This is a genomic window from Burkholderia sp. AU30198 (genome assembly GCF_020419825.1).
In the GTDB taxonomy this organism is placed as follows: domain Bacteria; phylum Pseudomonadota; class Gammaproteobacteria; order Burkholderiales; family Burkholderiaceae; genus Burkholderia.
Window position 1 is genome coordinate 860,760 of sequence record NZ_JAIZSA010000001.1, and the last position, 112,298, is coordinate 973,057.

The window sequence follows — 112,298 nt, forward strand, 5'->3', positions numbered from 1 at the left end:
GAGATCGCGGCCGCGTCGGCCGAGCAGAGCCGCGGCATCGACCAGGTGAACCTGACGATCACGCAGATGGATGAGACGACGCAGCAGAACGCCGCGCTCGTCGAGCAGGCCGCGGCCGCATCGAAGTCGCTCGAGGCGCAAGGTCACGAGCTGTCCGAAACGGTCGCCGCGTTCCGGATGCCGGCCGGCACGCATGTGACGTCGCCGGGCGCGCACGCGCACGTGCCCGCCACGCATCACTGGCAACCGGCCACCGCGTAACGGATGCGGCAGGGAGACGGCGATGCGCATGCCGGTTCGCCGGTTCGCCTGCGTCACGCTTGCGTGCACCGCGCGATGCGCGGCCGCGCGCGGTACGCGGTGCGCGGTGCGCGGTGCATCGTCGCCTTCCGGCGCGACCTGTGCGCACGCACGACGTCGCGCTTTGCCGACTCGCGTCGCGCGGCCGCGTCGGGCGTTCGCAGCACGCGTACGGGTAGTACGCACGTCGACGTAACCGCGTAACCGCGCCATCGCCGGTCATCGCGGTCGACCGATGCGGCCTCGTGCGCGAGTCCGGAAATGCGCATCGCCACGCACGTTCGCGCGCACTGCGTGCGCCTCCACCATTGCATGGCGCACGCCTGCGCATGCAGCGTCGTGCAGGTTTCGATCCCGCCCGTGTCTCGCGCGTTGCCACACCGGCGACATGGAGATCGTGCCGAATTTGCGCGCGCATCGCCCGCCGGAAATGCGCATCGCCACGCACGTTCGCGCGCACTGCGTGCGCCTCCACATTGCATGGCGCACACCTGCGCATGCAGCGTCGTGCAAGTTTCGATCCCGCCCGTGTCTCGCGCGTTGCCACACAGGCGACATGGAGATCGTGCCGAATTTGTGCGCGCATCGCCCGCCGATGCAGACTTTTAAAACGCACGAATGACGAGTATGCTTAAAAAAGCACTCCCCGTTCGGACGGCGAATCGCGTGCCCTGACTCCCGTCCGATCGCATTGCGGCCCCATCGCTTTGCGCCTTGCGCGTCGATGGCGGCGTCTGCTTCTCGCGCCACGGCCGCACGAACCTTTCCCCCAACAATCGTCAGGAGAGCTGGTGAGCCGACTCGTCGTCGTATCCAATCGCATTGCAGATCCCCGTAAAGCTGCGGCCGGCGGGCTCGCCGTCGCCGTGAAAGACAGCCTGCAGGAATCCGGCGGCGTCTGGTTCGGCTGGAGCGGCAGGCTGCGCGGCGGCGACGATCAGCCCACGCATGGCGACGAGGTGCAGATCCAGAACGTCGGCGGCATCCAGCTCGCGACGATCGATCTCGACCCGCAGGATTACGACGCGTACTACCTCGGCTATTCGAACAACGTGCTGTGGCCGGTGTTTCACTACCGGCTCGATCTCGCGCAGTTCGACCGCCGCTTCGCCGACGGCTACCGGCGCGTCAACCAGCTGTTCGCGCGCAAGCTGCGCACGCTGCTGCGGCCCGACGACACCATCTGGGTCCACGATTACCAGCTGATACCGCTCGCAGCCGAGCTGCGCGCGATGGGCTGTGCGAATCCGATCGGCTTCTTCCTGCACATCCCGATGCCGCCGCCGCCGATCATGGCCGCGATCCCGGAACACGAATGGCTGATGCGCTCGCTGTTCGCGTACGATCTCGTCGGCTTCCAGACCGAGTCGGATCTGCTCCACTTCGAGCATTACGTCGAAGCGGAAGCCGGCGCCGCGCGGCTGCCCGACGGCCGCCTGCAGGCGTTCGGCCGCACGTTGTCGGCCGGCGCCTTCCCGATCGGCATCAACGTCGACGAGTTCGAATCGCTCGCGCGCGATCGCGACGGGATCGACATGTTCGAGCGGATGCGCGACGAATATTCCCGCCGCCAGCTGCTGGTCGGCGTCGACCGGCTCGACTACACGAAGGGGTTGCCGCAGCGTGTGCATGCGTTCCGTCAGTTGCTCGAACAATATCCGGAGAACCGCAACCGCGCGACGCTGATCCAGATCGCCGCGCCGAGCCGCGAGGATCTCGGCGCATACGACGACCTGCGGCGCGAGATGGACAGCCTGTGCGGCGCGATCAACGGCGACTACGGCGAACTCGAATGGATGCCGATGCGCTACATTCACCGCACCGTCGCGCGCAAGCGCTTGCCGGGCCTCTATCGCGCGAGCCGCGTCGCGCTCGTCACGCCGCTGCGCGACGGGATGAATCTCGTCGCGAAAGAATTTCTCGCCGCGCAGGATGCGGCCGACCCGGGCGTGCTCGTGCTGTCGCGTTTCGCCGGCGCGGCCGAGCAGTTGAAGTCGGCGCTGCTCGTCAATCCGTACGACACGCAAGGCACCGCGCAGGCAATCCAGCGCGCGCTCGCGATGCCGCTCGAAGAACGCCGCCAGCGGCACGCGGCGCTGATGGCGATCGTGCGCAAGACCGACGTGCACTGGTGGCGCACGCGCTTTCTCGACGCGCTCGCCGACGCGGCCGAAGTCGCGGCCGCGGCCGCGACCGAATCCTGACGCACGCTCACGCGTCCGTCGCCGCGTATTCGAGCGCCGCGCCGTTCACGTCGCACAGGTCGACCGAAACCGGAATGCCTTCGCGCAGGCTCTCCGTCAGTACGCAATACGCATCGAACTGATCGAGCACGCGCGTCGCTGCCGCGAGGTCGGCCCACCTCCTGCCGATCGACAGCCGGACGGCCATCGCGCCCACGCGCACCCTGCCCGCTTCGTTCTGCACCATGTCGACGTCGATATGCGCGGCAATCGGCTGCGGATCGACATGCTGTTTTTCCAGCGCGAACTGCAGGCTTGCCGCGAGACACGTCGCGACGGCCGCGGCCAGCAACCGGATCGGGTTCGGCCCGCGCCCGTCGCCGAGCGGCTGCGGTTCGTCGGTGAGCACCGGCGCCAGCGTCGTGCCGGCAAATACCACTTCGAAACAGAAACGCGCCTGCTGCGCGACATCGACCGATACGTGCGCCTCGCTCATGGCGACTCCGTGGAGATCAACAGGGAAAGGAATGCCGGCACGCAGTCGCATCGATGCGCGCCGCTCGCAGGTGCGCAGCATCTTCAGCGCTCGGGTTCGCGCGGCGGCCCGTACGCGACGAAATCGCGTTCGACCGCGGACGCCTGCTCCGTTTCGATCGCACCGCCGCGTGCGCCGGCTTCATCGTCCGGCGCCGCCGACGACGCCGTTGCGGACGACGGCTCGACACGCCCGTCGATCAGGGCCAGCAACGTGTCGCGTTCGAGCACCTCGCACGCGAGCAACCGTTGCGCGATCCGCTCGAGCGCGTCGCGACGTTCGCCGAGTGTTGCCGCGACGCGCGCATGCGCGTCGGTCAGCAACGTATGCACCTCGTCGTCGATCATCCGCGCGGTGTGCTCGCTGCAGCGGCCGTCGGCCGCATGCCATACGCCCGGTATGCCGGTACGCGTGTCGCCGTCATCGAACGTCACGAGCCCGATCTTCTCGCTCATCCCGTACTGCATGACCATGTGGCGCGCCATTGCGGTCGCGCGTTCGAGATCGTTCTGCGCGCCCGTCGACACGTCGCCGAACACGAGCTCCTCGGCAACGCGCCCGCCGAGCAGTGCATCGATCCGGTCGAGCAGCTCGCTCCGGCGCAACACGTAGCGATCCTCGGTCGGCACCTGCTGCGTATAGCCGAGCGCCGCGACGCCGCGCGGAATGATCGACACCTTTTTCACCGGATCGCAATGCGCGCGGCTTTCCGCGACGAGCGCGTGGCCGGCCTCGTGATACGCGATGGTCAACTTCTCCTGTGCGTTCATCACGCGGCTCTTGCGCTCGAGGCCCGTCAACGCGCGGTCGATCGCCTCGTCGAAGTCGGTCATGCCGATCGCCGGCTTGCCGAGTTCGGCCGCATGCAGCGCGGCCTCGTTGACGACGTTCGCGAGATCCGCGCCGACGAAGCCCGGCGTGCGCGACGCGAGTTCGCCGAGATCGACGTCGGCCGCGAGCTTCACGCGCTTCACGTGCACGCCGAGGATCTGCCGGCGGCCGTTCACGTCGGGCCGGTCGATCGCGATGTGGCGATCGAAGCGGCCCGGCCGCAGCAGCGCGGGATCGAGGATCTCGGGCCGGTTCGTCGCGGCCATGATGATCACGCCGGAGCCGGCCTGGAAGCCGTCCATCTCGACGAGCAACTGGTTGAGCGTCTGCTCGCGTTCGTCGTTGCCCGACATCGGGCCGACACCGCGCACCTTGCCGAGCGCATCGAGCTCGTCGACGAACACGATGCACGGCGCCTTCTGCTGCGCCTGCTCGAACAGGTCGCGCACGCGCGCCGCGCCGACGCCGACGAACATCTCGACGAACGCCGAGCCGCTGATCGAGAAGAACGGCACGGCCGCCTCGCCGGCCACCGCGCGCGCGAGCAGCGTCTTGCCGGTGCCCGGCGCGCCGACCACGAGCACGCCCTTCGGGATCTTGCCGCCGAGCCGCTGGTAGCGGTCGGGGTTGCGCAGGAACGCGACGAGCTGCTGCAGCTCGGCCTTCGCTTCGTCGATACCCGCGATATCGTCGAACGTGATGCCGGTTTCCTGCTGCACGTACACGCGCGCGCGGCTCTTGCCCATCCCGGTGAAATCCTGCAGCCCGCCGCGCTTGCGCAGCATCATGTTCCAGATGAACACGAACAGCACGAGCGGCAGCAGCCACGACGCAAGCGATGCGATCCAGCTCGTGTCGGGCGCGCCGTGATAGCGGATGCCCGCGGCGGTCAGCGTATCGGTCAGGTGTTCGTCGGTCACGCGGTTGGTCGTGAAGCGCCACGGCGCGCCGGCCTGCTGCACGGCCGAGGCTTCGGAAGCCGGCAGCATCGCGCCGGCCTGCGGCATCTTCAGCGTGCCCGAGATCGACACGGGGCCGACCTCGAGATCGTCGACGAGCCGTGCGGCGACCAGGCGGTGAAAATCGCTGTACGCGATCGACGCCGACGACGGGTGCAGCATCAGCAACTGCGCAGCGAACAGCACGAAGAAGCCCGCCGCGATCAGCAATCCCGGGTAGTCGAATTTCCTGTCCATGGCATCGGGCCGGACGTGCGCGCTACGCTGCGCGGCACGGCGAACGTGCGCGGAAACGCGCGCAGCCGGCGCGCGGCATCGGCGGCCATGCGGAAGCGGCCTTCATCCACGCCATCGTCGCCTCGCTTCAACGCCTCGTTCGTCGCATCAATGGCGCCGCGACGACGCCGTCGGCCGGCGCCGCCGGGCAATCCTCGCCCGGGCGGCACGCCGCGACGCGCCGCCCCTGAATCCAGTCTAGTTCGCGCGCGGGCGTCGCGCATGGCCCGAGGCGCGCCGCGAATCGTCCGACAAAACCCTTTCATCTGCCCCTGTTGCCGCGCTATAGTCGCGTTCATGACATTTTTGTGACAGTCATGCCGAAGCGGCCGGGACGCAACGCCGGCCATTGCTTTCCATCCTGCGGCGCGGCAGCCTGTGCGACGCCGCAGCGCATGACGCCCCCGTCCACCCGCCCATTCGAGGAACCCACGACGTGAACGACACGCCCGATCGCCCCGACGACCTTCCCGCCGATCCCGACCGCCGCCGTGTGCTCGGCGGCCTCGCCGCGCTCGGTGCGGGCGTCGCGCTCAGCGGCTGTGAAACCACGGCAGGCACCGCGCCGCGTTCCGCCGCCGACCAGCGTATCGACGAAGCATTGCGCCAGCGCGTGCGCCACATCGTCGTGATCTACGCAGAAAACCGCAGCTTCGCGAACCTGTACGGCGATTTCCCGGGCGTGCGCCATCCGCTCAGCGAGGTGCGTCCCGAGCACGCGGAGCAGCTCGATCGCGACGGCAAGACGCCGCTGCCCGTGCTGCCGAAGATCTGGGGCGGGCTCGTGCCGCAGGCGCAGGAAGTGGACGGCAAGCGCTACGCGATCGCGGAGCGCGACATCGACAAGCTGCCGAACGCGCCATTCCTGATTACCGACGCACAGGGCAAAGCGCTGCCGAACGGCGTGATCACGCGCGACCTGTGGCACCGCTTCTACCAGAACCAGATGCAGATCGCGGCCGGCCGCAACGACCAGTTCGCCGCGTGGGCCGATTCGGGCGGCCTCGTGATGGGTCATTACCGCAATTCGGCCGACACGCTGCGGCTGTGGAATCTCGCGCGGCAATACACGCTGTGCGACAACTTCTTCATGGCGGCTTTCGGCGGTTCGTGGATGAACCACATGTTCCTGATCTCCGCGCAGCCGCCGCTGTATCCGGATGCACACAAGCATCCGCATGCGGCCAAGCTGCTGTCGAAGGTCGAAGGCGACGATCCGGCCGGCACTCGCCTGAAGCTCGCCCACGATTCGCCGGCATCCGCGCTCGACGGCCCGCCGAAGTTCGCGGTCGACGGCCCGCTGACGCCTGACGGCTACGGCGTGAACACGATGGCGCCGCCGTACCAGCCGAGCTACGTGCCGCCGGCCGACCCGGGCAATGCCGCGTATGCGGATCCGGACGACCATCGCGTGATGCCACCGCAGGGCTATGCGACGATCGGCGACCGCCTGTCGGAAAAGCACGTCGACTGGGCGTGGTACAGCGGCGCGTGGCAGTACGCACTCGAGCATCGCGATACGGGCACCGTGCCCGATTTCCAGTACCACCACCAGCCGTTCAACTATTTCGTGAACTACGCGCCCGGCACCGATGCGCGCAGCAAGCATCTGCGCGACGCGGGGCTCGGCGACGAACCGTCGACCAACCACTTCATCGCCGACATCGACGCGGGCCGCCTGCCGGCCGTCACGTTCTACAAGCCGCAGGGCAACCTGAACATGCACGCGGGCTACGCGGACATCGAATCGGGCGACCGTCACATCGCGACCGTGATCGACCATATCCGGCGCGGGCCGCAATGGGACAACACCGTGATCGTGATGACGCACGACGAGAACGGCGGCTGGTGGGATCACGTCGCGCCGCCGGAAGGCGACCGCTGGGGGCCGGGCTCGCGGATTCCGGCGCTCGTGATCTCGCCGTTCGCGAAGAAGGGCTTTGTCGATCACACGCTGTACGACACGAACTCGATCCTGCGCTTCATCAGCCGCGTGCACGGGCTCGCGCCGCTCGACGGCGTGGTCGCGCGCAACAAGGCGTTCGCCGCGCGCGGCGCGACGCCGCCGGGCGATCTGACGAATGCGCTCGATCTCGGCTAAGAACCGACTGGCCTGACTGGTTGGTCGCTCAGCAGCTTGAAACGACGACGCCCCGGGCAATGCGATTGCCCGGGGCGTCGTTCATTTCAGGCCTGAAGACGCTACGCGGCGCTGCGCAGTGCGTCGCATCCCGCTTGCGCAGCATGACGCCCGGCCTGCCGGCCGAAGAACGTCGCGTCGGCCAGCGACAGCCCCGAGCTGTACTCGGCGCCCCAACGCGGCAGCCCGCAGGTCGTGCGGCCGGCCGCATAGAGCCCCGGCACCGGCGCGCGCGCCGCATCGACCACCTGCCCGGTCGGCAGCGTGTCGAGCCCGCCGAGCGTGAAGTGCGGATAGAACGCGTAGTCGATCCGGCAATCGAGCGCGACGAACGGCGGCTCGATCAGCGGCTGCAGCCATTTCTTCGCCTTGTGGAACAGCGGATCGGCACCTTCGGCCGCATGGCGGTTGTAGACGTCGACGGTTGCCGTCAGCGTGCCCGCCGGCATCTGCAGATCGCGTTCGACTTCCTCCCACGTTTCGCCGGCCGCCGCGATGCCGATCCGCGCGATCGCGGGCGGCTCCTGATAGGTAGCCTGATCGACGAGCAGGTAGATCCGGTCGTCGGCCTGGTGGAACGCATGATGGCCCGTGCGGCCGTGATAGCCATCCTCGTTGATGAAGCGCTGCCCGCGCGCGTTCACGAAGATCCCCCGGATCAGCGATTCGGGTGCGTAGAACGGCAGGCTGACGAAGCCTTGATCCATGTGGATCGCCGCGCCGCCCGCGCTCTGGCCGAGCACAATGCCCGAGCCATCGTCGCCGGGGCTGCCGATCGGCTCGTCCGAGCGCAGGAACTGCGGCGCATGCCGGCGCACCATCTCGCGATTCATCGCGAAGCCGCCCGCGCACAGGATCACCGCGCGCCGCGCCCGCACGAATGCCGTCTCGCCATACGCGCGCAGCACGACGCCACGCACGGCGCCGCCGTCGTCGACGATCAAGGCCTGCGCACGCGTGTCGTAGCGCGTCGCGACACCCAGCGCCGCCACGCGTTCCGCCAGCACGCGCATCAGCATCTGCCCGCCGCCCCAGCCCGGCCATTGCGGCGTGTGCCCGCGCGGGCACGGCTTCGCGGCCTCGCTGAACGGCCAGGCTTCCTCGCTGCCCGACCAGATCAGGCAGTCGTCGGTTTCCGGTTCGACGATCCGCTCGGCGATGAACGTGTTCTTGTACGTAAGGCCCTGTGCGACGAGCCAGTCGTGGTGCGCCAGGCTTTCGTTCGCGTAGAGCCGCACCTTCGCGTCGTCGGCGTCGCGGCCGCCCGCCAGCATCAGGTAGCGGTACAGATCCTCGGTATCGTCCGTAAAGCCGGCCTGCCGCTGCGCGGGCGTGCCGCCGCTGCCGCCGAGGTAGATCTCGCCGCCCGACAGCGCGCTCGTGCCGCCGTAGCTCGACGCGCGCTCGACGATCAGCGTGTCGGCACCGGCGCTCGCGGCTTCGATCGCCGCACAGGCACCGGCCGCGCCGAAGCCGACGATCACGACATCGTGTTCGGCATCCCAGCGATGCACGTCGCGGGTGTTCAGGGGATGTGTCAGGGAATAGTCGGATGACATGAGGAATGGGTCAGCGTTTGGGAAATCTGCGGAAAGCGGCAGGTGTGGCGAGGGCTCGCGGCCCTGATACGGACGTCGCTGCGCCGTCACGATGGCGCGTTACCGCATCGCCGCGTTGCCGGTACAGGCACGCGGCGGCGCCAATGCAAGCCGCGCACCCTGCCGGACGCGAAGGCGGTCGAATCGCGCGAAGCTGGCCCAGTCGCGCCAGCCTGGCCGATGCACGACGAGCGCGCGGCGATATCGGCGAATGCGGACAATGAGCCACCGCGCGGTGACGTCCGGCCGGTTGGCGCGGCGCGCGGCCGCGCCGGCGTCACATGCCGCGCATCGCGGCGAAACCGAAGTGCGACGGATCGATCGGCACGCAGCCGGTCGGCAGGCCGTTCACGTCGACCGAGCGGCATTGCAGGATACCGGCCGCATACGGCGGCGACGGCACCTGATCGGCGCCATATCGCGCCAGTGCCATGGCAGCGAACGTGCCCATCGCCAATATGCACAGCTTGCGAGTCGTCAGTCTCATGATCGTCGTCCCCTCCGGTTGTCCGCTGGTGCGGCTCGTATCCGGCGTGCATCGCATGCGGCACCGGATGACTGCACGGTAGCCAGCGCCCGGCCGCCGGCCATCGTCCGTTTCGACTAGGGGCAAACGCTGAGCGGACGCCGCGCGACCTGCGGCATCGCAACATCGCGCGCCACGGCTTCGCCCACGCGGAGGAAACGCGACACGTCGCGCGCCTGTCGCAGTCGGCCGCACCAATCGTCAGACGCATGTCGCGCACCGGTCGCTGCATCGCACCATCCACGCCCCCTCGTGCGAGGCGAGGCGGCCGGCCCCGGTGTTTTCCCCGACCCTCGCCCTGCTCCGAATGGATGATGAATCCCGGCCTGCCCGGTGCGAACCTGCGCGTCGACGTCGCAATGCCGCCGCGTCGGCCCGCTTCGCTCGGCCGATGCGTTCCGTTCTTCCACGGGAGCCCACGCATGACCGATTCCAATCCCCGCCACGCGCTGTACGACCTTGCCTGCCGCTACGCGCAAGCCGTCGACCGGCGCGACTGGCCACGACTCACCGCCCTCTTCACCCCCGACGCGACCCTGGCCGGCCCCGGCTTCCGCTTCGACGATCGCGACGCGATCGTCGCGGGCATGCGCGTGATCGAGCGCTACGAAGCGACCCAGCATCACGTGCACAACCAGCTCGTCACGCTCGACGGCGGCGAGGCCGATGTCGAAACCTACGGCGTCGCCTGTCACGTCTACGTGCGCGACGGCGTGAAGCGCAAGCTCGACTGGGGGCTGCGCTATCGCGACCGCTGCGTGTTCGATGGCGGCACGTGGCGCTTCGCCGCGCGCACGCTGCACGTCGACTGGGCGCAAGACCTGCCGCTGGAGGGCTGAACGATGCGTCCCTCCGCTCCCCTCGACGGCCGCACCGCGCTCGTGACGGGCGGCGCCGGCGGCATCGGCGCGGCCTGCGCGCACGCGCTCGTCGCCGACGGCGCGGCCGTCGTGCTGATGGGCCGCCGCCGCGATGCGCTCGAACGCACGCAGCGGCAACTGACCGACGCGGTGCCCGGCAGCCGCGTCGCGATCCATGCGGGCGACGCCTGCAACGAAGCCGACCTGCAGGCCGCGCTCGACTGCGCATGGGCGCTCGACCATCGCCTCGACATCGTCGTGCCGACGGTCGGCGGTGCGGGCTTCCGGCCGCTGCTGCTGCACGACGCCGACACCTTCCGCGCCGAAATCGACCTGAACCTGCACAGCGCGTTCGCCGCGATCCGTCATGCCGCGCCGCGACTCGCCGACAGTGGCGGCGGCTCGATCGTCTGCATTTCGTCGACGGCCGCGCAGATCAACTTCCGCTGGCTGTCCGCGTACTGCACCGCGAAGGCCGCGCTCGAAGCGCTCGTGCGCGGCGCGGCCGAGGAACTGGCCGGCGCGAAGATCCGCGTGAACGCGGTGCGCCCGGGCCTCACACGCTCCGAAGCCACCGCGCCGATGTTCGACAACCGCGCGCTCGTCGACAGCTTTCTCGAACAGATCCCGCTCGGCACGCTCGGCGAACCGGAAGCGATCGCGCATGCGGTGCGTTATCTCGCCGGCCCCGAGTCGGGCTGGGTGACCGGCCAGAGCTTCGCGGTCGACGGCGGCCATGAACTGCGTACCAACCCGCGTGTGGACGACACGATCGCGCAGATCTACGGCGCGGCCGCACTCGACGCGATCAAGGCCGGCCGCGTACCGGGCGCCGCATGAGCGCCCGCCTTCCCTCACTCACCAAGGACATCGACCGACCATGAATCGAGTCGCAAACAAGGTCGCGCTGGTCACCGGCGCGGCAAGCGGCGTCGGCCGCGCAGATGCGCTGCTGCTCGCCGCCGAAGGCGCGCGTGTCGTGCTGACCGACATCGACGAGGACGCAGGCCGCGCGCTCGCACGCGAAATCGGCGACGCGGCGCTGTTCGTCCGCCACGACATCGCCGACGAGGACGGCTGGCGGCATGCGATCGCATCGACGATCGACCGCTTCGGTCGCCTCGACGTGCTCGTCAACAACGCGGCGATCTGCCCGGTCGGCTCGATCGAGGACACGAGCCTCGACACGTGGCGGCGCGTGATGCGCACCAACGCGGACGGCTATTTCCTCGGCTGCAAGCATGCGATCGGCGCGATGAAGGGCAACGACACGCCGGGCTCGATCGTGATGATGTCGTCGGTCGCCGCGCTCGGCGGACTGCCGATGATGTGCGCGTACACCGGGTCGAAAGGCGCGGTGACGGCGCTCGCGCGCAGCGTCGCCGTGCACTGCAAGCGCAGCGGCTACCGGATCCGCTGCAACTCGATCCATCCGGACGGGATCTGGACGCCGATGACGCAGGCGCTGATGCCCGATCTCGACCCGGCCGCACTCGGCATCGGCAGCGATCCGATGGCGCGCATGTGCGACCCGCAGGACGTCGCGAATCTCGTGCTGTTCCTCGCGTCCGACGAATCGCGTTTCGTGAACGGTGCGGAGCTGCGGATCGACAACGCACAACTGGTGTCGTCGCTGTGATGCGGCACCACGCTTATCCCGTCAAAGGAGTCCATCGATGATTTCATTCACCGGCAAGACCGTACTGATCACCGGCGGCGGCGCAGGCATCGGCCGTGCGTGCGCGGAAGCATTCGGCGCGGCCGGCGCGCGCGTCGCGGTGGCCGAGATCGACCCGGCCCGCGCGCAAGACGTGCGTCAGGCGCTCGAAGCGGCGGGCGTCGAGGCGCTCGTCGGCACCGTGGACGTCACGCGCGGCGACGAGGTCGATGCGTTCGCGCGCACGATCGACGCGCGCTTCGGCGGCCTCGACGTGCTCGTCAACAATGTGGGCGATTTCCTGCAGATCGCGAAACCGTTCGACAACTGCACCGACGACGACATCGCGCGGCTGTTCGACGTGAACCTGCGCCAGGTCTTCATCGTCACACGCGCGATGCTGCCGTTGCTGCGCAAGCGCGGCGCGGGCGGCAGCATCGTCGGCGTGTCGTCGATCGAAGGCTTCCGCGCGATTCCGAACTGCACCGTGTACGCGTCGTTCAAGGCCGCGCTGACCGGCTTCACGAAAAGCCTCTCGCTCGAACTCGGGCCGGCCGGCATTCGCGTGAACCAGATCGCGCCCGAAACTACCGAGACGCCGCAGGTGCCCGTCAGCGCGATGGTCGCGGCCGAGCATCGCGAGCACATCCCGCGCTGGATTCCGCTCGGGCGCTTCGGCGCGGCCGGCGATATCGCAGGCGCCGCGCTGTTCCTCGCGAGTCCGCTCGCCGCGTGGGTCACCGGCACGACGCTGCATGTCGACGGCGGTGCGCTCGCGGCGGCCGGCTGGTATCGCGACCCGAACGGCTTCTGGACCAACCTGCCCGTCGTCACGGGCAACGGCTTCAATTTCTGAGCGGCACCGCTCGCCTGTTCCTTTCACGCGGCGCGGTTGCGCCGCTACCGGAGACTTCCATGAAGATCCTGATCGTCGGCGGCACCGGCCTCATCGGCGGCCATGCCGCGCTGCACCTGCACGCGCAGGGCAACCACGTCACGCTCGCCGCGCGCAAGCCGCCCGCACCCGGCAGCGCACTCGCACAGTTCGACGTGCTGCTGCGCGACTACGTGGCCGGCAACTTCACGCGCGATGACCTCGCGCCGTTCGACGCGGTGGTATTCGCCGCCGGCAACGACATCCGCCACCTGCCGCCCGGCACCGACGAAGCCGCGCACTGGGAACGCGCGAACGTCGACGCTGTGCCGCGCTTCTTCGCGCTCGCGCGCGACGCGGGCGTGAAGCGCGCGGTGCTGGTCGGCAGCTTCTATCCGCAGGTTGCGCCGGCGCTCGTCGACACGGTGCCGTACGTGCGCTCGCGCCATCTCGCCGACGAACGCGTGCGTGCGCTCGCGACGCCGTCGTTCGCGGTGTGCAGCGTCAATGCGCCGTTCGTCGTCGGATCGGTGCCGGGGCTGCGCAACGAGATGTTCGCGGCGTACACCGGCTATGCGCAGGGCCAGTTCACGGGGCTGCCCGTGTTCGGGCCGGCCGGCGGCAGCAACTTCATCTCGACGCAATCGCTGTCGGAAGCGATCTGGGGGGCGCTGCAGCGCGGCGAAGCGGGCAAGGCCTACCTCGTCGGCGACGAGAACCTCAGCTTCGCCGACTACTTCGCCGCTTTCTTCCGCGCAGCCGGCAATCCGCGGGACGTGCCGTCGCTCGACCAGGAGCATCCGCTGCTGCCCGACATCGCGATCTACACGGGGCGCGGCAATGTCGTGTCGTACGAGCCCGATCCGGCCGACAGCGCGCTGCTGCGCTACCGGCGCGGTGATGTGCAGCGCGCGGTGGACGAAGTCGTCGCGCATTGTCGCGCGCAGTAAGCGAAAAGCGCGTGCGTGGCGTGGATGCAAAAACGTCCCGCCGCCGGCGATCGATGCCGGCGGCGGGACGTCGGGGGACGTCTCCGCGTCTGTAGATACTCGGCGAGTACGACCTCGCAGTCGGTATCAATGCACTTACTTGCCCAACGCGTTGACCCAGCCCGGACCGATCGGCGCATACCCCGCGGTGCCCGCCGCCGCGGCCCGCGCATTGATACCGAAATCAGGCCACGCGGGATAGTACTGACTCGACTTCGCCTGAGACGTGCCGGCTATCTTCGCCGGGCCGGACGTACCCGTCGAGCCGGTCGTCGAGCCGAGCCTGACGATGCCGAAGTACGGCTCATAAATGTTCGTGCTGTTCGGCAACGACAGCGCCATGTCCGAATAGCAGTATGCATACACCGGACCGTATGCGCCCTTCGGTTGCTGCGCGATCCATGCCATCAGCGCGCGATATTCGCGCGCCTGGTTGGCCTGTGTCAGGAATGGCGCATTCTGCATGGTCCGGAAATTGGCGTTCGTGTATTGCGTCGATGAGCCGCCAAGTTGCCCGGTGAAGTTGGTCGCACCGTCCGTACCGGTTGTGGGTGCACCGAACTCGGTAAGCGCAATCGCCTTTGCGCCGTCACCCGCCGCATTCATCTGATCGCGCAGGCTCGTGCCGGTATAGCTCGAAAACGTATTGCCGCTGCTCGACGGCCACGCGTACGACGGCGACGTGAAGGTATGCCACATCAGGTTGAACGCATTCGAGTATTGCGGGTACGTGGTGTTGAGCGTCGTGCTCGGGCATTGGTCGGGCGCCGATTGCCAGTCGTCGGAATAGCAGTACGGGTGATGCGCAAGTGCATCGAAATATCCCTTCGCGCCGCTCGCGTACATCACGGCCAGCCAGTCGCGCGGATCCCACTGCGTCGGCGCGGGATAACCCGGATTGGTCGAGTTGACGAGCCCCGCCACACCATTCGACGGCAGCGCGCCGCTCGTGTTGTTCGGATACGTCGTACAGGCCGCGCTGCCGCCCGCATACACGTAGGCACCCGGATTCGCCTGCTTGATCGCCGGGTAGGCGCTCTTCAGGATCTGCGAATACAGCACCGGATCGTGCGGCATGAAATCGATGCCGCAGTTCGGCTCGTTCCAGATTTCCCATGCATCGACCTCGCCACCGTAACTGTCGCTGCCGTAATGCCTGGCCGCTGCCCGGGCAAAGTTGGTGTAGAAGGTCGGATCCGGAGCGCACAGCCAGGATGAAACCCCGTTCGCTTGCTGATAGCTGCTCGAGCACTTCGAACTGGCAGCCCACGGCGGGGTCAGCAAGATCAGGCCCAGCACCCGCAGGCCGTTATTGCGGGCCGCACGAATGACCGTATCCGTCACGCCCCAGTTCAATCCGCTGCTGGCTCCGGGATTGGGATCATTGACGTCGATCGTGGTCTGAGAGGGTTGAATGCGCGCCCAGTTGATATCGATCCTGACCCAGCGGGCATTCGTCGCCGCGAGGCCGGCCATGTAGTTGTTGATCGCTTGCGTCGGGTCGTTGGCGTTGCGATTGATGATGTCGTTGATTTCGCTGCCCAGGTTGATGGCGGGCACAGGCGTATTGGTCTGGCCGATTGCGGGTTGGCCCGCCAACAGCGCTGCGATGAACGTGGTCCACCCCAAACCGGCCCGAGCCCGCGATAGCGCACCGCCAACTGCGCTCGACAGCCGTCTCATCGTTTTGAAAATCATCAAGGCACCCTCTGAGTGTGTATCAAGGTGCCGGCAACTTCGCTGCCGAAGGCACGGGCAAGACGACGGTGCCCAAGACGATAGCCGCCCCCGCGCACGAGTCCACGGCCTGGTATCGCTTGCGATTCGACAATTCCGGCCGGCTACCCAACGAGCACAACCGGTTTCGATTTTCCCGAACCTGCCGGCACGCAACCGTGCGCTATCGCACTCATCCGTCTGACGGATGTTGCCGATACGGCTGCAGCGACGCGCGTCGCTGCAAGCGACGGAAGTGCGCGTCGTGCGACACCAGGATGCAAAAACGTCCCGCCGCCGGCGATGGATGCCGGCGGCGGGACGTCAGGATGACGACGCGAATGCGAACCGTCAGGCGCCGATGCGCTGCGCGATCTTCTTCATCGTGTCGGTCATTTCGGCCGGCAGGCGCAGCTTCAGCGTATCGAACAACGCCGCATGCAGCTTCAGCTCCTCGCGCCATTCGTCGGCATTCATCGACGTCACCGCATCGAACTGCTCGCGCGTGAAATCGAGGCCATCCCAGTGCAGGTCCTCATACGCGGGCGACACGCCGAACGCATGATCGCCGCCACCGCCGGTGCCTTCGAGACGGTCCAGCATCCACTTCAGCACGCGCATGTTCTCGCCGAAGCCCGGCCACACGAACTTGCCGTTCGCATCCTTGCGGAACCAGTTCACGCAGTAGATCTTCGGCAGTTTGGCGCCCGCGCCTTCGAGCTGCTTGCCGAGCTTCAGCCAGTGCGCGAAATAATCGCTGACGTTGTAGCCACAGAACGGCAGCATCGCGAACGGATCGCGGCGCACGATGCCCTGCTGGCCGACCGCCGCGGCAGTCGTCTCCGAGCCCATCGTCGCGGCCATGTACACGCCTTCGACCCAGTCGCGCGCCTCGGTCACGAGCGGCACGGTCGTCGAACGGCGGCCGCCGAAGATGAACGCATCGATCGGCACGCCGGCCGGGTTCTCCCAGTCGCCGTCGATCGACGGGCACTGCGCAGCCGGCGCCGTGAAACGCGAATTCGGATGCGCGGCCTTGCGGCCCGTTTCCTTGCCGATTTCCGGCGTCCACGGGTTGCCCTGCCAGTCGGTCAGCTTCGCGGGCGGCGTGTCGGTCAGCCCTTCCCACCACACGTCGCCGTCTTCCGTCAGCGCGACGTTCGTGAAAATCACGTTTTCGGTGAGCGTCGAGATCGCGTTCGGGTTGGTCTTCACGCCGGTGCCCGGGGCGACGCCGAAGAAGCCGGCTTCCGGATTGATCGCGTACAGTCGGCCGTCGCGGCCCGGCTTCAGCCATGCAATGTCGTCGCCGATCGTCGTGACCTTCCAGCCGTCGAAGCCCTGCGGCGGAATCAGCATCGCGAAGTTGGTCTTGCCGCACGCGGACGGGAACGCAGCCGCGACGTGATACTTCTTGCCGGCCGGCGACGTCACGCCGAGGATCAGCATGTGTTCTGCGAGCCAGCCCTGATCGCGGCCCATCGTCGATGCGATACGCAGCGCGAAACACTTCTTGCCGAGCAGTGCATTGCCGCCGTAGCCCGAGCCGAAGCTCCAGATCTCGCGCGTTTCGGGGAAATGCACGATGTACTTGACCGGGTTGCACGGCCACGGCACGTCCTGCTGGCCGGCTTCGAGCGGATGACCGACGCTGTGCACGCACGGCACGAATTCGCCGTCCTCGCCGAGCACGTCGTATACCTCGCGGCCCATGCGCGTCATGATCCGCATGTTCACGGCGACGTACGGGCTGTCGGACAGTTCGACGCCCACGTGCGCGATCGGCGAGCCGAGCGGGCCCATCGAGAACGGCACCACATACAGCGTGCGGCCGCGCATCGACCCGCGGAACAGGCCGTTGAGCGTCTCGCGCATCTCGGCAGGCTCGATCCAGTTGTTGGTCGGGCCGACGTCGTCGCGCGAAGCCGCGCAGATGAACGTGCGATCCTCGACGCGCGCGACGTCGGACGGATCGGATTGCGCGAGATACGAGTTCGGGCGCTTCGCCGGGTTCAGGCGCGTGAGCGTGCCCTGGTCGACCATCGCCTGGCACAGCGCGTCGTTTTCTTCCTGCGAACCGTCACACCACACGACGCGCTCGGGCTCCGTAAGCGCCGCGATGCGCGACACCCAGTCGATCATCTTGCGATGTTTGACGAAAGCCGGCGGAGCGATCAGCGGGCCGTGTGTTGCTTCGGCCATAGTGTTTTGCGACATGAGGACGTCTCCAGATTATTGGGCGGGGATGGGGGATGCGGGACGAGCCCGCGAGATGGGGTATGCGATTGGAGCGCAGGAAGCGGCGGCGCGCAGGACGGGACGCGCGAGCGGAGCGCGCGTCGATGCCGCGATGCGAGCGAGAGAAGGTGATGTCTCTTTAGTAATTGCGAACGCGAGTTTCGCCATACAAGCAACCTGCCGTACAACTCCATGACGGCCAGCATACCATCGCCGTTATTCAGCAAACGTTGCGTTGCAACAAGAAACAACTATGTCGGCGAGCCGGCACGCCGGTTGCCTGTGAGTCCTTTTTACAGCGCCATTGCGCGCGCTTTGGGGACGAAATGTCCGGAACGGCCGTCCGGCAAGGGTTTGGCGGGAGCGGAAAAATCGGCCTGCCGCTCCCGCCTATGGCAACCGCGAAAGCAAGTTGCGCGAATTCGCGTTTTCGCTACTGCGGGAAACCCCGAATTAGGTTGCGTACACAAACATCTGACGTGAATGCGCGGCAAGCGCCCCTGCTCAAAACGGTGCGCCCGGCAATCCGGGGTAATACGCGCCCGCTGCCATCCCGCCGTCGACGGCCAGCTCGGCGCCGTTGCAGTACGACGCTTCGTCACTCGCGAGGAACAGCGTCGCGCGTGCGATCTCGTCGGGCAGGCCGACACGTTGCAGCGGCACGTTCGCATAGTGCTTGTTGATTTCCTCGAGCGGTGCGCCGGTCGGGTTCGACATCGCGGTGTTCACGCCGCCCGGATGGATCGAATTGACGCGCACGCCCTGATGGCCGAGTTCGAGCGCCGCGACCTTCGTCAGCCCGCGCACGCCCCACTTGCTCGACACGTACGCGGCCAGCGCGTTCACGCCGCGCAGCCCGTCCACCGACGAGATGTTGACGATCGACCCGCTCTTCTGCGCGATCATGTGCGGCGCGATCGTCCGGATTCCGACGAACGTCCCGACGAGATTGATCGACACCGCGCGCTCGAAATCGCGTTTCGACAGTTCGGTGATGCCGCCGAACATCAGCACGGCCGCATTGTTGACCAGCACGTCGATACGGCCGAACTGCTCCATCGTCGCGTCAGTCACGCGCACCCAGCTCGCTTCGTCGGCGACGTCGAGCCGCATGAAGCGCGCCGCGTCGCCGAGCTCGTGCGCGAGCGCTTCGCCTTCCGCGTCGAGCACATCGCCGATCACGACGCGCGCGCCTTCCCCGACGAACAGCCTGCACGTCGCCGCGCCCATGCCACGCGCACCGCCCGTGACGATCGCTACCTTTCCTTCCAGTCGACCCATGTCGTCCTCGCTTCGATTCCGGTTTGCCGGCTGCTGCCTACGCGCATGCGTGAGCGTGCTGGCCGGATCATGATTGACGTGCGGCCTGCGCCGCGCGCCGTCGGCTTCCGCAGTCAGCCCCAGTAAGCCTGCCCACCGTCGAGCGGCAGCGTCGCGCCCGTCAGGTATGCCGCGTCGCGGCTCGCCAGAAACACGATCGCGCGCCCGATGTCCTGCTCGCAGTCGCCTACACGGCCGAGCGGAATCGTGCGGAAGAACGCGGCGGCTTCCTGCGGATTCGCGTCGACCCAGCCTTTCAGGCCCGGCGACAACGCATGCGGTGCGACCGCGTTCACGCGGATGCCGTCCACGCCCCATTCGCAGGCCGCCGCGCGCGTCAGCGCGCGAATCGCCTCCTTGGTCGCGGCGTATGCGCCGTAACCCGACGCATCCCAGCGCACCGCGGCCGACGATGCAAAATTGACGATCACGCCATCCCCCCTCAGATACGGATGGCACGCACGCATCATGCGTAGCGTCGCGATCGGCCCCGATTCGAGCCCCGCCATGAAATCCGCGTCGGTCACGTCGAGCAGACGGCCGAGCGGCACGACCTGCGCGTTGTTGATCAGGATCTGCACGCCGCCGAACCGCGCGACGACGTTGTCGACGCACTGCGCGATCTGCGCGGCGTCCATCACGTCGCACACGAACGGCTCGGCCACGCCGCCGCGCGCGCGGATCGCTTCGCAGGTCGCGAGCAGCTTGTCGCGGGTACGACCGACCACCGCGACGCGCGCCCCTTCCGCCGCGAGCGCCTGCGCGACGCCCTGGCCGACGCCCTGCCCCGCACCCGTCACGAGTGCGACCTTGCCTTTCAGGATGCCCATGCGCGCACCTCAGGCGACGATCGCCGGATGCGCCTGCACGGGCCCGCCGAGCAGTTCGCGGTACGACGGCGGCTGCTTGCCGTCGAGATCGGCGATGCCATACTGCAGCGCGGCTTCCGCACCGACGAGCACCTGCCCCGACAGCGCCATGCGCTGCGGATCGCCGTGGATCGCGTGAATCACGCGGCCCGTGAATTCCGGGCTTTCCGCGACGAGCGAGAATTCCTTGTACAGATCCGGGTGTTCTTCCCACACGCGCGTCGTGCGCTCGGTGCGCAGCGGGCCCATCCAGATCGACACGGCCGCGACGTCGAACGGCTTCAGGTCGACGGCCATGTCCTTCGCGAACTTGTCGACGCCGGACTTCTGCGCGCCGTAGGCCGCGCCGTGCATGTAGCAGCTCGCGCCGAACGACGACGTGAACGCGATCAGCCCGCTGCGGCGCTTCGCCATCAGCGGTGCCGCGTGCCAGCTCGCGACATAGGCCGAACGCAGCCCGACATCGAGGATGTTGACGAGGTCGAGCGACTTCTCCCAGAACGGGCCCGGCAGGATCAGTTGATCGTGCAGATAGGTCGCGTTGTTGACGAGAATGTCGAGCCGCCCGCTTTCGCGCTCGATCCGCTCGAACAACGCCTTCACCTGCGCGTCGTCCGCGTGGTCGCAGGCCACCGCGATTCCGCGGCCGCCGAGCGCATCGATCTCGCGCGCGGTCTCGTGGATCGTGCCGGGCAGCGGCGCATCGCCTTCGTTCTGCGAGCGGCCCGTGACGTAGACGGTCATGCCGGCCGCGCCGAGCGCGCGCGCGATGCCCTTGCCCGCGCCGCGCGACGCGCCCGTCACGACGGCGACCGGCGCATCGTGGTTCTGTGTCATGTTCGATGTCTCCTGTGGAATGTGCGCCACGTGTGTAGCGCTGGCGTGCGTCAGGCGGCCGGCGGCTGCGCGCCGGCGAACAGCACGCCCGGTGCATTGCCTTCGTAGCGGGCCGTCAGCGTCGACGTGACGACGCAACGCGTGCCCGCGATCTTCCATTCGCCGTCGACCTTCCGGTATTCGTCGTCGTAGTACGCGCCGAGCTGCGTGAGCATGCGCGCGTTCGTGTCGATCATCTGGTAGTGCAGGCCCCACGTGCCGCGTGCATGCGTGTCGTCGAGCACGACGATCTCGGGATTCACGCCGTGGTGCATCTCCACGATGTGCGGATGGCAACCGAGTTGCGCGAACACGTCGACGAGCGCGTCGCGCGTGTCGAACGTGCCGATCCGGCCGTAGTCGATGTGCACGTGGCCGGGCGCGAAGCAGTCGCGCATCCCTTGCGGATCCTTGCGGTCGCAGCTCGTGAAGTAGCGCGCCTTCAGCCGGCGGATCGCGTCGGCGTCCTCGAGCCGGCGCACGCGCGCTTCCAGCGATTCGATGAGGGTCATCCTGTCTCCTTGTTCGGTGCCGGCGCGGTTCGAACGCCGCGTCGATGCCACGTTACCGCCGTGCGCTGCACCGGCCATCACCCGTTCGGATGAAATCCGTGATTCGCTTCGGCAGCGCCGTTTGCGTGCGGCAACGGCGTTCGTCCGAACAGACGATGTGATGCCCCGGGCTTCGTTCCTACCATCGAGCGACACCACCACGAGACCCGGCGATGGACGACACGACCCGCACGCTCCACGAGTACGAGCAGATCCGACAGCTGAAATACCGGTATTTCCGCGCGGTCGACACGCATGACTGGGCGCTGCTCGCGGATTGCCTGACCGACGACTGCGAAGCACGGCTGTACGGCGGCCGCTATGCGTACGACGGCCGCGATGCGTTCGTATCGAGCCTGCGCGAACTGATCGGCAAGCCGACCTTCCTGACGATGCATCACGGCCATCACCCGGAGCTCACGCTGGTCTCGGCCGATCACGCGTGCGGCGTGTGGTTTCTCGAGGATCATGCGATCAATCTTGAGGATGACTACCTGCTGCACGGCACCGCGTTCTACGACGATCAGTACGTGAAGCGTGATGGCGTGTGGCGCATTCACGCGACGCGCCACGAGCGGCTGTTCGAAACCGTCACGTCGCCGATCCCGCCGTCGTTCACGCTGACCGCGAACCGGTTCGCGCCGGGCGCTCACCAGGCGGCTGGAACGCCTGAAGCCGCTTCCTGAACCCCGGCGGCAGCGCCGCCGATCCCGTCATTCCCCTGGAGCCGAAGCAATGGAGAAAGTCATTTACGTGTTGTGGCGCGACGCACAGGCCGCGCCCGATCAGTGGAGCCGCACGGTGCGCGCGCAGCTCGCCGACAAGTTGCTGTCGCTGGGTGCGCACGGCGTGCAGGTCAACGTCGCCGACGCGGAAGTCGCGCCGGCCGCCGGCCTGAAACAGACCAACACTCACCCGGGCATCGACGGGATCGTCGCGGTGTGGGTCGACAGTGCGAACGCGATGGTCCGCCAGCCGTTCGACGATGCGGTGCGCGCGGTCGCCCCGCACATGGCTGCGTATCTGGTGACCGAGTCGCAGCCGATTCCGAATATGCGCTTTCCGGCGCGTCCGGGCGAGCGGACCACGGGCTTCTCGCAGCTCGCGTTCCTGAAACGGCCGCCGCGCCTCACGCATGAAGCATGGCTCGACGTGTGGCACGGGCATCACACGCGCGTCGCGATCGAGACGCAGGACAATTTCCTGTACGTGCAGAACGTCGTCGTGCGCGCACTCACGCATGCGGCGCCTGGGTACGACGCGATCGTCGAGGAATGTTTTCCCGCTGCGGCGATGACCGATCCGCATGCGTTCTTCGATGCGGTCGGCGATTACGAGAAATTCCAGCGCAACGTGGCCGAGATGATGGACAGCTGTGGGCGCTTCATCGACTTCGACAAGATCGACGTGGTACCGACGAGTCAGTATGTCGTGAAGGCAGTGCGGGGATAAGCCCAGGCAATCGTCAGCGCGATCGCCTTCATCGCGATTGATTGCCGTGTTCGTTCCATTGCAAGCCGGCGGAGCGCTTGGGTGCGTCGCCGGCTTGTCTTTTTGCCGCTTCACGGATTGACGTGGTTGGCGTTGATCAACCTGAAGCGGTCGTTGCTGGCCACCGAGCGTCGTTATTCGTCGTTGTTGCGCAAGCGTTCCCGGCCCTCTTCAACTCACTCGAACTGACTGAAATCCACCGCTTCCTTGACGAACTTCCCCGTCGACAGGAGTGCGCTTTCGATGTCCGCGATGATGCGCGCGTTGTCGATCGTCGCCGTGATGAACAGCGCCCAGATATCGTCGTCTATTTCGTAGCTGCCCCGAGCGTATGTCCAATAGCTGAAGTAACGGTCCTGAGACCAGGCAACCTCGGGTTCATCAAGGCCGTCCGGATGCGGGACCTGGACAGAATGCAGCGCATCTTGCAGGATCGCAGCGACGTTTGGACAATCCACGGCGCGATGGTCGTCAAGTACCTCGACCAGAAGATCGCTGCCGTGAAATACCGGTCGGACGCGGAATCGAATCGGATTTTTCATGGTTCGTTTTATGCTCCCGTGCATCGGTGTCGAACGACTGCCTTTAGCCGTTTACCGGCACCCGCAAGCGGCAGCCTCCCACCTCAACGGCCTTTCATGTTCCTCGAAAGGGGCCACGCCTGGGTTACATGGGTCGCGTCAATGGCAACACACTTTCCTGCACCCAACAGCACTTCACGGCCACAAGAATTGGTCAGCCCCTTGCGACCATGATCTTGTTCTCGTGCCGAACCCCGTCCAGCTCAAAGTAAGCAATCCCTTCCTGCGTCATGCCACGGGAATGGTAGAAAGCGATTGCCTTGTCGTTTTGCGAGTTGACGCTGAGCCAGAACGAGCGATTTCCGGTTCTTTCCTCTGCGATGCCGCACGCATGCGTCAGCAGTGACGATCCGATTCCACGACCGGCAAAAGACGGCTGGACGTAGAGCGTTTCAATCTCGACGGGAACGTCCGCGTGGTGCGAACCCAGGCGGATGACGATATATCCGGCAAGATTTCGGTCTGCCTCGGCAACCCGCAGAACGACGCCGGGATCGTTCACCAGGGCCAGGATCCGTTCGCACGTAAAGGTCCTCAGCACATACTGGGCAATGACCTCGGATACGCCCGCCGCGGCATAGGCATGCACCCACACATGCGCGCCAAGCACGGCAATACGCGCGGCGTCTTCCCGCCTCGCTGTTCTGATCGATAACATCGCGTTCATCTCGTACTTTGTGCGGAAAAAGGCCGAACCCGGGCTGTACGTCGATTTTCCGGTTATTCGAGCGCCTGCGCGATCACCGACGCGAGCCCCGCCGGATTCTCCCAGGCCATCGAATGTCCCGCATTTTTCACGATCGCAACGCTCACCCCTTCCGCGGGAAGACGTTCGGTATCGACGTCGGGCAGCGAGCGCTCGCCAAACACAACGGTTCTCGGCATCTGCATCGCATAGAGCTGCTCACGCCAGCTGGGATGGCTGCCCTCGATGAGCGATACCGCACTTCGGTGAACGGCGTACGGCGCACTGGCCGACAGTGAAGCGGCCCAGATATCGCTGCCCTCGGCGGCGGATTCGGCTATCAGCGCTGCATGCCCGGTCTGCACATACACCACCTCCGTCATCGCCGCGATTTTTCTGCTGAAGAAGCCGCCGCCCGGCTCCAGATTCGGCTCGCCCAGCACGATATGTCGCACCCGCTCACCAAGCAGCGCCGATGCAGCAATGGCAACAGCGCCGCCCATGCTGTGCCCGAACAGGTTAAGTGACGACAGCCCCAAATGATCGGCCAGTGCCACGACCGTTTTGGCATGGTCCTGCATGCTGTAGGAAAAGTCCGTGGGGCGATCGCTGAACCCGGATCCAAGCAAATCGACCAGCACCCTCCGATGCCGCGACAATGCAGGCGCCGCCACGACGCCCGGATAGTCGCAGGAGGACGCGCACCCTATGCCGTGAACGAAGAGCGTCGGCACACCTTCCCCGGGGAGATCGTGATACCGGAGACCCCATGGGCCGTTCTTGATCGCAAAAGTCTTCATTTTCGATGGTCAACCTTTGACTGCAGCATCGGCTGCCCGTGCCGGTCGGATAGTCGGATGCGTCGCTGGCCGGTTCAAGCTGACGAGCGGGCGCAATAGCGGCGCGCCGTGTCGTCGCCGTCGCGCCAGACGGATGCTTATATTAAATCGAGCGTACGCAGGGATACCCGGGAATCTACACTGACAGCCCCGCTTCCACGATTTGGATCATGCATGGAATCGCTTGCCCCCTTCAGTGGTTCGAAGATTGCGCTCTTCAAGGACCGGGAAATCCTCGTCTATCGACGCGACGACAAACCCGACATCCCGTTTCCCGGCCTGTGGGATCTGCCCGGTGGAGGCCGGGAAGGTAACGAGACGCCCGAAGCGTGTGCGTTGCGTGAGCTCCATGAGGAATTCGGACTGACGATACCGGGCAGCCGGATCGGTTGGTCCAGGGTCTATCCGTCGACCCGGCCGGACCGCCTGCCGCACTGGTTCTTCGCCAGCTGGCTGAGCGACGCCGAAATCGCCGCGATCCGTTTCGGCAACGAAGGCCAGGAATGGACGCTGATGGATGTCGACGCGTATCTGCGGCTCACCGATGCGATCACGCATTTGCAGGCGCGCGTAACGGATTATTTGCGGCGTTGACGATGCACGATTTCCGGCGATTGGCGTGTGTCCGTCGAGTGTCGCCTGCTGGCCGACGCCTGCTCGATGCATTCGGCCGACGCCAACTGAAGCGCCACGCCCGGTTCCCGACAGCAAACGCTCGGCGTCATCTGACGCTTGCCGGCCCCGTTACAGGCCGCCCGCGGGACCAACCGGATTCGACCGGAACTAGCGCGGGCTCGCTGTCGATGCGTGCACGAACGCCGAAATCGCCGCCACGACGCCGTCCGCCAGCGGCAGATCCGGGTCCGAATAAGCGGCGAGGTTTTCTTGCAGCGCCGGCGTGCGGACCGCCTTGAGCACATGATTGGCGTCGGCGATCAGCGCCATTTCGGCCCGCGGATTGGCTTCCTTCAGAAGTTCCGCGTCCTGTACGGCAATCTGGATATCCCGCGATCCCTGCACGATCAGCACGGGTTTCGTATAACCGGCCAGCAGCGCTGCAGGATCGATGGTCAATTCGCTCATCAGGAAGCGCTGGACTTGCGGTCTGAACAACGGCATGAGTGCTGGATCGATCCCGGCTGCGTCGACCCGTTTCCCGGCTTCCAGCGATTCGAGGATCGACAGCGCATTTGCCAGGATCGGAGCATTGGCCGGGTTCGATTGCAGTTGTTGCCTCAATACCGGCCCGAGCGGGCGCCCCGCCGTCGACACCAGGATCAGGCCGGCAATGTCGGCCATTTGCCGTGCGGCCAGCAACGCCACCAGTCCGCCCTCGCTATGCCCCAGCACCCATACGCAGGAAGCCCCCGTCTGCGCACGGATCGCGGTTACCCACGAACGGACGTCGGCCGCGTACGCGTCGATCGTGACGTCATTGGCATCCGGTACTGCCGACGCGCTGCCATACATGCCGCGCTTGTCGATGCGAACCGACGCGATACCTTCATCGAGCAATCCTTCCGCAAGCAATCGGTAGGTCGACGCCTGAAGCCAGTCTGGTGCGTTGCCATTTCTGTCGGTCGGGCCGGAGCCCGGCACGATCAACACCATCGGGGCGCCACCGGTGTCCGGAGACACGAGCGTGCCTTTCAGCGGGCCGGCTGGGCCCGGTGCTTCGATTTCCGTCTGCATGGTTGATAAAGAATCTCTCGAATGAAGCGGGATAGCCATTGCGATACTTGCAAAAATAGCCGTCGCCATTGACTCCCACGTTACTTGAGACCGTTGATGCGGTTCGATTCAAGAATGGCGACGACGCGCTGGGAACACGGCAATCCATTGTCAACGATGAGGGCGGCCGCGTCGAGCGGCCGCACCGGCCGGTTGCGGCAGGCCGAGCCGCCCCCGCATCGGCCACCCCGGCTTCTCCATGGCGGCCATTCGCAAATCGGACTGCCGTGTGACGGGTATCACTTTACGGGCGGCCTCGATCGACATACGAGCGGGGCCACCGATCCGGCTGGCCCCAACCTGTCGCCCGTGCCGCGGTTGCTAACGCATCCGGTCGCTACGTATCATCGCGGCCAGGATATATCCGGCGATTCGCGGATTCTCCTTGATGCGCCGGGTGCTGTAGCCATACCAGTCCCGGCCGTACGGCACATAGACGCGCACATTGAAGCCTTGCGCAAGCAGCGCGTCACGCGCCGGTTCGCACACGCCCAGCAACATCTGGAATTCGAACCTTGACCTGTCGATCCGCTCGCGTTGCAGCCAGCCGGTCAGCGCATCGATCAACTGTGCATCGTGGGTGGCAATGCCCACGAACGATCCCGCCTGTATTGCAGTCGATACGTGTCGAACGAAGTGCGCATTGATCGCCATCCGATCCCTTGACGCACCGTCGACGAGATGCGCGTTCGCCTCCGCATAAATTCCCTTGCAGATACGCATGCGGCTTTTGCGCTCAAGCAGAGGAACGATGTCATCGTTCGTGCGCTTCAAATACGCTTGCAGTGCGATTCCGATCGCATAGCCTTCGGCTTCGAACTTCGAAAACGCATCGAGCGTTTTCCGGGTACAGCGAATGTCTTCCATGTCGATGCATGCGCTGATCCCGTGCGCGGCTGCCGATCGCAGTATCGCCGAGACGCGCGCAAGACATGCGGCTTCGTCGAGATGCAAGCCGAGTGCGGTCAATTTGATCGAAAGCTCGGCGGGTTCATGCGCTGAACCGAGCGCATCGACGAGATCGAGATAATCGCGAGTCATCGACTCTGCGTGTTCAGGCGATAACGCCGTCTCGCCCAACACATCGACGGTGGTTCGGAAGCCTGCCGCGTGAAGCGCCCGGATGCGCGTATGCGCATCGCAAAGCGTTTCGCCGGCGATATAACGGCGGGAGATCCGGCGGATCAGCGAACGGGGGACGAGCGGGATGGCATGAGCCGCCATCGTATTGAGAATACGCATGTTGTGGTCTCTGGAAAACGCAGTCGCACGAATACAGACACGATCAGTCAATTCGAACGACATCGCCGGACTGTCGTTCATCACAGTCCGGGACGAATACCAAGGCCGATGCAATCATTGCATCGCCGCGGGTTTTCAGTGCGTTTTCGAGGGAGGCCAGGCAGCTGCGTACATGATTCGAGTGGGAGCTGTTGCGGTTCGCTACGGGTTGGTCGATGCCGGCTTTCGCCAGGTCACTCAGGCATCGCGAATCGTAGCACGAGCACACGAACGATGGTCGTGTGTCGAACGCGAAGGCGTTCAATCGTTTCGTCCGCCACGCGCCGTCACGCAGCGGCGACGGTTTCATCCGATCCGCGGTTGCATTTCAGTGCCAGTCACCGGCGAATCGACGCGGCTGATAAGTCTTCCCATTCCAGGTAAACCGCGCGGATTTGCCTGACGCGGCCTTGCCCTTCGGACGCACAACGAGGTCGTAATGCGCGTTGGTCATGCGAGGGCTGAACGACAGCACGGAGCGAACCTCCGTCGTGTTTTCCGCATCGCACGCGTCCTGCTGTGCGTCGCCCGGATTTTTGCCCTTCCCCATCTTCCCCGCCTTCTCCTCGACACACGCCGCAGCCCCGTCCTTGTCGTAGGTCCACCAGTCGGTCGTTGCGGTGAAGATGGGCATCACACGCGCATCGGCATAGCGATACAGGCTCAGTATCTCGGTCGAGTCGCTATGCGAGGTCGACGTGTAGTTATCGTTGAAACGAACGCCGAAGGCGGTTTCCTGCGCACTGACTCGGTACGGAATCACGTCCATGGTCAGGGATGGATTCCATAACAGCGGTGACGTATCGACGCGCTCGCTTCTATCGCTGGCGAGCAAATGGAACCCTTGCCCGTCGCGGGTCAGGACACCCGTCCACAACTCCGCGTCGACGTTCTCGGTCGAACGCTGGACCAATGCGGACACGACCCACAGCGGCCCGGAAGCCGATGGCCCATGCGCCCAGGGCGACAGCGCAACACCCTTGACGCTGTCTGCCGGCGCCGGATTATTGGCCATCATCGTACGCAACGCAGCTTGCTGCTGATCGTCGTCGCTCACGTCGCTCGCGGCAAACGTGCCATGTGCACCCAACGCCAGGACGAGCGTCAGCACCGTTTGCGCGCAAAGGCGGCCTTTCCTGCCTGTTCTGTCGCCCGCGCATGGCCGTCCCGGGGACGATTCTGCTCCGCACACTTCCCGCATGCCGCTCAACATGGCTCGTGGACTCCTCGTCAATATTTTTTCCGACCGGTTTCAAGGATGGTAACGACATCTTGCATACAGACATGCCGAACAAGCGCATCGCCGCTCATTGGCTTTCTGCGCGACCTCGACGTTTCAATCCGCGCATGTCCATTGGATTCTTTCGACGTCGAAGCGAAATGGCAAGGGATCGGTCGACGGAATCGGAAAGACCGGCGGGACGTCATCCGGATCCGACCACCCGTACCCCGACGTTCGAATATGCGAACCGGGCACGCTCGGGTGCCCGGCCGACGGATAGTCATAGCATGACCACACTTGGTACATGCGCCTGTTCTCGAACAGGAAATGTGCGAGCTGCCTTTCCTCGATGCCCTGCAATACGGCCTCGAGGTCGCGCCCGGCTCCGCCCACGTTGCCCGACCCACGCTCGGATCTGACGACCCGGCCATTGACCACGCGTATCGCCCAGAAGGTACCCAGGCCCGCCCGGGCGGTCGGGACAGGACCGAACGATCTCCAGATCATGTCTGCGATGGCGCGCAGCTTTGCCAGATCGCCCGTCGCAAGCACGATGTCCGAGCGACGCGTGATCGCGGACTGCGTCTTGCCCTCGATCGATTGCAAGTCGAACTCGATCACGGACAACTTGCCGCTATCGAAATCAACCCGTCTCTCCGTCGTTCCCCCCAGACCGCCGTGGGAGACAGTGAACCCGTGGCGCAACTGCTTGAACGGGGCCCCGTCCGGCATGGGATCCGATGAGCAGTTCGTACCGCACGCCTGCTCGGCGGCATCGGATCCGATTGCCGTTCCGGGCACCAGCCGTACCGTTCCCGGCTGGCGTGCGTCGACGGAATGCAGGTAGCGCTCGAACGTATCGACCTCGGCTGAAAAACGACGCTCGATACGACGCTGCTCGAGGAACTGGCTGCCCGGGTCCCGGGCACTCAACGTCGCGGCGACACGCTGTGCGGCGTTTTCGGCCGCGCTATTGATCTGGTAGCGGCGCTGGGCGAATTCGCCATACGTCAGTTTCCGTCGCGAGAGACCGATGGCAAGCCGGCGGATCTTCGCCTCGGCGATACCGTTGAACTCCGCTCGTTGCAACACCATCGATTGCGCCATCGGTGTCAGCGCCGGCGACGTCAGGTCGATCTCATGTTCGTGCTTGACGCACGCGTCACGAAGCGCAATCCATTTCGCGATCAGCGGCAAGTCGGCGCGCGCCGGAAAGAGATCGAGCGCTGCGTACGTGTACGGCGTGGGTGTCGACGGATCGTGAAAAATCTCGATCTTGTCGCGGATCGGGTTCAACTCCGGCGCAGACATGGCGGCCGCACACGCGTTGCGCCACGCGTCGAACCGCGCGTCGATCGTTTTGTACCCGTCGGCCGCCGCGTCGTATTGGCGTTCGGCAGCCGAAGCGGGCGGCACCGCCGACGGCCCCCGCATTCCATACGTCGCGACGCTCGATGGCGCCGTACAGGCCGGAATGGCCGAGCCGGATACGCAACCGGAAAACGGATGGGTCGATACAGCGGTATGGGTCTTGCAACCACTCAGCAGCACCATCACGGCGATCGCCGCGGCCTGTCTTCTCATCGTGCAATCCTTCAGGCGGCCCCTCTCAGAGAGCCCATGCAGTTTTCTTCAAGTTTGACTGGGTGGGCGTTGCCCCATCGAGCGCATGCCGGATACGTCGAACAGACTCTCATGAATCTGCATGGGATAGCGCCTCGTCTCGCGCCAGGTTGGCGTACAGTATTTCGTGTCCCCAAGCGCCCCGATCCGGATTGACGCCGAGCCGCCGCGGCGATTCAACTCATGGCGCCTTGGCCAAAGCCAGAATGGCCTTCACCGCATCGTCCTCGATTCCCTTGATGTCCGACGGGAACCGATTTCTTTGCGGTATCAACACGACAAGCCCCTCGATCTGCGCCGTAACCAGTGCGGCTCTCCGGGTGAGCACTGCCCGCGACAGCGTCGGGTTCACGGCTTCGATGAATCCAGCGATCACGGTCCGTTGAAACCCGTATCCCTCTTCAAGCATTTTCCGCGCGAATTCCTGGGTCTGGGCCAGTGCCCAGAAGTTCACGAACAGGCTTTGGTTCTTGGGCTGCTTGCCGTCTTCGAGCAACAGTCTGACCACTTTCTCCAGCCGGCCCTCGGGTGTCAGGGAGGCGTCGGCCCGCACGCTCTCGTACGTATTGGCGTACGCGTCCCTCGTCTCGGCAAGGATCGCCTCGAAGATGTCTTCGCGGGTGGGGAAATAGTGTTGCAGGTTCGACAGCACCAATCCCGCTTTTGTCGCGACCTTCCGCATGGTCAGCCCACCGTAACCCTCGACGATGAAGATCTCGAGCGCACTGGCCATAATTTTATTCACAGCGTTCTTGCCACGTTCGGTCAAGACGCGCCCGCTATCGAGAGCCGCCCTCTTCAAGAATTCCTCCTGCTGCGCGATGAGCGAATGCCCGGGCGATGGTGCCGGTGACGCGTCAACGCCGCTGATGCCCGGCCGCATACCGACTGCGTCGTGCCCGCTCGATATGCGTCACGCGGGGATATGGGTCGATCGACCGGATTTTGCAAAACATCGATACCTGACATTGAGTCGTGTCGGTTCCACTGCAGGGGCCGAACGGCCGAACCTGACGGCGACATTCTACGCAGGATCGGAAATCCGGGGAGAGGCACCGATATCGATTGGCGAGCGTACACGGGACTTGCTCGATACTCGTCACAAAATAGGTCGAGTGACATATTTTCGTCGATGCGCCAGAACGCCCCCACTCCCCCGTCTCCCCCCTTTGCTACAATCATGACAAAACGTCTATAATTGGACAATCCATCGACCGGCACGCTGAAGCATGCGAACCCGAGCGCGCCTCGATTCCCCGGCCCTACCTGCCCGGAGCGACATGAGCGACTACCCCGTTTTCGACACGCTTTGCGATCTGCTGAACACGTCCGGCGCGCGCTTCCGCGTGCTGGAGCATCCGGCCGAAGGCAAATCCGACGCGATCGCCGCGCTGCGCGGCACACGCCCCGAACAGGGCGCGAAGGCGATGCTGTGCACGTTCAAGGATGGCGGCGACACCACCGCGCTCGCGGTGATTCCCGGCCACCTGAAGATCGATTTCCGCAAGGTTGCCGATGCGGTCGGCCGCCGCAAGGCAACACTCGCCTCACCCGACCTCGCGGCCACCGTCACGCGCTGCGTGATGGGCGCCGTGCCGCCGTTCGTGTTCGACCCCAGCGTGACGCTCGTCGTCGATCCCGCGCTGGTCGAACGCAATACGGAGATCGCATTCAATGCGGGCCGCCTCGACCGCTCCGTCGTGCTCGACGCGGCCGACTACGTCCGGATCGCGCAGCCGCTGCTCGCCGACATCACCCGGCCGGAAGCCACGGACGGCGCGTAACACGCCGGCTGCCCCGTACCCGAAGCGATCGCATCGATCCGAAACCTGAACGCGAAACCATCATGACCACCACCCGGAAAAAAGCGACGTCGGAACAGGCCTCGCTGATCGAACAGGTGCAGCGCATTGCCGAAGGGCTCGGCGCGATGTTCGCGCCGTTCACCGAGGTCGTGGTCCACGACCTGCGCACACCGAAGCACGCGATCCTCGCGATCCACAATAACCTGTCGGGGCGTGCAGTCGGCGATCCCGCGACCGAGCTCGGCCTCGCCCGCATCGCGGACGACGATTTCCCGCAAGTGCTCGCCAATTACCCGAACCGCTTCGCCGACGGCCGCACCGCGAAAAGCACGTCGATCGGCATCAAGGATTCGACCGGCCGCTATGTGGCCGCGCTGTGCCTGAATGCCGACGTCACGCTGTTCCGCGGCTTCCAGGGCATGCTGAACCAGTTCTGCAGCACGGACGGCGAAGCCATCGCCGAAACGCTCGACCCGGCCGGCGCGGACGCGATCCGGCAACGCATCGACGCATTCGCGATGCGTCTCGCCACGACGCCGCGCGAGCTGAAGACCGACCAGCGCCGCGAGCTGATGCAGACGCTGAAGGCCGACGGCTTTCTTGAAGTGCGTCGCGCGATGGAAATCGTGTCGCAGCATCTCGGCGTCTCGCGCGCGACCGTCTACAACGATGCGAAATGACGCAAGCGCGTGGCACGCGCGGCTTTCCTGCTGAACGATTTCAACGACCAACGGGCATCCCATGAACTCTCCGACTCTCCCCACGTACGACGACGTTGCCGCCGCGGCGGCCCGGCTCGAAGGCCATGCGCACCGCACGCCGGTGATGACGTCGCGGACGATCGATGAAGCGCTCGGCGCGCAAGTGTTCTTCAAGTGCGAGAACCTGCAGCGCATGGGCGCATTCAAGTTCCGCGGCGCGTTCAACGCGCTGTCACGCTTCGACGCGGCGCAGCGCCGCAACGGCGTCGTCGCGTTCTCGTCCGGCAACCATGCGCAGGCGATCGCGCTGTCGGCGCGCATGCTCGGCATTCCCGCGACGATCGTGATGCCGCAGGATGCGCCGGCCGCGAAGATGGCCGCGACGCGCGGCTACGGCGGCAAGGTCGTGACCTACGACCGCTACACCGAGGATCGCGAACAGATCGGGCGCGATCTCGCGGCACAGCACGGGCTCACGCTGATCCCGCCCTACGATCACCCGGACGTGATCGCCGGCCAGGGCACGGCGGCCAAGGAACTGTTCGACGAAGTGGGCCCGCTCGACGCGGTATTCGCGCCGCTCGGCGGCGGCGGGCTGCTGTCGGGCACCGCGCTCGCCACGCGCGCGCTGTCGCCGCATGCGACGCTTTACGGTGTCGAACCGGAAGCCGGCAACGACGGCCAGCAATCGTTCCGTTCCGGCGCGATCGTGCATATCGACACGCCGCGCACGATCGCCGACGGCGCGCAAACGCAGCACCTCGGCAACCTCACGTTCCCGATCATCCGCCGCGACGTCGACGACATCCTGACCGCGACGGACGCGGAACTGGTCGACTGCATGCGCTTCTTCGCCACTCGTATGAAGATTGTGGTCGAGCCGACCGGCTGCCTGTCGTTCGCCGCGGTTCGACGGATGAAGGACGCGCTTAAAGGCAAGCGCGTGGGCGTGGTGATCAGCGGCGGCAACGTCGATCTCGAGAACTTCTGCGCGCTGGTGTCGGCACCGGCATGAACGTCGCGGCGCGCATGAATATTCCGTCATCCGCGCCGCCCGTAATCCTTCACGTCGCGTTAAGTTTCGCGCCCTAGACTGATTACGTTGTCCCTCAGTCAGTCGTGAAGGAGCCACCATGAAAACGCACGCGATCGTCGCCGCCGCCCTGGCGGCTGCTTCCCTGTCGGCGTTCGCTCAACCGGGCGTGACGTCATCCGGTTTTCCCGCCGCGTCGCCGCACGACGCCATCGCGCAGGCGACGCACCGCTCGCCCGGCGCATTGCCGCACGCCGGCTTCGTGCTCGCAAAGATCGATCAGAACAATACGCCCCCCGATCGCGGCGGCGACCCGAGCGGGCGCACGCACTCCGGTACGCACATGTGACGGCGCGCCGGGCGCTGTGCCGCGCCCGGCCCTCAGAACGCTGGCAGCGACGGATCGCGTGAAGCAAGGATGTCGTCGGTGCGCCGTTGCAGCGCGCCGTCGATCGTCTCCGGTTGCGGAATCAGCCAGTAGCGCCCTTCACGGATGCCGTCGAACACCCGCTCGGCAAACGCGTCGGGCGTGAGCCCATGCGCGTTCAGCATCGAGCGCATCGTGTCGACGAAGCCGCGCACCTCGGGCCGGTCGTGCGCATCGCCGAACGGGTCGTTGAAGATGCTGCTGTGCACAGGGCCCGGCGCCAGCAACGACACGCCGACCGGCGCACCCAGCATCTTCAGTTCTCCATACAGCGATTCGGTCAGCGCGACCACCGCGAACTTCGTCGCCGAATAAGGCGACATCAGCGGGCTCGGCAGGAACCCGCCGACCGACGCGGTATTCACGACGCGCGCCGGCACGTTGCGTTCGAGCATCCGCGGTACGAAGCTGCGGATCCCGTTCAGCACGCCGTGCACGTTGATCGCGAAGCTGCGCTCGAAGCGTTCCGGCGTGATTTCCCAGCTGAAGCCGGTTGCCATCACGCCCGCGTTGTTGAACAGCAGGTCGACGCCGCCGAAGCGCTTCCAGGCGGCTTCCGCCAGCGCGTCGACGGCTTCCGGCCGGCTGACGTCGGTCGGCACGCAGAGCACGTCGGTGTCGAGCGTCGCCGCGAATGCTTCGAGCTTCGCCCGGTCGAGATCGGCCAGCACGACGCGCATGCCGAGCCCGGCTGCGTGGCGCGCGAGCCCGCTGCCGATGCCGCTGGCCGCGCCGGTGATCACGGCGGTGCCGACATCGAAGCGAATCGAATTCGTCATATCAATCAGTGTCCTGTCGGGTCGATGTGGGGATGTGCATACGCGGGAATCACCGGCGGCGGCAGCACCGTACGGCCGTCGAGCGAACGCACCGCGAGCTGCTGCGCGAGCGGGAAATGCAGGCTGTGCGTGACGAGGCCCGTGCGTTCGCGCGCCGGCAGGCTGCACAGCGCGAGCGCGGTTTCGGCGAGATACGCGACGTCCTCGGTCGGATAGCCTTCGGGGATGTAGCGCGCGGCGCCCGGCGTGCGGATCGCCGTGCTCGGCGCGACGAGATTCACCGCGATGCCATCGGCTTCGAGTTCGGCCGCGAGCCCCTGCGTGAAGCGCGACAGTGCCGCCTTCACTGCCGCATAGACGGTCGCGCCGCCCGCACGCGAGAAATCGTCGAACGGCCGCAGCGGCGGCAGCGCCGTCACCGAGCCGACGTTCACGATCCAGCCGGCGCCGCGTGCGCGCATCAGCGGGATCGCAGCCTGCGCCAGCGCGAACGGGATGCGCAGATAGTGTTCGATCGTCGTGTCGAACATCGTCATCGGCATCGCGTCGACGCAGGCATAGTCGGCCACGCCCGCGTTGTTGACGAGGATGTCGAGGCCGCCGGCCGCCTGCGCCGCACGCCCGACGAGCACATCGCGCTCGGCCGCGTTCGACAGGTCGGCCGCAAGCGCGATCGCGCGGCCGCCGGCCTGCTCGATCAACGCAACCGTTTCGGCGAGCGTACCGGCGGTCGTCGCCGATTGCGTGAGACTGCGCGCCGTCACGACGACGGTCGCGCCTTCGGATGCGAGGCGCTGCGCGATCGCGCGGCCAATGCCACGGCTGGCGCCCGTCACGAGCGCGCACTTGCCGGCCAGTGCGCCGGTTCGGGTATCGGTCATCGTTGTCTCCTGTGATGTGCGTGCGAGCCGCTCAGCGGGCGATATCCGCAACATGAAGCACCAGCTTCGTTCTCGCCTCGCCCGTTTGAACGAGATCGAGTGCGCGGGCCGCCTGTTCGAGCGGAAAACGGTCGAAACGCGGCACGCGCAGTGCGCGCTTGTCGAGTTGCTCCGCGATCCGGGCGAGCGTGCCGCCGCTCGGCATCCGGCTATAGGTCATCGCGGTGCGCAAGCCGCGCCGTGCGGCTTCGGCGGCCGTCGCGGCCAGCCGCTCCGCATCGCCGGCCGCGAGCGTCATGATGGTCACCAGCGTGCCGCCCGGTGCCAGCAGGTCGAGCGCATCGGGCAACGTGTCGCCGCCGACCGCGTCGAGCACGAGATCGACCCCGCCGGGCGCCCATGCGCGCAGCGCCGCGGCGATGTCGTGCGCGCGATAGTCGATGCTGGCCGCCGCGCCCAGCGATTCGACCGTCTCGCGGTTGCGCGCCGAGCACGTCGCCGCGACGCGCGCGCCGGCCTGCACCGCGAGCTGGATCGCGAACGTGCCGACCGCACCCGCGCCGCCGTGCACCAGCACCGTCTGGCCCGCCCGCAGCCCGCCGTCGTCGAACAGGCCGGCCCATGCGGCGAGTGCAGGCGTCGGCACCGTGGCGGCTTCCGCGAGGCTCACCGCGTCGGGCACGCGAACCACCGAGTCGTGACGCACCGCCACGCATTCCGCATACGCGCCCCAGCGCCCCGCGCCGACGTCGGTCTGCGCGAACACACGCATGCCGGGCGCGAAGCCGTCGACGCCGTCGCCGACCGCTTCGACCACGCCCGCCGCATCGAAGCCGATCACGAACGGAAACGTGTATTGCATGAATGCGCCAAGGTAGCCTTCGCGGCATTTCCAGTCGGCGGGATTGACGCCCGCGTAGGCCACGCGGATCAGCACGTCGCCGGGGCCCGGCGTCGGTGCCGGCACGTCGGCCATCCGCAAAACGTCGGAATGACCGACGCGGTCGATCAACAGGGCTCGCATTTTCATGTCTCCACTTCAGGGTTGTTGTCAGCTTGCTGTTTGCCGTGCGTCACGCCGCCGTCTCGGCCAGCAGGCTCGACGCGAGCGGACAGAACGCATGCGAGATCGCATCGACCGTCCAGTCGGGGCTTTCGGCATCGAACCGGCGATCGACCCAGCCCCAGTGATACGGATGCATCAGGTATTCGCCGAGCAGATCGCCGACATGCGCGAATTCCTGCTGCCACACGTGCGTCCATGCGCCGGGCGTCACGATCCGGCTCAGGCACCAGTTGCGGATGCCGGGCATGAACGCCGGCATCTGCAGCAGTTCGCGTTCGAGCGCGGCGATCTGCGCTGCGCTTGCCTGCGGCCGCACGCGCAGCATCAGCGTGCGCCACACGCCGTCGCGCAGCGACGGTTCGCGCAGGCCGCCGCCGATCGCGCGGCAACCGGCGCCGTCGATGCGATCGATGCCCGGCAGGTGCGCCAGCGCGGCGAAATCCGCCGTGCCGTCGGCCGCCGACGCGTCGCGCAGCACGTCGAGCGTGTAGTCGCCCGCGCCCCAGCTACCGTCCAGATTCCGCGCCAGCACCACGCGTTTCGCGCCCGCCAGTGCATGCGCGGCTTCGTGCAACGCGCGTTCGATGGCGCCGGCGTCGCGATCCGCCGACACGAATACCTGTGCCGTGTCATGCCGCATGGTCGACCTCCTGCAGCACGGGCAGCGGCGCGTCGGCGTCCGTCATCACGTGGCGGCGGCGCACGTCGCACAGCGCGTCGACGGCCATCCAGAAACCGACCACGTCGGCATCCGTCAGCGCACGCATCCGGTAGTAGGCCGGCGCGTCGGCCACCTGCCAGATCAGCCACAGCGTGCTCGGTTGCCCCGGCACCGCGACGGGCGGCGACACCCAACGGCCGGCCGCCGTGAGCCCGCGCGCCGCATGGCCCGGCAGGTAACGGTCGCGCAGCAGTGCAAGCACGTCGGGAATGCGCTCGGGTGCGAGCGTGATTTCGTCTACGATCTGGATCATTCGCGTGTCGTCCGTGGTCGTTCGTAACAGGGATGCGCGGCCGGCCTACGCCGTTCCGGCGAGGCCGAAGGGAGTCGGCGTGGATAGCATTCTTGCGTGGTGACGGTTCGCAGACCCCTACCGGCCCGCTCACCGGCCCCTGTCGCAACGATCAGATCGAGAAACTCATGAAACAGCGCGTCATACCGGCCCGCGGCCGTGTTTTGCCAGGCCTTGGCGCGCGGCTGCTGAGCGAACTCACCCGCAGCGGCGCGCCGCCGGCCGACCGCGACGCACAGCCGCCGCAACCGGCGACGACGCCGGGTGATTTCATCGCGCTGTACCGCGACGCGATCGAACGGCTCGAAGCGCAGGTCGCGCGCGGCGACGGCCACCCGCCGATGCGCAAGCGCGAAGTCGACCTGATGTGCCGCTGCCTGCTGAGCTGCGCGACGCTGGCCGACGCGATCCGCTGCGCGCGTGAATTCTGCGAGATGCTGACGCCGCGCGCCGGCGCGCTGTCGCTCGCCGTGCGCGACGGGCGCGCGACGTTCCGAATGGATTCGCTGCGCCGCACGCGCAGTCCGGCCGCGTGCCTCGTCGACCTGACGGGGCTGTTCTGCTATCTGCAGCTGTTCGGCTGGCTTATCGGGCAGCCGTTGCGGCCGACCGACGTGTGGCTCGGTCATCCGCGCCGCGACGACGCGATGCCGCTGCTCGGGCTGTTCAATGCGCCGGTCGAGGTTGGGCGCAAAACCTATGGCTTCGCCTTCGATGCGGCGCGGCTCGAATGCCGTGTGATCCGGCAGCCGGCCGAACTCGACGCATTTCTCGTCGATTTTCCGTTTCGTCTGATCGATGCGGCGCCAGCCGTCGTGTCGTGGGCGCAGCACGTGCGCGGTTTTCTCGATGCCGCGCTCGCGCATGAGCAGGCGTTGCCGGTGCTCGCCGAACTGGCCGCGTGGCTCGGCGTGAGCGAGGCGACGCTGCGGCGGCGGCTGGTGGCGGAAGGAAGCGGGTATCACGCGCTGCGCGAGCAGTGTCTCGCCGAGGCCGCGCAACGTTGGCTGCGCGAGTCGGACTGGCCGGTCGCGCGGATCGCCGCACATCTCGGGTTCGGCGGCGAGGAAGCGTTCCGCCGCGCGTTCGTCAGGTGGACGGGAATCGCGCCGAGCCGGTTCAGGCGCGCTTGCATGGCTGCCGATCCGCCCGTTTCGTCAGACATGAAACGCAGCACCGACGCATAAAAGAAAGGATGTCGAAAGTATTTGCTCGGTAATGACGTTTTTTCGCATCCCCGCGCGGCCGGACAATTGACGCGCCGGAGCGCACGCCATTACCCTTGCGCGCTGATGGTTCCCGGAGACGGGATCAAAAGGGAACGCAGGAGAGGCAGCGCCTCGAATCTGCGGCTGCCCCCGCAACTGTGAGCGGCGAATCCGTGCCACTGCATGCCACTGGGAAACCGGGAAGGCCGGCACGAATGACGACCCGCGAGCCAGGAGACCTGCCATCGACCCGAGGTCCAAGCAGCCGCACCGGGCGGGGTGTCCCGGCGCGCCAGGCACCGCCGTTGGCGGTCGCCCGTTGCATGGACGGCCCGACCTCAGGATCCGCCCGATGTCCACCGTTACCGTATCCGCTTCCGCGCCGGAAGCGTCGCGCCGGCACGCCGCCGGCCAGCACGGCCCGCCCGCACGCGCGCGCCGCTCCATCTCGATCGCGCCCGCCGGCATGCGCCGCGCCGATGCCCGCAGCAACGGCCCGCTCGGCTTGCTCCGCCCGGTCGCGCGATAACCCGATCACCGATAACAAGACCGGCGCTGCCCGCCGCCCGCTTACGATCGACGCATGCGCAGCCCGACAACAACGACAGCCTCATGAAGATTCGACACCTCCTCGCCACGTCCGCCGCGACCGCGCTCCTCTCGCCCCTCGTCCACGCCGCCGGCGACACCGCGGCGTCGCAACCGGCCGCGGCCGCCGAAGGCACCGACCTGCCGACGATCAACGTGACCGACACGCGGCGGCTGCCCGAGTCGTTCGACCAGCGCTATGCGACGACCCAGGTGCTCACGCGCACCGATCTCGACCGTCTGTCGCCGAGCGACCCGAGCATCACGCAAGCGCTCGCGACCCTGCCTGGCGTGACCGTCTCGCAGAACGGCGGCCCCGGTTCGTCCGCGTCGGTCAGCATCCGCGGCTCGTCGGCCAGCCAGGTCGCCGTGTTCATCGACGGCATCCGGATCGGCTCGTCGACCACCGGCATCGCGCCGTGGGCGGACCTGCCGACCGAAGCGTTCGAACGTGTCGAAGTGATTTCGGGGCCGGCCGCCGCGTCGTTCGGCGCCAATGCGATGGGTGGCGTCGTGCAGCTCTTCACGCGCCGCGCCGGCAACCAGCCGAACCAGACCACCGTGTCGTTCGGCGGCGGGTCGAACAAAACGTTCGACACGCAGCTGCGCACGTCGGGCACGGTGCCGTCGACCGGGCCGCTCGCCGCGCTCGGCGGGCTCACCTACTCGCTCGGCCTGCACTCGTACAACACGGCCGGCATCGACGCGACGCGGCCGGTATTCCCGTATCACGAGGCCGGCCGCAACCCGTACCACGCGCAGGATCTCGATGCGCGCCTCGGCTACGCACGCGACAACTGGTCGATCTCGACATTCGCGCTGTATCACCGGTCCGATCTGTCCTACGACAACAGCGGCTATGCAAACCGCCAGCTCGATCATCAACTGACGACCGGTATCGCGTTCCACCTCGACATCACGCCCGATACGCAGTTCGACCAGTCGTTCGGTTATTCGAACGATCGCGCGTTCATCTACGCGAGCGATCCGACCATCCCGACCGACCAGATCAATTCGCAGCGCATCAGCACGTCGACGTCGTTGACGCATCAGGAACGCGGATTCCATCTGTTCGGGCTGCCGCTGTCGGGCGAGACCAAGCTCGCGTACGACTTCACGCGTGAGCAGGCATTCCTGCCGGTCGATATTCCGAACGGCGTGCCGACGCGCAACGATTCCGCGTTCTCGCTGCATCAGTCGGCGACGCTCGGCAGCGTGACGATGTTCCTTGCGGGGCGTCATGAAATCATCGCCGGGCAGTCGGTGAATACGGGTAACGCCGCGCTGTCGTGGGCGATCACGCCGGTGTACACGGCGCGCGTGTCGTACGGCAATGCGTTCCGGCTGCCGTCGTTCAACGACCTGTATTACCCCGGCTACGGCAATCCGAATCTCAGCCCGGAACGCAACACGTCGGTCGAGGCTGCGGTCGATGCGAACACGTCGTACGGCACGTTCACGGCGGCGATCTACGACACGCGGGTCACCAACCTGATCGCGTACAACCCGGCAACGTTCTCGCCGATGAACATCGGTCGCGCGCATATTCGCGGGATCGACCTGTCGTACAAGGGAACGATCGGCCGCTCGACGCCGGTGAGCCTTGCGGTCGGGATCCTGAATCCGCAGGACGAGACCAACGACTCCTGGCTCAACCGCCGGCCGCGCCAGACGGTCAGCCTCAACATCGACCACACGTGGGACGAGCTGCATCTGCATGCGTTGAGCACGGGGGCGTCGCTGCTTTATGGCGGCACGACGTTCGACGATCCGGCGAACTCGACCTATCTGCCGTCGTATCTGACGGTGGGCCTGCGCGCGTCGTACCGGATCAATTCGCACCTGACCGTGTCGGCGACGGTGTCGAATCTGTTCGATCGGCAGTATATGACCGCGTATGGGTACAACACCCTTGGGCGGACGGCGTTCGGGAAGGTGAGTTATACGTTCTGATCGGGGATGGGAGGCCTTGGTGCGATGTGCGGCGAGGTCTCCCATCGGAAAGCTGTGTCCGGTGCCGGCGGATGTTTGACAGTGACGCGTGAAATGGCCGATCGTCGCCGCCGGGCAGCCGTTCACCAGACAATGCGACAAACGGCCAAATCAGCTCCACCGCCTAGGTGTGGCACATGCAGAGCTCGAACTCGTGTCCGTCGGGGCTGCACAGGACGATGCTTTTCATCGACTCGACTTTCAACCCGTCCACCACAACGGTGGCCCCGTTTTCTGTTGCCCGCTTCACGAATTCATGGAGCGCGTCTTCTTCGAACTCAAAGACGGGAACCGAGCCGCTGCCCTTGAACTCGTCGCCAAAGTCGTTTAGCAGAAGGCCCAGCCGGTTTGTGCCGAGCATGAATTCAGTCCACTTCCCGGTCCGCTTGACCGGTTCATATCCGAGAAGTCGTTGCCAAAAGGAGCTGGACCGCTCCATATCATTCACCTTCAAATAGACGGTTCGAAGCTTCATGACGTGTCCCCGAGATGGATACGCGCAAAAATGTATCAGACGCCAATATGATTGGCTTACAACTGCGTCCGCACCGGCTTCATCAAGTGGTTGGCGCTTGCCCACCACTCGCTCAAATCCCCGACATTCGCCAAGCGCAGCCACGCGATCCGCTTCGACCGAGAGCGTGTCATCCATTGGAGGCACGGCGCGCTCCCCACGCTCATCCCCGCTCGTGGGATTATGATGGCCCGATCGGCAGCCAAGGAGGCTGCCTGCCCGCGCTTCCCCGATGCCTGTTCCGTAACGCAACGCGCAATCCCGAGCGCAGCGACTGGAGTGAACCATGGATCAAGGCGGAGACTTCATCGTGCGCACCATGTCGGCCGACGAGATAGCCATGTCGGTCGAATGGGCGGCTGCAGAAGGCTGGAACCCCGGCCTGCACGATCCATCCTGTTTCAGGAACGCGGACCCGGCCGGGTTCTTCGTCGGCGTCTGGCGCGGCGAGCCGGTCGCGTGCCTCGCCGCTGTCGCCTACGACGAACGCTTTGGCTTCATCGGTCTCTACATCGTGAAACCCGGGTTCCGCGGCCAAGGCTTCGGCATGCGGATCTGGCAGCACGGCATGCGTTACCTCGGCGTCCGCAACATCGGGCTCGACGGTGTCTTGGCCCAGCAGGCGAACTACAGGAAGTCCGGGTTCGAGCTCGCGTACCGCAATATCCGCTACGAGGGGCGCGTGGACGGCATCGGTTGCGCGCACGTGGTGGCAGCGGCCGACGTGCCGTTCGAGCAGTTGCTCGCCTACGATCGCCAGTGCTTTCCCGCGGCGCGCGAGCGTTTCGTCTCCGCGTGGATCGCGCAGCCGGATGCGGTTGCGCTCGCGACACTCGACGCCGGCCGCGTCGCCGGATACGGTGTCGTGCGCCGCTGCCAGACCGGCTGCAAGATCGGCCCACTGTTCGCCGATGACGCGGGCGTTGCCACCGGTTTGCTTCGCGCGCTGGCGGCGCGCATGCCCGGCGAGATCATCGTGCTCGATGTGCCGGAAACGAACCCGGCGGCCGTCGCGCTGGCTGAGCGGCACGGCATGACGAGCGTCTTCGAAACCGCACGGATGTACACGAACGACGCACCGGCGATTGCGCTCGATCGCGTGTTCGGGGTCACGTCGTTCGAGCTGGGGTGATCGTCACGAAACTGAACCGCTCGAGCGTCAACCCATGAACGACAAACCACACAAGAACGACATCAGCATCGGCCCGGATCGCTGGATCGAATTCGGCGATCTGACGGGCGAGCAGGCGCAGGCGGTCGCGATCGATTCCTGTCTGGCAGCGATCATGCCGTTGATCGATGCACTGGAGACAGACTGCGTCGCCGAATGCTGCGGCATCGACGCGTTCGTTTTCTGGCCGGACGAGATCGCAGGTGCAGTGGGCACGCGGGATCGCGAAGCGCTGGCGCAACTCGCTGACGATCTGCTGTCGGTTCAGCGTTCGATCGACGCGTTGCCGTCCGACGTCGTCGTCAGCACACGAATGAACCAGTATTTTCGGAAAGCGGCCATGCTAGCGTTGCTCGCGCATCTCCGGACGACGGTCGACGCCATCCGGTCGCAACGCGATGCGCGCGATGCCTCGACCTAGACGATACCGCGCATGCCCGCGACGACCTGAATCACGCCGAATCCCGCGATGACCGCGGCCGACACGCGCGACAGCCCGTGCATGAACGCGAACGACATCTTCGTGCGCAGCGCGGCGGTCGTCCCGCTCAGGCACAGCCACCATGTTGCGGAACCGATGAACACGCCAGCGACCATCAGCGCCACGGCCGGCCACATCGCCTCTTCCCGCGCCCCCGACAAAGGGCCGAGCGCCGCGAAAATCCCGACGAACGACAGGATCGTCATCGGGTTCGACAGCGTCAGGCCGAACGTCGTCACGAAATCGCGCAGGACGGTCGCGCGCGGCAGGTCGCGCTGCGCCGTCGACGCGGCCGGCGCCTGGCGCGCAATGCTCCACGCCAGCCACACGAGGAACGCGCCGCCACCGATTTTCAACCCGACGGTCAACATCGGGAATGCCGTGACGACACCCGCGATGCCGAGCGCGCCGAGCAGGCCGTAGATCGCATCGGCGCAGGCGGCACCGACACCCGTCGCGAATCCCGCCTGAAAGCCGCGGCTCAGGCTGCGCTGGATGCACAGCATGCCGATCGGGCCGACCGGCACCGCGATCGACAGCCCCATCACGACGGATTTGATGAACAGCATCGCCTGCTCCTTGCGACATGTAATGTCTTGAACAGGCATCGTAGGGAAAGTCCGGTCATCGCTGAATGCAGTTTTTAAGGAAAAATGGCCACTCCACCTTAAAAATCCCGCCGCAATGGACGATCTGGACTGGAAGGTACTGGCGCTGTTGCAGGCCAACGGCCGCATCAGCTACACGGAGCTGGCGCGCCAGGTGCACCTGTCGGTGCCGGCGGTGACGGAACGCGTGAAGCGCCTCGAGGCGGCTGGCGTCGTCGAGGGCTACACGGCCCGTATCAATCCTGCCGCGGCCGGCTATCCGGTCAGCGCGCTGATCGGCATCACCGTACCGCAACCGGCGAAAGCAAAATTCCTCCGGTTACTGGAGACGATTCCCGAAGTCGTCGAATGCCATCACGTGACGGGCTCGGACTCGTACATGATGCGGCTTGCCGCGATCAGCATGACCCATCTCGAACAACTGATCGAACGCATCAACCTGTACGGCGAAACACGCACGTCGATCGTGATGTCGACGCCGCTGCCCGCACGCGGGTTGGCGCGGCCGCCGTCGCAGCGCGACGTCACGCGCGATTGACGCATCGGGAGGCGCCTGCTCGCTTTCAGCTCGATCATCCCGGCAAGCAGCTATCGTGCCACTGCGATCGGCATCCACGACGACTTCATCCAGCCGCCCGGCCGCCGCGTCCCGATGGCCTTCCGGGGCGCGACGCATGGCCTCCGGCTTCAACCTCACGGCAGCGATCAAGCCTTGCGCCCTCGGTAACGCGTGCGTAACGCGGCCCCTGCGTTACGTAGCATCGCGCGATGAAAGACGCGGCCCTGCCCCTATCGCCGTCATTCAAGCGCGTGCGGCGACGCTGTCGCCAACGCCAGCCCCTATGATTCATACTCGCCGCACCACTGGTGCCCCGATTCCCGGAAAGGACCGACGATGAACACCCCGCGTGAAGTGCTGAAAGCCGCCGACATCGCAGCGATGGAACCGGAACATTCGGTCCATCCGTTGAACGGCAATGCTGTCCGCCTGAAGCGGTCGCTTGGCGACGCGACCGGGCTGACACAACTCGGCTTCCATCTGATGACCTTGATGCCCGGACACGAATCCACCGAATACCACCGGCATCTCTACGCGGAGGAATGCGTCTATATCCTTTCGGGAACCGGCGAAGCAGTCGTCGATGGCCATACCTATGCGATCGGCCCGGGCGACTTCATGGGATTTCCGCGCGGCGGCACCGCGCACACGATGCTGAATACCGGCGATCTGCCGCTGGTCTATCTCGTGGCGGGCGACCGTCCGGAACACGACGTGTGCGACTATCCGAAGCTCGGCAAGCGGCTGTACAAGGCAGGCGCCAACAAGGTCTTCGTGGATCTCGACACGGCTCCTGCCTAACGCACGCATCGCTCGATGCAGGATCGGCCAAAGCCTGGCATCTCACACGACCAGCGACGCGACGATCGCACACCACAACGCACTTGCGCCGCACAGAAACACGCGCCGCGCGACGAACATCCGCGACTCGTCGTCGGGTGTCTTCATCGGCGACGTGGCGAGAAACGGCACGCTGACGAGGCACGCGAATCCGGCCAGCGCCGGCAGGATGACGACGTAGTCGCCGAACCGCCACGGCAGCGGCTCGTGCCAACCCCAGTAGCCGAGAAACAGCATGCCCATCGAAAACATCGTCGCAGCGGCCGAACTGAGCGCGACCACCGAACCCGTCGGAAATTGCATGGGAGCCTCCCCGCGCGCAGCGTGCGCGACGCCGGATCATTATCCCGGTACGGAAGGAAAAAGCACAACGCGTTCCGCTGGCGGCGCGCGGAAGCCGAGGCCGATGCCGCCGGCCTGCACGTCGACAGTCCACCGGATCCCGAACCTGTCGGGCGATTACGCCCGCGGAACGGGCGATCTGAACACGGTTCCGACGATTCCGGCGGCGCTTCGCCAATGATCGTTGACACGGATTGACAGCGAGCGGTTTCGTGTCCGGGCTCGACCGTCAACCCGGTTTCTTCGCGGCCTGCACGACGGAAATCCAGCCCACCACCGCCGCGGCGACCCAGCAGCAGGCGATCATCAGATCGAGATCCATCCAGCCTTCGAAATTCGCGCTGTTTTCGAAACTGCAGCGCTGATGGCCCCTGACCCACACGCAACCACTGATGAACTGCTGGATGTGCATGTAAACGCTGTAGACCGCAAATACCGACGCAATGACTGTGAGCCGCAAACGAACGTTCTTTTTCATGTGACGCGGATGCCGATGGGAAAGCCTGTGCCGATCTTACGGCAATGGCAACCTGCCCGGCAATCCGTCGCATCCTGGCCCGCCCGGATACCCGCTCATCCGTCGACCCGCCTGATCGTCCTCAGGCAATCCGCTGCCAGTTGCTGATAGATCCGCGTGCCGTTCGCCTTCGCGTCGATCTCCGCGTCGCTCAGCCGCCGCACGACACGCCCCGGCATGCCCGCGAGCAGCACGCCGCGCGGCACGTCGTAGCCCGCCTTCACGAACGCGCACGCGGCAACGATCGTCGTCGCGCCGATCGTCGCACCGTCCATCACGACCGCGTTCATCCCGATCATCGTGTCGGGTTCGAGCGTCGCGCCATGCACGATCGCGCCGTGGCCGATGTGGCTGTTGACGCCGAGCCGGCACGTCTCGCCGATCCCGACGTGCAACACGCAGCCGTCCTGCACGTTGCTGCCGTCTTCGACGACGATCGCGCCGAAGTCGCCGCGCAGGCTCGCATGCGGGCCGATGTAGCAGCGCGCGCCGATCGTCACGTCGCCGATCACGACCGCGCTCGGATCGACATACGCGGACGGATCGACGCGCGGCCGCATCCCGTTGAATTCGAACAGCGGCATCGGTCAGAGCGCCGCGACCGCTTCCGGCACGAGCGTAAACAGGTCGCCCACCACACCGTAGTCGGCCACGCTGAAGATCGGCGCCTCCGGATCCTTGTTGATCGCGACGATCACCTTCGAATCCTTCATGCCGGCCAAGTGCTGAATCGCCCCCGAGATGCCGACCGCGACGTACAGCTGCGGGGCGACGATCTTGCCGGTCTGGCCGACCTGGTAGTCGTTCGGCACGTAGCCCGCGTCGACCGCCGCGCGCGATGCGCCCAGTGCGGCATGCAGCTTGTCGGCCAGCGGCTCCAGCACCTTCGTATAGTTCTCGCCGCTGCCCAGCCCACGGCCGCCCGACACGACGATGCTCGCGCTCGTGAGTTCCGGACGATCCAGCTTCGTTACTTCACGGCTCACGAACTGCGACTTGCCCGCATCGGCCGCCGCTTCGATCCTCTCGACCGCCGCGCTACCGCCTTCCGCTGCCACCGGATCGAAACCCGTCGCACGCACCGTGATCACCTTGACCGGATCGCTCGACTGTACCGTTGCGATCGCGTTGCCCGCGTAGATCGGGCGCTCGAACGTATCGGTCGACACAACGGCCGTGATCTCGGAGATCTGTGCGACATCCAGCTTCGCTGCGATGCGCGGCGCGATGTTCTTGCCGTAGGCCGTTGCCGGCGCAACGATGTGCGAGTAGCCGTTCGCGACGGTCATCACCGTCGCTTCGACGTTCTCGGCCAGACCGTCAGCCAGTTGGGGCGCATCGGCCAGCAGCACCTTCGACACACCTGCGATCTTCGCTGCTGCGTCGGCCACGCGTTGCGCAGTGTGGCCCGCGACGAGCACGTGAACGTCGCCGCCGCCAGCCCCATTGAGCGCCTGTGCGGCAGCGACGGCATTCAGCGTCGCGGCCTTGATCGACGCGTTGCAGTGTTCCGCAATCACCAGAATCGTCATTTCCTTGCGTTCCCTGTTACAGCACCTTGGCTTCGGTCTTCAGCTTCCCGACCAGCGTCTGCACGTCCGGCACCTTCACGCCGGCCGCGCGCTTCGGCGGCTCGTTCACCTCGAGCACCTTCAGACGCGGCGTCACATCCACGCCGAGGTCGTCGGGCTTCACGATCTCCAGCGGCTTCTTCTTCGCCTTCATGATGTTCGGCAGCGTCACGTAGCGCGGCTCGTTCAGGCGCAGGTCGGTGGTAATGACTGCGGGCAGTTGAAGCGACAGCGTTTCCGCACCGCCGTCGACTTCGCGTGCGATCGTGGCTTTACCGTCGGCCACCACCACCTTCGATGCGAACGTCGCCTGTGGCAAACCCGCCAACGCAGCCAGCATCTGCCCGGTCTGGTTCGAATCGTCGTCGATCGCCTGCTTGCCGAGGATCACCAGTTGCGGCTGCTCCTTGTCGACCAGTGCTTTCAGCACCTTCGCGACGCCGAGCGGCTCGACGCCTTCATTCGATTCGACGAGGATCGCGCGATCCGCACCAATCGCGAGCGCCGTGCGCAGCGTTTCCTGCGCCTGCGCAACGCCGACCGACACGGCAATCACTTCGGTCACCACGCCGGCCTCCTTCAACCGCACGGCTTCTTCCACCGCGATCTCGTCGAACGGGTTCATCGACATCTTCACGTTCGCGATGTCGACGCCCGTCCGGTCGGACTTCACGCCGACCTTCACGTTCGCATCGACCACGCGTTTTACTGCCACGAGCGCTTTCAACTGCCTGTCTCCTGTTCCGTTGCGTGCGCCGCGTCGCGTCAGCGCGCGGTAAACCCGCCGTCGATCACGAGCTCCGCGCCCGTCACGTAGCGGCCTGCCGGCGACACGAGATACAGGATCCCGGCTGCAATGTCGCGCGGGCTGCCGATCTTCGCCATCGGCACGTTCGTCTGCATGTACTCGAACGCACGATCGGGGTCCTGCCCCATCTGGCGGAACGCTTCCTCGAGCATCGGCGTGCGGATATAGCCGGGATGCACCGAATTCGCACGGATGTTCTTCGCCGCATACAGCATCGCGTCGACCTTCGCCATCATCCGTACCGCGGCCTTCGACGCGTGATACGCGGGCACGTCCGGCCCGCCTACGATCCCGTACATCGACGACAGGTTCACGATCGAACCGCCGCCGGCCGCATCGATATGCGGAATCGCCGCACGCGTGCACAGGAACACGCCGTTGACGTTCACGTCCTGCACGCGCTGCCATTGCGCGAGCGTGAGCTCGTGCGTCGGCACGTTGTGGCCTTCGATGCCCGCGTTGTTCACGAGCACGTCGAGGCGCCCGAAGCGCGCGACGATCTCGCCGAACACGCGCGCCACGTCGGCCTCGTGCGTCACGTCGAGCGACCAGAACGCAGCCTGGCCGCCCTGCGCGCGGATTTCCTCGACCAGCGCTTCCGCCGGTTGCGACAGCACGTCGAGAATCGCGACGCTCGCGCCGGCGGCAGCCAGCGTGCGTGCGGTCTCCGCGCCGATGCCGCGCGCGCCGCCGGTGATCGCGGCCACCTTGCCGCGCAGGTCGAACAGGTCTTCGATGAGTTTCATGTCGTCTCCAGGTATTTGTTCAGACAGGCCGCCTGCATCGAGGCCGGCCTTCAAGGGCATCCGGCGTTATCGCGTATTCCGCGTCGCAAGAAAATCGAGGCATTCCCGATTGAAATAGTCGGCGTGTTCCACCATCACCCAGTGGCCGCACCGGTTCATCAGCACGAAGCGCGCATCGCGGCAGTGTTCGAGGAACTTCAACGCGCCGCCGACCGGATTGAAGCGGTCGTCCGTGCCCCAGAAACCGAGCACCGGGGTACGCAGGTCGCCGAGCGCGCCGGTCAGGTTCGGTACGCTCATCGTCGACAGCACTTCGGTCGGCTGCTCGACGCACACCTTCATCCGCTCGGCGACGAGCGCGTCGGTGACGATCGCCGGGTCGTGCACGAGCAGCGTCAGCAATTCGCGCATCGTGTCGTCATTCATCTGACGATGGGTGAACAGCTTCACCATCCGCTGGATGCCTTCCATCCGGAAATAGGTGTCGCGATCCTCGACGCCGCCCGGCGCCATCATGATCAGCCCGTCGACTTCGTCCGGATAGTCGAGTGCGTACTTGAGCGCAATCGCGCCACCGAGCGAGTTGCCGAGCAGCACGGCCGGCCCGATCCCGAGCGCGGTCAGCTGCGCATGCAGCGCGCCGACGAAGAAATCGAGCGTATAGGCGACGTCGGACGGCTTCGACGACTGCCCGTAGCCGGGCAGGTCGACGACGATCGCGCGATAGCCGGCCGCCGCGAACGCGGGCACGTTGTGCTTGAAGTTGCTGAAACCGCTGGCGCCCGGGCCGCTGCCGTGGATGAACACCACGGGCCGGCCTTCGCCCGCCTCGTAGTGGTGCAGGCGCAGGCCGCCCGGCACGTCGGTGAAGATGCCGGCCGGCGGCGTCGTGGGGATCGTCATCGCGGGTTGTCTCCTTCGTCGTTCGATGGATGCCTGCCACGATGATTGCGCCGCCGGCGCCGGCCGGCATCATCCTTTCAGACTACGAAGCCGCGCGCGCTTCTTCCTATCATCGGCCCACCGAAACGGAGGCAACGATGAACGGATTCGACTACAGCGGCAAGACGGTGCTCGTGACGGGCGGCACCAAGGGCATCGGGCGGCGCATCGCCGAACGGTTTCTCGCGGCGGGGGCGCGCGTGTTCGTCTGCGGACGCAGCGCGCCCGACACGCCGCCATCCGCCGGCGGCCGCACGGCGGCATTCATCGCGGCCGACCTGCGCGACATCGAACAGGTCGACGCGATGCTCGCGACGATCCGCGATGCGGCGGGCGGCCTCGACGTGCTCGTCAACAACGCGGGCGGCTCGCCGTTCGCGCTCGCGGCCGATGCATCGCCGCGCTTCACCGAATCGATCGTGCGGCTGAACCTGATCGCACCGCTGCAACTCGCGCAGCGCGTGAACGCGATCATGCAGCCGCAGCTTGCAGGCGGCGTGATGCTGTTCATCGCGAGCGTCAGCGCATCGCGGCCCTCGCCCGGCACGGCCGCGTATGGCGCCGCGAAAGCGGGCCTCGTCAACGCTGTCACGTCGCTCGCCGTCGAGTGGGCGCCGCGCGTGCGCGTGTGCGCGATCAGCCCGAGCCTCGTGCAGACAGAATCGGCTACCGAAGGCCACTACGGCGATAACGATGCGCTCGACGCGATCCGCGCGACGATTCCCGCCGGACGGCTCGCGACCCCCGACGACGTCGCGTCCGCATGCCTGTTCCTCGCATCGCCCGACGCGTCGTACACATCGGGCGCGAACCTGCGGCTCGACGGCGGCGGCGAGCGGCCCGCGTTCCTGTCGGCCGCGCAGGCGGCCGCGCGCTGATACACGCAGGGCAATCGGTACGGCACGAATCGTTGCCAGTCCTAGGGAAGTCATCTAGTTCATTTTGACGATTCCCTGCTACCGCGATCTCCCTACTCTGCCTCTCACGACAACACACACAGTCGACCGTCGTCGATACCCCCAAGAGGAGACACCATGCATCAACGGATTTCGCGCCGTACCGACAAGCGGGCAACCGCCACGCTGTCGACGCTGGCCGCCGCGCTGCTGACGTGCGCCGTTCCCAGCGCGCACGCCGGCAGCACGATCGACCTTGGCGCCGACACGACGCTGGACTACACGTTCACGCTCAGCTACGGCCTCGGCATGCGCACCCGCGCACCGAGCGGCAATCTCCTCACGCCGGCGAACATCAACGGCGACGACGGCGACCGCAACTTCGCGAAGAACAAGCTGATCGAGAACCAGGTCAGCCTGCTCGGCGAAGTGAACCTGAAGCACGACGACTGGGGCGTGTTCGTCCGTGCGGATACGTTCTACGACCAGGCCTATCACCGCCCGAACTACAACGATGCGCCGGGCACCGTGAACCACTCGGGCCAGTACAACGACTTCACGAGCGACGCACGGTACTGGTCGGGCGGCCACACGACGCTGCTCGCCGCGTATGCGTACAACACGTTCCACATCGGCTCGACGAGCCTGAACGTGAAGGTCGGCGACCAGGTCGTCGCGTGGGGCGAAAGCCTGTTCTTCCCGAACATCGCGGGCGCACAGGGCCCGTCCGACGCGACCAAGTCATATATGGCCGGCGCCGAGGTGAAGGACATCCTGCTGCCCGTGCCGCAGATCTCGACGCAGTGGCAAATCACGCCGAGCTTCAGCCTGCTCGCGTACTACCAGTTCTCGTTCCAGCAGAACCGGCTGACCGCGCCCGGCACGTACTGGAGCTACTCCGACGTCACCGGCCCCGGTGCGCAGTACATCATCGGCCCGGGCGGGATGGTGATTCCGCGCGGCCCCGACGACAAGCCGAGCGCCCGCAACCAGTGGGGGATCGGCGCGCGCTTCCGCGTGCTCGGCGACACCGAGCTCGGCCTGTACCACCTGCACTACAACGACATGAACCCGAGCGTCGTCACGACGTACTTCCCGACGCTCCAGTACCAGCAGACCTATTTCAGCAACATCAAGCTGACCGGCGCGAGCTTCTCGACGCAGGTCGGCCCGGTGAACGTCGCGGGCGAAGTGTCGTACCGGCAAGGCGCGGCGGTGCTCGTCAACACGCCCACCGGCCCGCAGTCGACGCGCGCCAACGTGCTGCAGACCAACCTGTCCGGCATCTACTCGATCGGGCCGAGCTTCCTCGCGAACTCGCAGTCGCTGACCGGTGAACTCACGTACGTGCATGCGGGCAGCATCTCGGCGCTCGACGGCTCGACGACGCTCGCGAATTCGCGCAACGCGCTCGCGATGGAAGTCGCGTGGACGCTCAGCTACAAGAACGTGTTCAACGGCTGGGATCTCGACGTGCCGCTGACCTACGCACACGACCTGACGGGCACGTCGCCGCTGGCCGGCGCGCTCGGCTCGCTGACGGGCCAGGGCGACCACCGCGTGACCGCCGGCGTGACCTTCACGCGCCTGAGCAACCTGCAGCTGTCGCTCGTCTACGCGAAGTTCCTCGGTTCGCCGAACCCCGTCACGCGGCCGCTCGCCGATCGCGACTACGTGCTCGCCACGGCGACCTACCACTTCTGAGCGGCCCGGCCGCTCGTCACCCAGCAAGATGAGGATTGTCATGAAACGCATTCATCTCCCCCTCCTGCGCGCATCGGTGATGGCCGCGTGCGCGGTCGTCGCGACGGCGTCGTTCCCGAAGGTGTCCCCGGACGACCTGAAGGCGCTCGACGGCCCGCTGACGCCGATGGGCGCGGTACGCGCCGCCAGCAAGGACAGCAGCGTGCCCGAATGGTCGGGCAAGTGGCTCGGCACGCCACCCGACGTGCAGTACAAGCGCGGCGGCCGCTACCCCGATCCGTTCGCGAGCGACAAGCCGGTCGCGACGATCACCGCGGAGAACATGGCGCAATACGCCGAGCACCTGACCGACGGCCAGAAGGCCATGTTCAAGCGCTATCCGGCCACCTTCAAGATCGTCGTCTATCCGAGCCATCGCGATTTCCGCTATACGGATGCCGTCTACAAGGACATCCGCACCTACGCGCCCGACTCGACGATGACGTCCGACGCGAACGGGCTCTCCAACGCGCCGCCGCAGGTGCCGTACCCGATCCCGAAGAGCGCCACCGAGCTGCTGTGGAACCAGCGCATGTCGTCGGCGATCGGCACCGAACAGGCAACCTACGACCAGGCGGTCGTCTATTCCGACGGCAACATCGCCTGGGGCAAGGTGCGCTACGACATCTACTCGCCGCGCAACGTCGGCAAGTACGACGTGAAGAGCGACCTGAACAACCGCACCTATGCGCGCGTCGCCACCGACCTGCCGCTGTCCGACCGCGGCTCGCTGATCCTGTCGTTCACGAACTGGGACAAGGCCGGCGCGGACAACGCATCGCGCACGTGGATGTACAACCCCGGCACGCGACGCGTGCGGCAGGCGCCCGAATACGGCTACGACCAGCCGATGGGGCCGGGCGGCTTCCGCACCGTAGACGACGACCGTCTCTTCAACGGCTCGGGCGACCGCTACGACTGGAAGATTCTCGGCAAGCGCGAGATCTACGTGCCGTACGACAACTACAAGGCGATGGACACCTCGGTCAAGTACGGCGACCTGCTCGGCAAGGGCCACGAGAACCCGTCCTATATCCGCTACGAACTGCATCGCGTGTGGGTGCTGCAGGCGTCGCTGAAGAACGGCTATCGCCATCAGTATGCCAAGCGCGTGCTGTACCTCGACGAGGATTCGTGGATCACGCTGCTCGCCGACAACTATGATGCGCGCGGCCAGCTCTGGCGCACCAACGTTGCCACGACGCTCTACGCGTTCGATGCGAAGACGTTCTATCCGGGCGTCGTGTTCTACCACGACCTCGTCTCGGGCGCGTACATGGCCGACCGCCTGACGAACGAAGGGCCGATGCCGAAGCTCGACAACAGCCCGCAGTTCACCGAGGCGTACTTCTCGCCGGACGGGATCCGCAGCTCGGGCAACTGACGCACCACGCCCGCGCCGCACGCGCCGGAGCCCCGCTCCGGCGCACGACGCCGCCCGCGATGGCGGCCTGTTCCATTCAAGATTCGAGGGCCCTTTCATGTCTTCCCGCCTGCATACGACGCTCGGCGACGAGCTGTACGCCGCGTGGCACGCACGCGCGCCGGTTGCGCCGCTGTCGAGCCGCCCGCGCCGCCTGTCGCTCGACGACGCGTACCGCATCCAGCAGCGCTTCATCGAACGCCGCGTCGAACACGGCGAAGCGGTCGTCGGCAAGAAGATCGGCGTGACGAGCCAGGCCGTGCAGGACATGCTGAACGTGCGCCAGCCCGATTTCGGCATCCTGCTGTCCGGCATGCACTACGCGGCCGGCGAGGCGATCGCCGCCGATTCGCTGATCGCGCCGCGCGCCGAGGGCGAGATCGCGTTCATCCTCGCGCGCGACCTGCGCGGCCCCGGCATCGACCGCACCGACGTGATCGCCGCGACGGCCGCCGTCGCGCCCTGCTTCGAGATCGTCGATTCGCGCATCCGCGACTGGGCGATCCGCATCGAGGACACCGTCGCCGACAACGCGTCGTGCGGCGTGTACGTGCTCGGCGACGCGCGCGTCGATCCGCGCACGCTCGATCTCGCCGCGTGCGAGATGACGATCGACAAGAACGGCGAGCAAGTCGCGCAAGGGCGCGGCGATGCGGCGCTCGGCCACCCCGCCGACGCGGTCGCGTGGCTCGCGAACACGCTCGCCGCGTACGACGTGCCGCTGCTCGCCGGCGAGATCGTGTTGTCCGGCTCGCTGGCGAAACTGATTCCGGTCACGGCCGGCGATGCGCTGTCGATGCACATCTCCGGCATCGGCAGTTGCGACGTCCGCTTTATCTGAAGAAAAGGAATCCTGATGAAGAAAATCAAATGCGCATTGATCGGGCCCGGCAACATCGGCACCGACCTGCTTTACAAGCTGCGCCGCTCGCCGGTGCTCGAACCCGTGTGGATGGTCGGCGTCGACCCGGCGTCCGACGGCCTCGCGCGGGCGCGCGAGTTCGGCCTCAAGACCACCGACAAGGGTGTCGACGGGCTGCTGCCGCACGTGGCCGCCGACGACATCCGCATCGCGTTCGACGCGACGTCGGCGTACGTACACCGCGACAACTCCGACAAGCTCACCGCGCTCGGCGTGAAGATGATCGACCTGACACCTGCCGCGATCGGGCCGTATTGCGTGCCGCCGGTGAACCTCGACGCACATCTCGACAGTGCGCAGACGAACGTGAACATGGTGACCTGCGGCGGCCAGGCGACGATCCCGATGGTGTACGCGGTATCGCGCGTGCAGCCGGTGGCCTATGGCGAGATCGTCGCGACCGTGTCGTCGCGCTCGGTCGGCCCCGGCACGCGCAAGAACATCGACGAATTCACGCGCACGACGTCCGGCGCGATCGAACAGGTCGGCGGCGCGCGCAAGGGCAAGGCGATCATCGTGATCAACCCGGCCGAGCCGCCGCTGATCATGCGCGACACGATCCATTGCCTGACTGACGGCCCGCCCGACGTCGACGCGATCACCGCGTCCGTGCATGCGATGGTCAAGGAAGTGCAACGCTACGTGCCCGGCTACACGCTGAAGAATGGCCCGGTGTTCGACGGCAATCGCGTGTCGGTCTTCATGGAGGTCGAAGGGCTCGGCGATTACCTGCCGAAGTACGCGGGCAACCTCGACATCATGACCGCCGCCGCGGCCGCCACGGCCGAGCGTTTCGCCGAACAGATGCTGGCCGCGACGGCCGCCACCGCTTGAGTTGAGGAGCCACGCGATGTCACTTGCAGGCAAGAAGATCACCGTCCACGACATGTCGCTGCGCGACGGGATGCACCCGAAGCGCCACCAGATCACGCTCGACCAGATGCGCAACATCGCGCGCGGGCTCGACGCGGCCGGCGTGCCGCTGATCGAGGTCACGCACGGCGACGGGCTCGGCGGGGCGTCGGTCAACTACGGTTTCCCCGCGCATACCGACGAGGCGTACCTGAGCGCCGTGATTCCGGAGCTGAAGCAGGCGAAGGTGTCGGCGCTGCTGCTGCCGGGCATCGGCACCGTCGAGCATCTGCGCATGGCGCACGAACTGGGCGTCGGCACGATCCGCGTCGCGACGCACTGCACCGAGGCCGACGTGTCGGAACAGCACATCGGCCTCGCGCGTACGCTCGGGCTCGACACGGTCGGCTTTTTGATGATGGCGCACATGTCATCGCCGGCGCAGCTCGTCGTGCAGGCGAAGCTGATGGAATCGTATGGCGCGAACTGCATCTACATCACCGATTCGGCCGGCCACATGCTGCCCGACGACGTGACCGCGCGGATCGCCCAGGTGCGCGACGCGTTGAAGCCGGAGACCGAACTCGGCTTCCACGGCCATCACAACCTCGCGATGGGTGTCGCGAACTCGGTTGCGGCGGTCGCCGCCGGCGCGAACCGGATCGACGCGGCCGCGGCGGGCCTCGGCGCCGGTGCGGGCAACACGCCGATGGAAGTGTTCGTCGCGGTGTGCGACCGGATGGGGATCGAGACAGGGGTCGACGTGTTCGCGATCTCGGACGTTGCCGAGGATCTCGTGGTGCCGATCATGGATGCGCCGATCCGCCTCGATCGCGATGCGCTGACGCTCGGTTATGCAGGCGTCTACTCGTCGTTCCTGCTGTTCGCGAAGCGCGCGGAAGCGAAGTACGGGATTCCCGCACGCGACATCCTCGTCGAGCTGGGCCGGCAACGGCTCGTCGGCGGGCAGGAGGACATGATCGAGGATGCGGCGCTGACGATGGTGCGGGCGCGGGAGGTGGCGGCCTGAGTGGGCAAAATCGTACGAGGACGCATGACGGAACGGGGCGCGAGCCCCGTTTTGCATTTCATGGCATCGGCAGACAGCCGTCATTCCCCCTACAATTTCGCATCGCACCGCTCCTGATGCACGCATCGGCCCGGTATTCCCGCCGCCCCCTCATCGATCTGCCCGCCCATGGCGCACCTCACACGTATCGCGTTTTGCGGCCTGCGCCGGCTCAATGCCTTTCGCGGATTCAGCGACAATCCGTTTCTCGACTGGACGCTCGCGAGAAAGCCCTACGTCTTCGACCGGGTCAACCTCCTGATCGGCGGTAACGGGGGCGGGAAATCGACCTTGATCGACCTGATCGATTCGATCCGCGATCCCGACCGACTGACCAGCCTGCCCAGAGAAAACCTGCTGAGCAACTCGGTATCGGCGTTCGAGATCGTGTTCGGCGACGGGAGCATGTACACCGGTCGCGCCATGTCCCACCGGATTGACGGCGTGGCAGAGGCAGACAATCTGGCCAACGACGACCGCGACGAACTCGATATCCAATACCTGGCATTGCGGTATCGCGGATCGGATCAGCAGCGCGCCAGTTTCGAGAAGAACGTCAGCAAAATCGGCCTCGACGATATCTCGCGGGATGAGATTCGCTCGCTCACGTCGATGCTTCCCTGTCACATCCGTTACTGGCAGGAACCCGTCGAACCCGACATGAAATCGGTTTGCCGGATCCTCAATCGGGCCGCCGAACATTTGCCGGGCATCCTGTCCTCGTCCTCGCGCCTCGGTGACGACGGACGCATCTTCGAGTCGACGCTGGCGTACACGCGCGCCCATCCCTTCGGCCTGCATGGCGAGGACCGGCTGGGCATCTGGTTGTCGGACGATGTCAGGCAAAGCAACCATGTCCATTTCCATTCGCTGCCGGCAGGCTGGAAGCGGCTCGTGTCGATCGTCGACTGGCTGGAACAGGCGGCCAGCGGATCGATCTGCCTGATCGAAGAACCCGAAACGCACCTGCACCCGACGCTCCAGCGGCACCTCGCGCACGAGATCGATCGCATCGTGCACGACAGGAACCTGCAACTCTTCATCGCAACGCATTCCCCGGTCTTCCAGCAGGTCAACGTCTGGAAAAATACGGCCAAGGTATTCGCTGCGGTTTCCAACGAGATCGTCGAATACACCGACGCCACCGGCATGCTCGACCAGCTCGGCATCAAGGCTTCGGACATTTCGCAAAGCAACGGGATCGTCTGGGTCGAAGGCCCCTCCGACCGGATCTACGTCAAACACTGGCTGGCGTTATGGTGCAAGGCCAACGGCAAGCCGGTGCCGATCGAGAATGTCGACTATTCGTTCTCGCTCTACGGCGGCGCATCGCTCGCTCATTTCAGCGCACAGGACACGGACGAATTCATCGCCATGCTCGGGATGAACCGTCATTGCGCGATCGTCATCGATCGCGATCGCGATTTCGAAGCCGACGCGCAAGGCCGACTCTGTTGCACCCGCACCGGCAGCGCGAAAGGTCGCGTGATCGGCGAACTCCACGATCGCCCCGACTCCGCGGTATGGATCACCGAAAAGTACACGATCGAAGGCTATCTGCCTCCGCCGTTCTTCAATCGGTACTTTTCGATCGACGAGCAAGGCGTAATCTCAACCACCCGGCAAAAAGTATCGATCGCGCAGCAATACGTTCGAAGCGCCGACACGCTCGACGATTGCGCGCCCGGCACGGACCTGCTGCAGCAACTGGAACGTCTGCATGCCGCCATTCACGCCTGGTCGTATTAGTCCACGGGCATCCGGATTGCTCGCGCTCGAGGGTGTCGTCGCATCGCCCCTGGTCTGCTGACACCACGCTGTCAGCAGACGGCGCCTAACCTCGACCGATCGCTCGAAACGAGGACTCCCCCGTGGCCCATCCCGGACAACGCGCCGAAGCGGCCTCCCGCACCGCCGAACGGCGCGGCATGACGCTGCTGACTCTCTGCCTCGCCGTCCTCGTCGCGCAGGTCGACACGGCCGTCGTGAATCTCGCGACGCGCGCGATCGGCGACTATTTCCACGCGGGCGTCGGCGCATTGCAATGGGTCGTCGACAGCTACAACCTCACGTACGCGGTGCTGCTGCTGACCGGCGGGCTGCTCGCGGACCTGCACGGCCGACGCCGCATCTTCATCGCGGGCACGGCCCTCTTCACCGTCGCGTCGCTGCTGTGCGCGCTCGCGCCTTCGGTCCCGGTGCTGATCGCCGCCCGCGCGCTGGCCGGCGTCGGCGCCGCACTGCTGCTGCCGGCATCGCTCGCGATCGTACGCGTGGTGTGGCGCGACCCGGTCGAGCGCGGCCGCGCACTCGGCATCTGGGCGGCGTGCAACGGCGCGGCGATGGCGATCGGCCCGACGCTCGGCGGCGTGCTGATCCGGCACTTCGGCTGGCGCAGCATCTTCTTCGTCGTCGTGCCGCTGAGCGTCGCCGCGATGCTGCTTGCCATGCCGGCGGTGCCCGAGTCGTCCGATCCGCGCGGCCGGCATGTCGACGTCGGCGCGCAAGTCACAGGCGCACTGGCGCTCGGCACGCTTGCGTATGCGGCGATCGTGTTCCGCGATTCGCCGGCCGCATGCGTGCTCGCGGGCTGCGTTGCGATCGCTTCACTCGCCGCGTTCGTGTCGATCGAACGGCGTCACGGCGCGGCCGCGCTCGTGCCGCTCGAACTCTTCCGGATCGGCGCGTTTCGCGGCGCGATCGCCGCCACCTCGGGCATGACGTTCGGGATGTACGGCGTGCTGTTCCTGCTGCCGCTCTACTGGCAAGACGCCGGTCGCCTCGATTCGACCGGCGCGGGCCTTGCGCTGCTGCCGATGGCGCTCGTGTTCGTCGTCGTGTCGCCATGGTCGGGGCCGCTTTCCGAGCGCATCGGCTCACGTGCGACGACGGCCGGCGGTGTCGTCCTGATCGCGAGCGGGCTCGGCGCGATCGGCGCGGCGGCCGGTTCGTCGAGCCTGCTCGGCGCCGAACTCGGGCTGGCGTTGACGGGGCTCGGCATGGGGATCGCAACGGGGCCATTGATGACGGTCGCCGTAGGAGCGGTCGACGCCGCGCGCTCGGGCACGGCGAGCGCGCTCGTCAACGTCGCGCGCATGACGGGCGCGACGCTCGGCATCGCGGTACTCGGCACGCTGTTCGCGGCCGCGCACGGCGGTGCGGCCGGCTTGCGCACGGCGATGTTCGCCGGCGCGGCCGTTCAGTTGGCCGGCGCCGCGGTGTCGGCGCTCAGCATGCAGCGTGCGCGGCTGGCGGCATGACATGTCGCAGGTTCGCTCCTGCCCATGCCGACAGGCTTCACGCGGCCCCAACCGCGCCCCGCCCTGGCCGTCAGCGATGCTTCTCGCCGTGCCGCTTGCGCCGATGCGCTTCGCGCGCCTGCAGCAGCGACGGCATCAGTTCCTCGATGTATTGCCGCGCCTGCCCGCGCGTGACGATCTCGCTGAAGCGCTGATGGGCCTTGTCATGACCGACCAGCGCCGCATGCGCTTTCTTCAGGATGTGCAGATACGCGATCAGGCTCGTGCCGTCGCGCACGGGCAGCGCATCGCGCGGGTCGAAGGCCGGTGTCGTGCTCATGATCCGATCCTTTGCGGGCAGTCGCTGCGGCACGTCGTGGTGACGAGCGCCAGCAGGTCGTTCGCGAGACGGTCGCGATCCGTCAGCGGCGCCACGCCGAACAGCCGTTCGAGCGTCGCAGCGACCGACGCATGATCGTACGGCGTATGGTCGACCTGCCCGGCCGCGACCCACGGTGAAATCACGATCGCCGGCACCCGCACGCCGTATACGTCGAACCCGAAGCCGCTCGCGTTCAGCGTCGCCGCCGCGCCATCGTTCGGCGGCGGCGCAGCGCCCGGCCTGACCGAATCGTAGAAGCCGCCGTGCTCGTCGTAGCAGATCACGAGCAGGCTGCTGTTCCACACCGGCGAATTGCGGATCGCGTTGTACACGCGCGCGGCGAGCTGGTCGCCGCCGGCGAGGCCGTCCATCGGGTGTTGCGAGCTGCCGTTCTGGTAGGTGCCGTGCACGATGTCGCCGTAACCGGGCTCGATGAACGTATAGCGCGCCGTATAGCCGGCCGCGAGATCGGCCTCGAAATGCGCGAGATCGTCGACGTCGAAGAAGCTGATGCCCTTCAGCGACGCGACCTGCGGCACGTGGCCGAGCGGATCGCCCGTCTGGTCCTGGTAGATGCGCCAGTTGTCGTCGCCGAGCGCAGCGAAGATCGAACCCTTCGGATACGGAAAGCCGTCGAACGCGTCCCACCCGGCCATTTCTTCCTTGGTCGGCGAATGGTCGAGCCCGGCCGACGACGCGCCGTGCAGGAAGAAGCGGTTCGGCCAGGTCGGCCCCGGCATCGACGCATGCCATGCGTCGCACAGCACGAACGCGTTCGCGAGCGCATACAGCGACGGCGCCTGCGTCGCGATATCGACGCCCTGCATGATCTTGCCTGCATCGGCCGGCTGCGGCGGCGTGCCTTCGGAATGCGACGTCGCGTAGTTCGACACGAACCCGGTATTGCCGACCGGCGGATACGGCTGCCCTTTCACGAACGGCACACCCGCGCCGCAGAGCTGCTCGAGCACGTCGGTGAATTCGTGGCACGGATCGGTCGGCATCCGGTCGGGCGCACCGCCGCCGAACGGATAAACCGCGTCGCCGTACGCGTTGCTGTTGCCCGGCGATGCGGCAACGATGTCGGGATAGCCCGACAGCGCGAACAGGTGATCGAAAGAACGGTTCTCGAGCATCAGCACGAACACGTGCTGGATGCGGTCCTGAACCGACGGGGATGCGGGGGCTGCGTCTGCACTCATGGCGCCTCCTGGCGTCGCGCGACGAAAGTCCTGCTGGTACGGTCGTTGGCCCGCTGAAAGCCACTGAAGGGATTGAAAGCCGTGGCGCGGGCTGCGAATTGCCGACGAGTGTACGACCGCGCCGGCCCGCGCGTAAAGCCGCACGCGAACCGCGTTGCGGCGCGTACGTTCAGCCGTCGGCCGGCGCGGTTCTCGGCGTGACGACATCGCGCGTCGGCCGCGCACCGAACATCCGCGCGTATTCGAGGTTGATCCCCGACGCGCTTTCGTCGCCAACACGATACGCGCCGTTTCCGCGTTCACCGCGCCCGCCCCCTCGGCGCATCGAAAGGTTGGGCCGGACGGCACTCTGATCGTTGACTTTCGCCGAGCGGCCCGATACGATCGATGCACTTTCAAGACGCCCTCCCGGTCCGCCGGGAGGGCGTTTCGTTTTGGTTCCTCCAACCAAAAGGAAACCCCTTGAAATGAACCGTATCGACACCCTCGCCTCCGGCCTGAACGGCGGCCTCGGCTATCTGCAGCATGGCACGGGCCCCGAATGCGTGATGGTCCTGCACGACTGGCTCGGCGACCACACGAACTACACGGCGCTGCTGCCGTATCTCGACGAAGCCGCGTTCACGTACGTATTCGTCGACCTGCGCGGCTACGGCGAATCCATCCACCTAACCGGCGCCTGTACCGTCGACGAGATCTCGGCCGACTGCCTGGCGCTCGCGGATCGGCTCGGCTGGCAGCGCTTTCACGTGATCGGCCATTCGATGACCGGCATGGCGACCCAACGGCTCGCCGCCGACGCGCCGTCGCGCATCAAGCGCGCGATCGCCGTGTGCCCTGTGTCGGCGGCCGGCAATCGCCTGAGCGACGACGCGCGCGCATTCTTCGCGAGCACGACCGTCGATGACGATGCGTTTCGCCGGCTCGTGCGATTCGTGACAGGGGGATTGTCGGCGCGCTGGGCCGACGTGAAGCTGCGGCAGAACCGCGAACGCGTGGCGCCGGATTGCCGGCTCGCGTATCTCGACATGCTGACCGGCACGGATTTCGTCGACGACATCCGCGGGCTCGACACCCGCTTCCTGGTGATCGTCGGCGACAAGGATCCGGGGCTCGACGAAGCGGCGATGCAGGCGACGTTCCTCGCGTGGCATCCGAACGCACGGCTCGTAACGCTGCCGAATTGCGGGCATTACCCGATGCAGGAATGTCCGCCGTACTTCGCGATGATCGTCGAGGAGTTCCTGCGGGACGCGGCCGCTTGAGCGTTGCGCACGCGCGGCGACCGGTGAAGGCGGTATTGGCCGCCGCGGCATGACGATGCCGGCGACGACCGGTGGACGGCACGCGATGTGTTGTCCACCCGGTTCGTCCGGCCTCGTCGGCCGGACGGGATTCGATCAGCGAGGCGGTGCTGCGTGCCCGCGCCGATCGTTACCGCTTAACGGCGCGGCTGGCCGGTTCGCGGCGGACGCGGGGAATTCGCGTCCTTGTGACGGAAGTTGATGCGGCCCTTGGTCAGGTCGTACATCGACAGTTCCAGCGTCACGCGGTCGCCCGCGAGAATGCGGATGTGGTTCTTGCGCATGCGGCCCGACGCGTATGCGCCGACCACGACGCCGTTTTCCAGCGTGACACGGTATTTGCTGTCCGGCAGCACTTCGTCGACGATTCCGTCCAGTTCCAGCAGTTCTTCTTTTGCCAAACCAATTCCTCCAGACAAGGTGATTGACCGCGGCCGCGGCGATCTGCCCGGCGCCGTTTCCCGCGACGGGACGGCGACCGGCAGGCTGCCGGGTATCGGTTCGTTCAGACGGACCCAAGGTCCGTCTTGTGATCGGAGCCCGGCGCGATGCGGCGTTCAGGCGGTCGGTGGCGGCGGCGCCTTGGGCGCCGCGCAAGTCGGGACCGCGCCGGCTACGACAAGGCCGCGGTCTGCTCAGGTTGATGCGTTGAAGCGGTGATGCGCTGGCGACGCGCGCAGGCGCTTCGCGAGGGCGTTGCATTGCACGCCGTTCCGGCATGCGATGAGGGAAGCGTCACGACCGATGCATCGCGAATGTCGCGATGCATCGGTCGTGCGCATCGGAACGCGCCGGCGCCGCAAAAGCGGCGCCTCGCGCGAAACTCCATCCGGCAGCGACCACCGACTGGTGGCCGATGCCGATGCGGCTTACTGCGGCGTGATGTTCGACGCTTGCAGACCCTTCGGGCCGCGCTTCACTTCGAAGCTGACCTTCTGGCCTTCCGCGAGGGTCTTGAAACCCGTGCCGCGAATTTCCGAGAAATGGGCGAACAGATCGTCGCCGCCGTTGTCCGGGGAGATGAAACCAAAGCCCTTGGTTTCGTTGAACCACTTGACGGTACCGGTATCCACAAATACTTCCTTAATACAAATGACGAATAATTGAACATGCGCCCGCGACGGGCACATAAAGAATCAAAAGAGGGATAGACCAACGACTGCCGCACAGAGTGCAGCCAATGATGAGCAATCGAACTTCTTGAACACTTCGGCCATGGACACTACGCGATAGTAGCTGCTTCGTCAAGCCATTTTGATCCGGCGCACCAGCACGCCCGCCGCGTGCGCCTTATGCAGCGGGTGTTGCCGGCCGACGGGAAATATTTCGATACGCCCCTTTTTCGGCCGGCCCGCCGGTTTTTACTGCGGCTCGAACACGTGATGCAGCGCCGGCGGTTCCGCACCTTCCCGGATCCGCATCTCGAACGCCTTGCGCGCGACGCTCGTCGGCCGCACGTCCGCCGCGTCCAGATAGAACTGCGAATACCAGTCGCGCATCTGGTACAGCGGGCCGTCGCCTTCGCACAACAGCGGGTTGTCGATCCGCGTCTTGCTGTGCCAGATGTCGACGTCCTCGTAGAACGCGCGCTGCGCTTCCTTCACGTACGCATTCGCAATCTCCATGTTCTGCGCGTCGGACAGCCCGGCCACCTTCTTCACGATCACGCCGTAACGCAGCTCGAAGCTGTTCATGTCGATCGGCACGTGGCAGTTCAGCAGCACCGAGTGGATCGGCTGCCCGCCGCTCTGCCCCGTCATCTGCGTGATGTGCACGGCCGGCCCGAAATACGTCGACAGCGCGGTCAGCGCGTCGCCACCGAGCTTCTCGCTGCGGCCGACCATCAACTGTGTCGCCTTGTGGTCCTCGAACAGGTTCGCGAAATAGTCGATCGGCGCATGGTGCACGGTCGCGAAGTGCGCGACGTCCGAGATGTTGTCGACCAGTTCGCGGCAGTTGGCGTGGATCACCATCTTGTCGACGACCCAGTCCGACCATTCGTCGGAGAAGCACACGTCGAGGCGCGGAATCGCGACTTCCTCCGGCGGCGCATTGCCTTCCGGGTCGTTCCACACGAACAGCAGGTTGTTCTCCTCGCAGGTCGGCCATGCGCCGATGCGCGCCTTCGGCGGGATCCGCTTGCAGTACGGGATCGATGCGCACTGCCCTTCGCCGCTCCACGCCCAGCCGTGGAACGGGCACACGAGATTGTCGCCCTGCACCGTGCCGAGGCTCAGGTCGGCGCCCATGTGCGGGCAGTACGCATCGACGACGTTGACCTTGCCGGTCGAATCGGCGAACGCGGCGAGCTTGCGGCCGAACGCGTTCAGCGTGTGCGGCTTGCCGTCCTTGAAATCGCTGGCGAGCCCGAGGCAGTGCCAGCCGCGCGCATAGCGCTGCGCGAGCGGCTGGGCTTCGATCTTGTAAGGGCGTGCGGACATGTGGGTTGACTCCTCTTGTGGAGAGCGCGCGGCGGCCGGCCGCACGCGGGGGAAATGGGGGGGCGCCGGTCAGCGCATCGGGTTGCCGGGTTCAAGCGCGGGCGACGGCTTCAGCGGCGCCGGAGCCGCCGGCGACGGCTGCTGCCGGTGCACCACGCGGCGCTCCGCGCGCTCGACGCCGAGCCACGCGGCGAGCGCAGGCAGCAGGAACACCGCGCCGAACAGGTTCACGAGGAACATGAACGCGAGCAGCACGCCCATGTCGACCTGGAACTTCAGCGCGGAGAACGCCCACGTGCCGACGCCGATGAACATCGTGACGGCCGTGAACAGCGCCGCCGTGCCGCGCTGGCGCATGGCATCCGCGAAGGCGTCCGGCAGCGTCGCGCCGTGACGGATGTCGTGCTGCAGGCGCTCGTACAGGTAGATGCCGTAGTCGACACCCACGCCCACGCCGAGCGTGATCACCGGCAGCGTCGCGACCTTCAGCCCGATGCCGAGCAGCGCCATCACCGCATTGCACAGGATCGACACGAGCGTGAGCGGCACGATGATGCACAGCACCGCGCGCCACGAGCGGAACGTGACCGCGCAGAGCAGCGCGATCGCACCGAAGATCGACAGCAGCATCGCGATCTCCGCGTCGCCGACGGCCTCGTTGGTCGCGGCCATCACGCCGACGTTGCCCCCCGCGAGCCGGAACGCGACGTTCGGCGTCGGGTTTTCGGCCGCGAAGCGCTTGATCTCGTCGACGATGTGCGCAATGGTCGTGCCTTCGTGGTTCTTCGTGTAGATCAGCACCTGGATCGCCTTGCAGTTCGCGGTGTTCATCCCGTTGTCGGGGTCGAACGCGTTGGAACCCTGCGTGAGTCCGTCGCTGGAGCGCGGCAGCGCGGCCCAGCGCGGGTTGCCCTCGTTGAACGCGGCGATGAACACCTTGCCCTGCGACGACACGCTCGTCACCGACTGCACGCCGGCCACGCCGCGCATGTTCATCTCGAACTTCTCGATCGCGCTCATCACCGGGTAATGCAGGCACGCGTCGTCGAAGCCGGTCGTCTCGACGATCACCGACAGCACGTCCACGCCGATGTTGTACTGGTGCGTGATCGCCGCGTTGTCGACGTTGTAGCGCGAGTTCGTGCGCAGTTCGGGGGCGCCGGTGCCGATATCACCGATCTCCAGCTTGCGCGATTCGAGCGCGCCGTAAGCCAGCAGCGCGAGCGCGACCGCGAACACGCCGAGCGCGGGGCCCGGCCGCGCGAACGTCGCGAAGCGCGACCACAGGGGGCTGCCGCCCGCGGCCGCCGTGCGTTGCGCGCGGGCCAGCGTGCCGCGTTCGAGGCGCGTGTACGACAGCAGGATCGGCAGGAACACCTTGTTCGTCACGATCATCAGCAGCACGCCGAGGCACGCGGTGATGCCGAGCTCGCGCACGATGTCGATCCTGATCCGCATGATCACCATGAAGCCGAGCGCGTTGGTCAGCAGCGCGACCGTGCCCGGTACGAACAGCTTGCGGAACGCGTCGCGCGCGGCGTCCGCCGACGATGCGCCGCGCACCAGCGCCTGCTTCCACGCGTTGGTCATCTGCACCGCGTGCGACACGCCGATCGAGAAGATCAGGAACGGCACGAGGATCGACATCGGATCGATGCCGAGCCCGAGCAGCGGCAGCGCGCCGAGCAGCCACACGACCGGCAGCAGCGCGACGACGAGCGCCAGCACGGTGGTCTTCAGCGAGCGTGTGTACGCGAACAGCAGCGCGGCCGTCACGAGGAACGCGAGCGCGAAGAACGCCATCACGCCCGCGATACCGTTCTCGACGTCGCCGACCAGCTTCGCGAAGCCGATGATGTTCACGTCGATGCCCTGCTTCGCGTATTTCTCGCGGATCTCCTCGAGTTGGCGCGCGACCGCGCTGTAATCGAGCCGCTTGCCCGTGGCCGGATCGGTCTCGCGCAGCTCCGCGCGGATCAGCGCCGATTTCAGGTCGTTGCCGACGAGGCGGCCGATCTGCCCGGAGCGCGCGACGTTGCGGCGCACCTTCGCGAGATCGTCCGGGTTCGCGCTCGAGAACTGGCCCGGCACGACCACGTCGCCGCGAAAGCCGGCCTCGGTCACCTCGGTGTAGTGGACGTTCGGCGTGAACAGCGAGAACACGCGCGAGCGGTTCACGCCGGGGATGAAGAACACGTCGTCGGTCGCGTGGCGCAGCGCGTCCATGAAGGTCTGGTTGTAGATGTCGCCGTCACCCTTCCAGCGCAGGCTCACGAGAATCGTGTTGGCGCCGGGGAATGCACCCGCGTAGCGCTCGAACACCTGCATGTACGGATGCTCCATCGGGATCATCTTGTTGAAGCCCGGATCGAGCTTCAGGCGCGTCGCGGACAGGCCGAGCGCGAGCGTCACCGCGACGCACAGCACCAGCAGCAACCGGCGGCGGCGGATGATCGTGTCGGCGCAACGCTCGACGAACGCGGCGAGGCGCGACGCGGGAACGGCTTCAGGGGGACGTGACAGGTCGTTCATGGGAATTCTCTTGTCGATGCGGACGATGCGAAATGAACGGAAGCAGGCAGCAGGACCGCCACGCGTCAGGACGGCGTGGAGGCCAGCAAACCGGTAAGCGGCGCGACCCCGGCCTCGCCGCCGAGCAGCAGCGCACCGTGGCCCATGTCGAGCACGGCCGCGAGGCTCTGTACGCCGCCGAGCTTGCGCACGTCGAAGGTCAGCCCGCCGTCGCGCGATGCGACGATCGCGCCGCCCTGCCCGACCAGCACGAGTTCGCCGTCGGTGAGCTGGGTCGCGCCGAAATACGACACCGACACATGGCTGTCGACGTGCGTCCAGGTCGCGCCGCGATCGGTGCTGCGCACGACGTTGCCGCGCATCCCGTAGGCGACCCAGTCGCCGTTCGCGAGCATCAGCGCGCCGAACAGCGAGCCCGCGTAAGGCGATGGCAGCTTGTCCCAGGTCGCGCCGTTGTCGGTCGAGCGCAGCAGCGTGCCGCTCTCGCCCGCGATCAGCAGGCTGCCGTGGCCGTCGCCGACGATCGCGTTCAGGTGGCGGTCGCCGGCCGGGGTCTTCACGGTCTGCCAGTTGAGGCCCGCATCGTCCGAGCGCAGCAGCTGGCCGAAACTGCCGGCCGCGAACAGCGGGCCGTCGGCCGTACCCCAGATCGACAGCAGCGGATCGGAATGCGCGTGATCCATGTGCACCTCGCGCCAGTGCGCACCGGCGTCGTCGCTGCGGACGATCCGGCCGTCGTGGCCGACCGCGATCCCGAGCGCCGGCGTGACGAAGCGCACCTGCGTGAGCGTCGAGCCCTGGTCGGGCATGACCGACGCGGGCCGCCAGTGCGCACCCGCGTCGTCGCTGAGCAGGATCACGCCGCGCTCGCCGACCGCGACGATGCGCGCGCCGGCCTTCGCCAGCCCGTTGATCTGCAGCCGATCCGCATGGATCGCGGTGACCGGGAACGCCGGCAGCGGGCGCGGCGAAAACGCGAACAGCGCGGCGCCGAGCACGAGTGCCGACATCGCCAGTCCAGGCAGGGTTCGTTTCATCGCTTGTCTCCTGTGTCTGCGTTCGACAGCGGTTCGCGCCATGGCGCCCACCGCCGTCGCCTGCAAGTCTCCGGGCCGTCGGTCGTTGCCGCGGCCTCGAATGGTCCTGAATGGAGGGCCGCCTGAGCGGCGCGGCCCGTGCGCGTGCCGCTACGCGCCGACTTCGAACAGCGCGGCGGCACCCATCCCGCCGCCGATGCACATCGTCACGACCGCGTGCCGCACGCCACGCCGCGCGCCTTCGAGCAGCGCGTGCATCGTCATCCGCGTGCCCGACATCCCGAACGGATGGCCGAGCGCGATCGCGCCGCCGTCGACGTTCAGCCGCTCGTCCGGAATGCCGAGCGTGTCGCGGCAGTACAGCGCCTGGCACGCGAACGCCTCGTTCAACTCCCACAGCCCGATGTCGCCGACGGTCATCCCGAAGCGCGCCAGCAGCTTCGGAATCGCGAACACCGGGCCGATGCCCATCTCGTCCGGCTCGCAGCCGGCCACCGCGAGACCGCGGAACGCGCCGAGCGGCGTCAGCCCGCGGCGCTGTGCCTCGCCACGCGACATCACGACCACGGCCGCCGCGCCGTCCGACAGCTGCGACGCGTTGCCGGCCGTCACGAACTCGCCCTGCTCGACGACCTGGCCGCCGCTCCACGACGGCTTCAGCCCCGCGAGCCGTTCGGCCGTCGTGTCCGCACGCACGCCTTCGTCGCGCGCGGCGTTCACGTTCTCGTAACCGGCCGGGTTGCCTTCCTTGTCGAACAGCGCGCGCCGCACGTCGAGCGGCGCGATTTCCCCATCGAAACGGCCGGCCGCCTGGGCTTCCGCCGTGCGCTGGTGGCTCTGCAATGCGAATTCATCCTGTGCCGCGCGCGAGATGCCGTAGCGGCGCGACACGATCTCGGCCGTTTCCATCATCGCCATGTACGCAGCCGGCTGGTGGTCGAGCACGGCCTGCGAGCGCGCGCGATACGCGTTCTTGTGCTTGTTCTGCGTGAGCGAGATCGACTCGACGCCGCCCGCGACGACGATCCGCGCGTCGCCCGCGCCGATGCTGCGCGCGGCGCTCGCGATCGACATCAGGCCCGACGAGCACATGCGGTCGATCGCCATGCCGGGCACCGATGCGGGCAGCCCGGCCGCCGCGGCCGACAGGCGGCCGATGTTGTAGCCCTGCGTGCCCTGCTGCGCGGCGCAGCCGATCAGCACGTCGTCGACGTCGGCCGGCGCGACGCCCGCGCGTTCGAGCGCCGTGCGCACCACGTGGCCGCCCAGCGCGGGCGCCTCGGTGTCGTTGAACATGCCGCGAAACGCCTTGCCGATCGGCGTGCGTGCGACGGAAACGATGACTGCGTCTTCCATGTGTCTGGCTCTCTGGAACTAGAAGTAGTAGCGGCTGATGGTGTCGGCGACGCAGCCGGGCTTGGCCTCGCCTTCGATCTCGACGGTCACGCGAATCCATGCCTGCACGCCGCCTTCGAGCGGCTCGACGCGCAGCAGCTCGCCGACGCCGCGCACCAGCGCGCCGACCTTCACCGGCGCCGGGAAGCGGATCTTGTCGCAGCCGTAGTTGACGCCGAGCCGCGCGCCGTCGATCCGCACGATCTGCGGCAGGAAGTAATTCACGAGCGACAGCGTCAGGTAGCCGTGCGCGATGCACGCGCCGAACGGGCCGTCCTTCGCGCGCACCGGGTCGACGTGCACCCACTGGTGGTCGCCCGTCGCATCGGCGAAGCCGTCGATGCGGATCTGGTCGATCGCGAGCCACGCGCTCGCGCCGAGCGTGTCGCCGACGGCCGCGGCCAGTTCGCCGGGATGCGCGAACACGCGGGGCGTCGCGCGCACGGGGTCGAGGGTCGTGCTCATCATGCGTGCTGGCTGCTAACCGACAGCACTTCGCCCGTCATGTACGACGCGTAATCGCTTGCAAGGAACACCATCACGTTCGCGACCTCCCAGACTTCGGCGGCGCGCCCGAAGGCTTCGCGCGACGCCAGTTGATTCAGCAGGTCGGCCGGGGCCGACTTCTTCAGAAAATCGTGCATCGCGATGCTCGGCGCGACCGCGTTGATGCGCACGCCATACGGCGACGCCTCGAGCGCCGCGCAGCGCGTGAGCGCCATCACGCCCGCCTTCGCGGCCGCGTAGTGCGCCTGTTCCGCCTGCGCGCGCCAGCCGAGCACCGATGCGTTGTTGACGATCGCGCCGCGGCCGCGGGCCTGCATGTGCGGCAGCATCGCACGCGTCATCCGGAACGTCCCGGTAAGGCTAATGTCGATCACGCGCGACCATTCGGCATCGTCCATATCGACGATGCGGGTCGACCCGCCGAGCCCGGCGTTGTTGATCAGCACGTCGACGCCGTCGAGCTTGTCCTGGGCCTCCGCGACGAGCGCCTGCACGTCGGCCTCGATCGCGACGTTGCACAGGCGGCCGTACACCTGTTGCAGCCCCGTTTCGGCGCGCAGCGTCTCGACCGCCTGTTCGAGACGCTTTTCGTGGATGTCGGAGATGAACAGCCCGCGGCAGCCTTCCTCTGCGCAGCGGCGCGCGGCCGCGAAGCCGATGCCGGCGCCGGCGGCGGCCGTGATCAGCACCGATTTGCCGGCGAGCAGCTGGTGGCCCGGCACGTAGGCCGGCGCTTTCTGGATCTGGGGTTCGGTCATGCTTGTCCTCGCGGTTCCCGTGGCATGCCGAGCCCGCGCTCGGCCATGATGTTGAGCTGGATTTCGTTGGTGCCCGCGTAGATCGTGTCCGCACGGGAGAACAGGAATACGCGCTGCAGATGGGTGAGCTTTTCGTCAGCCGGATCGATCACGTTCGCGCGCGGGCCGAGGGCATCCATCGCGAGCTGGCCGAGGTCGCGGTGCCAGTTCGACCAGAAGTACTTGTAGATCAGCGCCTCGCGGCGCAGCGGCGCGCCGGCCCCGCCGTCGGCGTCGTCCGCACCGGACAGCATCCGCAGCGCGTTGTAGCGCATCACACGCAGCCCGGCCCATGCGCGGCCGATTCGCTGACGCAGCACGGGGTCGCGGTCCGCGCCCGATTCGCGCGCGGCGTCGATCACCCATTCGAGCTCGCGGACGAACTGCATCTGCTGGCCGAGCGTCGACATCCCGCGCTCGAAGCCAAGCAGCGTCATCGCGATCCGCCAGCCGTCGCCGGGCGCGCCGACGAGGTCGCGGGCGTCCGCGCGCGCGCCGTCGAAGAACACTTCGTTGAATTCCGCGCCGCCGTTGAGCTGCTTGATCGGCCGGATCTCGATGCCCGGCTGGTCAAGCGGCATCAACAGGAACGACAACCCCTTGTTGCCCTTCGACACGGGATCGGTGCGCGCCAGCACGAAGATCCAGTCGGAATCGTGCGCGAGCGACGTCCAGACCTTCTGGCCGACCACGCGCCACGTGCCGTCCGCGTCCTGTTCGGCGCGCGTGCGTACGTTGGCCAGGTCGGAGCCCGCGCCGGGCTCCGAGTAGCCCTGGCACCAGAACTGCGTGCCGGCCAGGATGCCGGGCAGGAAGCGCGCGCGCTGGTCGTCGGTGCCGCACGCGACGAGCGTCGGCCCGAGCAGCCCTTCGCCGATGTGGCCCATCCGCCCGGGGCCGCCGGCGCGTGCATATTCCTCGTGGAAGATCACCTGCTCGGCGACCGAGAAACCGCGCCCGCCGGCCTCAGTCGGCCAGCCGAGGCCGGTCCAGCCGCCCTTCGCGAGCTCCTGTTCCCATGCCTTGCGCAGTTCGGGCCACGCTTCCTCGTCGCCAGGGCCGCCGCGGTATTTCAGGCAAGCGAAGTCCCCGGTCAGGTGCGATTGCACCCAGTCGGCCACTTCGTGCCGCAATTGCTGTTCGCGCGTTTCGCTGTTCATTGGAGGGCTCCTGCGCGTGCGGCCGATGGACGAGATGCCGCCGCAGCGGGTGGTGCGAACGCTTCGTCGCGATGCGATGCGGCGCCGTCAATCGCATGGGACGCGATCCATTCGAGCAGTTGCGGCGTGCTGCCGAACTGCGCACCGGACGCCTGTGCGCGCTTGAAATAGAGGTGCGGGTCGTATTCCCACGTAAAGCCGACACCGCCGTGCAGCTGGATCGCTTCCTGTGCGCAAAACGCATACGCGTCGTTCGCGGCGGACTTCGCGGCAGCGATGTCGGCGCGCAATGCGTCGCTCGGCTGCGCGCTGCCGGCTTCGGCATCCCACGCGTGTGCGGCACCGAGCACCGCCGAGCGCGCCGATTCGATCAGCACCATCATCTGTGCGCAACGGTGCTTGACGGCCTGGAACGATGCGATCGCGCGGCCGAACTGCACGCGCTGGCTCGTGTAGTCGAGCGTCAGGTCGAGGCATTGCTGGGCGCCGCCGAGCTGTTCGGCGGCCAGCGCGAGTGCTGCGAACCAGGCGGTGCGTTCCAGCCCCTGTGCCACCGCGGTGCCGCCAGCAAGCAGCGCGTCGCGGTTCACGCGGGCATCGTCGAGAACGATCCGCGCGATCGGCCGCGTGGCGTCGAGCGTGTCGAGCGGCGTGACTTTGAGCCCCGATGCCGTTGCGACGTCGATTGCGAACAGCCCGATCGACTGCCCTTCGTTCGCGATCCGCGCTGGCACCAGCAGCAGGTCGGCGCGCGCGCCGTCGATCACCTGTTCGAGCGTGCCGGACAGCGCATAGCCGCCCGCCGTTTCTTCCGCGACGACCGGCAGTTGCCGCGCACCGGCCGGCAGGTCGAACGGCAGCGCCAGCGTCGCGCTGCACGCGCCTTCAGCAATCTTCGCGAGCCAGCCGTTTGCCAGCGGCGTGCCGGCGCAGCCCGCCAGCGCGGTCGCCGCGAGACACGCGGTTGAAAAATACGGCACGCACGCGACGCGCCGGCCGAGCTGTTCCATCAGCACGGTCTGCTCGACCGCGCCGAGCCCCAGCCCGCCGGCCGCTTCGGGCAACGCAAGCGCATTCCAGCCAAGCTCGCCTGCCAGCGCGGCCCAAAACGCATCGTCACGGCCGCCGGACTGCTCGAGCGCGCGGCGCACGTCGGCGGACGCGCTGCGTTCGGCGAGCACGTCGGCCGCCGCATCGCGGATCATCGCCTGTTCGTCGGTGAGCGCCAGATCCATCGGTCAGCTCCCGTACACGCGCTGCGCGGGGCGCGCACCGGCGAGCAGCTGCGCGACCGCCGGGCCGACCTCGGCCACCGCCCAGCGCGCGCCGCGATCGACGCTCGGGCCCGTGCGCCAGCCTTCCGCGACAGCGATCATCCCGCCCGCGACCTCGAACACCTGGCCCGTCACGTCGGCCGACAGCGCGCTGCCGAGCCACACGACCAGCGGCGCGACATTGGCCGGATCGAAATAGTCGAAGCCGCCGTCCTCGGGTTTCTTCATCATGTCGGCGAACACGCCTTCTGTCATCGACGTGCGTGCGGCCGGCGCGAGCGCGTTCACGCGCACGCCGTAGCGCTGCAGCTCGGCCGCCTGCATCAGCGTGAGCGCGGCGATCCCCGCCTTCGCCGCGCCGTAGTTCGACTGGCCGATCGAGCCTTGCAGCCCGGCGCCCGAACTCGTGTTGACGATCCGCGCGTCGACCGCTTGGCCGGCCTTCGCCGCGTCGCGCCACACACGCGCCAGCACGCTCGACAGGCAGAAGTGGCCGCGCAGGTGCACGCGCATCACGTCGTCCCAGTCGGTTTCGGTCATGCTCGTGAACATCTTGTCGCGGCAGATGCCCGCGTTGTTGACGAGCACGTGCACGTCGCCGAACGCTTCGCGTGCCGCGTCGACGATCCGCTGCGCCGTGTCGACGCGCGTGATGTCATCCGCATTCGCGAGCGCGCGGCCGCCGCGTTGCGCGATCTCGTCGCACACGGCCTGTGCGGCGTCGTGCCGGATGTCGTTGACGACGACCGCCGCGCCTTCGGCCGCGAACGCAAGCGCGTATTCGCGCCCGAGCCCGCCGCCCGCGCCGGTGATGATGACGGTGCGTCCGTTACAGATTCCCATGCTCATGCCTCGTGGATCGTGAAAGATGGCGCGCTCACAGGCGCTCGATGATCGTGACGTTCGCGAGGCCGCCGCCTTCGCACATCGTCTGCAGCCCGTAGCGGCCGCCGGTGCGTTCCAGCTCGTGCAGCAGCGTCGTCATCAGCCGTGCGCCGGTCGCGCCGAGCGGATGGCCGAGCGCGATCCCGCCGCCGTTCGGGTTGGTCTTTTCGTGCGGGAAACGCGTGTCGGCGAGCCATGCCTGCGCGACCGATGCGAACGCCTCGTTCATCTCGACGACGTCGATCTGCGACCAGTCGAGGCCGGCCTTCTTGAGCGCAGCCTTCGTCGCCGGGATCGGCGCGGTGAGCATCCACAGCGGATCGTCGCCGAGCACGCTCAGGTGATGGATGCGGGCGCGCGGCGTGAGGCCGTAGCGCTTCAATGCCTCCTCCGACACGATCAGCAGCGCGGCGGCCGCATCGCAGGTCTGGCTCGCGACGGCGGCCGTCAGCGAGCCGCCCGGCGTCAGCGGTTCGAGCGTCGCCATCTTTTCCAGCGACGTGTCGGGGCGCGGCGTCTCGTCGTGCAGCACGCCTTCGAGCGGCACGATTTCCCGCTTGAAATGGCCAGCCTCGATCGCCGCGACCGCACGGCGATGACTTTCGAGCGCATAACGCTCCATCGCATCGCGCGACAGGTTCCAGTGATCGGCGATCCGCTGTGCGGCGACGAACTGCGACACCGGCGCATCGCCGAAGCGCGCACGCCAGCCATTGCTGCCCGAAAACGGATCGTTGAAGCCGAGCGGCGCCGCACTGGTCATCGCGGACGAGATCGGGATCTGTGTCATCGTCTGCACGCCGCCGGCCACCACCACGTCCTGCACGCCGCTCATCACGGCCTGCGCGGCGAAGTGCACGGCCTGCTGCGACGACCCGCACTGACGGTCGACCGTCACGCCCGGCACCTGCAGCGGCAGCCTGGCCGCGAGCCAGCAGGTGCGCGCAATGTTGCCCGCGAGCGGGCCGATCGTGTCGACGCAGCCGAACACCACGTCGTCGTAGTCGTCGGCCGGAATCGCGTTGCGTTCGGCGAGCGTCTTCAGCACGAAGCCGCCAAGGTCCGCCGCATGCACATGCGCGAGACCGCCCTTGCGGCGGCCGGTCGGCGTGCGCAGCGCGTCGACGATATAGGCTTGTTTCATCAGTTCAACTCCTCGAGGTCGAAGGTCTGCGCGGGGCCGATCGGCAATGCGTCGCCGAGGATCGCGTCGGCCACGCGGGCCTTGTGGAACGCGCTGTCGCCCCAGCTGCCGGACAGCGCCCAGATGCGCTTCATGAAGATCTGCAGGTCGAGTTCCCACGTGTAGCCGATCGCGCCGTGCACCTGCATCGTGTGGCGCGCGGCCAGTTGCGCGGCGGCAGTGGCCGCGAGCTTCGCGTGCGACACGAACACCGCGCGCTGCGGATGGTCGTCGGCGATCGCCTGCGCGGCGCGTGCGACCACCGGCCGTGCGAACTCGTAGCGGATCGCGACATCGGCGAGCAGATGCTTGAGCGCCTGGTACGAACCGATCGCCTTGCCGAACTGCTTGCGTTGCGCGCTGTAGTCGATCGCAACATCCAGCACGCGCTGCGTGAGACCGAGCAACTGCGCGGCGACCGCGAACGCGCCATGGTCCAGCGCGCGATTCAGCAGCGGCGCGGCCTCGTCGGCGCTCGCGACGCGCGTGGCCGCCGACGGTTCCCAGTCGAGCGTGAACAGGCGCCGCGACGGGTCGACGCTGTCGACTGCGCGCCATGCGCAGTGCGCGGGATCGACGCGGTGCAGCTCGCCGCGGTGCTCGCACAGCAGCGCTTGCGCGACGTGCACGTCGGCCGCATACGGGTTCACCGGATGCACGAGCGCGACGCGCGCGCGGCCTTCCGCGATGTCATTCAGCAGCGCGTCGCGCCAGTCGCTCGCGGGCAGCCGCGCCAGCACGCCGGCCGACACGAGCGCCGTGTCGAGCAGCGGCTCGGGGCTGCCGAAATAGCCGTAGGTCTGCGCGAGCAGCGCCCACTCGACTTCGGTCAGGCCGAGGCCGCCGTGCGCTTCCGGCACCGACACGGCGGTCAGCCCCTGCGATGCGAACAGCGCCCACAGGTCGTCCGATCGCCCGGTCGGCGTGGCCCACAGCTCGCGGATCAGCTCGGGCGTCATCTCGGTCATCAGCAGGCGCTTCACGCTGTCCGCGAGCGCTTCCTGGTCTTCATCGAATACGAAATCCATACGATGTCCGTTCTGTAAGGGTGGCGCCGGCGCGCTTACGCGCGCGGCATGCCGAGCATCCGTTCGGCGACGATGTTGCGCTGGATCTCGTTGGTGCCCGCGTAGATCGGGCCGGCCTGCGCAAACAGGAAGCCGTCGAGCCAGTGGCCGAGCGTCGCGTGCTGCGCGGCCGTCTGCGGGACGACCTCGCCGTGCGCGCCGAGGATGTCGAGCGCCGTCTGGTGCATGCGCAGGTCGAGCTCCGACCAGAACACCTTGTTGGTGCTCGACTCCGCGCCGATATGGCCGCCCTTCAGCAGCCGGCTCGCGGTCGCGTAGGTCGACAGCGCATACGCCTGCGCATCCATCCATGCCTGCACCACGCGCTCGCGCAGCGTCGGATCGCGGTCGGCGCTGTCGCGGTGCGCGAGATACAGGTCGCGCAGCGCCTGCGCGGTGCGCTGGAAGCGCGCCGGCGAACGCAGCATCAGCCCGCGCTCGAAGCCGGCCGTCGCCATCGCGACCTGCCAGCCCGCGCCTTCGGCCGCGAGACGGTTCTCGACCGGCACGCGCACGTCGTCGAAGAAAATTTCCGCGAAACCCGTCTGCCCGTTCAACTGGCGGATCGGCCGCACCGTGATGCCCGGCGCGGACAGCGGCACCATCAGGAACGTGAGCCCGTGGTGACGCGACGATTCGGGGTCGCTGCGGAACAGCCCGAACAGCCAGTCGGCCCACACCGCGCGGGTTGACCAGATCTTCTGGCCGTTCAGCACGTATTCGTCGCCGATGCGCGTGGCCGTCGTGCGGATCGCGGCCATGTCCGAGCCTGCGTTCGGCTCCGACCAGCCCTGCGCCCACACGTGCTCGCCGGCCGCCATCGCGGGCAGGAAGCGCGCCTTCTGTTCCGCCGTGCCGAAATCCATCAGCGTCGGGCCGAGCAGGAAGATGCCGTTCTGGTTCACGCGCATCGGCGCGTCGGCACGCCAGTACTCTTCCTCGAAGATCAGCCACTCGATCAGGTCGCAGCCGCGCCCGCCGAGTTCGCGCGGCCACGTGACCATGCTCCAGCGGCCCGAGTGCAGCGTGCGCTCCCATTCGCGGTGCGCGGCGAAGCCCTCTTCCGTGTCGAAGCTCGGCAGCCGCTCGCGCGGCACGCGCGCGGCGAGCCAGTCACGGATTTCCGTACGGAACGCCTGCTGTTGCGGCGTATAGGTCAGGTTCATGCGCGTGCCTCCTCGACAGCGGCCTGCGCGTCGAAGCGCGCGTCGCGCTTCTCGACGAACGCGGCCCGTGCCTCGGTCGAATCGTTCGTCATGTACGCCTGCAGCGTGAAGCCCTGCTCCCAGCGGTACTTGTCCTCGAGATCACCGTCCTCGACGCCGTTCAGCGCCTCCTTCGCGAGCCGCACCATCGCCGGGCTCTTCTCCGCGATCTTGCGGGCGATCGCGAGCGCCGCGTCGCGCAGCGTGTCGCGCGTCACGACCTGCTCGACCGCGCCGAGCCGGTAGGCTTCGGCCGCATCGATCATGTCGCCGGTGAAATACATCATGCGCACCTTCTGCACGCCGAACAGCCGCTGCAGATGCGCGCCGCCGCCCATCGCGCCACGATCGATCTCGGGCACGCCGAAGCGCGCGCAGTCGGCCGCGACGACGATGTCCGCCGCGCCGCAGATGCCGATCCCGCCGCCGAGCACGAAGCCGTGCACGGCCGCGATCACCGGCTTCGGGTTGCGGTGTACCGCGCGGAACGTCTCGTAGTTGCCCGCGTTGACCGCCACGATCCGCTCCGGATGCGCGGCCAGTTCCTTGATGTCGACGCCCGCGCAGAAGCCGCGGCCTTCGCCGCGCACGACGATCACGCGCACGTCGTCGTCCTCGCCGAGCGCGTCGAGCGCGCGAGCCAGCGCGTGCCAGCCCTGTGCGTCGAGCGCATTCACGGGCGGATGGGCGATCACCAGTTCGGCGATGCCGTCGGCGCGATCGATCCGGAACGGCGTCGCGCCGGCCGGTTGGTTGGATGTTGTCATCTCGTCTGCCTCCCTGTGATTGTGTTCACGCGGCCTGTGCGGCCGGCGTGCCGCGCAGCGCCGCCAGCGCGTCGAGCCGCTCGCCGGCTTCCGCGACGATCCGCGCGATCAATGCGTCGCACGATTCGATCGCGCCGATCATCGCCGCCGCCTGACCGCTCGGCAGCACGCCTTCATCCGGGCGGCCTTCGACGATCGCGCGCTGGATCAGGAACGGCGCGTTTGCCGCCATCAGCGTCTGGCTCGCGGTGTAGTCGTGCGAGCGCAGCGCCTTGATCGCGAGGCCGAGCATGTCGCCCGTGCTCAGCCCGTTCTGGCGGCGCCATGCTTCGGCGGTCTTCAGTGCAAACCACGTGCGGCGCAGCGGGCCGAAGCGTTCGAGCTTCAGCAGATACGGGTTGTCGATCATGCGTTGCGGCAGCCCGTCGAGTGCGTCCGATACGCGGATGCGTGCCGGGTCGCCAACCGCGACGTAGCGGTCGAGCGTCTCGCGCGGCACCGGCGATTCGGCGCTCATCAGGAAGCGCGTGCCCATCGCGATGCCGGCCGCGCCGTAGGCCAGCGCGGCAGCCAGCCCGCGCCCGTCGAAGAAGCCGCCGGCCGCGACGACCGGCACCTGCACTGCGTCGAGCACCTTCGGCAACAGCAGCGTGGTCGGCACCGCGCCCGTGTGGCCGCCGCCTTCCGCGCCCTGCACGGTGACGATGTCCGCGCCGAGCTCGACCGCCTTCGCCGCATGCTTCGGCGCGCCGACGGTCGGCATGCAGACGATGCCGGCCTCCTTGAAGCGGCGGATCGTCTTCGCGTCGGGCCCGCGGCCGTAGCTGACCGCGCGCAGCCGGTGCTTGATCGCCAGTTCGACGACCTGCTGTGCGTTCTTCTGGAACATGTGGAAGTTGATGCCGAACGGCTGGTCGGTCAGCGACTTCACTTTCTGGATCTCGGCCTCGACCTGCTCGGGTTCGAGCGTCGCGCCAGCCAGGAAGCCGAAGCCACCCGCGTTGCTGGTGGCCGCGACGAGCCGTGCGTCGGCCACCCAGCCCATCGCGGTCTGCACGATCGGGTAACGGCAGCCGAGCAGGTCGCACAAAGGCGTGCGCAGCGTCGTGCTCATGCGGCGGCTCCGTTGACGGCGACCGGCGCCGGCGCCTGCGCGTCGCTGCGGTCCGCGCCGTTCGGCGGGCGCTGCGAGCTGGCCATGCTGCGCGCGTCGTAGCCGCCGAGGCGGTCACCGCTCACCAGTTCGTTGTGCGCATGTGCGAAGTGATGCCAAGCGAACGCCGCATCCATCGCCGCGCGCTTGCCCTGCAGCTCCTCGACGTGATTCAGCGCCTGCTTGGTCAGCGTGAGCCCGAGGCGCGGCATCGTCGCGATCTTCGCGGCGATCGCGTAGGTCGCGTCGTGCAGCCGCTCGCGGGGCACCACGCGGTTGACCATCCCCATCTGGTACGCGCGTTCCGCCGGCATCCGCTCGCCGAGGAACAGGAATTCCTTCGCGATGCGCGGATTCAGCTCGTACGCATGCGCGAAATACTCGACGCCCGGAATCCCCATCCGCACGACCGGATCGGCGAAGAACGCATCCTCCGACGCGACGATCAGGTCGCACACCCACGCGAGCATCAGCCCGCCCGCGATGCACGCGCCCTGCACCATCGCGATCGTCGGCTTCGGCAAATCGCGCCAGCGCCGGCACATCCCGAGGTACACCTCCTGCTCGCGCGCATAGAGGAATTCGCCGCCTTCCTTGTCGACGTGGTCGTACCACAGCGATGCGCGGTCGAACGATTCGTGGATGTCGCGGCCGGGCGTGCCGATGTCGTGGCCCGCCGAGAAATGCTTGCCGGCGCCCGCGAGCACGATCGCCTTCACCGCGTCGTCGTGCGCCGCGCGCCGGAACGCCGCGTCGAGCGCATACGTCATCTTCGAGTTCTGCGCGTTGTGATACTCGGGGCGGTTCATCGTGATCGTCGCGATGCCGCCGTCGACCGCGTAGTCGACGACACCGTCGCCGAAGGTCACCTGGGTCGCTTCCATGTCGTGCCTCATCCCCGGCGCGGCGCCGGATTGTTGCGCACGATCGTCGCGCGCAGGTTGTGCGGATCGAGCGCGCGGACGATGCGCAGGTCTTCCGCAGTCGGCGCGGCCGTCGTGCCGAGATCCGGTGCGGTGATCAGCGGGAAGCCCGTCGCGTCCTGCACCTCGTCGAAGCTCACGCCCGGATGCAGCGAACGCACACGGATCGCGTGGTCGGGCCCGCCGAAATCCATCACGCACAGGTCGGTGACGATGCTGCGCAGGTCGACGAAGGTCTTCATCCCGGGCAGACGGCGCGCCGGGTTGTAGCCGATCGTGCACACCATGTCGACTTCGCTCTCGACGAACGTGCGCTTGCCGTGGCCGCTGACGAAGAACGAGTTCGCGTGGTTCGTCGTGTTGCCGGGGAAGCCGCGCGCGCCGAGCAGCTGGGTTTTCGGGCGTGCGTAGTCGTCGCCGAGCCACGAGATGTTCGCCTGGCCGAAACGGTCGATCTGCGTCGGCATCACGAGCGCATGACGGCGGCCGTGCCACAGGCAGTCGAACACGCGTTCGTAGGTCATCCAGCCGCTCGCCTTCACGCGATAGCCGTCGGGGCGCGGGCCGAGCGGCACCGGCTCCTCGACGAGATACGCTTCGCCGTCGGTCAGCATCAGCCCGTTGTTGTATGCGAGCCGCGCGAGGCCGGCCGCGAGCCGCGGGCCCGTGCCGATGCCGGTCGCCAGCACTTCGCCGTCGTCGCGCCAGAGTCGCGCGGACGCGACGATCATCAGTTCCGCGAGGGAATGGTCGAGAGATTCGCTCACAAGGCGCTCCTTTACAGAATCGGCAACGGCAGCGTCGTCACGTGCGACAACCCGCCGACACCTTCGAGGTACTGGCGTTCGTCCTGACCGACCACGTCGCGCAGGTACGCCGCCGTCTTCGCGCCGTCTTCCGCGCTCGCGCAGTACGCGCGCAGGTGCGGAAGGTCCCAGCCGTAGGCCGGCCCGCACGACGTCGGGTGCGCGCCGCCCGGCGCCTGCACGACGCCGGTGACGAGCGAGCGCTCGAACGGGTTGCGTTTGGCGGCGTCGAGGTCTTCGCTCGCGAGCGACGCACCGACCGTTTCCGCCGACACGTAGCAGCGCCGCGCGGCACGCGCCATCCATGCGTCGAAGAACGGATCGGGGCCGTCGATGCGCGTGTTGCCCATCCGGTCGGCCGCGTTCACGTGCAGCAGCGCGACGTCGAGTTCGATCGCGGGCATCGCGAGCAGCGTCTCACCGTCGTCGTACGGCGATTGCACCGTTCGAAGTTGCGGCGCGTGATCGAGCAGCGCGGTGCCGAGCCCGGCGCGGGTCGGCAGGAACGGCAGGCGGGCGGCGGCCGCGCGCAGGCCCAGCTGCAGCATCCCTTCGTCGAGTTCGAGCACGTCGACGCGGCCCTGCTCGCGCGCGCGGCGGAAATGCGCTTCGAGCGGAATCACGTCGAGCGACACGAAGCCGAACACCACCTTGCGGACCTTCCCGGCCGCGCAAAGCAGGCCGACATCGGCGCCGCCGTACGCGACGATCGTCAGGTCCTTCAGGTTCGAGCGCGCGATTTCGCGCACCAGCGCCATCGGCTTGCGCCGCGGTCCCCATCCGCCGATACCGATCGTCATGCCGTCGGCGAGTTGCGCGACCACGTCGCGCGCGGACATCGTCTTGTCGAGAGGTTTCATCGTCATCGTGCTGGCTTACCGGTATCCGATGCTGAAATCGTGGCCCCACTGGCTCACCTTCGTGGCCTCGAACACCGCGTGCTGCGACCAGTCGACCGTGAGGCCGCCGAAGCCGTATTCGAGATCGAAGCCGCCGGGGGTCTTCATGTAGAACGAGATCATCTGGTCGTTGCAGTGCCGCCCGAGCGTCGCGGACAGCTTCACGTCGTGCGCGGCGACGCGGTCGAGCGCGCGGCCCACCTCGTCCATCGAGTCGACCTCGGCCATCACGTGCACGCAGCCGGACGGCACGGCCATCTCGAACAGCGCGAGGCTGTGATGGCGCGCGTTGCGGCAGTGCATGAAGTGGATGCGTTTCTCGGGTTCCGCCGGATCGGACGTGAACTTCACGCGGTAGATGTCGGACAGCTCGAAGCCGAGCACGCCGCGCACGAACGCGTCGGTCGCGTCGAACTGCGGCGCGGGCAGCACCGCGTGGCCGAGCCCCATGTCGCCTGTGACGAAGTGCGAGACGCCGAGCGGCGACACGAAGCGGCGGAAGTCGCAGCGCGGCCCCCAGTAGAGTTCGTGGCGGTTGCCCGACGGATCGCTACACCACGCCATCGCCTGCACGCGGCGCAGCGCGGCTTCGTCGCGCGTGGCGCGCACGGGCTCGATGCCCGCGCGCTGCAGCGCCGCCAGCGCGGCGTCGAACGCGGCGCCGTCGGGCAGTTCCCAGCCCGACGCGAAATAGCGGTCGGCCTGGCCGGGGACGATCACGTAGCGGAAATCGCGTTCGTCCATCTTCAGGTACAACGCGCCGTCAGGCGCGTCGATCGCCTGCATGCCCAGCACGTCTTCCGCATAGCGGCGCCACGCGTCGACGCGGGTCGCCTCGACGACCACATAGCCGAGTGCACGGACATCGATCATGTCGGCCTCCTCCTCGTTCAGAATCCGTTGTTCGTGAAAGGATTCTGGCCGGTCGGGGATGGCGTCACATCGTCTGTTGGGACGAGAGGCAGCGGGGAACGGGACGTTCGCGAAAGCCCGGCGGGACGGCGCGGGCATGCGGGAGGGCCGGGAAAACCCGGACGGATTGCCGCCGGGTCGTGGCTGGATTCCTGCGAACCGGAAACGGGATCAGTTCAGCGACTGTCTGCCCCGGGCATTCGCAGCGGCAGGAAGGTCATCGCACGCACAGCAGCGGTGCGGCATTCGATACGCATCCGGCGGTCGACACGGGGAGCCGGTGGCGCAATGCCCGGATCCCCGCGCTACGGTTCACGCCGGCGCGAACCGCACGCGCCGCCACGTATCCGGATCGACGCACACGCCTTCGTTGTCAGGCGTCACTTCGACGAGCCCATGCATTTCGCCGCGTTCGCGCGGAATGCACACGAGGTCGAACGACCAGATGCCGTCGAACACGTTCTCGGGATTGCCGAGGAAGTTGAGGCGATTGAACACGGGCGTAATGAAATACCAGACGCGGTAATCAAGCGCCGCGAAGCACTCGAGGAACGCCTTCGAGCCGTCACCCGTGTAGTGATTGAAGTATTCCAGATAGACGATCGGGCGATGCCGGCGGAGTGTGTCGCGCGCGCCGCGGATCAGGTTCGGCTCGAAACCTTCGACGTCGGCCTTCAGGAAATCGACCCGCGGCAAGTCGAGCGAGTCGAGTGTGCGCAGCGGGACCGGTTCGGTGTCGCGATTCGCGCCGAGCAGCGACGACGCGCCGAAGTTGTTCGGCGAACGCGGATCGAAGACCGGGAATGCCACCGAGCCTTCCGTATCGCCGACCGCGCACTGCAGCGCGCGGACGTTCAAGCGCTGGTTCAGCGCGAGATTCGCACAGAGCAACTGGAACGTATGACGCTGCGGCTCGAGCGCATACACGGTGCCGCGCTCCCCGACCGCTCGCGACAGCATCACCGTGTGCGAGCCGAGATTCGCACCGGCCTCGACGACCGTGTCGCCTTCACGGACCACTTGCGCGAAGAGGAACGACTCGGGCTCGGACCACTCGCCGTACAACGCCAGGCTGCGCCCCACAAATTCGTCATTCGAATTGAACAGCATCGTGCCGTATCGGCATCGTTGTTGTGCGTAGAGCGTCATCGCGTCCCCGTTCGTTTTGGTTGGTCTGGTTTTCGCGCGATTATACGGGGTAAAAAGAAGCGGTTCGGGCAGGCCGCTCGACGGTCTCGCGAAACACCTGCATGCGGTGGACGACAGCCGATGACCGCCGCGCGGCTAGTCGAACGGATTCAGCAACCGCACGCCGGTGCGCGAGAAATCGTCGACGTTGCGCGTGACCACGGTGAGATCGTTGATCAGCGCGGTGGCCGCGATCAGCTGGTCGAGTTCGTGCGTCGGATCGGGTACGCGCAGCCGAGCGCGAAACCCGCAGGGATCTTCTTCCGCACGGCTCAATACCCCTCCACCTTGAAAGAGAACGTGAGCGCCGCATCCGGCGATCCCGACGTGATCGTCACGGCCTTGTTCGTCGCCGACACCCAAAATGGAACCGCAGCCGTCGTCGGCGTAGCCTGGACGCTGACGACGGCATGCGGAAACCCCGCCGTCGTATTGCCTTGATAGGTGGGGAATGTGAATGACCCACTCTTCGCGCCCGCCGGGATCGTGATCTGCCCGGCCTGCGTGATCTTCCCTGAATTGTCGACCTGGACATATCCGGGTGGGCTCTTCGTGAAATAGAACTGCCTCATCCCGGCCGGCGCATTGTCCTCACTCCACCAGAGTGTGGATCCGGGATCGACCGTCGGCATCGCTTGCGAGTTCTCGGCGTCGTACCAGACGATATTGTTTCCCACCGCAGGATAAGCGAGCGGCTTACCGGACGCGTCAACCCCCTGCGAATAAACCCCACCCTGGTTGCCGTGCTGGCTGCCCCCCGTGCCCACCAGATAGAACGTGTTGTGACGCGTATTGGCATACGGCGACGAATTCGAGCCATTCAGCACGAGCCCTTTCGCTGTTCCATTCTTCGCGTTGTATAGATTGATCACGTCAAACCGTTCGCTGTCGTCTCCATTCAGCACGACACCCGGCGAGTTGAAATAAACGGCTTGAATCAGGAAGAAGTGATTCCAGCAGGCATTGTGATCGTAGGCACTGTGCGTGATCAGCACCGACCCATCGGTCGGAAGCGTTTGATACCCGGAAATATTGTAGAAAATGTTTCCGGTGACGTCCGAGTTCTCCGTTGCCGCCGGCGAAATATCCGTCTGCACAAAGGCAGTCGCCCAGTGGGCTGCACGAATGTCGTAAGTCCCGTACCGGGCTGAAATCAGATTGACAGCGATACCGCCACGGGAATTATTGCCATCCCAGAATATCCCCATGACGCTGTTGTCTTCGGTCTTCTGATCACGGGACGGGGTGATCGTCAGCGCAGTGCCCCCCTTCGGGCCAACCCAGCGATTGATCGTCGTCGCGTTGATAGTCGGCGCATTGTCGTTGTATCCACCGCCGCCCGCGCCGACCAGCTTCACGGCCGGGCAGTTGATCGTCACGTTGTGATCCCAGAGAAACGTGCCCGGCGGCTCATACACGGTCTTTTGTGACCGCGATGCACACGCGTAGTTGATCGCATTCTGAATCGCCGTCGCGCTCGGTCGTGTGCCGGTCGGGTCCGCACCGAATGCGATCACCGAAATTTTCTGTTCCCGCAGAATCGCCTGCAACGCGCGATCGCTTTCGCCCACACCACCGAAGTTGAACAGCAGCGACGGATTCGATCTCGACGCAGCAAGCGACGTGAACGCGCCAGAACTCGGACGCGAATTGCCGATCGTCGCGCCGTTGATCGCGCCACCCTGAATTGCTGCATTCTGGTGTGCACTGTTGAGCTGGGTGGCGGAAGGAACTTGCCCAGGCACACCCTGTGCATACGCTGGATCGAACACGGCCGCTGCAACCAGGAGGCCCGTGATGCTGCAAAGCCTCGTGCGGAGAATTGTCATGCTGGTTTTGCTCCTTGTTGCGAGCCGCTCGGTGCCGCCCAAACGACGCGCTGCACTGCTTGAATGGTTGTTTCCATGTTCACCGGCTCAGTCAATGCCGCGAGTGGCCCGTTTGACCCGGCAATCTCGATCGAGTCGCCTGGGCCGATCACTTCGCTGGCTCATACCCGGCCATGCCAGACGTCGCCGGCGAAAACATCAACGGCCGGATTCGCGAGGCTGCCGTTATAGATCACGATGCGCACGCTCGGCGCCTGAATCGATGTGCCTTGCGGAAGCGTCACCACGCCAGGGGCGATCCGAAGAACGAGATCAGATCTCCGGATCGGCGACGCCATCAGTTGCCGGAATGCTGAATTGTACGGAAAGAAGCCCACATCGTTTCCCAACACTCCCCGCACATATGCCGTCGATGCAGCATTGTTGCTGCTATCCCCGTGGCTTGCCCTCTCGACCTGGAAACGCCCGTCATGATTCCAGCGCGCACTGGCAAACAAGGTGTTCAACACCCTCGACACCTGGTTGCAAGTCGCCTGGCCGTGCGCTACCCCGACAGCCGTCAGGATACTGATCAGCGTCTCTTGAACCTGGTTGAGCCAATCGGCGTCAACGATGGTTACGGCCTGCCCAGTAGTGGAATCGCCTCCAGGGAAAAGATCCGGCCGGTGCCGGAACCGGAAGCGCCGTGCCGGCCGTAGAAAGACGGCCGATCGGCTGGTCACCCCATCCGGTGAAGGCACGCGCAAACCGCTGCGGGGCGGCTGCATTCACCGCCCCCGCGCGCCGCGCTCGCGACGGTCGTCAGTTGCCGCCGTTGCCGGCCCCCGTTGTGCCGCCCGTCTCGGTGATGCCTGCCATCCCCCGCCCGACACACGCAACGGGAACGCAACCGCTCAGAACCGATACGAAATCCCGATCTGCAAAACGGGGTACCACCGATAGCGCGACATCACCTGCCGCAGCGAATCCAGCCCGCTCGAGACCAGGAGCTGGCTCTTCGCCGGCCCGGCCGCGGCCGCCAGTTCCGGCGACAGCGTGTACGAACACTTCGGTATCCCGTACGCAACGCCGAGATCGGCGACGAATCCCAGCCCTTTCGACGCCGGCCGATGCCCGTAGCCGATCCCGACGTACGGCATCACGGTCGGATAGCGCGCTTCCGCCACCGCGTACATCCCCGGCATCGCCGGATAGCGCTTGCCGCCGAACACATAGGTGCCGTCGGTCGGCACCGATACGCCGCGGATATCGTCGTCGTTGAAGCGCATCCCGAGCGTCGCCCGGAAGCCGCTGCCGTGCCACGGAAAGATGTCCGCGTACAGGCCGCCCTGACGCAGCTTCAGGTCGTCCTGATAGCGATTGCCGGCCACCGTGAAGTCATGCGAAAGATCGATCGCATTGAAGTCCGCATGCGCACCCAGTATCGAATTGAAGCTCACGGCTGCGCCGATACCGACGCCCTGTGTGCCGCCTTGCAGGTATATCTCCTGCGCGTGCGCGCTCGCGGCCCACATCACCGCGACCGCTGCCCATTGGTTCACCGTCATTTTCACGGGCGCCTCCCCCGACTTGTGCCGGGCGCGCCTCGCCAACGCATGCGGCCTGCGCCGTCCTGCGTGATGCGAACCCCGACACGACACCTTGCAAGCACGCTTGCTGTTCTACGGATCGGGAACGCGTTGCCCCGTGCGCATGACCGATACGACATGCGCGGCATGTACGCCGCCCCACGCGGCGCCCGCGGCCCGATCCGATTCCCCGTTTGTTTCGATGCCGTTGCATGCCGACGATGCGTTCATCGTTGTTGCCCATTTCGTTTGCACCGGCGGCACCGGGTCAACCGCAAAGCGCGTGCCATGCGGCGCAAACCGATGCGGGACAAGCGTCACCGCAAAACACGGACGTTCACGCGGGTTGTAATTGGAGGAAATGTTTCAGGCGCGCATCCTTATTCGGCGGACGATGCCGGGACACGCGATCCGACATGTCGTGCATCGGTGCCGCAATGCGTGCCGAACGAGGCGGGATGGCCTTCAGCGCAGGTGTGTTGCCGTTGTCTTCAAGAGCATGCGGCGCAATGCATTGAAGAATGCGTTGCAAGAATGTGACCTCGTGCCGGTCGTGCGCGAAGCCGATGCGCGATCGTGAGTGGCAATACAGGGTGAATACCGATGGTGGCGAGTATCTCTTATTTGAATGCGACTGAGACGCGCCGATTCATTGGCTTTCTAGATCACCACCCGAACGGAGCTGCTTGGTACAATCCATCGACCAAGACCAAGCCGATTTATAAATCAATCCGGCCACCGGAAAATTGCAGACGAGGCATCTCACCTCGAATATCCGCGCCAACCATCGGTAATTTATAAGACAAATCGTCTAGCGGGGGAACAGTGAAACACATCGCAATTCTTTTGTTGGTTGCAGCCACTGTCGCTGGTTGCAATTCGAAACAATCCGACAACAGCACTCAGTCGTCAGCGACGAGTCCCAGCACATCAAGCGATACTTCCACACCACAGCAACCACCTCCAGTGGTAGCCCCTGCGCCTCCGCCCCCTTCACACAACTATGCAATGAGCCAAGACGGCACGTATGGTTACGAGCCTGCGCTTAGTGAAGATGACGTGAGATCAGGAAAAGCCACGAAGGCGCTTGTCATGATGCGCTACGTTGGCCTCAGGGATGGCAGCTATATTCTGCTCCTGGTCGATGAAGACAATCCGAATATTTCGAATCGCATTACTTGTTCGCCCCCGTGCAATTTCGCCAAGTCGCAAACCATGGCCGGCGATTCGATTATTAAAACTGAAACCGTACGGGTTGTACCCAATTCCCTAATCGGAGCGATGATCGAAGACGCGATGTCAGGGCAACTGACACCCTATGGTCAGCGCACGGCAACGTTGAACCAACCTCAAGAGTCAGCCACACAATCGAGCTTGCCTGCTGCTCCGCCGGTGTCAAATCAATCCGCAAGCGATGCCGCAGCTTCCCCGCTGCAACAAACAAGTTTCGACTGTGCCAAAGCCAAATCCATTCCGGAATTTCTGATCTGTCACGATCCCGATCTTGCAGCTTCAGATCGGGATCTTGCCGCGACGTACCAACAGGCGAAAGATGCCGTCATCGACAAGACTGCCTTTGTCGAACGGACGCGCAAACAGTGGAATTTTCGCGAGAAGAATTGTCGCGACAAGGACTGTCTGACATCGTGGTACGCGTACCAGAAGCGCGTTCTGACGAAGATCGCTCAAACCGGCGATGTCAACGTTCAAGACAACTGACACGACTCAAGCGACGCTGAAGCCTGCTCATTCGAGCAGGCTTTTTGTCCCCCGTCACAGCCCGTACCCGCCCGAAACATTCAACTGCTGCCCCGTAATGTAATTGGCCCGATCCGACGCCAGGAACACCGCTGCCCGCCCGACGTCGTGCGGCTTCCCCCAGCGCTTCAGCGCGAGCATCTTCTGCGTCTCGTCGATCCACGCCTGGTCGAACTGTCCCTGTTCGAGCAGCACCGGAAACATCCCGGCCTCGATCACGCCGACCAGGATCGAATTCGCGCGAATGTCGTAACGCCCCTCCTCGCGTGCCAGCCCCTTGACCAGCGCCTCGTTCGCCGCCTTCGGCGCGACCGACAGCCCGTCGCGGTCGGGCCAGCGCAGGTGCCCGGCGGACCCGAGCGTCACGAACGAGCCGCCGCCCGACGCGCGGAAGTGCGGCAGCACGGCTTTCGCCGCCACGAAGAAGCCGATCGTCTCGACGTCGATCGCGCGGCGCCAGTCGTCGTGCGTCATGTCGCCGATATGACGCTGGTTCACGAGCGGCCCGGCCGCCCAGACGATCGTGTGCACGCGGCCATGCGCGCCGATTGCAGCCGCGAGCGCGGCGTCGACCTGTGCGGGATCGGTCACGTCCACGCAGTGCGTGGTGGCCGCGACACCTTCGCCGCGAATGTCGCGCGCCACGCGCTCGGCCACGTCGGCCTTGCTGCGATAACCCACCGCGACCGGCACGCCGGCACGCGCAAACTCGAGCGCAACCCCCTGCCCGATCCCGCCACTGCCGCCGAACACCAGCACCGCGCCCTGCGGAAACCCGTTGTCGTTCATGCGTTCATCCCGTTCGTGTGTCGCGGCGGCGCTCAGGCCGCCGCTTCGGTTCCCGCCCGCAGGCGGTACTTCAGCACCTTCCCGGCCGCGCTCGTCGGCAGTTGCTCGACGAACGTGAAATGCCGCGGCACCTTGTAGTTCGCCATGTTGCGGCGCGCCCAGTCGTTCAGTTCGTCGGCGTCGGCATGCGCGTCCGGCCGCAGCACGACATACGCGTGCCCGACTTCACCGAGCCGCGTATCGGGCACGCCGACCAGCGCAACCTGCGCAATCGCCGGATGCGCGGCGAGCAGCCGCTCGATCTCGGCCGGATAGCAGTTGAAGCCGCCGACGATGAACATGTCCTTGATGCGGTCGGTGATCTTCAGGTTGCCGTTCGCATCGACGCAGCCGAGATCGCCCGTATGCAGCCAGCCATCGGCATCGACGGTCTCGCGCGTCGCGTCCGGCTGGTTGAAGTAACCGCGCATCACGTTGTAGCCGCGCACCCAGATCTCGCCGGTCTCGTCCGGCCCGAGCGGCACGCCGCCCGGCCCCGCGATGCGCAATTCGACATCCGGCATCGGCCGGCCCGACGTATAGGCAACCGTCTCCGCATCGTCGCCTTGGCGGCATAGCGTCGCGAAACCGCACGATTCGGTCAGCCCGTAGCCGGTGAGCACCGTCTCGAAGCCGAGTTCCGCGCGCATTCGCTCGATCAGGCTCGGCGCGATTGCCGCCGCGCCCGTGACCGCGATCCGCAGCGACGACAGGTCACGCGTCGCGCGATCGGGTGCGTCGAGCAGCGCGTAGTACAGCGTCGGCGGGCCGGGCAGCACCGAGATGCGGTCGTCGGCGACGCGCCGCAGCACGTCGGCCGGCTGGAACACGAGGTGCGGCAGCACGGTCGCGCCGCTCGACAGCGCGGCGAGCCAGCCGGCCTTGTAGCCGAACGTGTGGAAGAACGGATTGACGATCAGGTAGCGGTCGTCGGCGCGCACGCCGGCGATTGCCGCCCATGCCTGCGCCGCGCGCAGGTTCTGGCCGTGCGCGGTCATCACGCCCTTCGGGCGGCCCGTCGTGCCGGACGTGAACATCAGGTCCATCACGGTGTCGGGCGTCACCCGTGCCTCGCGTTCGCGCACCGCGGCCAGCGGCACCTCGGCGCCGCGCGCGAGGAACGCGCTCCAGGTCTCGTCGCACCCGCCGGGCGGCGGCTCGCCGTCGAACACGACGACACGCTCGAGCGTCGCGGGCCGATACGGCGCGAGCATCGCCGGATAGGATTCGCCAAGGAAGGTGCCGCAGCAGAACAGCAGCCGTGCGCCGCCGTCGTGCAGGATGCCGCCCACCTCCATCCCCTTCATCCGCGTATTGACCGGCACGAGGATCGCGCCGACCGTGTGGATCGCCAGCGCCGCGACGATCCATTGCGGCAGGTTCGGTGCCCACACCGCGATGCGGTCGCCGGCCGCGATGCCGCTCGCGAGCAGCGCGCGGGCCGCGTCGAGACGGGCCGCGTCGAGTTCCGCGTAAGTCAGCCGGCCATGCGCCGACTCGATCGCCGGATGCGCGCCGTGGCGCGCGGCTGCCCGTGCGATCAGCGCGGGCGTGGTCAGGATTTCGTTGTCCATCGTCATAGGCATCAGGTGGCCGTGCGCGCCGCCGGCGCGCGACGGCTCAGTCGGGAAACACCACGCGCAGCGCGTCGCTCGCGGGCCGTGCGCAACAGGCGAGCGTCCAGCCGGCCGCGATCTCTTCGTCGTCGAGCACGTGGTTGCTGTCGAGCGCGACCTCGCCGCGCTCGATCCGGCACATGCACGCGCCGCATTGCCCCATCCGGCAGGAATTCGGCGCCGGCACGCCCGCACGCAACATCGCATCGAGCAGCGTTTCGCCGGGCGCGCTGTCGAACGCGAATGCGTCTCCGTCGAGCACCGTCTCGATCGCCGCGCCGTCGCCGGACACAACCGCCGCTGCTGTGCTCGACGCCGCCGTATCAGCGGCCTGCGCCGGCGTATCGGGCAGCGACGCGAACCGCTCGACGTGCACGCGCGCACGCGGCAGCCCGAGGCCGAGCATCGCGGCCAGCGCGTTCTCCATGAACAGCGCGGGCCCGCAGATGAACGTCTCCTGCTGGCTGAACGGCCGCGCGAGTTCCTCGAAATGGCGCTGCTGCGGGATGCCCTGCACGCTGTCGAGCCAGTGGATCACGCGCACGCGGCCCGGATGGCGTTGCGCAAGCTGCTGCAACTCGCTGCGGAAAATCACCGAGCGTTCGTCGCGGTTCGCGTAGATCAGCGTCAGCATCCCGCGTCCGTGCACGAGCGCCGATTTCAGGATCGACAGCACGGGCGTGATGCCGCTGCCGCCCGCGAACAGCAGCAGGTCGCCGTCGAGCGTGCGTGGCGTGAACACGCCGGCCGGCGGCAGCACGTCGAGCGCGTCGCCCGCCTTCACGCGGTCGCACAGCCAGTTCGACGCGCGGCCGTCGCGAACGCGCTTGACGGTGATCTTCGGCGCGGCGTCGATGCCGGGCGCGCTCGACAGCGAATAGCAGCGCGTGACCGTCGCATCCGTACATGGCACGTTCAACGTCAGGAACTGACCGGGCCGGTACGCAAATGCGTCGCGCAACGCGGCCGGCACGTCGAACACGAACGAGCACGCGTCGTCGCTTTCGGCAATCACGTCGGCTACGGTCAGCCGATGGAAGCGCGAATCGCTCATGGCCGGCTCCTCACGTCACGCGGCCGCACGGGCCAGCGGCGCGCCGGGCGTCGTGTACGCACCGTCGAGATAGACAAGCGGATCGACGTCGCCGCTCATCAGCACCTCGCGAATGCGGCCGATGAACACCGTATGCGTGCCGTATTCGAAGCGGCCGTCCTGCTCGCACACGAGGTTCGCCTGCGCGTCACGCAGATACGGCACGCCGTGCGCCGACGTGTGCCAGTCGCCGGTCGTGAAGCGCGCCTCGCCCTTCAGGCGGCCGCTGCAGTCGATCGCGATGCCTTCGTGGGCCGCGGACAACACGTTCACGCAGAACCCGGCGCCCGCGTCGAGCGGCGGATACAGCGACGCGCTGCGGTTGATGCAGATCAGCAGCGACGGCGGATCGGTCGACAGCGAATCGACCGCCGTCGCGGACATCGAGTAGCGCCGGCCGTCGTGCGCGCTGCTGATGACCGTGACGGAGCGCGCGAGGCGGCGCATCGCGAGCAGCATGTCGGTGCGCAGCGGATGGGTGGTGAGATCGCTCATCATTGGACTCCGTCAAGTTCAGTCGTGGATGGCCGGGCGGGCCGGCCGCCGGCGTCGGCTGCGCGAGCAGCCAGATGGTCGGCGGCGAGATACCCGAAGGTCATCGCCGGACCGAGCGTCGAGCCCGCGCCGGGGTAGCTCGCGCCCATCATCGATGCACTGGTGTTGCCGATCGCATAGAGGCCGTCGATCGGCTCGCCGTCGGCGCGCAGCACGCGGGCGTGAACGTCGGTGACGAGCCCGCCCTTCGTGCCGATGTCGCCCGCGTCGATCCTCACCGCGTAGAACGGCGCTTGGTCGACCGGCCCGAGGCACGGGTTCGGCGTGTTCTGTGGATCGCCGTAGTACGTGTCGAACAGGTTGTCGCCCTTGCCGAACGCTTCGTCGATCCCGGTTGCCGCATAGCGCGCGATGTCGCGCAGCGTGTCGTGCAGGCCGGCGGCGTCGACGCCGATGCGCGCGGCCAGCGCGTCGATCGTGTCGGCCTTCACGATCACGTCGCGGAACGCGGCCGGAATCCGCGCATCGGGCATCATCGACGCCGGCATGATCGGCCCGCACGGATACTTGCGGCGAAACCGTGCGTCGAACACCATCCACGCCGGCACGCTCGCGCCGGTGCGCGCATGGTCGCGATACATCGCCGGCACGAATTCGGAATACGGCGCGGCTTCGTTGACGAAGCGCTTGCCGAGGCTGTTGACGATCACGCAGCCCGGCAGGTTGCGCTCGACGAACAGCGCGCGCTGCTTCTCCTCGCCGGCGACGCCAACCGTCGGCGCGCCCCACACATGCTCCATCAGTGCGAGCGCGCCGCCGAGCCGGTGGCCTTCGGCGATCGCGTCGCCGGTGTTGGCCGGCGGCGTCGCGCTCCACTGCGCCTGCGTCGGCTGCGGCAGGTAACGCTCGCGCATCGGCTGGTTGCGCTCGAAGCCGCCCGCGCCAAGGATCACGCCGCGTCGCGCGGCGATCGTCACGGGCTGCCCGAAGCGCTGCGCGCGCACGCCCGTCACGCGGCCGTCCACGTCGAGCAGGTCGCGCATCGGCGTCTCGAGCCACACGGGCACGTTGCGGTCGAGCAGCGCGCGGCGCAGCCCGCCGATCAGCGCATTGCCGAGCGTCAGGCGCCGGTCGCGCCGCGTGCGGCGGCGCATCCCGAGATCGAGCCAGTAGCGGCCGAACTGCGCGATCGCGAGTTTCATGAAGCCGGGCCCGCGCGAGAACAGCGTGTGCGCTTCCTTCGACGTCACCGCGACACGCCCGCCGATCAGCGTGCCCGGCGACGGCGGCCGCAGCCGGTCGAACTCGTCGCCGAGCAGCCCGCCGTCGAACGGCAGCGGATCGAGCGCACGGTAGCCCGGCATCGCGCCCGGCACCTTCTGGAAATAGTCCGCGTACTTCGGCAGCGACTGGTAACGCACCGGCGTCTTCGATTCCAGGTAGCGCAGCATCTCCGGCGCGCGGTCGAGATACGTGTCGATCTTTTCGGGCGTCGATTCGCCGGCCACGCACGCTTCGATGTAGCCGCGCGCGGCCTCGCGCGAATCGGTCGCGCCCAGTTCGCCGATATGGTGGTTGCACGGCACCCAGATGCCGCCGCCCGACACGGCCGACGTGCCGCCGTACAGCGCCGTCTTCTCGATCACGACGACGGACAGGCCACGGTCGGCCGCGCGGCACGCGGCAAGCAGCGCGCCGGCGCCCGAACCGACCACCACCACGTCGAACACGTATTGCTGTGCTTGCGGGTCGTTCATCGCGGCCTCGTCAGATGAAGAAGTCGGTGTTCTCGCGACCGAGCATCACGGCGCCGAGGTTCTGGCCGAAGCGGTCGACGTTGTTCGCGTAGTGCGCGCGGGCCGCATGCAGGTCGAGGAAGCGGCGCACCAGCGGATTGCGGTGATAGATGCCGTTGCCGCCCGCGTAGCGCAGCAGCGCGTTCGCGGCCTGCGCGCAGCGCTCGGCGACCTGTGCCGACTGGTAGCGGAAATGCACGCGGCGCTCGATCGACACGGCCGGGCCGCCCGTGACCGACGCCATCAGCTCCGCGAAATTGCGCTTGAGCAGCACCTGCATCTCGTCGATCGCGACGGCCGCGTTCGCGCACGCGTTCTGCGCGCCCGGATCGTCGGTCGTCTTCGCGCCGCTGTTGGCCGACACGCGCGTGGCCGCATAGCCGGTGAAATCGTCCAGCGCCCCCTGCAGCGCGCCGATGCACGACGTGCACACCGCGCGCACGAAGATCTGCGCGAACGGCAGCTTGAACAGCGGCGCGTCGTTCACGGCCAGGCCGGGGCTCGTGCCCATCATTCCGTCGATCGCCTTGTGCGTGCGGTACACGGGCACGAACACGTCGTCGACGACGACGTCGTGGCTGCCGGTCGCGCGCAGGCCGAGCACGTCCCAGTCCTGCTGGATCCGGTAGTCGGCTTTCGGCAGCAGGAAGGTGCGGTATTCGGGCGGCTGGCCGGCTTCGGCCGGCGGCACCAGCGCGCCGAGGAACACCCATTCGCACAGTTCGCTGCCGCTCGAGAATTTCCAGTGGCCCGACAGGCGGAAGCCGCCATCGACCGGCGTCACGCGGCCGACCGGCATGTAGGTCGACGCGATCAGCGTCGCCGGGTCCTTGCCCCACACGTCCTGCTGCGCGCGTTCGTCGAACAGCGCGAGCTGCCAGTTGTGCACGCCGACGACGCCGTACACCCATGCGGTCGACATACAGCCGCGCGCGAGCGCCATCTGGATGTCGAAGAAGGCCTGCGGATCGAGCTCGTAGCCGCCGTAGCGTTTTGGCTGCAGCACCTTGAAGAAGCCGGCGGCCTGCATGTCGGCGATCGTCTCGGCCGGGATGCGGCCCTGCGCTTCCGCCTGCGCGGCGCGGCCGGCGAGCGTCGGCGCCAGCGCCTCGGCCCGGGCGATCAGCGTGGCGGCCAGTGCGTTCGAATCGTTGTCGCGATGCACGAATGTCTCCTGTGAAGCGGGTGATGCGCCGCGGCGCGTGCCCCGCTCTCGTTCAAAGTTGTTCGGCGCGGCCTGGCCGCGGGCGATGCTCGCCATCGTCGATGGTCGGCTTCGCGCCGCCGCGCCGCATCGTCCGACCGGACGACGGGCGCGGCCCGGTGCATCACGCGCAGGCGCGCTCCTTCTCCTTGTTGAAGAACGGGATCACGTGCTCGCCGATGTTGCGGATCGTCTCCATCTGCGCGTCGTGCGGCACCGTGCCCATCTGGCACAGGAACAGCACTTCATCGACGCCGGCTTCCTGCAGGCGGCCGACATAGCCGATGCAGTCGTCCACCGTGCCGTACGCGTGGTTCGGGTTCATCATCGCGAGCGCCGGGTCGGCGAAGTTCACGACGACTTCCTCCGATGCAAAGCGCGAACGGATCACCATCTCGCCGGTGTCGGCCTGCACGAGGTCGTCGCCCCACTTCGCCGGGTCCGGACGCTCGCCGCCCGTGTACCAGTACGCGAGCGATTCCATGAAGTAGCGCTGGCCGCGGATGCCGATCTTGCGCGCGGCCTGGCCGTCGGCCATCACGACCGTCGGGCACAGCGCCGCAAGGTGCTGGGTCGGGCGGAAGCCGACCTGGTCTTCCGGCTTGCGGTTCGCCCACGCTTCGCGGTACACGGCGTTCTTCTTCGCGACTTCGTCGGGGCCGCCGAAACCGAGCACCAGCGCGCCCATCCCGCGCTGGCCGGCACGCAGCAGCGCATCGGTGTTGGTGCACGCGAGGTACATCGGCGGATGCGGATCCTGGAACGGCTTCGGGTGGATCGGGCGCTTCGGAATCTTGATGTACTTGCCGTCGTGCTCGATCTCGTCCTGCACGAACATCTTCGGCACGAGGTACATCGATTCGTCGATCATCGGCTGCAGTTCATTGAGGTCGTAGCCGAACGCGCCGGCTTCCTGCTGGCTGCCGCCCTTGCCGACGCCGAAGTGCACGCGGCCGCCGGACAGGATGTCGAGCAGCGCGACGCGCTCGGCGACCTTGATCGGGTGGTTCATCGCCGGCGGCAGGCACACGACACCGTGGCCGAGGCCGATGCGCGTCGTGCGGCCGGCCAGGTACGCAAGGAAGGTTTCCGGCGCGCTCATGTGCGCATAGTTGGTCAGCGACGTGTGCTCCACGCACCAGATCGTGTCGAAGCCGACCTGCTCGGCGAGCAGCGCCTGTTCGACCGTCTCCTTGAATACCCGGTGGTCGCCCTCGCGCGATGCGTCGGTGGTCTGGGCTTCGTAGATGAGGGAAAACTTCATTGCGTGCGTCTCCATGGTTGTTGGACGAGTCGGGGTCGTGCAGCCCGCCCGCACGATACGGACGAAGCGCGACGGTCCACGAATGGGAGTGTCGGCGCGCGGACGGGCGCGAGCATCGTCTGTTCGGAGTACCGGCACGCCTGCGGGGACAGAGGGGTTTCACCGTCATCCGATCGGACTGCGTGACGCGGCGAACCGCGCGCTAGCATCGAACGGCGGCGCATGGCGTGCGCCGGCCAACGACAAGGGAGAGAGGGAATGAAGGTATCGATGCTGCTGTATCCGGTCGACGACATCGACACGGCATTGCCGCTGTTCGTCGACGGGCTCGGCCTGAACGTGAAGTTCCGCGACGGCGACCGCTATTGCGCGCTCGACGGCGGCCCGCTGACGATCGCGCTGGTTGCGGGCGACGAGCAGATCGTCGAGCGCGCGGCGCTGACGCTGCGCGTCGACGAGGACGACGATCTTTATGCGGCGATGGCGCGGGTCGTGAAGGCCGGCGCATCGGTGCGCGTGCCCGTGCAGGCCGGGCCGCACGAATACCGCGCGGTGCTGGAGGACAAGAACGGCGCGCTGCTCGTGATTTCGCAGAAACGGGCCGCATGACGCACACGGCGGCACGCGGCCCGGCGGGCTTCGCGGGCGCCGGCGCGTGGCGCCGTGCGTCGCCCCGTCAGCCGCGTCAGCCCCGTCAGGCGGCCGTGCCCGGCGCGCGCAGGTCGCTCGCTTCCAGCAATTCGAGCAGCGTGCGCGCCGGCTGGCTGAGCCGCTTCGCGGCCAGTGCGATGAATTCGATGTCGGGCAGCACGGGCAGCGCGTCGCCGTTGACCAGCGGCGCAAGCCCGCGCGTCGACAAATAGTGCGACGTCGCGGTCAGGCCGAGCCCCGCGCGCGCGGCCGCGATGCAGCCCGGCTGGCTGCTGCTCGAACACACGACTTCCCAGCCGATCCCCTTCTCCGCGAGCGCGTTCAGGACGATCGCGCGCGTCACGCTCGGCTCGGCGACCAGCACGAGCGGCAGCGGCCGCTCCGGATCGACGACCGTGCCGGGCCGCGCGACCCATTCGAGCCGCGTGCGCAACAGCGGCGTGCCGCGCCGCTCGCCGAGCCGCCGCTTGCCGATCATCAGGTCGAGCGCGCCCGCGTCCAGCCCTTCGTAGAGCCGGCTCGTCATGCCGGTGGTGATCTCCAGCGCGACGTCCGGGTGCGCGGCGCGAAACCCGGCGAGTACGTCCGGCAACGCGACGAGCGCGAGGTCGTCCGGCGCGCCGAGCCGCACCAGCCCTTTCAGCCTCGGCTTGCGGAACTGCGATTCCGCGCGGTTCAGCGCCTGCAGGATCACGTTCGCATGCACGAGCAGCGCCTCGCCGTCGGCCGTCATCGCGATCGAATGCGTGTCGCGCACGAACAGCCGCCGGCCGACGCTCTCTTCGAGACGACGGATGTGTTCGCTGACGCTCGACTGGTTGAGCCCGAGCTGCCGGCCCGCTTCGGTGAAGCTGCGGCAGTTCGTGACGGTCGCGAACGTGTTGAGCCAGACGGGATTGAGCATCCCGCATTGTCATCGGCATTGCCGATGACAGTCAACGTCTTGAGGCGGCTTCCCGATGACCATCGGAATCGGTACCATCGTGCGCTCGAAGACCGGCAGGCGCCGCGCGACCGCGTAAAGGCGCTACCCGCGCCGGCCTTTGCACCACCGATTTCGCCATGTCCCGGGAACCCACACACTCTGCGCTGCTCTGGATCGTCGCCGCTGCATTCTTCATGCAGTCGCTCGACACGACGATCGTCAACACCGCCCTGCCTTCGATCGCCCATAGCCTGCGTGCATCGCCGCTCGCGATGCAGCCCGTCGTGGTCGTCTATACGCTGACGATGGCAATGCTCACGCCGGCGTCCGGCTGGCTGGCCGACCGGTTCGGCACGCGCCGCGTGTTCTCGCTCGCGATTCTCGTGTTCGTGCTCGCGTCGATCGGGTGCGCGGCATCGCATACGCTCGGCCAGCTCGTCGCCGCGCGCGCGCTGCAGGGCATCGGCGGCTCGATGCTGTTGCCGATCGGGCGGCTCGCCGTGCTGCGCCGCGTGCCGGGCGAACAGTACGTCGCGGCGATCGCGTTCGTGTCGATCGCCGGCCAGCTCGGCCCGATCGTCGGGCCGACGCTCGGCGGCTGGCTCACGCAGGCGATTTCGTGGCACTGGGTGTTCATCGTCAACGTGCCGGTCGGCGTGGTCGGCTTCCTCGCCGTGCAGCGCTACCTGCCGCACGACCAGGCGCAACAGCCGCCGCCGTTCGACTTCGTCGGCGTTGCGTTGCTGTCGGTCGCGATGATCGCGCTGTCGCTCGCGATCGATCCGCCGATGCCCGCGCATCGCGCCGCGTGGGCAGCCGGGCTCGCCGCGCTCGGGCTGGCGAGCGCACTTGCCTACCTGCCGCACGCGCGACGCCGCGCGCAGCCGCTGTTCCGGCTCGGGCTGTTCCGCGAGCCGAACTTCGGTTCGGGGCTGCTCGGCAACCTGCTGTGCCGGATCGGCACGAGCTCGGTGCCGTTCATGCTGCCGCTGCTGATGCAGGTGCAGCTCGGCTATACGCCGCTGCAGTCGGGGCTGATGATGCTGCCGGCCGCGATCGCGGGCGTCATCGCGAAACGCTGGATCGCACCGCTCGTGAAACGCTTCGGCTACGCGGCATTTCTGGTCGTGAACACGGGGATCGTCGGGTGCGCGATCGCGGGGTTCGCGCTGGTGTCGGCGCGGCCCGCGCCGCTGCTGGAAGGCGTGCTGCTGATCGTGTTCGGTGCCGCGAACTCGATGCAGTTCGCGGCGATGAACGGCGTGACGCTCAAGGGGCTGTCGCATGCCGACGCCGGCAGCGGCAACAGCCTGTTCACGATGATGCAGATGCTGGCGATGGGGCTCGGCGTGTCGATCGGCGGCGGCCTCGTCAACCTGTTTGCCGCCTATCGGGGCTCGATGGCGCACGGATTCATGCTGTCGTTCGCGTGCATGGGCGTGGTGACGCTGCTGTCGTCCGTCGTGTTCCGGCGGATCGATACGGCCGCGCCGCCGGCCAGTGTGGCGGCGCGGCCGTCCGCGTGAACGCCCCTGTCAGTTCACCTGGCGGCGCTCGACGACGCGCTTGAGCACCCAGCGAATCGACGAGCCGTCGGCCGGCGGCTGCGCGACGCGGTATTCGTCGATTTGGAGCGTGTACAGGTAACCGGGCTGGTACGCGAAGCCTTCAATGCCCGCGTACCACAGGCTCCACGGCTCGTTCGGGCTGTTGCGCACCTGCAGGCACTCCATCGGCGCGACGCCCGTGCAGCGCGCGGATTGCGGTGCGACATAGACAGTCTTGGTCACCGGCCTGCTGTCGGCCGGGCGCACGGCGTTCGGCGACGTCGCGACTGCGTCGGTCTGGCATCCGGCGAGGAGCGTGCTGCCGGCAATGACGGCCGCGCCGAGCAGCGTTCTGGATGGGCGAATCATCTGATGGTCCTCAGGAAGCGTTGGAGGGCCGTTTAGACGGCCGGTGCGACGAGAAAGTTCACAAAAAGCTTACAGATCATCGATCTCCCCCTCGCTCGCCGGATGTCGCTTGCGAGTCGTCGCGTTACCGTGTTCCGGTTCGGCCGCGTGCGTCGCCGCCAGCGGGTCGCCCATGCAGCGGCTCTTTCGCTGATCGGCATCACGCGACAGGCGATGCGCGTCGGGACGTTGCCGAACGGCATACCGTCGGCTGAGCGAAGCGATCGCTGCCGGCAGATTCACTGTGTGGCGATCGTGTACCATCGGCGCTTCCCGATATGCCTGATCGCGCTGCGTTCGTCCGCCCGGCTCCCTGCGTACGATCCACGCGGCGCACCCCGCTTCGCATGACCTCACCCGTTCCGTCCGACACCGCGCTGCGCCCGCTGCCGATCGATGCACTCGCCGTGCCGGCCGCGCTCGACGGACGCACGGGCACCAACCGCTCGAACAGCGCGCATCCGCAGATTGCCGCGACCAACGACCTCGACGCGGTGCGCGCCTGGCTCGCCCGTTTCGTCGATACGCCGACCACGTTCCAGAACTATCGCAAGGAAGCCGAACGCCTGCTGCTGTGGGCCGTGATCGCATGCGGCAAGCCGCTGTCGTCGCTCACGCACGAGGATCTGATCGTCTACCGGCAGTTCCTGCTCGCTCCCGCTCCGGCCGACCTGTGGTGCGCGAACGGCGGGCGCAAGCATCCGCGCGACGATCCGCGCTGGCGGCCGTTCTACGGGCCGCTGTCGGCAGCCAGCCAGCGGCAGGCGCTGGTGATCCTGAACGTGATGTTCTCGTGGCTCGTGCAGGCCGGCTACCTGGCCGGCAATCCGCTCGCGTTGTCGCGGCAGCGACAGCGCCGGCCCGCGCCGCGCGTCACGCGCCATCTCGGGCAGCCGTTGTGGCAGTCGGTCAAGGACGCGATCGCCGCGATGCCGCGCGACGACGCGCGGACGAGTTTCCATGCGGATCGTGCGCGCTGGCTGTTTACGCTGCTGTATCTCGGCGGGCTGCGCATCACCGAAGCGGCCGACACGACGATGGGCCAGTTCTTCTGCCGGCGCGACGCGGACGGGCGCGATCGCTGGTGGCTCGACGTGACGGGTAAAGGCGGCCGGCAGCGGCTCGTGCCGGCCACCGACGAAATGATGGCCGAGCTGTCGCGCTACCGGCATGCGCATGGCTTGCCCACGTTGCCGTCCGACGGCGAGACCACGCCGCTCGTGCTACCGGTCGGCCAGACGCGCAAGCCGCTCACGCGCGCGGCGCTGCACCGGATCGTGAAGCAGGTGTTCCGGCACGCGGCCGACCGGTTGCGCGCGAACGGCGAAGCCGGCGAGCAGCAGGCGCGCGTGCTCGAACAGGCGTCCGCGCACTGGCTGCGCCACAGCGCGGGCTCGCACATGGCCGACGGCCGCGTCGACCTGCGGCTCGTGCGCGACAACCTCGGCCACGTGTCGCTCACGACGACGAGCCAGTACCTGCACGCGGATGACGACTGGCGGCATCGCGAGACGGAGGAGAAGCACCGGATCGGGTGGTAGGCGCGCACCGGTCTGATCGATCCCGGCTCGCGCAATGCGCGCACTCAGTGAGCGAGTTTGAGCCCGCCCAGGCCGCCATTGCTGCGGCATTTCGCGCGATCGCCTTTCACCTGCCAGTCGATTTGCCCGCACATCACGTCGATCCGCTTGCGGTAACTGTCGATCAGGCACTGCGTCGTCGTGCAGCGGTTACGCGCCTTCAGCCACGCCCTCTGGGTTGCCATGAACTGCTCGTACTCCGGCGGATCCTCGACCGGATAGTTGCCGAAATCGTAGAGCATGTCCTCGTAATCCGCGTTGAGCGCATCGTCGAGACGCGACAACGTCGGATTGGTACAGATTTCGCGCTCCACGAACGTGGACGCCTTCGCGCAATTGAACGACGCGGCGTGCGCGCCGGTCATGCCGGCCGCGACGGCCAGCGCAACGAGCCATGCTTTCATGTGGGTGCCGTGACGTAGAAAACGGCGGCCGTGGATCGGCTCGCCGCGATGGACGAACGGGGAAGCCCGTTGCCGGATGCCCGTCGCCGGGACCCGGCAGCTTAGGCCAACGCGCGTCGCATTTCAATACGCTGCCCCGCATCCCGGCACCCGCGCCGCATGGCACGGCATGCCCGATCAGTACACAGCTACCCAGTGCCCGGGCACCCACGCCCAATGATTGCCGGCCCAGCGGTAATGCCCCTTCGCCCAGTGATAGCCTGGCGCGGGCATCGGCGGCGCCACCTCGACGACGGGCGCCGGCTGCGGCGGCCGCACGGGTTCGACCACGCACGCGGACAGCAGCGTCGCACTGGCCGCGACCAGCACGGTGAGCGAAACGGATCGCATCTTCAACATCTTGCATTCTCCCTTTTGTGTAGTGGATGGATTCAGTGCCGAAACGGCAACGCCGCACGTCATGCGGCTCCGCGAATCAAGCCGCTCATCGGCCGCGTCGCGCCGCTTTCCGCGAACAGCGCGGACGCAGTGCGATGCGGATCGAGCCGCAGGCTATCGGCGGCGGCGCCGGAAATCAGCGCGTCGAGCGACGCGGTCGGCTTCAGGTCGCGCCCTTCATACAGGTCGCCAGGCCGCAACCCCGGCCAGTCGGCGATCACGCGGCCACCGGCGACCGCACCGCCCGCGAGCATCGCGACCGACGCCTGCCCGTGATCGGTGCCGCCCGTGCCGTTCGCGGCGGCCGTGCGGCCGAACTCGGTCGCGACCAGCACCGTGGTCTGCTGCCATGCGGGCCCGAGGCCGTCGCGCAGCGCGGCGAGCATCGTGTCGAGTGCTTTCAGCTGATTCGCGAGCCGTGCATTCTGCGCGCTGTGCGTGTCCCAGCCGCCCGTCTCGATCATCGCGATGCGCGGGCCGTCGTCGCGCGCGAGGAACGTCGCGGCGAGCTTGCCGACACCGGCCGGATCCTGCCGCGCATGCGCATCGCCGGCGAGGCCGCGCGCATCCATCGCCGACTGCCACAACGGGCCGAGTTGCGCGTCGGCCTCGTAGAGCGCCGACACGCGCGCGAGCAGGTCGTCCGGCGCGGGCGGCAAACCGGACGGCGCGTACGACGCGGCCTGCACCGTGCCACGCAACGCGAGCGGCACGGTCGGCGCGAACGCGATCGCGTTTTCGCGCGTGGCCGGCAGCAGCGCGGCGAGCCGGTTCAGCCAGCCGTCCTTCACGTGGTACGGTGCGCGGCCGCCCGTCTCGAGCACGTTCTGGCCATCGAAATGCGAACGGTCGCGATACGGCGATGCAATCGCATGGACGAACAGCGCCTGCCCGTCGCGGTACAACTGCGCGGTCTGCACGAGCGACGGATGCAGCGCGAACGTGCCGTCGAGCCGCGTCGCGGCCGCCGTGTCGATTGCGAGCGGGCCGCGCAGCGACGCATACGCGGGCTCCGCATACGGGACGACGATGTTCAGGCCGTCGGCCGCGCCGCGCTGGATCACGAACACGAAGCGCCGATCGGTCTCGACGTTCGCGAACACGATCCGCGGCGCGACGAGAATCGCGCCTGCGCCGGCCGCGGCCACGCTCAGGAATTGTCGGCGGGACAGTGCCATGGTCATCTCCGTTGGAAGTCAGGCGATACGAGCAGCAGCGCGAGCGACGTGGTCGCGCTTTCGGCGCGCGACAGCGCGGTCGCCGTCGGCGCGCTTAACGAACCGGCGAGCAACGTGTTGCCGAGCGTGCGCGGATCGAGCCGGTCGCCCGTGCGCGCGGCCAGCCGCTGCGCAAGCTCGACGCGGCGCACGAGCGCGTCGGGCGCGGCCCAGCTCGCGGCAACGTCGTCATAACCGGCCGGCGAGCCGGGCCGCCACACCGGCTGGCCGAGCTGCGCGAGCAACGGCGCGGCCTTCAGGTCGCCCGTGTCGCGCCAGCCGAGCCCGCGCAGCGACGACACGGCCCACTCCCACGGCGTCTTGAACTTGCGGTTGACCGGCGCCCATGCATCGGGCGCATCGACCAGCTCGCGATAGACGGTCGGCAAATCGCCGCCGCTCGTATCGAATGCGCGGGCCAGCCTGTCGGTCAGCGCGGGCGGCGGATTGTCGGCGACGAAATGACGGGCCAACTGGAACGCGATATGCCGGCCGGTCGCCTCCGAATGCGCGAGGTCGTGCAGGATCGCGCGCGCCTGCGCTTCGCCAGGCTGGTCGTAGCTGCGCCCCATCACGGTCCGCGCGCCGGGCTCGTGCAGTTTCGGGCGGAACACGAACGCGCCGGGCGCTGCATCGCCGGGCTGCCGGCCGCGCCCGCCGGCGATGCTCCAGCCGGTCAGCGCGCGTGCGAATTCCGTCACGTCGGCTTGCGTGTAACCCGTGCGTACGCCGAGCGTGTGCAGCTCCATGATTTCGCGCGCGAGATTCTCGTTGAGCCCGCGTTTGGCCGACGGATCGCGTGCTTCGGCACGCAGCGCGGCCGGGCTGTCGGGGCCGACCGAGCGCGCCTGGTCGAGGAAGAGCTGCATCGCGGGATGCTGCTCGACGGCGACCAGCATGTCCTCGAAACGGCCAAGCACGTGCGGGCGGATCGCGTCGCGTTCGAACGCGCCCGCGTAGGCCGCCACCGGCCCCTTGTCGACCGATACCGCGAAATGGTTCGCCCAGAAATGCACGAGCCGCTCGACGAACGGCGCGGGCGTGATCAGCGCGCTGTTCAGCCGGGCGACGACGGCACTGCGATACGTGTCGTTGCCGTCGCGCCGGATCGATTGCTCGGTCGCGCGCTTCGTTGCCGGATCGTTGGCCGTCATAGCGTTGCGCGCGTTCGCGAAGCGCGTGGCAAGCGCAACCGCGTCGGGCTCGCCGGCCCACGCGGCAGGCCGCGCGTCGTAACGGTCGAATTGCGCGACGAGCGCCGCCTTCGGGTCGGCAGGCGGCGCTTCGTCGGCCCGCGCGCCGAGACCGAAACGGTTCAGCGCGATGGCGGCCGGTGTGATGTCGTTCGGGTGGTCCATGACGGGGCTCTCGCGATGCGTACCCGTGTTTAACGTCGGTCGGCGGGAAATCCGTCGCCGGGAAGACGAATATTTCTGGTGCGTCGCGCGGCTTCGAATGCGTGCGTGCAGCAGCTTGAATTCCCGTCGCGGATTCGGCTGAAGAATGCAGCAAATCGGTGGATCGCCCAGCCGCCGTATCGGGGTCGCGTGTCCCTGCGAAGGACGGGTGAATTTCGAAATTCGACCAACGGGCTTTCATTGGCCTGACCGGCATGAATCCGTCGGAAGGCTCACCGGCCGCAGCCGCCCGGGCGCTTGCCGTTCCCGGAAAGCCACCTAGACTCAATGGAATGTCTCGCCCCCGCGTCACGGAGTTTCGTCGTCTCGCCCCAAAGCAAGAATTCGGTACAACCGGAGACTGACCATGACCAAGCTGCTCGCCATCCTCCTGCTGACTCCCGCTATCGCTTTCGCCGATCAATCGGCCTTTCCCGACGGTTCCACCACACCCGCCGCATCGGACATCCAGCAACGTCTCGCAGGCAAGGCATTCGACATCAAACTGGCGGACGGTACGCAGTGGCATGTCCAGTACGGCAATGGCGGCGACTACGATTTCAAGTCGAGCCAGGGGTTCGCCGATCACGGCGACTGGAAAGCCGAGGACGGCAAGGTCTGCAGCAAGGGCCGCAAGATCCCGTACTCGTGCAACGACGTTCGCGTGAAGGGCGACGACCTTTATCTCAAGCGCGACAACGGCGAAATCATTCAGTTTGTCGAATCGCATTGAGCATTGAGCATTGAGCATTGCGCGTCGGCGCGAACACGACAGTTCGAGCCGCCACGGCTCGACACCCATCGAGTCGACGTGGCGCCACTCCATTGACCAGGACAAGCCGCCGCATTCCGGCCTGCCGCGGCGGAATGCACCGGCCACCACTACGATGCCCACTCTTCCCGTCAGCTTGCGTGCGCGGTTTCGTTGCTTCGGATCGATGCGTCCGCCCACGCGCTGGACCCGCGCGTGGCTGCTTGCAGTCGCGCTGACGCTGCACGGCTATCCGGCGCATGCGCAGAACCCGCCCAAGGTCGTCGACATTCCGACCCGTCCCGGCGTGACCCAACGGTTTCTCTTCATCGCGCCGGACGCGCCGAAGGCCGCGGCCATTCTTTATGCCGGCGGACACGGCGGGCTGCAGCTAGATCCGTCCGGTCGGTTCGGATGGGGGGGAGGCAACTTTCTCGTCCGCACCCGGCAGCTGTTCGTGAAGGACGGCATCGCTGTCGCCGTGATCGATGCACCGAGCGACCGGCAATCCGCGCCCTACCTCAACGGCTTTCGACTGTCGAAGGAACATGCCGACGACGCGCGTGCGGTGATCGCCTGGATGCGGGAGCAACTGCACGTGCCGGTCTGGCTGGTCGGGACGAGCCGCGGCACCCAGTCCGTCGCCGCCATTGCGATTGCGCTGGCCGGCGGCGGCGGGCCCGACGGTATCGTGCTGACCTCCACCATCCTCCGCGAAGACAGAGGCGGTACCGCGGTCACGGACATGAACCTTGCCAGCCTCAGGATTCCGGTGCTCGTCGTTCATCACGAGAAAGACGGCTGCAGGAATTGTCCCGTGTCCGAAACGGATACGCTGATGAAGAAGCTGGACCAGTCGCCGAAATCCGACCTGATGATCGTGTCGGGCGGCACGTCCCGGGGCGATCCGTGCGAAGCGTTTGCCTATCACGGCTTCAATGGCCTGGAGAGCGGCGTGGTCGACGCGATCTCCGCGTGGATGCTGGCACATTGAACATGCGTGCCGCGTAGCGCAGTCGCGATTACCCCTTGCGATCCTTCGTTGAAGCTCGCCCGCCAGCATGCGCCGGCCCACCTTCCGCGCACGCGTTGCGCATCACTGAAAGGGCACGCCGCCGCGCGTCACCCGCACGGCGTTTGCTTACCGACTCCCCGCGTCGTCCTGCTTCTTCTGCAACTGCGGCGGCAACCGCCAGTTACCGCTACGCCGCAACCCGTCGACGAACTTCGTGCGCTCGTCCGGCGTCAGCGTTGCCGCGAAATCGACGACGCTGCGCTCGACCTGCGCACGCAGCGCGGTATCGGCCGCACGCGTACGGTCGAGCGCAGCGTCGACCGCCGCGCGATCGAGTTGCGGCGCGGCGAGCAGATCGAGCACGGTGATCCGGCCGTCGCGCCCTTCCCGCGCGAAATCGCGGCCGTCCTTGCGCGCCGCCTTCAGTGCCGCGGCGAATTCCTGCTGACGCATGTCCGGCAATTCGTCCGCGGCGAAACGCAATGCGGTGCGCGACGCCGGTGCGCCCGCGGCCCGCAGGTCGCGATGCGTCGAGAACCACTGATACGCGCCGCCGCCGATCGCGCCGAGCATGAATACGTTCAGCACGACCGAACCGACGAGGATGAATTTCCAGCCACGCTCACTCATTCATCACTCCAGTCCACGCTCGGCCCACCGAACGTCGTTGTCAGGTAGCCGGGCTCGTGTGAAGGCGGCACGCTGCCGAGCATCAGCATCGACACGGCCACCGCGCCCGCGAGCGCGCCGGCCAGGCCCACGCCCGCGAATGCCGCGCCCGACCACCACACCGCGCCTCGCCGCCGCGCGCGGCGCGGTGCGGGCGCCGTCGCGACGATGCGCTCGACGAGCGCCGGCGCGGGCGCGGCGACCGTATCGTTGGCGAGCCACGCATCGAGTTCGGCGGCATCGTCCAGCGCCGCCAATGCGTCGCCCGGATGCGCACGCGCCCAGGCCTCGGCGGCCGCGCGCTCGCCGTCCGGCCAGCGCCGCGCATCCGAGCCATACGCGGCGACGATGGTACGAAATCGTTCGGGTGTCATCGGATGTCCTCGCTAGGTGAATCGCCGGCCAGTTGCGCGCGCAAGTTTCGCCGTGCGCGCGCGAGCAGGCTTTCCAGCGCGTCGACGGTAATGCCCATCAGGTTGGCCGCCTCCACGTTCGACATTTCCTGATAGTACTGGAGCACGAGCGCTTCGCGTTGCCGCGCCGGCAACGCCGCGAGCGCCTGCCGCACGCGCGCGTCGCGCGAGCGGGTCTCCGCCCGGGTGGCCGGCTCCGGTTGCGGATCGGGCACGTCGGGCAACACGTCGACCGGTTCCTCGCGGCGGCCGCGCAGGCGGTCGTAGCACAGATTCAGCACGACGCGATGCAGCCACGTGTCGAACCGCGCCTCGCCTTCGCGCCAGCCCGGCGCCTGTTTCCAGATCCGCAAGAACGTCTCCTGGGCGACATCCTCGGCTTCAGTGCGGTCGCCGAGCATGCGCGTCGCAAGCGCGAGCAGCCGCGGCAGCTTGCGCGCGACGAGCGTGCGCACGGCCGACGCGTCGCGCGCGCCGACCCGTGCCACCAGTGCCGCGTCCGGATCGCCGTCGCTCAACGCGGGGCGCTCCAGCGCATCGCGCGTCTGTGCCGCGGCGCGATCGTCGATGCGCCCGCCGGCAGACTGAAGTTCATCGTCGTGCTCTCCTTGCATGCGCCGCGCCATTACCCGGCCCCGCCACACTGGCGGTTCGGAATCGCCGCACGCGTCGCGCACGGCCTCGGCAAGATCCGTTTCATCGGCATCCGTTTCAGGCCGCATGGCGAGCGTGTCGATCGGGTGCCGGCCGCCCGGGCGCGTGCGCGTGAGCGGCGGCCGGCGCGCTCAATATACGACGACCGGCGCGGGCCGGTAATAGGCCGGGCGCGCCGGCACGACGACACAGCCGGCCAGCACGATGGCTGCGGCCGCCAGGATCACCACGGTTCGAAAAGGCATGGCTGCGACTCATGACGTTGCGGGCAA

The 112,298-nt window shown here is 67.0% G+C and carries 114 protein-coding genes, 1 pseudogene and 1 riboswitch (1 of these 116 only partly in view); of the genes and pseudogenes, 37 read left to right on the top strand and 78 right to left on the bottom strand.

Going from position 1 to position 112,298, the window contains the following annotated elements; translation table 11 throughout:
• Both LGN19_RS03675 and otsA read left to right on the top strand, forming a co-directional pair.
• Positions 1–261 carry the 3' portion of a methyl-accepting chemotaxis protein gene (locus LGN19_RS03675; protein ID WP_226213267.1) on the top strand. It extends 1,359 nt beyond the left edge of the window, so 261 of the gene's 1,620 nt are visible here — the last part of the coding sequence; its start codon lies off the left edge, out of view; its stop codon occupies positions 259–261.
• An 830-nt stretch (positions 262–1,091) separates the two neighbouring features.
• On the top strand, positions 1,092–2,504 hold the full coding sequence (otsA, locus tag LGN19_RS03680; RefSeq protein ID WP_175219532.1) for an alpha,alpha-trehalose-phosphate synthase (UDP-forming): 1,413 nt from the start codon (positions 1,092–1,094) through the stop codon (positions 2,502–2,504).
• A gap of 7 nt (positions 2,505–2,511) precedes the next feature.
• Here otsA and LGN19_RS03685 read toward each other — a convergent pair whose 3' ends face one another.
• The 3 genes from LGN19_RS03685 to LGN19_RS03695 all read right to left on the bottom strand — a co-directional run bounded on the left by LGN19_RS03685 (position 2,512) and on the right by LGN19_RS03695 (position 5,383).
• A complete protein-coding gene (locus tag LGN19_RS03685) occupies positions 2,512–2,979 on the bottom strand; it encodes an OsmC family protein (RefSeq protein ID WP_174958326.1) in 468 nt (155 codons plus the stop codon).
• An 83-nt stretch (positions 2,980–3,062) separates the two neighbouring features.
• Entirely contained in the window at positions 3,063–5,045 is a 1,983-nt protein-coding gene (ftsH, locus tag LGN19_RS03690; protein ID WP_226213268.1) for an ATP-dependent zinc metalloprotease FtsH, read from the bottom strand.
• Entirely contained in the window at positions 5,012–5,383 is a 372-nt protein-coding gene (locus tag LGN19_RS03695) for a hypothetical protein (protein WP_226213269.1), read from the bottom strand. Before LGN19_RS03695 ends, ftsH begins: the two co-directional genes overlap by 34 nt.
• A 137-nt stretch (positions 5,384–5,520) precedes the next feature.
• Between LGN19_RS03695 and LGN19_RS03700 the strand changes: the two genes are divergently transcribed.
• Entirely contained in the window at positions 5,521–7,185 is a 1,665-nt protein-coding gene (locus tag LGN19_RS03700; RefSeq protein WP_226213270.1) for an acid phosphatase, read from the top strand.
• Positions 7,186–7,286: 101 nt separating this feature from the next.
• On the opposite strand, the gene LGN19_RS03705 is transcribed toward LGN19_RS03700, so the two are convergent.
• On the bottom strand, positions 7,287–8,783 hold the full coding sequence (locus LGN19_RS03705; RefSeq protein ID WP_226213271.1) for an FAD-dependent oxidoreductase: 1,497 nt from the start codon (positions 8,781–8,783) through the stop codon (positions 7,287–7,289).
• Positions 8,784–9,099: 316 nt separating this feature from the next.
• Positions 9,100–9,309 (bottom strand): hypothetical protein, encoded by a 210-nt coding sequence (locus LGN19_RS03710; protein ID WP_122949518.1) that lies wholly within the window; start codon positions 9,307–9,309, stop codon positions 9,100–9,102.
• Positions 9,310–9,770: 461 nt separating this feature from the next.
• Between LGN19_RS03710 and LGN19_RS03715 the strand changes: the two genes are divergently transcribed.
• Genes LGN19_RS03715 through LGN19_RS03735 form a run of 5 tightly spaced genes read left to right on the top strand, consistent with a single transcriptional unit; the run spans position 9,771 to position 13,689 of the window.
• Complete coding sequence (locus LGN19_RS03715; protein ID WP_174958322.1) at positions 9,771–10,187, top strand: nuclear transport factor 2 family protein; 417 nt, start codon at positions 9,771–9,773, stop codon at positions 10,185–10,187.
• Positions 10,188–10,190: 3 nt separating this feature from the next.
• Complete coding sequence (locus LGN19_RS03720; protein ID WP_226213272.1) at positions 10,191–11,048, top strand: SDR family NAD(P)-dependent oxidoreductase; 858 nt, start codon at positions 10,191–10,193, stop codon at positions 11,046–11,048.
• A gap of 40 nt (positions 11,049–11,088) precedes the next feature.
• Positions 11,089–11,847, top strand: coding sequence for an SDR family oxidoreductase (locus LGN19_RS03725; protein ID WP_226213273.1), 759 nt, complete (start codon positions 11,089–11,091; stop codon positions 11,845–11,847).
• 40 nt (positions 11,848–11,887) lie between these two features.
• Positions 11,888–12,721, top strand: coding sequence for an SDR family NAD(P)-dependent oxidoreductase (locus LGN19_RS03730; RefSeq protein WP_319000621.1), 834 nt, complete (start codon positions 11,888–11,890; stop codon positions 12,719–12,721).
• A gap of 59 nt (positions 12,722–12,780) precedes the next feature.
• Positions 12,781–13,689 (top strand): NAD-dependent epimerase/dehydratase family protein, encoded by a 909-nt coding sequence (locus LGN19_RS03735; protein WP_226213275.1) that lies wholly within the window; start codon positions 12,781–12,783, stop codon positions 13,687–13,689.
• Between the two features lie 135 nt (positions 13,690–13,824).
• On the opposite strand, the gene LGN19_RS03740 is transcribed toward LGN19_RS03735, so the two are convergent.
• From LGN19_RS03740 to LGN19_RS03765, 6 genes are all read right to left on the bottom strand, one after another.
• Entirely contained in the window at positions 13,825–15,426 is a 1,602-nt protein-coding gene (locus tag LGN19_RS03740; protein WP_413227183.1) for a cellulase, read from the bottom strand.
• Positions 15,427–15,795: 369 nt separating this feature from the next.
• The gene (locus tag LGN19_RS03745) at positions 15,796–17,661 is read right to left on the bottom strand and encodes a phosphoenolpyruvate carboxykinase (GTP) (RefSeq protein ID WP_226213277.1); all 1,866 of its coding nucleotides are present in this window, start codon (positions 17,659–17,661) and stop codon (positions 15,796–15,798) included.
• A 525-nt stretch (positions 17,662–18,186) separates the two neighbouring features.
• Entirely contained in the window at positions 18,187–18,963 is a 777-nt protein-coding gene (locus LGN19_RS03750; RefSeq protein WP_226213278.1) for a glucose 1-dehydrogenase, read from the bottom strand.
• Between the two features lie 113 nt (positions 18,964–19,076).
• Positions 19,077–19,832: an SDR family NAD(P)-dependent oxidoreductase gene (locus LGN19_RS03755; RefSeq protein WP_226213279.1), complete on the bottom strand. Its 756-nt coding sequence runs from the start codon at positions 19,830–19,832 to the stop codon at positions 19,077–19,079.
• 9 nt (positions 19,833–19,841) lie between these two features.
• On the bottom strand, positions 19,842–20,708 hold the full coding sequence (locus tag LGN19_RS03760; protein ID WP_226213280.1) for an SDR family NAD(P)-dependent oxidoreductase: 867 nt from the start codon (positions 20,706–20,708) through the stop codon (positions 19,842–19,844).
• Positions 20,709–20,758: 50 nt separating this feature from the next.
• A complete protein-coding gene (locus LGN19_RS03765) occupies positions 20,759–21,259 on the bottom strand; it encodes a nuclear transport factor 2 family protein (protein ID WP_226213281.1) in 501 nt (166 codons plus the stop codon).
• Positions 21,260–21,471: 212 nt separating this feature from the next.
• Here LGN19_RS03765 and LGN19_RS03770 point away from each other — a divergent pair, with 212 nt between their 5' ends.
• Complete coding sequence (locus LGN19_RS03770; protein WP_226213282.1) at positions 21,472–21,984, top strand: nuclear transport factor 2 family protein; 513 nt, start codon at positions 21,472–21,474, stop codon at positions 21,982–21,984.
• Between the two features lie 49 nt (positions 21,985–22,033).
• On the top strand, positions 22,034–22,750 hold the full coding sequence (locus LGN19_RS03775) for an EthD domain-containing protein (protein WP_226213283.1): 717 nt from the start codon (positions 22,034–22,036) through the stop codon (positions 22,748–22,750).
• Between the two features lie 215 nt (positions 22,751–22,965).
• Here the strand turns inward: LGN19_RS03775 and LGN19_RS03780 are convergent, their stop codons facing one another.
• The 3 genes from LGN19_RS03780 to LGN19_RS03790 form a co-directional block, all read right to left on the bottom strand.
• The gene (locus LGN19_RS03780; RefSeq protein ID WP_226213284.1) at positions 22,966–23,331 is read right to left on the bottom strand and encodes a hypothetical protein; all 366 of its coding nucleotides are present in this window, start codon (positions 23,329–23,331) and stop codon (positions 22,966–22,968) included.
• Between the two features lie 193 nt (positions 23,332–23,524).
• The gene (locus tag LGN19_RS03785; protein WP_226213285.1) at positions 23,525–24,028 is read right to left on the bottom strand and encodes a GNAT family N-acetyltransferase; all 504 of its coding nucleotides are present in this window, start codon (positions 24,026–24,028) and stop codon (positions 23,525–23,527) included.
• A 62-nt stretch (positions 24,029–24,090) separates the two neighbouring features.
• Positions 24,091–24,855: an alpha/beta fold hydrolase gene (locus tag LGN19_RS03790; RefSeq protein WP_226213286.1), complete on the bottom strand. Its 765-nt coding sequence runs from the start codon at positions 24,853–24,855 to the stop codon at positions 24,091–24,093.
• Positions 24,856–25,068: 213 nt separating this feature from the next.
• Between LGN19_RS03790 and LGN19_RS03795 the strand changes: the two genes are divergently transcribed.
• Positions 25,069–25,488, top strand: coding sequence for an NUDIX hydrolase (locus LGN19_RS03795; protein ID WP_122947109.1), 420 nt, complete (start codon positions 25,069–25,071; stop codon positions 25,486–25,488).
• Positions 25,489–25,677: 189 nt separating this feature from the next.
• Here the strand turns inward: LGN19_RS03795 and LGN19_RS03800 are convergent, their stop codons facing one another.
• From LGN19_RS03800 to LGN19_RS03820, 5 genes are all read right to left on the bottom strand, one after another.
• The gene (locus LGN19_RS03800; protein ID WP_226213287.1) at positions 25,678–26,586 is read right to left on the bottom strand and encodes an alpha/beta hydrolase; all 909 of its coding nucleotides are present in this window, start codon (positions 26,584–26,586) and stop codon (positions 25,678–25,680) included.
• A gap of 360 nt (positions 26,587–26,946) precedes the next feature.
• Positions 26,947–27,948 (bottom strand): proline dehydrogenase family protein, encoded by a 1,002-nt coding sequence (locus LGN19_RS03805; RefSeq protein ID WP_319000616.1) that lies wholly within the window; start codon positions 27,946–27,948, stop codon positions 26,947–26,949.
• A gap of 286 nt (positions 27,949–28,234) precedes the next feature.
• Positions 28,235–29,017 (bottom strand): hypothetical protein, encoded by a 783-nt coding sequence (locus LGN19_RS03810; protein WP_226213288.1) that lies wholly within the window; start codon positions 29,015–29,017, stop codon positions 28,235–28,237.
• A gap of 225 nt (positions 29,018–29,242) precedes the next feature.
• Positions 29,243–30,712, bottom strand: coding sequence for a hypothetical protein (locus LGN19_RS03815; protein ID WP_226213289.1), 1,470 nt, complete (start codon positions 30,710–30,712; stop codon positions 29,243–29,245).
• 220 nt (positions 30,713–30,932) lie between these two features.
• Positions 30,933–31,634: a TetR/AcrR family transcriptional regulator gene (locus tag LGN19_RS03820; RefSeq protein WP_226213290.1), complete on the bottom strand. Its 702-nt coding sequence runs from the start codon at positions 31,632–31,634 to the stop codon at positions 30,933–30,935.
• A gap of 397 nt (positions 31,635–32,031) precedes the next feature.
• Between LGN19_RS03820 and LGN19_RS03825 the strand changes: the two genes are divergently transcribed.
• From LGN19_RS03825 to LGN19_RS03840, 4 genes are all read left to right on the top strand, one after another.
• Complete coding sequence (locus LGN19_RS03825) at positions 32,032–32,535, top strand: YbaK/prolyl-tRNA synthetase associated domain-containing protein (protein ID WP_226213291.1); 504 nt, start codon at positions 32,032–32,034, stop codon at positions 32,533–32,535.
• A 62-nt stretch (positions 32,536–32,597) separates the two neighbouring features.
• Positions 32,598–33,236: a transcriptional regulator gene (locus LGN19_RS03830; RefSeq protein ID WP_122947116.1), complete on the top strand. Its 639-nt coding sequence runs from the start codon at positions 32,598–32,600 to the stop codon at positions 33,234–33,236.
• A 61-nt stretch (positions 33,237–33,297) separates the two neighbouring features.
• Entirely contained in the window at positions 33,298–34,272 is a 975-nt protein-coding gene (locus tag LGN19_RS03835) for a threo-3-hydroxy-L-aspartate ammonia-lyase (protein ID WP_226213292.1), read from the top strand.
• Positions 34,273–34,390: 118 nt separating this feature from the next.
• Entirely contained in the window at positions 34,391–34,639 is a 249-nt protein-coding gene (locus LGN19_RS03840) for a hypothetical protein (protein WP_122947118.1), read from the top strand.
• A 32-nt stretch (positions 34,640–34,671) separates the two neighbouring features.
• Here the strand turns inward: LGN19_RS03840 and LGN19_RS03845 are convergent, their stop codons facing one another.
• The 5 genes from LGN19_RS03845 to LGN19_RS03865 are packed head-to-tail and all read right to left on the bottom strand — an operon-like array spanning position 34,672 to position 38,417.
• The gene (locus tag LGN19_RS03845) at positions 34,672–35,496 is read right to left on the bottom strand and encodes an SDR family NAD(P)-dependent oxidoreductase (protein WP_226213293.1); all 825 of its coding nucleotides are present in this window, start codon (positions 35,494–35,496) and stop codon (positions 34,672–34,674) included.
• Positions 35,497–35,501: 5 nt separating this feature from the next.
• On the bottom strand, positions 35,502–36,377 hold the full coding sequence (locus LGN19_RS03850) for an SDR family NAD(P)-dependent oxidoreductase (protein WP_226213294.1): 876 nt from the start codon (positions 36,375–36,377) through the stop codon (positions 35,502–35,504).
• A gap of 31 nt (positions 36,378–36,408) precedes the next feature.
• Positions 36,409–37,401 carry an NADP-dependent oxidoreductase gene (locus tag LGN19_RS03855; protein WP_122947121.1) on the bottom strand — a complete coding sequence of 331 codons (993 nt, stop codon included), beginning with the start codon at positions 37,399–37,401 and terminating at the stop codon, positions 36,409–36,411.
• A gap of 49 nt (positions 37,402–37,450) precedes the next feature.
• Positions 37,451–38,083, bottom strand: a complete 633-nt coding sequence (locus LGN19_RS03860; RefSeq protein ID WP_226213295.1) for a Dabb family protein — start codon at positions 38,081–38,083, stop codon at positions 37,451–37,453.
• Positions 38,073–38,417, bottom strand: a complete 345-nt coding sequence (locus LGN19_RS03865) for a hypothetical protein (RefSeq protein ID WP_226213296.1) — start codon at positions 38,415–38,417, stop codon at positions 38,073–38,075. Before LGN19_RS03865 ends, LGN19_RS03860 begins: the two co-directional genes overlap by 11 nt.
• Before the next feature lie 167 nt (positions 38,418–38,584).
• Between LGN19_RS03865 and LGN19_RS03870 the strand changes: the two genes are divergently transcribed.
• The 3 genes from LGN19_RS03870 (at position 38,585) to LGN19_RS03880 (ending at position 42,205) form a co-directional block, all read left to right on the top strand.
• A complete protein-coding gene (locus LGN19_RS03870; protein WP_226213297.1) occupies positions 38,585–39,643 on the top strand; it encodes a helix-turn-helix domain-containing protein in 1,059 nt (352 codons plus the stop codon).
• 89 nt (positions 39,644–39,732) lie between these two features.
• Positions 39,733–39,926: riboswitch (cobalamin riboswitch) on the top strand.
• A 90-nt stretch (positions 39,927–40,016) separates the two neighbouring features.
• Positions 40,017–40,193 (top strand): hypothetical protein, encoded by a 177-nt coding sequence (locus LGN19_RS03875; RefSeq protein WP_226213298.1) that lies wholly within the window; start codon positions 40,017–40,019, stop codon positions 40,191–40,193.
• Positions 40,194–40,276: 83 nt separating this feature from the next.
• Positions 40,277–42,205 carry a TonB-dependent receptor domain-containing protein gene (locus tag LGN19_RS03880; RefSeq protein ID WP_226213299.1) on the top strand — a complete coding sequence of 643 codons (1,929 nt, stop codon included), beginning with the start codon at positions 40,277–40,279 and terminating at the stop codon, positions 42,203–42,205.
• A gap of 163 nt (positions 42,206–42,368) precedes the next feature.
• Here the strand turns inward: LGN19_RS03880 and LGN19_RS03885 are convergent, their stop codons facing one another.
• On the bottom strand, positions 42,369–42,896 hold the full coding sequence (locus tag LGN19_RS03885; RefSeq protein ID WP_226213300.1) for a VOC family protein: 528 nt from the start codon (positions 42,894–42,896) through the stop codon (positions 42,369–42,371).
• Positions 42,897–43,044: 148 nt separating this feature from the next.
• Here LGN19_RS03885 and LGN19_RS03890 point away from each other — a divergent pair, with 148 nt between their 5' ends.
• Entirely contained in the window at positions 43,045–43,890 is an 846-nt protein-coding gene (locus LGN19_RS03890; RefSeq protein WP_175219587.1) for a GNAT family N-acetyltransferase, read from the top strand.
• Positions 43,844–44,350: a DUF6331 family protein gene (locus LGN19_RS03895; protein ID WP_226213301.1), complete on the top strand. Its 507-nt coding sequence runs from the start codon at positions 43,844–43,846 to the stop codon at positions 44,348–44,350. The genes LGN19_RS03890 and LGN19_RS03895 overlap by 47 nt, the downstream gene beginning before the upstream one ends.
• On the opposite strand, the gene LGN19_RS03900 is transcribed toward LGN19_RS03895, so the two are convergent.
• A complete protein-coding gene (locus tag LGN19_RS03900; protein WP_226213302.1) occupies positions 44,347–44,979 on the bottom strand; it encodes a LysE family translocator in 633 nt (210 codons plus the stop codon). The two genes, LGN19_RS03895 and LGN19_RS03900, sit on opposite strands and share 4 nt — an antisense overlap.
• Positions 44,980–45,094: 115 nt before the next feature.
• Between LGN19_RS03900 and LGN19_RS03905 the strand changes: the two genes are divergently transcribed.
• Together LGN19_RS03905 and LGN19_RS03910 are read left to right on the top strand one after the other, a co-directional pair.
• Complete coding sequence (locus LGN19_RS03905; RefSeq protein ID WP_122947130.1) at positions 45,095–45,556, top strand: Lrp/AsnC family transcriptional regulator; 462 nt, start codon at positions 45,095–45,097, stop codon at positions 45,554–45,556.
• A gap of 357 nt (positions 45,557–45,913) precedes the next feature.
• Positions 45,914–46,378, top strand: coding sequence for a cupin domain-containing protein (locus LGN19_RS03910; RefSeq protein ID WP_226213303.1), 465 nt, complete (start codon positions 45,914–45,916; stop codon positions 46,376–46,378).
• Positions 46,379–46,420: 42 nt separating this feature from the next.
• Here LGN19_RS03910 and LGN19_RS03915 read toward each other — a convergent pair whose 3' ends face one another.
• The 7 genes from LGN19_RS03915 to LGN19_RS03945 all read right to left on the bottom strand — a co-directional run bounded on the left by LGN19_RS03915 (position 46,421) and on the right by LGN19_RS03945 (position 51,304).
• Positions 46,421–46,720 carry a hypothetical protein gene (locus LGN19_RS03915; protein WP_043186617.1) on the bottom strand — a complete coding sequence of 100 codons (300 nt, stop codon included), beginning with the start codon at positions 46,718–46,720 and terminating at the stop codon, positions 46,421–46,423.
• A gap of 268 nt (positions 46,721–46,988) precedes the next feature.
• A complete protein-coding gene (locus LGN19_RS03920) occupies positions 46,989–47,237 on the bottom strand; it encodes a hypothetical protein (protein ID WP_122947133.1) in 249 nt (82 codons plus the stop codon).
• Between the two features lie 95 nt (positions 47,238–47,332).
• Positions 47,333–47,860, bottom strand: coding sequence for a transferase hexapeptide repeat family protein (locus tag LGN19_RS03925; RefSeq protein ID WP_226213304.1), 528 nt, complete (start codon positions 47,858–47,860; stop codon positions 47,333–47,335).
• Between the two features lie 3 nt (positions 47,861–47,863).
• Complete coding sequence (locus LGN19_RS03930; protein WP_226213305.1) at positions 47,864–48,808, bottom strand: electron transfer flavoprotein subunit alpha/FixB family protein; 945 nt, start codon at positions 48,806–48,808, stop codon at positions 47,864–47,866.
• A gap of 16 nt (positions 48,809–48,824) precedes the next feature.
• Positions 48,825–49,574: an electron transfer flavoprotein subunit beta/FixA family protein gene (locus LGN19_RS03935; protein ID WP_226213306.1), complete on the bottom strand. Its 750-nt coding sequence runs from the start codon at positions 49,572–49,574 to the stop codon at positions 48,825–48,827.
• Positions 49,575–49,612: 38 nt separating this feature from the next.
• Positions 49,613–50,401 (bottom strand): SDR family NAD(P)-dependent oxidoreductase, encoded by a 789-nt coding sequence (locus LGN19_RS03940; RefSeq protein WP_039350771.1) that lies wholly within the window; start codon positions 50,399–50,401, stop codon positions 49,613–49,615.
• A 66-nt stretch (positions 50,402–50,467) separates the two neighbouring features.
• Complete coding sequence (locus tag LGN19_RS03945) at positions 50,468–51,304, bottom strand: alpha/beta fold hydrolase (protein WP_122947138.1); 837 nt, start codon at positions 51,302–51,304, stop codon at positions 50,468–50,470.
• Positions 51,305–51,441: 137 nt separating this feature from the next.
• On the opposite strand from LGN19_RS03945, the gene LGN19_RS03950 reads away from it, so the two are divergent.
• The 8 genes from LGN19_RS03950 (at position 51,442) to LGN19_RS03985 (ending at position 61,508) form a co-directional block, all read left to right on the top strand.
• Positions 51,442–52,221 carry an SDR family oxidoreductase gene (locus tag LGN19_RS03950; RefSeq protein WP_226213307.1) on the top strand — a complete coding sequence of 260 codons (780 nt, stop codon included), beginning with the start codon at positions 51,442–51,444 and terminating at the stop codon, positions 52,219–52,221.
• 156 nt (positions 52,222–52,377) lie between these two features.
• Positions 52,378–53,943: a DUF1302 domain-containing protein gene (locus LGN19_RS03955; protein WP_122947139.1), complete on the top strand. Its 1,566-nt coding sequence runs from the start codon at positions 52,378–52,380 to the stop codon at positions 53,941–53,943.
• Positions 53,944–53,983: 40 nt separating this feature from the next.
• The gene (locus LGN19_RS03960; RefSeq protein ID WP_122947140.1) at positions 53,984–55,366 is read left to right on the top strand and encodes a DUF1329 domain-containing protein; all 1,383 of its coding nucleotides are present in this window, start codon (positions 53,984–53,986) and stop codon (positions 55,364–55,366) included.
• 97 nt (positions 55,367–55,463) lie between these two features.
• A complete protein-coding gene (dmpE, locus tag LGN19_RS03965) occupies positions 55,464–56,246 on the top strand; it encodes a 2-oxopent-4-enoate hydratase (protein WP_122947141.1) in 783 nt (260 codons plus the stop codon).
• A 15-nt stretch (positions 56,247–56,261) separates the two neighbouring features.
• Complete coding sequence (locus tag LGN19_RS03970) at positions 56,262–57,161, top strand: acetaldehyde dehydrogenase (acetylating) (RefSeq protein WP_122947142.1); 900 nt, start codon at positions 56,262–56,264, stop codon at positions 57,159–57,161.
• A 16-nt stretch (positions 57,162–57,177) separates the two neighbouring features.
• Positions 57,178–58,209 (top strand): 4-hydroxy-2-oxovalerate aldolase, encoded by a 1,032-nt coding sequence (gene dmpG / locus LGN19_RS03975; RefSeq protein ID WP_122947143.1) that lies wholly within the window; start codon positions 57,178–57,180, stop codon positions 58,207–58,209.
• A 168-nt stretch (positions 58,210–58,377) separates the two neighbouring features.
• A complete protein-coding gene (locus LGN19_RS03980; protein WP_226213308.1) occupies positions 58,378–59,997 on the top strand; it encodes an ATP-dependent nuclease in 1,620 nt (539 codons plus the stop codon).
• A gap of 179 nt (positions 59,998–60,176) precedes the next feature.
• Positions 60,177–61,508 (top strand): MFS transporter, encoded by a 1,332-nt coding sequence (locus LGN19_RS03985; protein ID WP_226213309.1) that lies wholly within the window; start codon positions 60,177–60,179, stop codon positions 61,506–61,508.
• 70 nt (positions 61,509–61,578) lie between these two features.
• Here LGN19_RS03985 and LGN19_RS03990 read toward each other — a convergent pair whose 3' ends face one another.
• Together LGN19_RS03990 and LGN19_RS03995 are read right to left on the bottom strand one after the other, a co-directional pair.
• On the bottom strand, positions 61,579–61,827 hold the full coding sequence (locus LGN19_RS03990) for a hypothetical protein (protein ID WP_226213310.1): 249 nt from the start codon (positions 61,825–61,827) through the stop codon (positions 61,579–61,581).
• Positions 61,824–63,071, bottom strand: a complete 1,248-nt coding sequence (locus tag LGN19_RS03995) for an alkaline phosphatase family protein (RefSeq protein WP_226213311.1) — start codon at positions 63,069–63,071, stop codon at positions 61,824–61,826. Before LGN19_RS03995 ends, LGN19_RS03990 begins: the two co-directional genes overlap by 4 nt.
• A 467-nt stretch (positions 63,072–63,538) precedes the next feature.
• On the opposite strand from LGN19_RS03995, the gene LGN19_RS04000 reads away from it, so the two are divergent.
• Entirely contained in the window at positions 63,539–64,336 is a 798-nt protein-coding gene (locus tag LGN19_RS04000; protein ID WP_226213312.1) for an alpha/beta fold hydrolase, read from the top strand.
• Between the two features lie 176 nt (positions 64,337–64,512).
• On the opposite strand, the gene infA is transcribed toward LGN19_RS04000, so the two are convergent.
• The 26 genes and pseudogenes from infA to LGN19_RS04130 all read right to left on the bottom strand — a co-directional run bounded on the left by infA (position 64,513) and on the right by LGN19_RS04130 (position 90,435).
• Positions 64,513–64,776 (bottom strand): translation initiation factor IF-1, encoded by a 264-nt coding sequence (gene infA / locus LGN19_RS04005; RefSeq protein ID WP_048251091.1) that lies wholly within the window; start codon positions 64,774–64,776, stop codon positions 64,513–64,515.
• A 468-nt stretch (positions 64,777–65,244) separates the two neighbouring features.
• Positions 65,245–65,448, bottom strand: a complete 204-nt coding sequence (locus tag LGN19_RS04010) for a cold-shock protein (protein WP_006483056.1) — start codon at positions 65,446–65,448, stop codon at positions 65,245–65,247.
• A gap of 288 nt (positions 65,449–65,736) precedes the next feature.
• Entirely contained in the window at positions 65,737–66,816 is a 1,080-nt protein-coding gene (locus tag LGN19_RS04015; protein WP_226213313.1) for a Rieske 2Fe-2S domain-containing protein, read from the bottom strand.
• Positions 66,817–66,885: 69 nt separating this feature from the next.
• Entirely contained in the window at positions 66,886–69,348 is a 2,463-nt protein-coding gene (locus LGN19_RS04020; protein WP_226213314.1) for an efflux RND transporter permease subunit, read from the bottom strand.
• 65 nt (positions 69,349–69,413) lie between these two features.
• Complete coding sequence (locus LGN19_RS04025) at positions 69,414–70,385, bottom strand: WD40/YVTN/BNR-like repeat-containing protein (protein ID WP_226213315.1); 972 nt, start codon at positions 70,383–70,385, stop codon at positions 69,414–69,416.
• Between the two features lie 150 nt (positions 70,386–70,535).
• Positions 70,536–71,741: an acetyl-CoA C-acyltransferase gene (locus LGN19_RS04030; protein WP_226213316.1), complete on the bottom strand. Its 1,206-nt coding sequence runs from the start codon at positions 71,739–71,741 to the stop codon at positions 70,536–70,538.
• Between the two features lie 18 nt (positions 71,742–71,759).
• A complete protein-coding gene (locus LGN19_RS04035; protein WP_226213515.1) occupies positions 71,760–72,245 on the bottom strand; it encodes a MaoC family dehydratase in 486 nt (161 codons plus the stop codon).
• The gene (locus tag LGN19_RS04040) at positions 72,245–73,045 is read right to left on the bottom strand and encodes an SDR family oxidoreductase (RefSeq protein ID WP_226213317.1); all 801 of its coding nucleotides are present in this window, start codon (positions 73,043–73,045) and stop codon (positions 72,245–72,247) included. Before LGN19_RS04040 ends, LGN19_RS04035 begins: the two co-directional genes overlap by 1 nt.
• Positions 73,042–74,244 carry an acyl-CoA dehydrogenase family protein gene (locus LGN19_RS04045; protein WP_226213318.1) on the bottom strand — a complete coding sequence of 401 codons (1,203 nt, stop codon included), beginning with the start codon at positions 74,242–74,244 and terminating at the stop codon, positions 73,042–73,044. Before LGN19_RS04045 ends, LGN19_RS04040 begins: the two co-directional genes overlap by 4 nt.
• Positions 74,241–75,479, bottom strand: coding sequence for an acyl-CoA dehydrogenase family protein (locus tag LGN19_RS04050; protein WP_226213319.1), 1,239 nt, complete (start codon positions 75,477–75,479; stop codon positions 74,241–74,243). The genes LGN19_RS04045 and LGN19_RS04050 overlap by 4 nt, the downstream gene beginning before the upstream one ends.
• A 3-nt stretch (positions 75,480–75,482) precedes the next feature.
• Positions 75,483–76,361: an SDR family oxidoreductase gene (locus tag LGN19_RS04055; protein WP_226213320.1), complete on the bottom strand. Its 879-nt coding sequence runs from the start codon at positions 76,359–76,361 to the stop codon at positions 75,483–75,485.
• A gap of 34 nt (positions 76,362–76,395) precedes the next feature.
• The gene (locus LGN19_RS04060; RefSeq protein WP_226213321.1) at positions 76,396–77,547 is read right to left on the bottom strand and encodes an acetyl-CoA C-acetyltransferase; all 1,152 of its coding nucleotides are present in this window, start codon (positions 77,545–77,547) and stop codon (positions 76,396–76,398) included.
• Positions 77,547–78,614: an acyl-CoA dehydrogenase family protein gene (locus LGN19_RS04065; RefSeq protein ID WP_226213322.1), complete on the bottom strand. Its 1,068-nt coding sequence runs from the start codon at positions 78,612–78,614 to the stop codon at positions 77,547–77,549. Before LGN19_RS04065 ends, LGN19_RS04060 begins: the two co-directional genes overlap by 1 nt.
• Before the next feature lie 35 nt (positions 78,615–78,649).
• Positions 78,650–79,819, bottom strand: coding sequence for an acyl-CoA dehydrogenase family protein (locus LGN19_RS04070; protein WP_226213323.1), 1,170 nt, complete (start codon positions 79,817–79,819; stop codon positions 78,650–78,652).
• Positions 79,816–80,625: an enoyl-CoA hydratase family protein gene (locus LGN19_RS04075; protein WP_174961461.1), complete on the bottom strand. Its 810-nt coding sequence runs from the start codon at positions 80,623–80,625 to the stop codon at positions 79,816–79,818. Before LGN19_RS04075 ends, LGN19_RS04070 begins: the two co-directional genes overlap by 4 nt.
• Before the next feature lie 25 nt (positions 80,626–80,650).
• Positions 80,651–81,739, bottom strand: coding sequence for an NAD(P)H-dependent flavin oxidoreductase (locus LGN19_RS04080; RefSeq protein ID WP_226213324.1), 1,089 nt, complete (start codon positions 81,737–81,739; stop codon positions 80,651–80,653).
• Positions 81,736–82,662, bottom strand: coding sequence for an enoyl-CoA hydratase (locus LGN19_RS04085; RefSeq protein WP_226213325.1), 927 nt, complete (start codon positions 82,660–82,662; stop codon positions 81,736–81,738). The genes LGN19_RS04080 and LGN19_RS04085 overlap by 4 nt, the downstream gene beginning before the upstream one ends.
• 8 nt (positions 82,663–82,670) lie before the next feature.
• Positions 82,671–83,468, bottom strand: coding sequence for a CoA-transferase subunit beta (locus tag LGN19_RS04090; RefSeq protein ID WP_226213326.1), 798 nt, complete (start codon positions 83,466–83,468; stop codon positions 82,671–82,673).
• 11 nt (positions 83,469–83,479) lie between these two features.
• A complete protein-coding gene (locus tag LGN19_RS04095) occupies positions 83,480–84,373 on the bottom strand; it encodes a CoA transferase subunit A (RefSeq protein WP_226213327.1) in 894 nt (297 codons plus the stop codon).
• 9 nt (positions 84,374–84,382) lie between these two features.
• Positions 84,383–85,279: a VOC family protein gene (locus tag LGN19_RS04100; RefSeq protein ID WP_226213328.1), complete on the bottom strand. Its 897-nt coding sequence runs from the start codon at positions 85,277–85,279 to the stop codon at positions 84,383–84,385.
• A 351-nt stretch (positions 85,280–85,630) separates the two neighbouring features.
• Positions 85,631–86,467 (bottom strand): FkbM family methyltransferase, encoded by an 837-nt coding sequence (locus LGN19_RS04105; RefSeq protein ID WP_226213329.1) that lies wholly within the window; start codon positions 86,465–86,467, stop codon positions 85,631–85,633.
• A gap of 135 nt (positions 86,468–86,602) precedes the next feature.
• Positions 86,603–86,740, bottom strand: a pseudogene (locus LGN19_RS04110) (VapC toxin family PIN domain ribonuclease); the annotation flags it as partial.
• Positions 86,741–86,778: 38 nt separating this feature from the next.
• Positions 86,779–88,335, bottom strand: a complete 1,557-nt coding sequence (locus LGN19_RS04115) for a glycoside hydrolase family 55 protein (RefSeq protein ID WP_226213330.1) — start codon at positions 88,333–88,335, stop codon at positions 86,779–86,781.
• Between the two features lie 161 nt (positions 88,336–88,496).
• Positions 88,497–89,102: a hypothetical protein gene (locus LGN19_RS04120; RefSeq protein ID WP_226213331.1), complete on the bottom strand. Its 606-nt coding sequence runs from the start codon at positions 89,100–89,102 to the stop codon at positions 88,497–88,499.
• Between the two features lie 126 nt (positions 89,103–89,228).
• Complete coding sequence (locus LGN19_RS04125) at positions 89,229–89,882, bottom strand: hypothetical protein (RefSeq protein ID WP_122947168.1); 654 nt, start codon at positions 89,880–89,882, stop codon at positions 89,229–89,231.
• 358 nt (positions 89,883–90,240) lie between these two features.
• On the bottom strand, positions 90,241–90,435 hold the full coding sequence (locus tag LGN19_RS04130) for a hypothetical protein (protein ID WP_226213332.1): 195 nt from the start codon (positions 90,433–90,435) through the stop codon (positions 90,241–90,243).
• A gap of 476 nt (positions 90,436–90,911) precedes the next feature.
• Here LGN19_RS04130 and LGN19_RS04135 point away from each other — a divergent pair, with 476 nt between their 5' ends.
• Complete coding sequence (locus LGN19_RS04135; RefSeq protein ID WP_174961474.1) at positions 90,912–91,622, top strand: lysozyme inhibitor LprI family protein; 711 nt, start codon at positions 90,912–90,914, stop codon at positions 91,620–91,622.
• A gap of 54 nt (positions 91,623–91,676) precedes the next feature.
• On the opposite strand, the gene LGN19_RS04140 is transcribed toward LGN19_RS04135, so the two are convergent.
• From LGN19_RS04140 to LGN19_RS04170, 7 genes are all read right to left on the bottom strand, one after another.
• On the bottom strand, positions 91,677–92,450 hold the full coding sequence (locus LGN19_RS04140; RefSeq protein WP_226213334.1) for an SDR family NAD(P)-dependent oxidoreductase: 774 nt from the start codon (positions 92,448–92,450) through the stop codon (positions 91,677–91,679).
• 32 nt (positions 92,451–92,482) lie between these two features.
• Positions 92,483–94,069: a FadD3 family acyl-CoA ligase gene (locus LGN19_RS04145; RefSeq protein WP_319000617.1), complete on the bottom strand. Its 1,587-nt coding sequence runs from the start codon at positions 94,067–94,069 to the stop codon at positions 92,483–92,485.
• Positions 94,070–94,109: 40 nt separating this feature from the next.
• Positions 94,110–95,159 (bottom strand): ferredoxin--NADP reductase, encoded by a 1,050-nt coding sequence (locus LGN19_RS04150; protein WP_226213336.1) that lies wholly within the window; start codon positions 95,157–95,159, stop codon positions 94,110–94,112.
• A gap of 15 nt (positions 95,160–95,174) precedes the next feature.
• Complete coding sequence (locus tag LGN19_RS04155) at positions 95,175–95,693, bottom strand: flavin reductase family protein (RefSeq protein WP_122949524.1); 519 nt, start codon at positions 95,691–95,693, stop codon at positions 95,175–95,177.
• Positions 95,693–97,450, bottom strand: a complete 1,758-nt coding sequence (locus LGN19_RS04160) for an FAD-dependent oxidoreductase (protein WP_226213337.1) — start codon at positions 97,448–97,450, stop codon at positions 95,693–95,695. The genes LGN19_RS04155 and LGN19_RS04160 overlap by 1 nt, the downstream gene beginning before the upstream one ends.
• A 10-nt stretch (positions 97,451–97,460) precedes the next feature.
• Positions 97,461–98,654 (bottom strand): acyl-CoA dehydrogenase family protein, encoded by a 1,194-nt coding sequence (locus LGN19_RS04165; RefSeq protein ID WP_226213338.1) that lies wholly within the window; start codon positions 98,652–98,654, stop codon positions 97,461–97,463.
• Positions 98,655–98,817: 163 nt separating this feature from the next.
• Positions 98,818–99,957, bottom strand: coding sequence for an LLM class flavin-dependent oxidoreductase (locus LGN19_RS04170; protein WP_039350902.1), 1,140 nt, complete (start codon positions 99,955–99,957; stop codon positions 98,818–98,820).
• A 258-nt stretch (positions 99,958–100,215) separates the two neighbouring features.
• On the opposite strand from LGN19_RS04170, the gene LGN19_RS04175 reads away from it, so the two are divergent.
• Positions 100,216–100,566 carry a VOC family protein gene (locus LGN19_RS04175; protein ID WP_011355015.1) on the top strand — a complete coding sequence of 117 codons (351 nt, stop codon included), beginning with the start codon at positions 100,216–100,218 and terminating at the stop codon, positions 100,564–100,566.
• An 85-nt stretch (positions 100,567–100,651) separates the two neighbouring features.
• Here LGN19_RS04175 and LGN19_RS04180 read toward each other — a convergent pair whose 3' ends face one another.
• Positions 100,652–101,512, bottom strand: coding sequence for a LysR family transcriptional regulator (locus LGN19_RS04180; protein ID WP_174961484.1), 861 nt, complete (start codon positions 101,510–101,512; stop codon positions 100,652–100,654).
• A gap of 158 nt (positions 101,513–101,670) precedes the next feature.
• On the opposite strand from LGN19_RS04180, the gene LGN19_RS04185 reads away from it, so the two are divergent.
• Positions 101,671–103,059 (top strand): DHA2 family efflux MFS transporter permease subunit, encoded by a 1,389-nt coding sequence (locus LGN19_RS04185; RefSeq protein WP_226213339.1) that lies wholly within the window; start codon positions 101,671–101,673, stop codon positions 103,057–103,059.
• Between the two features lie 9 nt (positions 103,060–103,068).
• Here LGN19_RS04185 and LGN19_RS04190 read toward each other — a convergent pair whose 3' ends face one another.
• Entirely contained in the window at positions 103,069–103,449 is a 381-nt protein-coding gene (locus tag LGN19_RS04190; RefSeq protein ID WP_226213340.1) for a DUF4377 domain-containing protein, read from the bottom strand.
• Positions 103,450–103,518: 69 nt separating this feature from the next.
• Positions 103,519–103,752 (bottom strand): hypothetical protein, encoded by a 234-nt coding sequence (locus tag LGN19_RS04195; RefSeq protein ID WP_226213341.1) that lies wholly within the window; start codon positions 103,750–103,752, stop codon positions 103,519–103,521.
• An 83-nt stretch (positions 103,753–103,835) separates the two neighbouring features.
• On the opposite strand from LGN19_RS04195, the gene LGN19_RS04200 reads away from it, so the two are divergent.
• Positions 103,836–105,029, top strand: coding sequence for a tyrosine-type recombinase/integrase (locus tag LGN19_RS04200; RefSeq protein WP_226213342.1), 1,194 nt, complete (start codon positions 103,836–103,838; stop codon positions 105,027–105,029).
• A 44-nt stretch (positions 105,030–105,073) separates the two neighbouring features.
• On the opposite strand, the gene LGN19_RS04205 is transcribed toward LGN19_RS04200, so the two are convergent.
• From LGN19_RS04205 to LGN19_RS04220, 4 genes are all read right to left on the bottom strand, one after another.
• Complete coding sequence (locus tag LGN19_RS04205; RefSeq protein WP_226213343.1) at positions 105,074–105,472, bottom strand: lysozyme inhibitor LprI family protein; 399 nt, start codon at positions 105,470–105,472, stop codon at positions 105,074–105,076.
• Positions 105,473–105,649: 177 nt separating this feature from the next.
• On the bottom strand, positions 105,650–105,868 hold the full coding sequence (locus tag LGN19_RS04210; RefSeq protein WP_175219919.1) for a YXWGXW repeat-containing protein: 219 nt from the start codon (positions 105,866–105,868) through the stop codon (positions 105,650–105,652).
• Positions 105,869–105,930: 62 nt separating this feature from the next.
• Positions 105,931–107,088, bottom strand: a complete 1,158-nt coding sequence (locus tag LGN19_RS04215) for a DUF1501 domain-containing protein (protein ID WP_413227177.1) — start codon at positions 107,086–107,088, stop codon at positions 105,931–105,933.
• A 2-nt stretch (positions 107,089–107,090) separates the two neighbouring features.
• Complete coding sequence (locus LGN19_RS04220) at positions 107,091–108,485, bottom strand: DUF1800 domain-containing protein (protein ID WP_226213345.1); 1,395 nt, start codon at positions 108,483–108,485, stop codon at positions 107,091–107,093.
• 406 nt (positions 108,486–108,891) lie between these two features.
• On the opposite strand from LGN19_RS04220, the gene LGN19_RS04225 reads away from it, so the two are divergent.
• Together LGN19_RS04225 and LGN19_RS04230 are read left to right on the top strand one after the other, a co-directional pair.
• On the top strand, positions 108,892–109,257 hold the full coding sequence (locus LGN19_RS04225; protein WP_175219665.1) for a hypothetical protein: 366 nt from the start codon (positions 108,892–108,894) through the stop codon (positions 109,255–109,257).
• 10 nt (positions 109,258–109,267) lie between these two features.
• The gene (locus LGN19_RS04230) at positions 109,268–110,269 is read left to right on the top strand and encodes an alpha/beta hydrolase (protein ID WP_226213346.1); all 1,002 of its coding nucleotides are present in this window, start codon (positions 109,268–109,270) and stop codon (positions 110,267–110,269) included.
• Between the two features lie 147 nt (positions 110,270–110,416).
• Here LGN19_RS04230 and LGN19_RS04235 read toward each other — a convergent pair whose 3' ends face one another.
• Genes LGN19_RS04235 through LGN19_RS04245 form a run of 3 tightly spaced genes read right to left on the bottom strand, consistent with a single transcriptional unit; the run spans position 110,417 to position 112,094 of the window.
• Positions 110,417–110,920: a periplasmic heavy metal sensor gene (locus LGN19_RS04235; RefSeq protein ID WP_226213347.1), complete on the bottom strand. Its 504-nt coding sequence runs from the start codon at positions 110,918–110,920 to the stop codon at positions 110,417–110,419.
• Positions 110,917–111,333, bottom strand: coding sequence for a hypothetical protein (locus tag LGN19_RS04240; RefSeq protein ID WP_122947192.1), 417 nt, complete (start codon positions 111,331–111,333; stop codon positions 110,917–110,919). The genes LGN19_RS04235 and LGN19_RS04240 overlap by 4 nt, the downstream gene beginning before the upstream one ends.
• Positions 111,330–112,094: an RNA polymerase sigma factor gene (locus tag LGN19_RS04245; RefSeq protein WP_226213348.1), complete on the bottom strand. Its 765-nt coding sequence runs from the start codon at positions 112,092–112,094 to the stop codon at positions 111,330–111,332. The genes LGN19_RS04240 and LGN19_RS04245 overlap by 4 nt, the downstream gene beginning before the upstream one ends.
• Positions 112,095–112,298: the final 204 nt, after the last annotated feature.

Coding starts and splice junctions, on each gene's coding strand:
- LGN19_RS03685 (WP_174958326.1), bottom strand. CDS start 2,979: ATGAGCGAGGCGCACGTATCGGTCGATGTCGCGCAGCAGGCGCGTTTC.
- ftsH (WP_226213268.1), bottom strand. CDS start 5,045: ATGGACAGGAAATTCGACTACCCGGGATTGCTGATCGCGGCGGGCTTC.
- LGN19_RS03695 (WP_226213269.1), bottom strand. CDS start 5,383: ATGAACGCGACTATAGCGCGGCAACAGGGGCAGATGAAAGGGTTTTGT.
- LGN19_RS03705 (WP_226213271.1), bottom strand. CDS start 8,783: ATGTCATCCGACTATTCCCTGACACATCCCCTGAACACCCGCGACGTG.
- LGN19_RS03710 (WP_122949518.1), bottom strand. CDS start 9,309: ATGAGACTGACGACTCGCAAGCTGTGCATATTGGCGATGGGCACGTTC.
- LGN19_RS03715 (WP_174958322.1), top strand. CDS start 9,771: ATGACCGATTCCAATCCCCGCCACGCGCTGTACGACCTTGCCTGCCGC.
- LGN19_RS03720 (WP_226213272.1), top strand. CDS start 10,191: ATGCGTCCCTCCGCTCCCCTCGACGGCCGCACCGCGCTCGTGACGGGC.
- LGN19_RS03725 (WP_226213273.1), top strand. CDS start 11,089: ATGAATCGAGTCGCAAACAAGGTCGCGCTGGTCACCGGCGCGGCAAGC.
- LGN19_RS03735 (WP_226213275.1), top strand. CDS start 12,781: ATGAAGATCCTGATCGTCGGCGGCACCGGCCTCATCGGCGGCCATGCC.
- LGN19_RS03740 (WP_413227183.1), bottom strand. CDS start 15,426: ATGATTTTCAAAACGATGAGACGGCTGTCGAGCGCAGTTGGCGGTGCG.
- LGN19_RS03745 (WP_226213277.1), bottom strand. CDS start 17,661: ATGTCGCAAAACACTATGGCCGAAGCAACACACGGCCCGCTGATCGCT.
- LGN19_RS03750 (WP_226213278.1), bottom strand. CDS start 18,963: ATGGGTCGACTGGAAGGAAAGGTAGCGATCGTCACGGGCGGTGCGCGT.
- LGN19_RS03755 (WP_226213279.1), bottom strand. CDS start 19,832: ATGGGCATCCTGAAAGGCAAGGTCGCACTCGTGACGGGTGCGGGGCAG.
- LGN19_RS03760 (WP_226213280.1), bottom strand. CDS start 20,708: ATGACACAGAACCACGATGCGCCGGTCGCCGTCGTGACGGGCGCGTCG.
- LGN19_RS03765 (WP_226213281.1), bottom strand. CDS start 21,259: ATGACCCTCATCGAATCGCTGGAAGCGCGCGTGCGCCGGCTCGAGGAC.
- LGN19_RS03770 (WP_226213282.1), top strand. CDS start 21,472: ATGGACGACACGACCCGCACGCTCCACGAGTACGAGCAGATCCGACAG.
- LGN19_RS03775 (WP_226213283.1), top strand. CDS start 22,034: ATGGAGAAAGTCATTTACGTGTTGTGGCGCGACGCACAGGCCGCGCCC.
- LGN19_RS03780 (WP_226213284.1), bottom strand. CDS start 23,331: ATGAAAAATCCGATTCGATTCCGCGTCCGACCGGTATTTCACGGCAGC.
- LGN19_RS03785 (WP_226213285.1), bottom strand. CDS start 24,028: ATGTTATCGATCAGAACAGCGAGGCGGGAAGACGCCGCGCGTATTGCC.
- LGN19_RS03790 (WP_226213286.1), bottom strand. CDS start 24,855: ATGAAGACTTTTGCGATCAAGAACGGCCCATGGGGTCTCCGGTATCAC.
- LGN19_RS03795 (WP_122947109.1), top strand. CDS start 25,069: ATGGAATCGCTTGCCCCCTTCAGTGGTTCGAAGATTGCGCTCTTCAAG.
- LGN19_RS03800 (WP_226213287.1), bottom strand. CDS start 26,586: ATGCAGACGGAAATCGAAGCACCGGGCCCAGCCGGCCCGCTGAAAGGC.
- LGN19_RS03805 (WP_319000616.1), bottom strand. CDS start 27,948: ATGAACGACAGTCCGGCGATGTCGTTCGAATTGACTGATCGTGTCTGT.
- LGN19_RS03815 (WP_226213289.1), bottom strand. CDS start 30,712: ATGAGAAGACAGGCCGCGGCGATCGCCGTGATGGTGCTGCTGAGTGGT.
- LGN19_RS03820 (WP_226213290.1), bottom strand. CDS start 31,634: ATGCGGCCGGGCATCAGCGGCGTTGACGCGTCACCGGCACCATCGCCC.
- LGN19_RS03825 (WP_226213291.1), top strand. CDS start 32,032: ATGAGCGACTACCCCGTTTTCGACACGCTTTGCGATCTGCTGAACACG.
- LGN19_RS03830 (WP_122947116.1), top strand. CDS start 32,598: ATGACCACCACCCGGAAAAAAGCGACGTCGGAACAGGCCTCGCTGATC.
- LGN19_RS03835 (WP_226213292.1), top strand. CDS start 33,298: ATGAACTCTCCGACTCTCCCCACGTACGACGACGTTGCCGCCGCGGCG.
- LGN19_RS03840 (WP_122947118.1), top strand. CDS start 34,391: ATGAAAACGCACGCGATCGTCGCCGCCGCCCTGGCGGCTGCTTCCCTG.
- LGN19_RS03845 (WP_226213293.1), bottom strand. CDS start 35,496: ATGACGAATTCGATTCGCTTCGATGTCGGCACCGCCGTGATCACCGGC.
- LGN19_RS03850 (WP_226213294.1), bottom strand. CDS start 36,377: ATGACCGATACCCGAACCGGCGCACTGGCCGGCAAGTGCGCGCTCGTG.
- LGN19_RS03855 (WP_122947121.1), bottom strand. CDS start 37,401: ATGCGAGCCCTGTTGATCGACCGCGTCGGTCATTCCGACGTTTTGCGG.
- LGN19_RS03860 (WP_226213295.1), bottom strand. CDS start 38,083: ATGCGGCATGACACGGCACAGGTATTCGTGTCGGCGGATCGCGACGCC.
- LGN19_RS03865 (WP_226213296.1), bottom strand. CDS start 38,417: ATGATCCAGATCGTAGACGAAATCACGCTCGCACCCGAGCGCATTCCC.
- LGN19_RS03870 (WP_226213297.1), top strand. CDS start 38,585: ATGAAACAGCGCGTCATACCGGCCCGCGGCCGTGTTTTGCCAGGCCTT.
- LGN19_RS03875 (WP_226213298.1), top strand. CDS start 40,017: ATGTCCACCGTTACCGTATCCGCTTCCGCGCCGGAAGCGTCGCGCCGG.
- LGN19_RS03880 (WP_226213299.1), top strand. CDS start 40,277: ATGAAGATTCGACACCTCCTCGCCACGTCCGCCGCGACCGCGCTCCTC.
- LGN19_RS03885 (WP_226213300.1), bottom strand. CDS start 42,896: ATGGATGACACGCTCTCGGTCGAAGCGGATCGCGTGGCTGCGCTTGGC.
- LGN19_RS03890 (WP_175219587.1), top strand. CDS start 43,045: ATGGATCAAGGCGGAGACTTCATCGTGCGCACCATGTCGGCCGACGAG.
- LGN19_RS03900 (WP_226213302.1), bottom strand. CDS start 44,979: ATGCTGTTCATCAAATCCGTCGTGATGGGGCTGTCGATCGCGGTGCCG.
- LGN19_RS03905 (WP_122947130.1), top strand. CDS start 45,095: ATGGACGATCTGGACTGGAAGGTACTGGCGCTGTTGCAGGCCAACGGC.
- LGN19_RS03910 (WP_226213303.1), top strand. CDS start 45,914: ATGAACACCCCGCGTGAAGTGCTGAAAGCCGCCGACATCGCAGCGATG.
- LGN19_RS03915 (WP_043186617.1), bottom strand. CDS start 46,720: ATGCAATTTCCGACGGGTTCGGTGGTCGCGCTCAGTTCGGCCGCTGCG.
- LGN19_RS03920 (WP_122947133.1), bottom strand. CDS start 47,237: ATGAAAAAGAACGTTCGTTTGCGGCTCACAGTCATTGCGTCGGTATTT.
- LGN19_RS03925 (WP_226213304.1), bottom strand. CDS start 47,860: ATGCCGCTGTTCGAATTCAACGGGATGCGGCCGCGCGTCGATCCGTCC.
- LGN19_RS03930 (WP_226213305.1), bottom strand. CDS start 48,808: ATGACGATTCTGGTGATTGCGGAACACTGCAACGCGTCGATCAAGGCC.
- LGN19_RS03940 (WP_039350771.1), bottom strand. CDS start 50,401: ATGAAACTCATCGAAGACCTGTTCGACCTGCGCGGCAAGGTGGCCGCG.
- LGN19_RS03945 (WP_122947138.1), bottom strand. CDS start 51,304: ATGACGATCCCCACGACGCCGCCGGCCGGCATCTTCACCGACGTGCCG.
- LGN19_RS03950 (WP_226213307.1), top strand. CDS start 51,442: ATGAACGGATTCGACTACAGCGGCAAGACGGTGCTCGTGACGGGCGGC.
- LGN19_RS03955 (WP_122947139.1), top strand. CDS start 52,378: ATGCATCAACGGATTTCGCGCCGTACCGACAAGCGGGCAACCGCCACG.
- LGN19_RS03960 (WP_122947140.1), top strand. CDS start 53,984: ATGAAACGCATTCATCTCCCCCTCCTGCGCGCATCGGTGATGGCCGCG.
- dmpE (WP_122947141.1), top strand. CDS start 55,464: ATGTCTTCCCGCCTGCATACGACGCTCGGCGACGAGCTGTACGCCGCG.
- LGN19_RS03970 (WP_122947142.1), top strand. CDS start 56,262: ATGAAGAAAATCAAATGCGCATTGATCGGGCCCGGCAACATCGGCACC.
- dmpG (WP_122947143.1), top strand. CDS start 57,178: ATGTCACTTGCAGGCAAGAAGATCACCGTCCACGACATGTCGCTGCGC.
- LGN19_RS03980 (WP_226213308.1), top strand. CDS start 58,378: ATGGCGCACCTCACACGTATCGCGTTTTGCGGCCTGCGCCGGCTCAAT.
- LGN19_RS03985 (WP_226213309.1), top strand. CDS start 60,177: ATGACGCTGCTGACTCTCTGCCTCGCCGTCCTCGTCGCGCAGGTCGAC.
- LGN19_RS03990 (WP_226213310.1), bottom strand. CDS start 61,827: ATGAGCACGACACCGGCCTTCGACCCGCGCGATGCGCTGCCCGTGCGC.
- LGN19_RS03995 (WP_226213311.1), bottom strand. CDS start 63,071: ATGAGTGCAGACGCAGCCCCCGCATCCCCGTCGGTTCAGGACCGCATC.
- LGN19_RS04000 (WP_226213312.1), top strand. CDS start 63,539: ATGAACCGTATCGACACCCTCGCCTCCGGCCTGAACGGCGGCCTCGGC.
- LGN19_RS04015 (WP_226213313.1), bottom strand. CDS start 66,816: ATGTCCGCACGCCCTTACAAGATCGAAGCCCAGCCGCTCGCGCAGCGC.
- LGN19_RS04020 (WP_226213314.1), bottom strand. CDS start 69,348: ATGAACGACCTGTCACGTCCCCCTGAAGCCGTTCCCGCGTCGCGCCTC.
- LGN19_RS04025 (WP_226213315.1), bottom strand. CDS start 70,385: ATGAAACGAACCCTGCCTGGACTGGCGATGTCGGCACTCGTGCTCGGC.
- LGN19_RS04030 (WP_226213316.1), bottom strand. CDS start 71,741: ATGGAAGACGCAGTCATCGTTTCCGTCGCACGCACGCCGATCGGCAAG.
- LGN19_RS04035 (WP_226213515.1), bottom strand. CDS start 72,245: ATGAGCACGACCCTCGACCCCGTGCGCGCGACGCCCCGCGTGTTCGCG.
- LGN19_RS04040 (WP_226213317.1), bottom strand. CDS start 73,045: ATGACCGAACCCCAGATCCAGAAAGCGCCGGCCTACGTGCCGGGCCAC.
- LGN19_RS04045 (WP_226213318.1), bottom strand. CDS start 74,244: ATGAACAGCGAAACGCGCGAACAGCAATTGCGGCACGAAGTGGCCGAC.
- LGN19_RS04050 (WP_226213319.1), bottom strand. CDS start 75,479: ATGGATCTGGCGCTCACCGACGAACAGGCGATGATCCGCGATGCGGCG.
- LGN19_RS04055 (WP_226213320.1), bottom strand. CDS start 76,361: ATGGGAATCTGTAACGGACGCACCGTCATCATCACCGGCGCGGGCGGC.
- LGN19_RS04060 (WP_226213321.1), bottom strand. CDS start 77,547: ATGAAACAAGCCTATATCGTCGACGCGCTGCGCACGCCGACCGGCCGC.
- LGN19_RS04065 (WP_226213322.1), bottom strand. CDS start 78,614: ATGGATTTCGTATTCGATGAAGACCAGGAAGCGCTCGCGGACAGCGTG.
- LGN19_RS04070 (WP_226213323.1), bottom strand. CDS start 79,819: ATGAACCTGACCTATACGCCGCAACAGCAGGCGTTCCGTACGGAAATC.
- LGN19_RS04075 (WP_174961461.1), bottom strand. CDS start 80,625: ATGACAACATCCAACCAACCGGCCGGCGCGACGCCGTTCCGGATCGAT.
- LGN19_RS04080 (WP_226213324.1), bottom strand. CDS start 81,739: ATGAGCACGACGCTGCGCACGCCTTTGTGCGACCTGCTCGGCTGCCGT.
- LGN19_RS04085 (WP_226213325.1), bottom strand. CDS start 82,662: ATGGAAGCGACCCAGGTGACCTTCGGCGACGGTGTCGTCGACTACGCG.
- LGN19_RS04095 (WP_226213327.1), bottom strand. CDS start 84,373: ATGACGATGAAACCTCTCGACAAGACGATGTCCGCGCGCGACGTGGTC.
- LGN19_RS04100 (WP_226213328.1), bottom strand. CDS start 85,279: ATGATCGATGTCCGTGCACTCGGCTATGTGGTCGTCGAGGCGACCCGC.
- LGN19_RS04105 (WP_226213329.1), bottom strand. CDS start 86,467: ATGACGCTCTACGCACAACAACGATGCCGATACGGCACGATGCTGTTC.
- LGN19_RS04115 (WP_226213330.1), bottom strand. CDS start 88,335: ATGACAATTCTCCGCACGAGGCTTTGCAGCATCACGGGCCTCCTGGTT.
- LGN19_RS04120 (WP_226213331.1), bottom strand. CDS start 89,102: ATGCAGCCGCCCCGCAGCGGTTTGCGCGTGCCTTCACCGGATGGGGTG.
- LGN19_RS04125 (WP_122947168.1), bottom strand. CDS start 89,882: ATGACGGTGAACCAATGGGCAGCGGTCGCGGTGATGTGGGCCGCGAGC.
- LGN19_RS04135 (WP_174961474.1), top strand. CDS start 90,912: ATGAGCCAAGACGGCACGTATGGTTACGAGCCTGCGCTTAGTGAAGAT.
- LGN19_RS04140 (WP_226213334.1), bottom strand. CDS start 92,450: ATGAACGACAACGGGTTTCCGCAGGGCGCGGTGCTGGTGTTCGGCGGC.
- LGN19_RS04145 (WP_319000617.1), bottom strand. CDS start 94,069: ATGACGATGGACAACGAAATCCTGACCACGCCCGCGCTGATCGCACGG.
- LGN19_RS04150 (WP_226213336.1), bottom strand. CDS start 95,159: ATGAGCGATTCGCGCTTCCATCGGCTGACCGTAGCCGACGTGATTGCC.
- LGN19_RS04155 (WP_122949524.1), bottom strand. CDS start 95,693: ATGAGCGATCTCACCACCCATCCGCTGCGCACCGACATGCTGCTCGCG.
- LGN19_RS04160 (WP_226213337.1), bottom strand. CDS start 97,450: ATGAACGACCCGCAAGCACAGCAATACGTGTTCGACGTGGTGGTGGTC.
- LGN19_RS04170 (WP_039350902.1), bottom strand. CDS start 99,957: ATGAAGTTTTCCCTCATCTACGAAGCCCAGACCACCGACGCATCGCGC.
- LGN19_RS04175 (WP_011355015.1), top strand. CDS start 100,216: ATGAAGGTATCGATGCTGCTGTATCCGGTCGACGACATCGACACGGCA.
- LGN19_RS04180 (WP_174961484.1), bottom strand. CDS start 101,512: ATGCTCAATCCCGTCTGGCTCAACACGTTCGCGACCGTCACGAACTGC.
- LGN19_RS04185 (WP_226213339.1), top strand. CDS start 101,671: ATGTCCCGGGAACCCACACACTCTGCGCTGCTCTGGATCGTCGCCGCT.
- LGN19_RS04190 (WP_226213340.1), bottom strand. CDS start 103,449: ATGATTCGCCCATCCAGAACGCTGCTCGGCGCGGCCGTCATTGCCGGC.
- LGN19_RS04195 (WP_226213341.1), bottom strand. CDS start 103,752: ATGGTACACGATCGCCACACAGTGAATCTGCCGGCAGCGATCGCTTCG.
- LGN19_RS04200 (WP_226213342.1), top strand. CDS start 103,836: ATGACCTCACCCGTTCCGTCCGACACCGCGCTGCGCCCGCTGCCGATC.
- LGN19_RS04205 (WP_226213343.1), bottom strand. CDS start 105,472: ATGAAAGCATGGCTCGTTGCGCTGGCCGTCGCGGCCGGCATGACCGGC.
- LGN19_RS04215 (WP_413227177.1), bottom strand. CDS start 107,088: ATGGCACTGTCCCGCCGACAATTCCTGAGCGTGGCCGCGGCCGGCGCA.
- LGN19_RS04220 (WP_226213345.1), bottom strand. CDS start 108,485: ATGGACCACCCGAACGACATCACACCGGCCGCCATCGCGCTGAACCGT.
- LGN19_RS04225 (WP_175219665.1), top strand. CDS start 108,892: ATGACCAAGCTGCTCGCCATCCTCCTGCTGACTCCCGCTATCGCTTTC.
- LGN19_RS04235 (WP_226213347.1), bottom strand. CDS start 110,920: ATGAGTGAGCGTGGCTGGAAATTCATCCTCGTCGGTTCGGTCGTGCTG.
- LGN19_RS04240 (WP_122947192.1), bottom strand. CDS start 111,333: ATGACACCCGAACGATTTCGTACCATCGTCGCCGCGTATGGCTCGGAT.
- LGN19_RS04245 (WP_226213348.1), bottom strand. CDS start 112,094: ATGCGGCCTGAAACGGATGCCGATGAAACGGATCTTGCCGAGGCCGTG.